Origin of the sequence: Thermoclostridium stercorarium subsp. stercorarium DSM 8532, assembly GCF_000331995.1 — a bacterium.
Lineage (GTDB): Bacteria > Bacillota > Clostridia > DSM-8532 > DSM-8532 > Thermoclostridium > Thermoclostridium stercorarium.
This window is the reverse complement of record NC_020134.1, coordinates 2,824,034-2,939,376: the sequence shown is the minus strand read 5'-3', so window position 1 is coordinate 2,939,376 and position 115,343 is coordinate 2,824,034. Positions and strand designations below refer to the sequence as shown.

The following is a 115,343-nucleotide window of genomic DNA, read 5'->3' as shown; positions in this document are numbered from 1 at the left end:
AAACTTAAACAGTTCCTTGGCAAGTATATAAAATATGAAGTTGCCCTTCAGGACGGTTCTGTGATTGAAGTATCGGCAGACACCAATTCTTCAGACCATATTTATGATTACGGCGAAACCATTTATTTAACGGTTAACACCAAACGGATCAATGTGTTTGACAAAGAAACCCAGAGAACTTTGGTAGAGGGAGTGCGAAGCAATGTTTAAAAAAACGGGCAGAGAGTTTTTAAAGGGCTATCGCATCGATTTCTGGAGTTTTGTCACAATGGTTTCGCTGATATATTTCGCAATGTTCCTTATTTATCCGGTAGGGCGTTTGGTTTTTAATGCGTTCCAAACCAAAGATGCGGTAGGTGTGTTTTCTTTTGACAACTTTATAAAATTTTTCTCAAAGCCTTATTACAGAAATTCAGTCTGGAACAGCGTAAAGGTTACTTTTTGCGCTACCTTTCTGACTGTTGTAATTGGTGTTACGCTTGCATATATCACTACCAATTTTAAAATCAAAGGCATAAAAGCCGTAAATATTCTCATAATAATCTCAATGTTTTCACCGCCGTTTATAGGTGCGTATTCATGGATTTTGTTACTTGGACGTGCAGGTGTTATAACCAAATTCCTGAAGAACAATTTCGGAATTGATTTGCCGACCATTTACGGATTTAACGGCATTTTGCTGGTATTTACGCTGAAATTGTTTCCGTACATTTATATGTATACAAAAGGCGCATTGAAAAAGGTGGACAAGGCTCTTATTGAAGCAGCTGAAAGCCTTGGAGACCATGGCCTGAAAAAGGTTATTAAAGTCAGTCTTCCTCTCGTTACTCCCACCATTCTTGCCGGATCGGCCATTGTATTTCTACGAGCCTTTGCAGATTACGGAACGCCCCGGTTGATTGGTGAAGGTTATACCGTTATGCCTGTTCTGATCTATAACGAATGGCTCTCAGAAACGGGGTCCAATGCATATTTCGCATCGGCGATAGCTTTCATTATGATTCTTGTTGCGATAGTTGTGTACATGTTGCAGATGTATTTCAGCCGTAAGAACTATAATATGAGCATGCTCAACCCACCGGTACCGAAGCCGATTAAAGGCGCTGGCGCGGTATTTGCACACCTTTTTGTGTATCTGGTAACGTTACTTGCCACGCTTCCCACGGCGTACATAACGTTTATATCCTTCAAGAATTTCAAGAGCAGCTCAATAATGGTTGAGGGCTTTTCCTTAACGAATTACGTGCTTGCGTGGAATAAGGCCAAAGGCGCCATACTGAATACCTTCAAATTCGGAATTATATCGATTATAATTATCGTTCTGCTGGGTACGATGTTTGCGTATGTTACGGTACGAAGAAGGAATATATTCTCCCGTTTCCTGGATGCCTGTGTTCAGCTGCCGTACGTTATCCCGGGCACAATTTACGGTTTGATGCTGTTGATATCATATAATTCAGGCTTTCTTGCGCTGTCGGGAGGAGCGATTCTAATTATCACCGCATATGTCATCCGAAGGATGCCTTACACTGTCCGTTCCAGTGCGGCCATTCTGCGTCAGATCAATCAAAATATCGAGGAGGCATCCCTGTCTCTTGGGTATTCGCCTGTGGCCACGTTTTTTAAAGTGACAATGCCTGCGATGATACCCGGAGTGGTATCAGGCGCCATACTGAGCTGGATAACGCTGATTCAGGAATTATCGGCAACGTTGATGCTGTATACAAGCAAAACCTCCACTATGGCTACCGCAATCTTTCAGGAGGTAAACAGGTCGGCGTATGGTACGGCGGCCGCTCTATCCACAATACTCACATTTACGATGGTAGCGTCATTATTATTGTTCTTCAGAATAACAGGCAATGCTGACGTGGATATGTAGGCAATGTTATGAGGGGAGATTGTGTGATGGACATCAAAGTATTGTTTTTTGATTTAGACGGTACAGCACTGCAAAGGGATCAGGTTTTTATATCGTTCAGAAACATGCAGGCTCTGCGTGAGGCAATGAAAAAGGGTATCCACTGTATACCGTGCACAGGAAGAAGTGCCGATATGTTCCCTCCACAGATAGAGGCGGACATGGGTTTTCGTTACTGGGTTTCGGCAAGTGGGTGCCGGATTATTGACCGTCTGACCGGTGAGGTGATATATAAAGGGGAATGCTTCACACCCGAAGAGGCTGCCGAAATATGCCGCATGTATGAGGGTCAGCAGATTTACAGTGAAATTGCTGCAGAAGGTAAACTGTATTTTGAAAAAGAGGTAACCGACGCATTGCACCGTTATCCGGTTCCTCCGCACCATGTATGGTATCTGTTAACCGAAAGGCCCATTTCGGTGGATGGTAAGCTGTCGGATTTCTTTCTGAAAAATAGCCTTACCGTGGAGAAGTTTAACCTTTACGGAGTACCTGAAGAAAAACAGGGGCCTTTCATGAAGCGCCTTGAGTCGATGGGGTTTGTAAATTTCCTTGACGGAACCCCAAAAGATATGCAGTTTACTTCGGCCAGGCTTGACAAAGTTAAGGCGGTTCAGGCCCTGCTGGATCACCTTGGGGTTACTTTTGACAATGTTATGAGTATAGGTGATTCGCTCAACATGGACGGATGCATTATCAAGCGGTCGAGGATAGGCATTGCGATGGGCAACGCGCCGAAAGCGCTTAAAGACATTGCGTATGATGTTACCGATGACTATGACAAGGACGGACTTGCAAAGGCGATTGAAAAGTATCTTTTGTAAAGGAGTAGCCGTGTATGAATACTGCAATTGAGAATTTTACTCCCAGACATGAATTTCTGGTCTGTATAGATTCGGACGGATGCGCTTTTGACACAATGGAAATCAAACATAAAGAGTGCTTCTGCCCGGCAACTATCGAGGACTGGGAACTTCAGCCGGTTTCGAAATATGCCAGGGAAGCGTGGGAATATGTAAATCTTTATTCCAAAACAAGAGGTTGCAGCCGGTTTCATGCGATAATTTACATGCTTGATCTCCTTGCCGAACGGAAGGAAGTAAAAGCACGTAATTTCAGAATGCCTGAATACGAATCCCTTCGCCATTGGGTTAAAACGGCGCCTGTACTGAATAATGACGCTTTAGGCAAACTGACCGATGATCCTGTGATGGAAAGGACATTCCAATGGTCCCTCGATGTGAACCGCCGCATTGCCAAAATGGTTCATGGCGTCCCGCCCTTTCCTTATGTAAGGGAAAGCCTTGAACGGCTTAGTGAATTTGCTGATATCGTTATTGTATCGGCCACACCCCGTGAAGCGTTGCTCAAAGAATGGCACGAACACGGGCTGGACAGATATATAGCCCTGCTGGGAGCTCAGGAAGACGGAAGCAAGAAGGAAATTATAAGCAAGGTCAAGGGTTTTTACGAATCTGAAAAATCCATTATGCTGGGGGACGCTCCCGGGGATTATAATGCAGCTTCTGCGAACGGAATACTTTTCTACCCGATTATTCCCAATGACGAAGAAAACTCGTGGAAAGAGTTTCACGACAGAATTATTGATTTATTTAAGAGAGGGATTTATGGCGGCGAAGAAATGAAAAAACAAATTGAACGTTTTGATAAAGCCTTACCCGATACGCCGCCATGGATTTCCGGATAAAACAATTGGTTAGTTTTGGAGGAAATCGTATGATCGAAGGAACAGTTATGGATCTCTACTATAAAGAGGTTGTAGGAATTATTGACGAGATCCGTGCTACCGAACGGGAAAATATTTTAAAAGCGGCAAGGCTTGTCGCCGACCATGTAAAAAAAGATAAAATTGTGTATGTGTTCGGTCCCGGAGGTCATTCAAATCTGGCGGCGATGGAGGTATTCTTCAGGGCCGGCGGGTTAATGCATATCAGCGCAATGCTGAATCAGGACACAATGCTTAGCGCGGGCTGCCTGAAATCCATGGCTGTGGAAAGGCTTCCCGGGTACGGAAGAATTATTGTCGAGGATTATGGTATAGGCGAAGGGGATTTACTGATTATCTGCAATGCTTATGGAATAAACTCCGCGACAATTGATGCGGCTTTGACGGCAAAGCAGCGCGGTGCAACCGTGATCGGCGTAAGTTCCCACAGACATGCCAGCGAATGCCCGAAGGATCATCCGGCCCGGCATCCTTCCAAACTGAACCTGCATGAAATTGTTGATTGCTCTGTGGATTGCAAAGTAAAGCTGGGTGATGCGGTGATTGAGCTGGAAGGACTTCCCCAAAAGATCGGGGCTTTAAGCACTTTCGCAAATGCTTATGTTATGAACAGCATTATGATTGAAGCAATTAACTTGCTCGTAAACGAAGGTATAAATCCTCCTATCTGGCGCAGTGGAAATTGTCCCGGCGGTGATGAGTGGAACAACCAGTTCCTTGATCGCTTTCGCGACAGGATTCGCTGTCTGTAAATGACAGGGGAGGTTATTATGATAATTCCTAAAATCGACATTCATGCGCATATTGTGTTTCAGCGCGAATATCCCGGTATGGGGGACGGCAGATTTTATCCCCCGACGATAGAGGAAATCCGGAAAATGTATGACGCAGTCGGCGTGGAGAAAGGGGTCCAGCTTCCCCTGGTGTCTCCCGAGCATCACCATGATCTTCTGACGAACCGTGATGCGAGACTTTTGGTGGAAAAGCATCCTGACACCGTTGGATGGTGGTTTTGCAATGTAGATCCCCGCTGGCTGAAAAATACGGCCGACGCAGATCTTTCCATTGTAATGGAATATTACAAATCGCTTGGGGCTAAAGGTATCGGTGAGTTGACCGCAAATTTGTATATTGACGATCCCATGATGCAAAACCTTTTTTATCATGCTGAAAAATGCGGGCTGCCTGTCCTTTTCCATATCGGAAAGGCGGGCGGCGATGATTACGGTATAGTCGATGATTTTGGATTGCCACGTCTTGAAGAGACTCTTAAAAGGTTTCCGAATCTGATTTTCATCGGGCATTCAAAAAAATGGTGGTCGGCAATCAGTGGGGACTGTACCGAGGAAATCTGGGGAACAAATCCGAAAGGCCCTGTTGCGCCGGGCGGACGGGTTGTGGAACTGTTGCGCAAGTACCCTAACATGTATGCCGATCTTTCAGCGGCTTCGGGTGAGAACGCAATAATGAGGGATCCTGAGTTTGGTTACAAATTTCTTGAAGAGTTTCAGGACAAATTGCTTTTCGGGCTGGATTACTGTAAAGTGACCGATTACCGTCACTTGTCGAAATTCCTTGACGATGCGGTGGAAACCGGTAAAATTTCTCAGACCGCATATAATAAGATTTGTCGCGAGAACGCCCTTAAATTGCTGGAAGGCTGAATGAATTTTGCTTTTGTGGGGGGGTAGGGGATATTTATATCCCTTATATATTCGCAAAAGAAGGTGGAATGAATGAGAATACTTATAAAAAACGGGAGGGTTATATTTCCCGATCGCATTGAAGAGGGCGGACTGCTTTTGGAAAATGAAAGAATTAAGGAAATTTATACAGGGAATGTTCCTGACGTTACCGATGCTGTAACAATTGACGCGAAGGGAAACTACGTTTCACCCGGCTTTATCGACATACATACCCACGGTGCTGGCGGGGCAGATTTCATGGACGGTACACCCGAAGCTTTCATAACGGCATGTAAGACACATCTCGAACATGGCACAACTACTATTTTGCCGACGACGCTGTCATCAAAATTTGGGGAATTGTACCGAGCCGTGGACAGTTTCAGGGAAGCACGGAAAATTCTGAAAAATGCGCCATATATGCCCGGGCTTCATCTGGAAGGGCCCTATTTCAGCATGGAGCAGCGGGGGGCACAGGATCCGAGATTTATAAAGGATCCTGACGTTGAAGAGTACACCGCAATTGTGGAGTATGCAGACGGTGATATAAAGCGCTGGACTGTTGCTCCCGAGCTGAAAGGTGCTCTTGAAATGGGAGATTACCTTTATGAACATGGAATCCTGCCGAGCATCGGCCATAGCAATGCCGAATATGCTACCGTCAAGGAGGCGCTGGCTCATCACTATACCCATGTGACACATCTGTATTCGGGAATGTCTACGATAACGCGTCGCGGCGGATTTCGTTACCTTGGCGTGATTGAAAGCGCCTATGCGCTGGAAGAACTGACGGTGGAGGTTATTGCGGACGGCTGTCATATTCCTCCGGAATTGCTGCGTATGGTTTACAGGCTGAAGGGAGTTGACAAAACGTGTCTTGTAACCGATTCTTTGCGGTGCACCGGTCTGGACGTTAAGGAATCAATTACGGGAAGCCTTGAAAACGGCCAGAGGATTATTATAGAGGACGGAGTTGCAAAACTTCCGGATCGGACTGCCTTTGCGGGCAGCATAGCGACCGCCGATCGTTTGGTGAGAACTGCGTGGAAACTGGCGGGAATTCCGCTGGCGGACAGCATTCGCATGATGACACTTACACCTGCGCAGATACTTAACATTGATTGCGACAGAGGCAGCATTGAAAAGGGAAAGATCGCAGACATTGTTGTTTTCAATGACGACGTTGAAATTCAGTACGTCATTTGCAGCGGTAATATTGTTCGGGGTTGAAAAAAAGCGAATTTCAGACAGGCATCAGGTTTACATACGCCGGTGCCTGTTTTTTTGTTTGCCCTCATATTGTTCTTTGTAGACTTATAAAAAACAGGCCTCTTTTTCGGAAAAAGTTCCGCAGCCCTGACCCGGCGCTTTCTTTTTCAGCGTCGATCAGTGTTAAAAATGTTAATGTTTCTGCATATTAAAAACGGTACTTACGAACAATAATTAAGTGTATATTGCACGGAGGCCTGTGTCATGGGTGGAAACGGAAAGAAAAAGCGTAGAATCTGGATCATAATCGGAATTGTGGCGGTTCTGGCATCGGTGCTGATATCATATTTCGCATTTCGTCCTGCCGATTTTTCTTACGAAAAAGTAACGGCCAGCATAAATGATATCATAACCTATTATTCGTTTTCGGGGAATGTGGCGTCCAAAAACCGGCAGTCGGTTTACGCCGAGAAAATAATGCAAGTATCGGAGATTTATGTCGAAAAAGGCAGCGAGGTAAAAGCGGGGGATGTTTTGTTAAAATCGGTTCAGGGGGATGAAGTGAAAGCAAAAATTAACGGCGAAGTTGTGGCCCTTAATGTGGAAGAGAACAAACAGGTGGCACCGGGAACCTTGCTCGCGGAAATTGTGGATTATAACAGCCTTGAAGTGGTGTTTAAAGTTGATGAGTACGATGTGGGCGCGATAAACGCCGACAAAGAGGCTACGGTCTATATACATGCACTGAATAAGGAATTTAAAGGAAAAATACGTGAAATATCAAAGGAAGGACAGATAGCTAACGGTGTCACTTTTTATACAACGGCAATAGACATTGAGCAGGACGGAAGCATACGTACCGGAATGTCGGCGGAAGTACGGCTGGTAAGCGATAGGGCCGAAAAAGTGGTGACGCTTCCGATGCACGTAATTTATTTTGACGAACAGAACCGCCCTTATGTATTAAAAAAAGGCAGAGGCAACACCGTTATTAAGCAGGAAATCACAACGGGAATTAACGACGGAACATATGTGGAGATCAAAAGTGGCGTTTCTGAAGGCGAGGAAGTGTTGTATAAAAATGATTTAAAGCTGGAGACACTTCTGTTTCCTGAAGGAGGGAAAAATATAAGGCTATATCCCAAAGGAGACAATGATGAGTGAAATTGTTGTAATGAAGGATGTGTGTAAAAGCTATTATTCCGGCAATGAAGAGGTAAAGGTTCTTAAGAATATAAACCTTACCGTGAAAAAAGGCGAGTTTGTTTCGGTTCTTGGACCTTCGGGTTCGGGAAAAACAACCCTGATGAATATTATAGGATGCCTTGACGTGCCCACTTCGGGAAAGTATCTTCTCTGCGGGAAAGACGTTTCGGAAATGGATGAAACAGAACTTGCCGCGGTAAGAAACAGAGAGATAGGTTTTGTTTTTCAGAATTTCTTTCTCCTTCCGAGGCTGACCGCGATACAGAATGTTGAACTTCCGCTTGTTTATTCAAACATTCCTCAGAAAGAACGCAGAAGAAAAGCCGAGAAAATGCTTTACCGCGTGGGTTTGGGAGATAAAATGCACAATCTCCCCAATCAGCTTTCGGGCGGGCAGCAGCAGCGGGTGGCCATTGCAAGGGCTCTTGTAACAGAGCCTTCGATTATTCTTGCCGATGAGCCGACAGGGGCCCTGGATCAAAAAACAGGGGCGGGAATAATTGAGTATTTTGAGAGATTGAACGAAGAAGGAAAAACAATAATAATGATTACTCATGACATTAATGTCGCCGGACGTGCAAAAAGAACGATAAATATCCTTGACGGCGTACTTACGGATGGTGGATGAAAGCGATGATTTTTGAAAGCATCAGAATGTCGCTGATGAATATTGCGAAAAACAAGCTGAGGTCAATACTCACAATGCTCGGCATAATTATCGGAGTTGCCTCAATAATAGCCTTAATTACAATCGTTGAAGGGGCAACTAATAATATAAGCAGTGAAGTTATAAAGCTTGGCGGTAACAAAATACTGATTACTGTATTCGGGACTCCGTTAAAACAGGGGCTTACCGAAAAAGACGTTGAACATATAGCGTCCCTGGGGAACATAACCGGGGTTTCACCCACGGTGTCGGGCAAAACTTCTGTAATATACGGGAATAAAGTGCTGAAGGATATATCGGTGGAAGGGAAAAACGAAGTGTTTTTTAAAGCCGATCCGGAATTGTTAAGTTCAGGGAGGGCTATAAATATCCTCGATCTGGAAAGCAGAAATCAGGTGGCAGTTGTCGGCAGCAATATAGTCCGGGAATTGTTTTTCGGAATAAATCCGATAGGAGAAAAAATTATTATAAACGGAATGACCTATACCGTTATCGGTACGCTCAGAGAATCGGCCGGGTTCAGTCTGAGTTCAACCAATGATACCGTAATAATTCCTTACACCACGGCATTGCGGAGCATGGGAATAAAAAACATATCAACAATCGATGCCTATGTTGAGGACACCGATTTGGCCGATCGGACTCTCGTTGAAATAAAGGGAATCCTAAATCAGGCTTTTAACTATAATGAGGATGCATATAAAATCTATAATATGGGTGATATAATATCCTCGTTCAGGTCTATTATGTCAATGATGTCGATGCTTCTTGCCGGAATAGCGGCCATATCCCTTGTTGTCGGCGGGATTGGTATTATGAACATGATGCTTGTATCGGTAACCGAACGCACAACTGAAATAGGCCTGAGAAAAGCATTAGGAGCCACACCTTTTGCAATAAGGCTCCAATTCATGATTGAATCCATATTCCTTTCGTTGACGGGAGGTTTTATAGGCTTAATTGTCGGCGCACTGTTGTCATACCTGCTTGGAGAAATCATAGGTATCGGCATATCCATTTCGGCCTCGACCAATGCGCTGGCAATGAGTTTTTCGGCAACGGTCGGAATTATTTTCGGATACATGCCTGCGGTAAAGGCAAGCCGCTTAAACCCGATTGATGCATTGCGAAGCGTATAATCAGTTGCTTTCGGCTTTGATCAGAGGAGCGGGCGGATGAAGCAAAATTCCGCGATCAATGTCGGGGCCTTCCACAGCTATTTTGGGATCAATATCAGGCCCTTCAATTATCATTTTGGGATCGCACAGGTAACTGTTGCCGTCGTTTACGGCAGTCAGCATATCCTTTTTCTTCAAGGGGTTGTTGTAGGAATTTTCGAACTTTGCAAGTGTAGGACAGATTAGAAGCAGGCAAATAAACACAGAAATTCCGGTAACAAGCCTTAATTTGATCATCGTTACCACCTTTTAATATTATTACAAATTTTTTGACGTGTTTAAATAATGCTTTGTTCCGTGTCAAAAAATTTTATTAAACATATCCGGTACTTTTTAAATATACATTTTGCCGTTAAAATAGAGTATGAAAGAAAACGGGGAAAATTATAAAAAATTTTTTTACGCAAAAAACCATGTCTCGGGGTGGTAAATCAGAATGCAGGTAAACGGACAGACTGAAGGGCTGAAAAAAGGAATACTGGAGAGGCTTCAGAAAATTTATGACATGAAAATTCCGAAAGATCAGGTCCTGACCGAAGAGCTGACTTTAATCCTGGCGGAAATTTCCTCTGCGATAAACCGTGAAATCTCGGTTCTGATTGACAGAAAAGGAAATATACTGGACGTTCGGGTGGGGGACAGTAACTCCGCCGCCGTTTATCCCGCCAGTGTCAGAAGAAGTGAATCCAGCTTATCCGGTGTACGGTGTGTTCATACGCATCCCGGCGGGAGAAGCGCTTTGTCCGAGTTGGATATAAGTACTTTGAAACAGCTGCATCTGGATATGATGATTGCTTTGGGAGTTTCAGACCTGAAGCCTACCGATGTTTCCTGCGCAATACTTACCGACGGAATGCAGAATGTTGCGATTTATGGCCCGTTCGGACCATTCAGTAACAGGCTGAATGAAATAGCTGAATTTGTTTATAAAGCCGACAAGTCAGGAAAAGAGCCCGCTGTTGTTCAGGAAAAGCGAAAAGAACGGGCGCTTTTAATTGGAGTTGAAACTCCTGATACTCCTGTTATTATGGGTGTGAGCGAAGCCAGCATTTCCATGAAGGAGCTGGTGGAACTGGCAAAAACGGCAGGGGCAGAGGTTGTGGATACCATTTTGCAGAAAAGGCCTTCGAGGGATCCGGCATATCTCATCGGCAAGGGGAAGCTTGCGGAAATAGGCAGAATAGTTCAGGAAAAAGAAATTGCTCTTGTCATTTTTGACGAGGAGTTATCGGGAACGCAGCTGAGAAATATTGAAAACTTTACAAACACGAAGGTGGTGGACAGAACCGGGCTTATTCTTGACATTTTCGGGCAGCGGGCAAAATCCCGGGAGGGCCAGGTTCAGGTTGAGCTTGCTCAACTGAATTACCTTCTGCCGAGGCTGCAGGGGCGGGGAATCACTCTTTCGAGGCTTGGCGGAGGTATCGGAACAAGAGGGCCGGGTGAAACAAAACTGGAAACAGACAGACGTCATATAAGGCGGCGTATTGATTATCTTAAGAAAGAGCTTGAAAGGATACGGAATCAAAGGCAGACATCCAGACGGGAAAGGGAAAGGAACAAAATTCCCGTGGTTGCGCTTGTTGGATATACAAACGCCGGAAAATCCACGCTGCTTAACACTTTGTGTGATGCTGACGTTTTTGCGGAGGATAAACTGTTTGCAACCCTTGATACTACCACGCGGAAGCTTAAACTGGAGGAAGGCATGACCGTTCTGCTGTCCGACACCGTAGGGTTCATACGAAAGCTTCCCCATCATCTCGTTGAAGCTTTTAAATCCACTCTTGAGGAGGCTGTGCTTGCCGATCTTCTGTTAATAGTCGTGGATGCATCCGATCCGTTTGCACAGGACCATGTCCGTGTGGTTAATGAAATATTGTCCGATTTGGGGGCGTCAAGCAAGCCATCCGTTCTGGTGTGGAATAAATGGGATCTGGTGGATAAGGACTTTCATACGCCCTTTTTCAGGGAAAAGCCGGTGGAAGTACATGTGTCGGCAATTACCGGCCTTGGTCTTGATGAGCTGAAAAAAGCCATAAAAAACTGTTTAAAGCCTGAAACCGAAAGGGTAACACTGCATATTCCCTTCAGCGAGGGATGGGTATTGCCGTTTCTGTATGAAAACGGCATGGTAAGTTCGGTGGATTACAAGGATAACGTTACGATTGTAGAGGCCGAAATTGACAAAAAATATATAAGCCGTATAAATTCCTTTATAATAAATTAATTCAGGGCAAGCGGCTTTTTGGCAGGACAAAACGCCATGGCTAAAATAGACTTTTTATGGTAAAATTAAATAACAGGTGACAAAAATATTTATTTCAGGAGGAAATTGTGCAGGAATTCTTATCAGGCGATTTTTTCAAATGGGTTGTTTTTCCGGTTCTGATTATCCTTGCCCGAATGGTTGATGTGACGCTGGGGACATTGCGTATCATATTTGTTTCCAGGGGAAACAGGGTTATAGCGCCCATTCTCGGCTTTTTCGAAGTGCTTGTTTGGGTGATTGCAATTAGCCAAATCATGCAGAACCTGGACAATCCGATTAATTACGTTGCATATGCCTTGGGTTTTGCAATAGGCAATTACCTCGGTATAAAAGCCGAGGATAAACTGGCCATAGGACACCTGGTTATTCGGCTTTTTATCACCGAAGGCGCGGACGGAATAATGAGAAAAATAATAGATGCGGGATTTGGAGTAACGTCCATTAAAGGTATGGGAGCGACAAACGAGGTTACCATTCTTTTTTCGGTAATAAAAAGAAAGGATTTGGACACCTTCCTTTCAATAATAAATGAAAGCGACAAAAAAATTTTTTATTCGGTTGAAACGGCCAGAGAGGCGCATTTGGGTATTTACCCCCAGACCAGCGCAGGTATCGGCGATCAGAACGGATATTTTATCCGTAAAATAACGGGCGGTTTTAATAAAAGGAAATGACCCCCTTTACAAAAGACAAATTTACCTATTATAATATTATACAACATATAGACAAGTCTCCACAAGTGAAATACTATATGTTGGGGGTAAATGCTATGAATTTAACTGAAAATGCGATAAAGGTTCTTGAAAAAAGATACCTGGCCAAGGATGAAAACGGTAACCTGACTGAAACGCCCGAAATGATGTTCAGGCGGGTTGCAAAAACCGTAGCTTCGGCCGATAAGGATTATGTTGACGAAAAAGAGCTTGCTGAGATTGAGGAAAGATTTTATAATCTGATGACAAGTCTTTACTTTCTCCCCAATTCCCCAACTCTTATGAATGCGGGAAGGCCTTTGGGGCAACTCAGCGCCTGTTTTGTTTTGCCTATTGAAGACAGTATGGAAGGAATTTTCGACAGTGTTAAGAATGCGGCGCTTATACATAAAAGCGGTGGAGGAACGGGTTTCAGTTTTTCAAGGCTGCGCCCCAAGGGATCGTCTGTTAAATCCACCGGCGGTGTTGCCAGCGGCCCGGTAAGTTTCATGAAGGTTTTTAACGCCGCAACCGAGGCGGTTAAGCAGGGTGGTACGCGCAGGGGTGCCAATATGGGGATTTTGCGTGTGGATCACCCCGATATTCTTGAGTTCATTACCTGTAAACAGAACAATGAGGATATTACCAATTTCAATATAAGTGTCGGTATAACCGAAGAATTTATGAAAGCCGTTGAAGAAGGCAGAGAATATGATTTGATAGATCCGAGAACGCGGAAAAAGGCGGGTTCGCTGAATGCCCGGGAAGTTTTTGATTTAATGGTGGAAATGGCGTGGAAAAACGGAGAGCCGGGTATAATTTTCCTCGACAGGTTAAACCGTGACAATGTAACTCCCGAGCTCGGCGAAATAGAGAGCACCAACCCCTGCGGTGAGCAGCCGCTGCTTCCATATGAAGCATGTAATCTCGGCTCGATTAACCTGAGTTTAATGCTTAAGGAAACCGACAAGGGGCCGGAAGTTGATTTTGACAAGCTCAGGGAAGTGGTTCATGAGGCCGTTCATTTTCTTGACAATGTTATTGACGTAAACAAGTATCCGCTGCCCGAAATAGACAAAATGACCCGCGGAACCAGAAAAATCGGACTGGGCGTCATGGGCTGGGCTGATATGCTGTTAAAGCTCGGTATCCCGTACGATTCGGAAGAGGCGGCTGAACTGGCTGAGAAGGTTATGAGTTTTATTCGTGACGAAGCCCGCAAGAAATCTATGGAGCTGGCCGAGATAAAGGGCGTGTTCCCGTACTTTGACAAGAGCATTTATAAAGACAAAAATATTAGAATGCGAAACGCTACAACCACAACAATAGCCCCGACGGGTACACTGAGCATTATTGCAGGTGTTTCAAGCGGAATAGAACCTCTTTTTGCCATCTCTTTCATTAAAAAAGTCATGGATAACGTGGAGCTTGTCGAAACCAATCCTATTTTCAAGGAAGTGGCCAAGAAAAGAGGGTTTTATTCCGACGAACTGATGAAAAAGATAGCGCAAAATAAAGGCAGCCTGCATGATATTGAAGAGATGCCCGAAGATATTCGCAGAGTTTTTGTTACCGCCCACGACATTTCGCCTGAGTGGCACGTCAGGATGCAGGCGGCATTTCAGAAATTTACCGACAATGCAGTTTCAAAGACGGTTAATTTACGCCATGACGCAACCCAGGAAGATGTAAGAAAGGTATTTCTGTACGCTTATAAGCTGGGCTGCAAGGGTGTAACGATTTACCGCGACGGAAGCAGGGAGTCCCAGGTTATAAACTTTGGCAAGGAAAAGAGCAAGGCTGAAAAGCAAGCCGATACCACAGCCAAAACAAAAATAATTCCAAGGCCCCGTCCCGACATTACGCTTGGGTTTACCGAAAAAGTGAAAACAGGCTGCGGAAATCTGTATATTACGGTTAATTATGACGACGAGGGAATATGTGAAGTGTTTACTAACACAGGACGGGCGGGAGGATGTCCGTCTCAGTCCGAGGCAACCGCGCGCCTGGTTTCAATTGCGCTGCGTTCAGGCATAGATGCTGAATCGATAGTGGAGCAGTTAAAGGGAATTCGTTGCCCTTCAACCATTCGCCAGCGCGATGTGAAAGTGCTGTCGTGCCCCGACGCGATAGGGCGGTTAATTGAAAAAGTAATGAATCATCAGAACGGGAACGGTAAGGCTCATGTACTGTCCGACTCTTTCAAGTACCCCGCTGAGGTGGCGGAAAAAATACCACGGCCGGGGGGGCACGTGTGCCCTGAATGCGGACAACCGATGGAACATGAAAGCGGATGCGTAATGTGCCGCAGCTGTGGCTATTCAAAATGCGGTTAGAAAAGATGGGACAATAATGGAGGAATAGACGGGAAACCGTCTATTCCTTTTATTTTTTATTTCCTGTTTTTATTGATTCTGTATTGCTAATTTTAACATTTATGATATCATGGTTAATAAACTGAAATGAAATTTGGGTGACATCAATGATATTCCGTAACAGTATGCTCAGTATTTTGCGCACGAAAGGCAAGACGGCTCTGTTTCTGCTGCTTATTTTCGCACTTACGTTGTCATTGTGCCTTGGAATCAGCCTCTGGGTTTCAATAGAAGGCTTTTTGGAAAACCTCGATAATCATTATATGACTATTGGACTTATAGAGTACGTAGGGCCCGATTATCCCAATGATACCGTTTATGATCTTTCCATGACGGATGCGTTAAAGAATTTTGATTTTTCATTGATTACCGGTTTTGACGATACAATTCTCTGGGACGGTTCCTCCCGCGCAATAGGATATATCGACGGTTTTTACCGCACCGATTCACACATACCCAACAACGGAGCATCCATTCTTGTTGTGGGCAGTACGATACCTTCAGGTGACGGCTTTTATAATGCGATAGTGTACGATGTTATTTATTCAAATCTGGCCCGAAAAAATACCAAAATAATCATTAACGCCGGCGATATTGAACTTCAGTACGGGCGTTACTATCTTGTTTACGGTAATGTATACCGGGCCCTGTCCAGCTATTTGTATTTCAGTTTTGATGAATATTCAAACCTCATGGCGAAGGAAAAGGGTATTGAGGTGCCTTATATACTGGATATTACCACAGATGCCAAAACGGGACCACGGTATAGGGTACCCGACGACAGCGTATTATATAAGGTCGCCGATACTTGGAAAGTTATAAACAACAGCGTGATTGTCTGCGCAACCGATAATTTGATGTCATTATTCCCGTTCCACCAGCAGGAGCTGTATATTCGTGAAGGACGGGAATTTACCGATGAGGAATACAAAAACGGAAGCAGAGTTTGTATCATAAGTGAAACGGCGGCGAAACGCATAGGCGTCGGGGTGGGGGATAAAATAAACCTCTCAATAGCCGTTTCTGATTATCCCGGTATTGAAAACAGTTTCTGGACCGAGAACGGTTTTCAGTACTCCGGTGAATTTACTGTGGTGGGAATAACCAATAACACTCAGGATAAAGACTTTTACGTATTTGTGCCGAAATCCTCCGGTATCCCGGTATCCCGGTATTACATCGGTTATGCGGTGGGACAGGCCGTTATTAAAAACCAAAGTGCGGCGGAATTTTACGAGTATCTGGAGCCATATATGACCGGAAAGCTGAACCTTACGATATATGATCAGGGCTATTCCGCCGTGGCCGAACCATTTGGAATAATTTTAAGGATAATAAAGATTGTAACGGTGGTTTGCGCGGTAATGGAAATTGCAATGCTTGCGCTTTTCGGTTTTCTGTTTGTATACCGGCAGCGGGAAACCTCAGAGATTATGCTGCTTCTTGGTACGGGCAAAAAACGGGTGTGTGCATATTTTCTATACAGCTCAGGGCTAATCTCCCTTATTGCAACGTTGGCTGGTGCAGTTACCGGATATTACCTGCATGAACGGGTGATAAGGTTTATAACCGGTATCGCCGGGGGTTATACTACAGTCGACAGGCGGTTCAGTGACGGGAATTTGTCGGTTGTAAAATCCCTGAATTTTGATCTTGAAATGGATCCATGGTTGTTTGTTGTCGCAGGTTTTGTAATTTTTGTCCTTGCGATGTTATTCTGCCTCGCTTTTACGATATTGACCTTCCGCAATAAACCCGGGCAAAGAAAAATGTCAGGGCCGAAAAGGGCAGGCAAAACATCACGGCTTCGCGGAGGAAGTATTAAATATGCCATGCTGTCAATTCTGAGGGGCGGCGCGCGAAGCGCTATTGTGCCTGTTGTCGCAGCTGTTGTTGTATTTTTCTTCGGACAGACGGCAAATACATCGAACAGTTATCATAAACAGCTTTCAGAAATATATAAAAACACAACCATAACCGGATACTTTACGGACATTAACGGAAAACAGGTGGGAAATCTTCAGGTTGAGGCTGCCAATATAAACAGCCTTTATCATTCCGGATACATCACCGATTTGTCCGTTTCATGGGACATGAAGTATTACTATCTTGGAATCAGCAGGTTTGCAGACGGAACTGAACGGGAAATTGAGCCTCTGTATGTACCGCAGGGCTTTGCGGCTGAAACCATAAGAAATCATATGCAGCGAGGTCCTTCCATTGTAGGTACAAATGATATAAGAACCGTTCCTGAATTTTTCTATTCCGATAACATTATAATGGAGTTTATTGACGGCTTTGACGAATCTTTTCTTGCAAAACCGACGGGAGATATGCCCGATAATGAGGTCTGCTGCATGATACCGACTTCCCTTATGAAAGAGAAGGGTATAAATCTGGGTGATACAATTCGTGTTGCGACAGATGAGACAGTTTACAGTGAAAAATATGGCGCTGAAATATTCTATGAAATAGATCTTAAAGTTGTGGGATGTTTTGAAAAACAAGGAAGCGAAGATCTGATATATGTGCCGCTCTCGATGGTATTTGATACCGAACGTATTTGGGGGAAAAGGGATATGTTAACGGGGGCGCCGGAAGAAACTTTTGATACCGGTTACACCGCAGGTCCGGAACAAAACGGGTATCTGTCCCGTTTTACATTCAAAAGTGCGGTTTTTAAACTCGCTGATACCGGTAAGCTTTCCGAATTCAAGGATTACCTTGAAAAGGCGGGATATTCGCAGGTGAATAAAATAGGTAATATCCGTGAGTTCGTAGTGCTTCGGGATCAGAAGTTTAATAACGTAGTCAATAATATAAACCAGCAAATCCGGTATTTAAACGTATTATATCCGTGCCTGTATGTGCTGGTGGGAATAATCGCCGTCATTATTTCATATCTGATGACCGCAAGCAGAAGAATGGAGTTTGCGATAATGAGGGGCCTGGGTACCACGAAGAGGCAGACTTTTTTCAGTTTCTTTGCCGAACAGGTTATCCTTTCCGCGGCGGGCTGCGTTCTTGGGCTTATCGTGTGGAGACTGCTGGCGGGAACCGTGATTCCGATGCACCGGGTACTGATAACCGGGTTTCTGGTTTGTTACTTTACAGGCTCTGCCGTGTCGGTCTCAATAATGAACGGCAGGGCAGTATCTGAAATACTAAGTGATAGGGACTGATTGGACATGCGTATTCTGGAATTGAAAAACGTTTATTACGCTTACGGTAATAAAAATCAGAAGGTTGAGGTGCTTAAAAACGTAAGCTGCAGTTTTGAGACAGGTAAAATATATGCAATTGTAGGCAAGTCGGGCAGCGGAAAAAGTACCATGCTGTCTCTTATGGCAGGATTGGATCTGCCTACTTCCGGACAGGTTTTATTTGAAGGAGTTCCTACTTCACAAATGGATCTGGACAGGTACAGAAGGGAATGCGTAGCCGTTATATATCAGAATTTCAGGCTGTTTCCGCTGCTTACCGTTTCAGAAAACATTACATATCCGATGGAGTTGCGGGGATTTAAGGGAGAACCCGCCAGGGCAAAGGCAAGGGAACTGGTTCGTAAGGTTGCTCTTCCCGAAACCGTTCTCGATCGTTTCCCCGGCATGCTTTCAGGTGGTGAACAGCAGCGTGTGGCGATTGCCAGGGCGCTTTCCATTGATACTAAGTTAATTCTTGCAGATGAGCCCACAGGAAATCTGGATGAAGAAAACAGCAGAAATATTATCGATATACTTATTAATCTTGCAAGGAATGAGAATTACTGTGTTATCATGGTTACCCACGATCTGAGCATTATTCCGAGGATGGACGTGGTGTACCGGTTAAGCGGCGGCCGGCTGCAACTGGTGCAGGATTTTGCAGACTGAAGCATTAAGTTTGAAGAGATATTTTCTTTATGTTTGTTTTAAACATTTTGATAAGTTAATGATTTTGTAAAATAATTAAAAGTTATATTGACATAATACTTAAAATATGGTTATATATAATCAGAAATAATTTTTAAATATTTTTTGTTTAGGTAATAATAGACAAAATTATTTACTTAGAAAATAATACAACGAATTAATTAAGAAATTTTTTTACCGTGTCATGTTCAAAATTAACATTTCATATCTTTTTATTAAAACAACATTATTATTTATTGGAAAGTGATGACTGATATGATTAAACAAAAGCGGTTCAGAACAGGGCCTGAAACGGGAACTACATGGAAAAGGGCGCTGAAGCGCGACTGGGAGCTTTATTTGATGCTGAGCATTCCGCTGTTTCTGACAATTTTGTTCAAGTACGGCGCTTATCCCGGTCTGAGAATTGCGTTCATGAACTATTTGCCCGCCAAAGGCTTTGAAGGAAGCGAATGGGTCGGATTTGAAACATTCAGAAAAGTGTTCAGGGACAGAGATTTCCTTCTGGCGCTACGGAATTCCCTTATATTTAATTTCGCAGAGGTAATTATAAGTTTCCCGATGCCAATTATTCTCGCATTGATTCTTAATGAACTTAAATATCCGCGTTTCAAAAAAGTATCACAGACAATTCTGTATCTGCCGCATTTTCTGTCGTGGGCGATTATAGGAAGTCTTACATATACCCTCTTCAGAACCGAAACAGGTCTGGTTAACAATATTCTCCTCAGTGCAGGTTTGATTTCAAAACGCATCCCGTTTTTAACCGAAAACCTTAACTGGTCCATTACTTACCTTCTGGTCGGAGTATGGGCCGGAATGGGCTGGGGATCAATTATATATCTGGCCGCAATTTCAAGTATAAACGAAGAACTGTATGAAGCCGCAATGATTGACGGAGCGGGAAGGTGGAAAAGAATGTGGTATATTACTCTTCCGGGCATAAAACCCACGGTTATAACGCTGCTCATTATGACGCTGGGGCGGCTGATGGGAAGCAGTTATGAGCGTTTAAGCGCGATGGGGAACGTAAATGTTAAGGCCGTTTCATATCAGTTGGCCATATACATATATGAAAAGGGGCTGGCAAGCGGCACGGGATTTTCAAAGGCCGCTGCGGTTGGGCTTTTCCAGTCATTTGTCGGGCTGCTTCTGGTACTGGCATCCGACAGATTTGCAAAAGCCCTTGGTGAGGACGGACTGCTGTAAAAAGGTAGGGTAGGATATGCACAGAAGTAAACTTAATAAATTTACAGTCGCTGACTTTATAATGATTGTAATAATTGTGCTGCTGTGTTTAACATGTGTGCTGCCGTTTGTGCATCTGCTGTCGAAATCCATAAGCGATAATGCCTATGTACTGGCAAAGAAGGTATATTTCCTTCCCAAAGGCATAAACTTTGAAGCGTATATCGCAATTTTCAGGGACGGCCAGTTAACGCACTCAATGCTGTATTCTGCAATGGTTACCGTAATTTTCACGGTCCTGGGACTTATTACAACCGTAATGGCGGCATGGCCGCTGTCGAGAAGGCGGTTAAAGGGACGGGTATTTTTCACTTTTGTGATAATGTTCACTATGTATTTCGGTGCAGGCCTTATTCCCACTTACCTGTTATACAGCAAACTGGGGCTGCTTAACACGATGTGGGTTCTGATTTTGCCGCTTATATTCGCTCCGTATAACTTTCTGATTATGAAGACCTATTTCCAGAGCAATATTCCCGACAGCCTGGAAGAATCCGCATATCTGGACGGCGCGTCCAATACGCAGATTTTGATTAAAATAATTCTTCCGATTTCAAAACCAATTCTGGCGACTATTGCACTGTTTCTTGCCGTTGGCCGGTGGAACGCTTATGAGGACAGCAAATTCTTTATTACGAAAAAGTCCCTGCATATGATTCAGTATTTGCTAAGCATGATGGTACTTACCGCATCTGAAAGCGAGAAAATAAGCATTTCCGAGGCATCGCTTGTGACAACCACGCCTGAAGTCATTCAGGCGGCCGCGGTTATGTTTGTTTCAATACCCATTCTCTGTATTTATCCATTTGTTCAGAAATATTTTGTAAAGGGCATAATGATAGGTGCCATTAAAGGTTAGGTTACGGAACAAAAACCTCTTAAATGCAGGGGGTTTGAATTTTAAGATGGAAATTAAAAAGGAAAGGGTGAATTGCATGAGGGCTAAGTGGCTGAGAATTTTTTCACTTGCGCTGACAGTGATTTTGATTGTTGGCACTTTAGCCGCCTGCGGTACAAAACAGAAAGATACCGGTACCACTACGCAGAATACCGGTACAACCGAAAACAGTGGCAAACAACAGGGAGGAGAAACAACAACCGAAACCAAAGCCGGAATGGAAGGCTGGAAACCCTTTGAAAAGAATGTCACCATTAAAATTCCTGTTTACGACAGAGGAGTGGAAGGACTGCCTCCGGTGGATAACAACTACTGGACAAAATGGATTCAGCAGAATTTTGGCGACAAATACAATATCACCGTAACCTTTGAACCCATTCCGAGAAACGACGTTATGACAAAATATGCACTGCTGATTGCAGCAAAGGAAACGCCGACCATCCTGATGGAATACGACTATCCGAAGGTGTCCCAGTGGGCTTCGGAGGGTGCAATGAGGGAGATTAGTCTTGATGAGTTCGCAAAAGTTGCGCCTACATACTATCAGGCCATGGTGGACAATGATCTGCTGCAGTATACAAGCATAGGCGGAAAAACTTATTTTGTATGTGCAGTAAGACCATACGCCGCTACAGAGTATAAATGGGTAAACTTCTACAGAATGGACTGGTTGAGGAAAGTGGGATATGATCATGTTCCGACCAACATAGAGGAAGAAATAGATGCACTGACAAAAATTAAGGAAGCAGGGCTCACCGATATTGAACCGATGAGCCTGAAACTACCGACGGCAAACTATCAGGCAAACCTTTTCCGTGAGTTTCCGCTGGATGAAAAAGAATGGGCCATGCATGCCGGCATAGACGTGGCCGCATTACCGTGGGAACCTGTAAAGAAGGCTATTAAAAAGGATAACCTGTACTGGCACCTGGGGCTGGTTACAAAGGAATTTGAATTGAACGACGATGCTACCGAAAGGGCTAACTTCATAGCAGGTAAACTGTATTCATACGGCGGATATATGGCATCCTATGTAGACTGGCTGGATGCTTTCTATAAGAACAATCCTGACGCGGAACTGGCGATTGGTACCGTTCTGTACGATGATAAGGGCAATATTACGTTTGATATTACCGACGGAATTCCTTCCGAACGTTCCAACACACCCTTTGGTATGGTTATAGGTTTCTCGTCCATTGCTTCGGATGATCAGTTAAAAGCAGCGTGGATGTATCTTGAATGGATGAAACAGGACGATGTATTGCATACAATGCAATATGGTATTGAAGGTATCCATTACACCGAATATGATGAATACGGCTACCCCGTTCTTAAGGATATGACCGGAATGGAGGAAAGACTGGGATATAACGACAATAAGGATTACTGGTGTGTGGTTGTAGAGTCCAAAGAAAGAGATACCATCGAAGATTCGATAGCTGCGATTGCCCCGAAGAATCTGCCGCAGGATTTCACACAGGATATGATTGACATGTATTACGTAAAGGCGGAAAAATATGAGCGCGGCTGGATTTATCCCGATCCTATATTCACTGTGACAATTGAGTCGATGAATGAATACCGTGCTTCATTGCTGAGCCTGTTCCAGGAATTCTATACAAAGCTTGTAAAATGCGATCCTGATGAATTTGATGCGCTGTACGAAGAACTGAGCAAGCAATACCTTGAAGCAGGTTATCAGGAAATCATGGACGAAAAGCTGGCGGCCTATGAAGCCGGAAACAGCACAAGGCTGCCTGAAAAATCCAGGAAGTGACGGGACAGAATTGAATGCATTGTTACCGCATGGGGGTTTTACAATCTCCCATGCGGTTTTTTTATCCGTGGTTTTTATCAAAAACGGTCGGCATGGCAGGGTTTAAATTTAATACAATTATTGCCTTTTCCGAGTAAATGTCAAAATATACAAACATTAAAAGAAAATATTGACAAATATAGTGCATATTTGTATAATACTATCAAAGAAATATTTTCCAAAATATATATAAATTTATAACAAAAGAATTACTAAGAATAATTGTATGATAAAACTAAAATTATTAGCAATTAGAAAAATTTAGTGGCGATAATTTATAATAAACTGAAGGGGAGGCAAATATGAAAAAAGAAGCTGTAGTTTTAAATTCTTTGCCTTATTATTTCCTGGACGATTATGGCATTCTTATTGAAGATCTTGAGATAAAAGGGGAAGCGTCAGAGGCGTATATTGAATATAATCGACGATACCTTGAGAATCTTAATAATGAACTGTTGCCATTTTATGCGAAAGAAATGCCGGATGTCGTTAATGAGGAAAAGCTGGAAAATTACTATCGAGCGCAAGGTTTTACAGAGTTAATTTTAAAAGTTACAGAAAAATGCAATTTTCGTTGTAAGTACTGTGTTTATTCCGACTATTATCCATATACCACTTCTTACGGCTCTGCAGATATGACTTTTGAGACTGCAAAAAAAGCAATTGATCTATATATGAAACAAGTTGAAAGGCAAAGGTATTTTGTGTTAAACAAAATACCTTTTATTGCTTTTTATGGTGGTGAACCTTTACTTGATTTTGAACTTGTAAAAGATGTTATAGAATATGTAAAAACTCAGTACGGGGATTACAATGTGATATTCACTGTTACCACAAACGGGTTACCTCTTGAGGATCAGCAGATTGCTAATTTTTTAAAAAAACATAATGTAATTATTTGCCTAAGCTTAGACGGATATCCGGAAAATCATGACAGAAACAGAATCAGGGCTGACGGCAGGCCTTCATATGACACTATTCTTTCTATTATACATAAATCATTTTTAGACTATCCCCTTATTTATACTTTATGTTGCATAGATTATCGGACAGATCTGTTTAAATTATATGACTTTTACAATAACAATGATCGGATAAACGGGGGAATATACCACATCTCTTGCGGATTAGCAGAATATTTGACATAGGTACAAATTATTATGATCAATTTACTTTGGAAGAACGCACTGCTTATATAAAGTCGTTTAAGGAATTGGAAAAGAAGTACATAGAATTAGCGATTTCTGATAAATCAGACTGGTTTTTGGATCTACTAATCGGTCAGGAAATTTTGAGGGTGTATGATCGTTTACGTTTTGCTAAAAATCAGGGCTTTTATTTGATTAATGGGTGTTGTATACCCGGTGAAAAGATATTTGTACAACCGAACGGACTGATAGGTATTTGTGAAAAGGTTTGTTTTGATTTATCTATTGGCGATGTCGATTCCGGTATAAATTTAAAGTCAGTGGCAGAGATCATAAATAAAATGAATAAGTTGCTTTACTTTTCTTGTAAGGAATGTTCTTTATCCAGTCTTTGCTCAATTTGTTATGCTTATATGCTGACTCCTGACGAAATAGGTGTCTCTGAGAATGAATGCTGCAATCGTCGTTCGAGCTTTATTCATTCCCTTTCAGTGATTCAAAAAATAGAAAGTGAAAATAAAGGTTTTTTCGAACGAAAAATATCTGAAATTATAAGAAAAAATAAAGAAGCTCAATTATCGCAGCTACTTGATATATTATTGAGATAAATTAATTTAATAGAAAGGACGTACCTATGAGACAGCTTTATCAAATTATAAAGAATTTCGTAGTAAAGCACTTTATTCATATTTTATCTGCTTTTATACTTTTTATTTCCGCTTCATTGTTAACTATGGTGCCTGCCAAATTGTTACAGCTGATTATAGATAAAGGCTTTATTGCAAAAAATATGAAGGCCCTTTTGTTCTGGATCGGAATGCTGGCTTTATCGTATTTGATTAAATTTGTGTGTACCTATTATTCCAATAAAAACCTGATAAACCTCGGAAACAGTTTGTTAAAGGAGATCAAGTCGGCTATTTACAACAGGCTGATGAGTATCGATATGTCTTTTTACACGAAGAATGAAGTGGGGTATATAAATTCCCGGATGGAGGAAATATCCACAATTGATATTCTGTTTTCCAACCAGATGCTGGGATTAGCATCATCAGTTTTTGAATTTATATTTGCTTTGTTTATTTTATTGTTTTTAAACTGGGAGTTTCTAATTATAATGTTGCTACCGGTTCCGTTATTAATTTGGGCTACATACATTATATCCAAAAACATTACAGTAAAGGTACAGGCTTCACTGAACAGTGCGGCTGATTATTCAGGAAAAATACATGAAACTCTCAGGGGAATGGAAACCATCAAATCGCTCGGGTTGGAAGAAAGTGAAAATAAAAAGATAAACCGGTATAATGAAAAGGCATTGGGCAACTATAGGACACAGTCCCAAGCATTCAATAAGTTCAGTGTCGGAATGAACTGGATTTCGACAATGTTAACCGTGATTATCTACCTTGTAGGAGGAATTTTCTATATTAACGGGAAATTATCGATGGGAAGTTTTATTGCAATTTCTTCGTATGTCGGACGCTTATACTCGCCGGTTTTTCAGTATACAACTGTTTCTGTTATTATTCAGCCGGCTTTTCTTTCACTGAAACGTGTTGCAGAGTTCTTTTTCGGTGAACTGGAGGGAGTTTCGGAAACCTTCGCGGGGAAAACCATAGATGAAATTGAGAATATTACGTTTAAGGATGTTACGTTTTCATATTCCCAGTCTGCAAAAGTATTTGACAAATTTAATTTTTCAATTCATAAAGGGGATAAAATTCAAATCACCGGCGAAAACGGGAGCGGAAAAAGTACGCTAATAAGACTGCTGTTGAAACTTTATACCCCTGACTCAGGAACTATTACTGTCAACGGCATTGATTTGAAGGAAATTGACAGAACCAACCTTATCAGTCATATTTCCTACGTTCCACAAAAAAGCTATGTTTTCAACAATACTATTCATGCCAATATTACTTACGGACTGAAGGAATATGATCAGAAATACCTGGATGAACTTATAAAGGGATTTGGGCTGGATTCAGTTGAAAACAGGCTGAAAAAAGAGGGAGACGGTTATATCGGCGAGAACGGAAGTCGTTTATCAGGCGGGGAAATACAAAAAATATGTTTAGTCCGTGCTTTGCTGGCCAGGAGAAAATTTTATATTCTTGACGAAGCGACATCAAATTTGGACGAGGAATCTTTCAATTATTTGCTAAACATTATTAAATCTTCTGACGATACGTGGCTGGTCATCGATCATAAAACCGACTTTTCAACTATAGGTTTTCATAAGGTTGTGTTTAAAGCCAATAAACATACTTAACTGTTTGGAAAGAAGGGTTATTATGAGTATTTATGTAAAGCTGGGATATGAATGGAAACTGGTTCATGAAGGTGAATATTTCTATTTATCCAATGTACTGAAACGACAACTTTATCAGGTAGACCCAGGTATACGCTGCCAAATAATCAAGAAAATAAATGACGGTGTTGAACTTGATTTATTAGAGTCAGAATATGGAGAGAGTTGGACTTGCTTTAAAAAAATATTGGAAAAATTTAATGTTATATTTTACAGTAATAATAAAAGTGCCTATCGTGACAATTTTACGTTTGGTGCACGTATGGCTTCCAACTCCGCCTTTCTTCAAAAAGCAATTGATTTTAGAACCGCATCAATTGAATTAAATAGAAAATGTGATCTGAATTGTCCCGATTGCGGAGATGAATATTGTTTTTCATGCCTTGGGTGTTACAAAGATAAAAATGAAGGCAGAGAAATATCTGAAAATGTTTTGAAAAAAGGCCTGGAACATTTAACTAATTTCAGCATTCAAAATTTTTACATCCAAGGTGGGGATCCATTACTAAGTTTTGATTTAATTAAAAGTGCTCTTGATATACTCAGATCCAAAAATTGTTTTCCAAGAATTTATATAGTTAGTAACGGTATTCACATATTAAATCTTAACCATGAGCAATTGTCTTTGTTGAAAAGTTCAAATTCAATATTGTTGCTTGTGGTGACATCTGAAACTTATAAAAGCAGTATGTTATCTAATGTATTTTCAATTTTACATAATTACGATATTCGTACGGAAGTACAGTATAGAAACATTCCGGGAGATGAACTTAAAACAGAGTTTAGAAATGACACTTTAAAATTCCGTTCTGATAGAGGTGAAAGCATTATAGGACAACAAAATCTGGTAAAGCCTGTTGATATTTCTGTGTTAAGTAAAGATTTCATCGAAAACCGTTGTTTTTATGGTCGTATTCACATTGATGTAACGGGAGAGATTAAGGTATGCAATGGATACAGTCAAGGTTTAGGTAACGTTAACAATATGGATTTTACATCAATTAAAGAAAATTTAAAAAGATTTGGAATGCACCTGATGACACTACATGTAGCTCTTGTGGTTTACATTTAATTTGCGTATCTTGTCCAGCTATTATAAATAAACAAAGAACGGATTTTAATGAGAAAACAGAAGTATGTTCTATAAAAAATAGTATTACATAACAAAATATTTGAAAAAAATCTATGCGTCATAGCATGTACAGCGGTGTGCGGTTCAGGTTGCCTTAACTGTCTCTGGGATGGACCGATTTTTATTGCGGATACTGCAACTACTGGAACATCACTGGCATCAGGAGCAGGGGCCGGCGCTTCTTCATAAGTCAATAAAAGAAAGGAGGGAATATTAATGAAGCAGGTGCAACCCCAAGGATTTCTTAATTGCGTCTTGATTTGCGTGGGAGGTTGTCTTACGTGTATTTCCGATGGTCCGGTAATTATTGTTGACTTTGTCTCAGGGGGAACGGCTGCGTCTACTGGTTCTTCGGCTTAATACATAGTTTTGGATATTGTGTTGAACCGGTAAGGGCTGTTGCAAGAGCTGAAATAGCTTTTGCACGACTCTTTTTTTAATAAACCGTTAATTTAAGCATTCATAAGTTTCATCATTATTAAAAATAAACATTGTGCCGGATTGTTTTTTGTGCTATAATAAAAACGAAAAAGTAAATAATTAAAAGTGGAGAAAGAGGAGTCACTTTAATCCGATATATTGCGGTCGGGTGGAAGTGACTCTTTTTTCTTTGATACCAAAATAAAAAACGAGGTGGTGTTTAAAATGTCAGACAAAACAGTATGGATTGACGTGGAAACCCTTGAAAGGTTTATGGTGGATGTGTTTAAGGCTGCGGGTGTTCCTGAAGAGGATGCCAAAGTATGCGCAGAGGTATTGATTGAGTCCGATAAGAGAGGGATTGATTCTCATGGAATTAACCGCCTGAAAACCATTTACATCGACAGAATTAAAGACGGTATTCTGAATCCCGTTACAAATATTGAAATTGTAAGGGAGGGCCCCACAACTGCTGTGGTTGACGGCCATAACGGCATGGGGATGGTTGTTGCGAAAAAATCCATGGAAATGGCGATTGAAAAAGCCAGAAAATACGGCATGGGGATGGTTGCCGTAAGAAATTCCACACATTATGGTATTGCCGGTTATTATGCTACAATGGCCACAAAGGAAGGCATGATTGGAATTACGGGAACAAATGCAAGACCGTCCATTGCTCCCACCTTCGGTGTGGAAAATATGCTCGGAACAAACCCCCTTACCTTCGGAATACCGACCGATGAAGAATTCCCGTTTGTTCTTGACTGTGCAACGTCAATCACGCAGCGTGGGAAAATAGAGGTGTATGCAAAGCTTGGAAAACCGCTCCCGCCCGGATGGGTGATCGATGAAAACGGAAATACGATGACCGATCCGGATGAAACCCTTGAGGCGCTTACTAAAGGCAAGGCCGCTTTGACGCCGCTGGGTGGTATCGGGGAGGAAACGGCGGGATACAAGGGCTATGGCTATGCCACCGTTGTGGAAATCCTGTCTGCGGCCCTTCAGAGCGGAAGCTACCTGAAGATGCTGACGGGAATTGAAAACGGAAAGAAGGTGCCGTACCGCCTCGGACATTTCTTCATTGCAATAAATGTTTCGGCCTTTGTGGAACTGGATGAATTCAAGAAGACTGCGGGAAATATATTAAGAGAACTCAGAAATTCCAAAAAAGCCCCGGGACATGACAGAATTTACACCGCAGGAGAGAAAGAATACCTTGCATGGCTTGAAAGAAAGGAAAAGGGAATTCCGATAAACGAAGAGCTTCAGAAGGAAATAAAAACGCTGATTCGGGAATTTGATCTGAAAGGATATGATTTTCCGTTTTAATTAACCTTATCATGTACTGTTTTGCGGGAGGATGGATTTATGTCTATACAGGAAGAAGCGCTGGAGCTTCACAGAAGGCTCAGGGGAAAAATAGAAATTGTAAGCAGGGTTGAAGTGAAGGATCGGAAGGATCTTTCCCTTGCCTATACACCGGGCGTAGCTCAGCCCTGTATTGAGATACAGAAAGACATTAACCTTTCTTACGAGCTTACAAGAAGATGGAATACGGTTGCTGTTATTACCGACGGTACTGCCGTCCTGGGCCTCGGGGATATCGGCCCTGAGGCGGGGATGCCGGTTATGGAAGGGAAATGCGTTTTGTTTAAATTATTCGGGGGTGTTGACGCTTTCCCGCTTTGCATCCGTTCAAAGGACGTGGACGAAATAGTCAACACGATAAAACTGATTGCCGGCAGTTTCGGAGGCATTAACCTTGAGGATATTTCCTCGCCACGGTGCTTTGAAATTGAAAGAAGGCTGAAAAAAGGATGTGATATTCCCATTTTCCATGACGATCAGCACGGCACGGCAGTGGTTGTTCTGGCTGCACTAATTAATGCCCTGAAAATAGTTAAAAAGGACATCAGGAATATATCTGTGGTTGTAAACGGTGCAGGGGCTGCAGGTATTGCGATAACCCGCCTGCTGATGAGTGCAGGGCTTAAGAATGTAATTTTATGCGATCGCCATGGTGCAATTTACGAGGGTTGTGAATTCCTGAATTCAGAACAGGCTTTAATGGCAAAGGTGACCAACAGGGAAAAGAAAAAGGGAACTCTTGCGGACGTGCTTGTCGGCGCCGATGTATTTATAGGTGTTTCAGGGCCCAATGTGCTTACCGGTGAAATGGTAAGGTCGATGGCCAAGGATCCGATAGTGTTCGCAATGGCCAACCCCGTTCCTGAAATAATGCCTGATGAGGCGAAAGCAGCCGGGGCAAGGGTCGTAGGCACGGGGCGTTCTGATTTTGCAAACCAGATTAACAATGTGCTGGCTTTCCCGGGAATATTCAGAGGCGCGCTGGATGTAAGGGCAAGGGATATAAACGATGAAATGAAGATTGCCGCGTCGGAGGCAATTGCCTCGCTGGTGTCGGATGAGGAATTGTCTCCCGATTATATCATTCCCGCCGCTTTTGATCCGAGAGTTGGTGAAGCGGTAGCAAAAGCCGTTGCGGAGGCAGCCAGAAAATCAGGTGTGGCGAGGATATAGCCGGGTGGTTTTGGCTTAAAAAGATTATGGCAGTAGAAAGGGATTGCCCGTGCGACCCTTTTACTGCCATAATATGTATATGGGGAAAATAAAAGAAAGTGAGGTAATAGTGTGGGTAAATATGTTATTACGCTGGATCAGGGTACAACCAGTTCGAGGGCGATAGTATTCGACGGCTCAGGCAGCATAACAGGTATGGTGAAGAAGGAGCACAGGCAGATTTACCCGAAACCCGGGTGGGTGGAGCATGATCCGGAGGAAATACTGGAAAACCAGATTGAAGTTTTACGCAGTGTTGTTGAAAAATGCAACATATCGGTAAATGATATTTTGGCCGTGGGAATTACAAACCAGCGTGAAACCGTTGTACTGTGGGATAAAAACACAGGAAAGCCGGTGCATAATGCGATAGTCTGGCAGTGCAGAAGATCGGCGGGGATATGCGACAAGCTGATAAAAGACGGTTTGGAGGATGAAGTACATAAAAAAACCGGCCTGATAATAGATGCATATTTTTCAGGCACAAAGCTAAAATGGATTTTTGACAATTTTCCCGATATAAGAAAGGAAGCCGAAAAAGGAAATGTTTACGCCGGAACGATAGACACATGGCTTGTCTGGAATTTAACGGGGAAAAGGGTTCATGCGACAGACTATTCAAACGCCTCGAGAACAATGCTTTTCAATATTCTGAGTCTTAAATGGGACGAAGAAATCCTAAAAATTCTCAACATTCCGGTGTCAATTCTTCCCGAAGTCAGGCCGTCAGCCTCACTGTTCGGTTATATTGATAAAAAAATTCTTGGAAAAGAAATCCCGGTTGCGGCGGTATTGGGTGATCAGCAGGCATCCCTTTTCGGACAGACATGTTTTGAGCCCGGTATGGCAAAGAATACATACGGTACCGGGTGTTTCCTTCTGGTCAATACAGGAAACAGGGCTGTTTTTTCAAAGAACAGATTATTAACCACAATTGCGTGGGGGATTGATGACAGGGTTGACTATGCACTGGAGGGCAGTGTGTTCATAGCGGGTTCCGCCATCCAGTGGCTTAGGGACGGTCTTAAAATAATAAGCACGTCAAGGCAGTGTGACGAGCTTGCCGAAGAGGTGGAAGACACAAAAGGTGTTTACTTCGTTCCCGCTTTTACAGGTCTCGGTACACCGTACTGGGACATGTACGCAAGGGGAGCCATATTCGGCCTTACAGGCGGCGTAACCCGCGAACACATCGCCAGGGCCACCCTTGAGGCAATAGCGTACCAGGTGAAGGATCTGGTTGAATGCATGAAAGAGGATTCAGACAGTGGTTTGAGTCTGCTCAAGGTGGACGGCGGGGCAAGCGTAAGTGATATTATGATGCAGTTCCAGGCCGATATTCTGCGCACTAATGTGGTGAGGCCAAAAGTGGTGGAAACCACCGCCCTTGGTGCGGCGTTTATGGCAGGCCTTAAGACCGGTATGTGGTCCGGCCTTGAGGAAATATCGAAAATATGGGCGGTGGATCGCGTTTTTGAGCCGCAAATGGATGAGGAGCGGAGCAAAAAACTTTATGCGGGCTGGAAAAAAGCCGTTGAACGCTCGCGCGGATGGGCTGAAAATTAAGTCTCTTCGGTTACCTGGCCATTATTCCGGCGGCAGAAGCGGTGGACCTGTTGTATTTACCGCATCTGTCGCCGAAATATCCGATGGGGTTATGGTTCTCAAGGACAGAAACAACTTCGCACTGGTTTGAACAGCCGCTGCACACGAAACTTTCGGATTTAAAGTCCGAGACTGAAACCGAGAAACCTTTGAATTTTGTTCTGGATTTTTCCCTGCCGACTTTTTCCCTGGCCAGGATTGCGGCGCCAAGGGCGCCCATAACGTCATAATGTTCAGGAACGATTACCTGCATATTCAGGGCGCTTTCAAAAGCGCGATGAATACCCTTGTTAGCCGCCACACCTCCCTGAAAAATGACTTTGGGCAGGATTTCCTTTCCTTTTGCGACGTTACTGAGATAATTTCTCACCAACGCATCGCAAAGCCCCGCAATAATGTCACAGGTGTTATATCCCAGCTGTTGTTTATGGATCATGTCGGATTCGGCGAAAACGGCGCAGCGGCCTGCAATTCTTACCGGAACGGCCGCCCTTAAGGCATGGTCTCCGAATTCCTCTATCGGAATTCCCAGGCGTTCTGCCTGACGGTCGAGAAAAGACCCTGTCCCTGCAGCGCAGACGGTGTTCATTGCAAAATCGGTTACCACTCCGTCCCTGATGATTATAATTTTTGAATCCTGCCCTCCTATTTCAATAACTGTTTTTACGTCTTTTTCGGTATGGATTGCCGCCACCGCATGGGCGGTTATTTCATTTTTAATTATGTCAGCGCCCACCTGTATTGAGGCTATGTGCCTGCCGCTTCCCGTTGTTCCGACGGCGTATATCTGCCTGTCATCATATTTCCTGCTGATTTCCGAAAGGGCTGTCTGAACCGCCTCCATCGGTCTTCCTTTCGTTCTTATATACAATTTCTCAACTACATTATTGTTGTTATCCAGCAATACCAGATTGGTGCTGACCGAACCCACGTCAATTCCCAGTGAGTACATGCTCCCGCCTCCTTTCAAGCAAATCAATAAATGCTTCGATGCGGGTCATATAACCTGCCTCTCCGGTCATTTCATCCACTATCAGTGACAGAACTGGTATTCCTTTGTCCCGGGATATTGCGGGCAGTATTGCCTTTGAGACTATTTCAGGCATGCAGCCCATTGGGAAAATCTGAATCGCGCCGTCAAAGCGCTCTTTTGAAGCAAGCACCGCTTCACCCACGCATTCCCGTGCGTGTCCGCCTATGTAGAGCGGAAGGTATTCGTTCGAAGCTTTAATGATTTCACGGGAATTAAGCTTTATAATTTTCAGCAGCATGTCTTTTACCCACCAGGACGGAGTTAAATTTCTTTTCGTTGATACTCCCATGTCCATTAAAAGATCCTCGATAAAAAGATTTGTAAAGGGTTCTATGACTGTATAGATTTCACCGATGATTGCCACCTTTATGGGGTTTTTCGAGTAATCGGCAGGGATATTGCTCATTTTTTTCTGATAGCTTTTTAATAAACTCAATGCCTTATCCGGATCATTGCACGAAAAAACTTCCTCCTTGCATGAATTGAGAAGTCTTTTGCATTCGCCCCTGTTTTTCTCGTAACCCGCCTTGAAATGAGCCTGGCTTTCAATATCGTCGATGATACACATTGCGTTATAGGCCCTGATAACTGCGCTAATTTTTTCCGAAAGCCTTTTGTCGCTTTCGCGCCCGATTGTTTTAATCCTGCTGAAAAGTTCAGCAAGTCCGATGCTTTTAACGGCGTCAAGGACAATGAAATCCGCGTTATGCTTTAAATGTTCAAGAATTTTAAGCTGCAGTTCGGGATATTCGCCGAACCGGCACGGGCCGCAGCTTCCGACAAGCAATATGGTGTCTGCGCCTTTTTTTATGCCTGCCATATAGTTGCCTATCATTAGCTTGAAAGGAAGGCATATTTCATCGGGAGAGTATTTTGAACCGATGGAAAGGGCTTCTTTATTGTTAAGCGGGGGTATGACGTAATCAATACCCAATCCTTCAAACAGAATTTTCACCGCTATATAAACATTGCCCATATGCGGGAAGGTTATTTTCATTATCTACTCTCCTTTCCAGCATGTCTATGAAAGCTTCAAGCCTTGTTTCAACCCCTGCTTCCCCCGTATGCTCGTCGAGTTTAATAACAAGCATCGGAAATTCCCCTATGTGAAACCGTATAAGATCTATCACTATCGAATCGATGCCGCAGCCAAAGGAAGACAGGTATATAATCCCGTGTATTGTCCGTTGGTGATGAAAAGCCGCAGATGCTCCGAATAAACTTCGCTGGAATGTCCAGAAAGGTTTTTTGATCAGCTTCATAACCTGTGCTTCAGAAACCGAGGCCGGAGCAAATTCCTCGGTGATAATTCCGATTCCCTTTGCTTTGAGCTTGTTTACAATATCCATGTTCAAAAAAGCGTCGTTTATGACATAGGGATGGCCTGCAAGCATGACGTTGATTTTTTTCAGCTCAGAAATTCCGGTTTTAAAATTCCTCTGAGCGTTCACTGCATGTTCGAATGCATGCCTGATTTTACTCCTGTTCCGGGTGATTATGGATCCGTATGCTGCGCACCATTTGTAGAGGGATTTTCTGTCGTGCATGTATAACGGTAGGTAAGTGACTTCGGGCATTCCGGAAATGCTGTGAAAAATCATTTCTGGAAGACCGCAGAACTTCGGACAGATGTATTCGTTTTTGCAAACCTGCATAATACGCGGAATTACCAAAAGATCACACATGTCCTTTATTGATGCCACGTGCCCGTGGTAGATTTTGACCGGCAGGCATGCTTCGTCCACACAGGTTCCAACACCCAAATCCAGAATTTTTTTGTTTGTGTTTTCAGAAGTTACGATTTCCGCGCCAAGGCAGTGAAAAAAGGTTTCAAAAAAAGGATGGTATTTGCAGTATAATAAGCCTTTCGGAATTCCAATCCGCATTTTATCACACTTTCAATTTTTAAAATTTATCCTGAAAGTTTTAACTTTTTGGATACATAAATGTATTATGCCCCGATTGTATACGATTATTTATTATTTGCCGGGCGGATTCGGACTTTTTTGAACGAAAAACGTATGGTATGTATATGAAGTAGCAATCAGCGGAGAAGTATGTTTTAGAATTTTTTGGATCTACACAAAAATCGGTTTAAGAGCTATATTATTATAGCAAGACAAATTGAGGCTAAAAAATTCACAAAGGAAACAGGAGATGTATATGAAAAAAAAGTTTGTTGTTTTGTATACAATAGTTGCGCTTGTGGCGGGAGTATTAACAGGTCTTTTGCTGTCAGCCCTGATCGGTTCGGATGATTCCCAGGCAATATCCGATGTTACCATAGATGATGAAAATGATATTGTCAACGATAATAATGGTCATAAGAATGATAATAAAAAGGGCAATGCCACTGCAAAATGGCCCGATTATAATATAACCAAAAATCAGAGGTACTATAAGCGTCTTATTACCGACAGCGACAAAAATGTTCTGCTCGTAGGGGAAGATGCTTACAGCGGTAACTATGATACCATAATCGTGGCTTCTATATCGGTGAAAAACAAGAAAATACAGCTGTTCAACTTTCCCAGGGATATATATATTGACTACAGTGACGAGATCCTTAGCAGGTTAAAGGAAAAGTCTCCTGCCTTATACAGCGCCAAGGGATTTCAGAAAATAAACGCAGCCCACACGGTTGGAGCAAGGATAGAGTATAAAAAAGGAACCGGCAGATTCGGCGACAGTAATTTCGACTTTCTGGCAGATCTGATTGAAGAAGTTTTCGGTATAACTATTGACGATTATGCTTATGTTAATACCAAGGGCTTCAGGGAAATTGTAGACATGTTTGGCGGTGTGGAAGTGAATGTGCCGGTCAGAATGAAGTATGATGATCCGGTACAGGGTCTCCATATTGATCTTAAAAAGGGAAGACAGCTCCTGAACGGTGTACAGGCCGAGGGATTTGTCAGATTCCGTCAGGGGTATGATGAAAACGGTGTTTTCAAAACTTATTCCGATCAATTCAGAAAAGAGAATCAGAATGAGTTTTTGAAAGAGTTTTTTAAGCAGCATGTAAACCTGAAGAATCTGGGAAAGGTTGATGATTTGATTGGATTGTTGGGAAAGAATATTAAGACCAGCATCAATAATACCAAAAAGATAAGTTCCTATGCCAGTTTGTTAGGTAAGGCCCTGACCGGGAATTTTGAGCAGGAATCCTATATTGTTGAATGTGAAGGAAAGAAAATCAACGGACTTTATTTTGAAATCATAAAAAGCGAATAAACAGGTTCAGCCGGAAAATACTGATACAGAGAAAATATGCATAAGTTTATAATTTCAATCATACTTTCGGTGGCTGTAAACGTATTATTAAATGCAAGTGTTGGGAAATTTGTCTTTAACACCGGCGGGTCTTAACCGTTAAATTAAACAGGAAAGGGTGATGGTTATGTTAAAGGAATATCTGGAAAAAACGCTTCATTTCGGACTGGGGCTGGTAACCTACTCGGCGGAAAAGATAGAGGCAATGGTCAACGAACTGGTTAAAAAGGGAGAAGTGGCATCGGAAGACGCGAAAAAACTTGTCAATGAGCTGATTGAAAAGGGAGAGAAGCAAAAAGAGGCAATCAGAAAATACATTCAGGAAGAAATCTCTAAAATGCAGGTTAACAGGGAAGCCAAGGAAGAAACCGGTCCTGTAACGCGGGATGAAATCAGGCAGATTATAAGGGAAGAACTGGCTAAGCTCAATGAACAGAAAAGCGCCGGCGAAGATATCGCGGAAAATGGGGATAGTACCGGGGAAGGCAGTGAACCGACCGAACAACGGGAATGAAACATGAACAAAAAAGGGAGCGTTGAGCTCCCTGATTTTATGCGTTCTTGGCGCCGATTTCTTTAACGGAATCCACGGAAGAAAAAGAAAAACGGAAAAGGTATTACTCTAAAGCGGGGTCTGAATCTAAAACGTCTGGGGCGGAAACGGTAGTATGGCACGTATGGATAAATGTATCCGTTTGGCATTATCATCACTCCTATCTTTATTCTTTTGCTATATTTTATGTAAATTAAAAAGATTAAGTGACAAGCCTGTCTGTAGCCTGAAATCACGCTTTTATAAATCCGATACATACCGTATCATTTAATGTAACAGCATGCTGGAGGTTCTGTATGAAAAAGAGAATAGGAGTTGTCGGTATTGTTGTGGAAAACATGAACTCCACTTTAAAACTGAATGCAATATTGCATGACCACGCCGATTTGATACTGGGCCGGCTGGGAGTTCCGTACAAGGAAAAAAATGTAAGGGTTTTAGCTCTAATAGTGGAGGGAACGACCGATCAGATCGGAGCTCTTACGGGGAAACTGGGGAACCTTTCGGGAGTGAATGTTAAAACGGCTTTATCAAAGGAATATTCTTGACCATATGGCGCTTACTGGCGAAATACCCATGATTTTACGTATGGGGAAGGCTGCAGAGTTTTGTTCGGCATAGCCCGAAACATCTGAATCATCTGATTTCTGCGCTGAAGTTTAAGATACTTGCCGACTTTTTTCAGAAACTGCGTTATCCTTTTCAACTGAGCTTTACAAAAAAGATGCGCAGTATTACAATAAAGAACTGATAACCTAACAGCACGTGGGGTTGTTTTTTAAAAAACCGGAAGAGGAATGACCTTTGTGGACAGGTATTTGGTAAACTTTGATATTAATGACATACCGAAAGAGCAGTATGATGTAGTCGTAATCGGAAGCGGTATTGCGGGGGTTTATACCGCGCTTCAGATGGATAGCAGTATTAAGGTGGCAGTTGTAACAAAAGAAACGGTTGAGATAAGCAATTCGGTACTTGCACAGGGTGGCATTGCAGTTCCACTGGGCAGGGATGATTCCCCTGAATGCCATTTTAGGGATACGGTCTATGCGGGGGCAGGACTGTGCGACGAAGAAACGGTTCGGATTCTTGTAAATGAAGCTGCCGAAAATATAGAAATACTGTGCCGTTACGGCGTTAACTTTGACAGGGGAGAAGATCAGCAGCTGTTATTATCCAGGGAAGGAGCACACAGCAAAAACCGGATTGTCCATACCGGAGATTCCACCGGCAAGGAAGTATGTGATACTTTGATTAAAATCCTGCTGAAACATGATAATGTAAGAATATTCGAAAGAACCTTCGCAATAGACATTGTTACGGAGGCAAAGAAGTGTATCGGGCTTATCGCCTATGAAGAGGACAGCAAAAGTTTCAAATTGTTTCTGGCCGGTGCGGTTGTATGCGCAGCAGGCGGTTACGGTCAGCTTTATAATTACACAACAAACCCGCAGGTAACGACCGGCGACGGAGTGGCTTTGGCATATCGCGCAGGCTGCAGGGTTATGAATCCCGAATTTGTCCAGTTCCATCCTACCGTGCTTTATCATCCCGAAGACAGGTCCTTTCTTATTACCGAAGCGGTAAGAGGAGAAGGGGCGATACTTTTAAATATTCGGGGCGAGCGTTTCATGCCTGCTTATCACCCGATGGCCGAGCTGGCTCCGAGGGACGTTGTATCCAGGGCAATTTTTCAGGAGCTGCAGAAAACGGGTTCGACTTATGTGTATCTGGATATTTCCCATAAGGATCCGGAATATGTGAAAAATCGTTTCCCTACTATTTATAAAACCTGCCTGCGGTACGGTATTGATATAACAAAGGACAGGATACCCGTTGCGCCGGCGGCCCATTACTCCATGGGCGGCATAAAAACCGATGAATGGGGAAGAACCGGCATAGAAGGTTTTTATGCCTGCGGTGAAGCGGCATGCAACGGAATTCACGGTGCCAACCGCCTGGCAAGCAATTCACTCCTGGAAGGTCTTGTTTTCGGAAGAAGGATCGCCACTGAACTGACAGGCCAGATATTGAACCGGACATTGAAGGAAGCGAGGATTCCGGACAATTTATGCCATATAAGAAAATCAAACGAGCCTGTTAAAAACGCCGGTGCGTTGAAGTCAAGGCTTCGCACCCTTATGACCGAAAAGGTTGGGATAATCCGAAACGGTGAAAATTTGCAGGAAGCTTTGAACCAGGTTCTGGAAATGAAGGCTGAAATCGAAGGGAAAGCTTATACAACGGTTGAACACTGGGAATTAGTTAACATGCTCACATTGTCGGAACTGGTGATAAGAGCGGCTTTGATGCGCAGGGAAAGTCGCGGCGCCCATTACAGGTCTGACTATCCTCAGACCGATGATGTAAATTTCAGAAAAAATACGGTACTGTAGACAGCGTGAATTTGCAGAATCGGGTGCCGTATTTGCAACCGGCATTAAACGTAATATGCGGAAGGAGAGCGGGATATGGAGAAATGGGTAATAAGGGACATACTTGAAAGAGCTTTTCGCGAAGATATGCCGATGGGGGACATAACAACCGACAATACCGTTCCCTGTGACAGTATTTCGAAAGCCTTCCTTATTGCCAAGCAGGACGGCGTAATAGCCGGTCTTGAAATATGTATCGAAGCTTTCAGAATGCTTGATCCCGATGTGAATTTGGAGCCCCTTGTCAAAGACGGCGATTTTGTCAGGAAAGGGGACAGGATTTTGGTGGTGGAAGGAAACAGCAGGGCACTTTTAAAAGCCGAGAGGACGGCTTTGAACATTTTGCAGAGGCTTAGCGGCATTGCTACCGAAACACGCAAGTATGTGGAAAAACTCAGGGGTTATAAGGCGAAGGTTGTGGATACACGGAAGACCACACCGGGGCTCAGGCTGCTTGAAAAATATGCCGTTAGGGTCGGAGGAGGAACCAATCACCGTTTTTCGCTTTCCGACGGCGTGTTGATAAAAGATAACCACATTAAGGCGGCAGGAGGGATCAGACAGGCTGTTGAGGCGGTGAGAAAGCAAATTCCACACACCGTCAAAATAGAAGTTGAAACCGAGACTCTGGAGCAGGTAAAAGAAGCCTTGGACATCGGTGCCGATATTATCATGCTTGACAATATGCCTCCGGAGATTATGAAGCAGGCTGTGGAACTGATAGCCGGAAAAGCAGTGACAGAGGCATCGGGAAATGTTACGCTCGACAATATAGAAAGCGTGGCTGCCACCGGTGTTGATATAATTTCAGTGGGTGCAATAACCCATTCGGTGAAGGCAATGGATATCAGCATGAAATTTGAGTGACTCGCGGAAAATGTTGGGATTTGTCAATACAGGACATGAAGTGAGGTCATACTGACATCCTGTGGACAAAACGTAAAAATATCCACAGAAAAGTGGATAAATTTACAACATGAAAAAGGTTAATGCGCTGAAACCCTTGAAACAAAAGCGTTTCAAGGGTTTGTTTCATGCAAAAAGTTATCCACAACCCTGTGGATATGCTGTGTAATTTTTGCGTGTATAAGGCTTAAAACCTGTTAAAAAATATGATGAACATTATAAAAACATTAATTTATCCACAGAATTATCAAAAGGTTGTGTTGATTCATTGTGGATATATGTGAATATCTGTCGTAAAACTGTGAATTGTCCCGATTGTTTTTTGCAAAATATCCACAGGACTGGCTGCATGCTTTCAGCAGAAAATAAATTTAAGCACAAATGGAATAACGGGCTGTGAAACGTGGAAGGTTAAAAATAGGAAAAACAAATAAGGAGCTGAGGAGAAATGAAAGTACGCGACGTTATGACAAAATCGGTGGTTACGGTCAGTCCGGATACTACAATAAAAGAAGTGGCGGAGTTAATGCAGAAACACAATGTCGGTGCAATACCCGTGGTTGACCAGAGCGGTCTTAAGGGCATTGTAACCGACCGAGATCTTGTCGTAAGAAATATTGCGTCAGGAAAGGATCCGTTTTCAACCCCTGTGCGCGAAATAATGACATCGCAGGTGGCAACGGTTTCTCCCGACGATGATGTGCAGTCGGTTACGAAAATTATGGCCTCAAAACAGGTAAGAAGGGTACCGGTTGTGGAAAACCAACAGCTGATTGGCATGTTATCCCTTGGGGATATTGCGACCACCGGCAAACCCGAATTAACTGTGGAAGCTTCCGAGGCACTGGCCGAAATCAGTAAACCGTCCAAACCATTAGGAACCAATCCCTCCAAATAATACAGATTATATATTTATTAAGACGGGATAAAATAATAATGTACGCCGGGGGTTCCGCAGCAAGGCTTGAACGGGCTTTTGCTGAATTGAGGAGGGATACCCATGGCCAGACGAAACGGCGTTATGTCAGAGCAACTTAAGGAAGAGATAGCGAAAGAACTTGGTGTGTATGATATAGTCAAAAATGACGGTTGGGGAGCCGTGACATCAAGAGACTGCGGTAATATGGTCAAGAAAGCCATAGAAATGGCTAACAGGAATTCCGCCCCGAACCGTCAGGCATAGCTGAAGGAATAACGCCACGACAGGGATCGGTAACTCCCCGGCGTACTCAATATAAGAGCAGAAATTGCTCTTTTTTGTTTTATTCATGTTGCTGTTTTAAATACCTCCCGCATTAAATGGAATTTGCCGCAAAGCCCTTTAACCCCTTAAAATGGGAAGTGGTGATACCGCAATTTACCGAATACACAGGGTCTTGACAATAGTTCGTTTGACATGTTATACTTACATAGCGATACGTGGAGAGATGGTCGAGCTGGTTTAAGGCACCGGTCTTGAAAACCGGCGTGGGCTTGCGCCCACCCTGGGTTCGAATCCCAGTCTCTCCGCCAGTTTTTATTATACGGAGAAGTACTCAAGTTGGCCGAAGAGGCGCCCCTGCTAAGGGTGTAGGTCGTTGAATAAACGGCGCGAGGGTTCGAATCCCTCCTTCTCCGCCAAGTTGCAAAAGCCCTTGCAATGCAAGGGCTTTTAGCTTATTCGGTGCATCTGACTGAATCTGCTTTCATGCAATGAGATGTAGTTAATATATACCGGACTTTGTCATGAAGACAAGCAATAAACTGCCTCTTAACACTCAAAACAAACATTCGATTGTTACCGTAAAATGGCCTGTGTTGTCTGACATCACGGAGATGAAAAAGTAAACCTTCAGTATTTGGGTATTTGTATGGTAAAGTATTATAACAAACAGTGAAAAAATATGATATAATATTGGTGAAATTACACAAACGAAATTTTGGATTTATTTATCATTTCCTTTGAATTTTATTCTAAGATTTTTTTGCCGATTATATCAGTTACTTTGCATGGGCGGGGAGAAGTACAATGGCAAGACTGTTTAAGAAAAGCGTCATATGGAAATGGGTTATTTCATATACCTGTATTATTCTCATATCGGCGGTAAGCAGTCTTGTAATATATGACCGGAGCCGGAATTTTATAAAGGAAAGACAGGAAAAAATAAATGAAGTTTTGCTGGAACAGGCCACGAAAGAATTACGGGACTGTATTATCATGATGGAAAAACTCAGGGAGGAAATACTAATCAATACCAGTTTCAATTCCCTGAGCAAGTCAGGATTGGACCGCAATACGTCGGTGGCTTATAAACATTATGTGCTTTACAAGGACCTTAATACATATCTGAAACTTAACAACAGTTATTCCCATATAATGTTATATTTTAAAAGTGATGACAAAATAGTGTCCGACAGTTCGGTCAATTATTCGGCACGGTACTGGGAAATCTACGGAGAGTCGCTGGGACTGAGTTTCAGTGAGTGGAACAGCATAATTAACGGAACGTATAATAATTTTCATGCCACAAATGTGAAAATAGGAGACACCGAAGGCACGATATTTGCGAGAACCATTCAGCAGGCCCAGACCGGAAGACAGAAAGTTAACCTTTTTGTAATTTTCACAAAGGAAGACCTGGAGAGTCTGCTCGGCGAATATAACTATTACAAGGACACATCAATGCTGATATTTGACCGGGTGGGCAAAACAACGGTTAAATTTGATTATGCGTCGATTATAAACAGCGATGAAGATGAGAAAAAAATCATTGAAGCGGTGCAGGCGGGCAAGAAAGAAGTTGTACTTGGGAATAACGAGGTAATAAATCTCTATTATTTTCAGAATAATTCCCCGTATTATCTTTGCATTTTAACTCCTGAAAGCGTTTATTTAAAGACAATGCATAATTTTCAGCTTATTTTCTGCTTTATATTCGTTATTTCAATTGTATTCAGCATTGTATTAATAGTTGTGTTTGTAAATAATAATTACAGGCCTGTAAGGGATCTGCTGAAAACGCTGTTTTCAACGGATGTATTTCAGGGCGGGGAACACCGCGAACAGTCTTTGATTGAAAATGAAAACGAGTTCACTCTCGTGAAAAAAGGCATGGCGCAGGTAAGCAGCAGCTATAACAATGTTAAAATGGCGTTTAGCAGGCAAAACAAGCTCTTGCGCAAGGTTTACCTTTCCAGGCTCCTGAACGGCAAGGCGAAACTTCTTCCTGAAAAACAGCTGATTGAATTATATGAGTTGCAATTCAAATATAATGATTTTGTTGTTGTTCTGCTTTATGTTCAGGACTTCACCGCCGAATCGGGAAATAATTATGAAGATGATTCAGGTGCATTGGAAATAACCGACCTTGATCATGCGCAGTCGGTTTTAGTTGAAAAGTATGACAAACTTTTTTCAGATAAAGGATGGACGGTAAACCACACAATCATTGACGATCTGCTGGTGTTTGTCGTTTGTGTTCCTCCGGGAGAGAACCGCCCGGATTATATTAACAGTGTTATTCATAAAGGAACGAAATCGGTTGAGGAAAGCTACGGTGTTGAAATCCTGGTATCGGTAAGCGCGGTACATTCCAGCCTTGAAAAACTGTCGGTTGCCTACCAGGAAGCACTGCAGGCCTTTGAAGCGTTGAAATTGTACGATCTCGGCGGTTTTGTCTGCTACACCGATATTTCAGATCTTTTCATTTCAAGCTACAATTATCCCTATGAGATGGAACAGCGACTGATAAAGGCCATTCAGCTGGGGAATTTTGTAAGCGCAAAAGCCATAGTGTCGGAAGTAATAAACAGCAACATAAACAACAGAAAGTATATTTCATGGGATATCATACGCTGTCTGATGTTTGATTTGCTCGGGACGGTTATGAAAACTTTTGACGCCAATGAGGAAAGTCAGCAGTTTATTAAAAAGCTTAAGCCGGCAAAAAGATTGGCTGAATGTACCGACCTTCAGAGCATGGAAAAAACGTTTGAAGAAATATTGTCCTACTGCTGCGACTTTTTCAGGGTTACGACCGGCAATGACGAAAAGCTGTATTATAAAATTCAGGCATATATCAGGGACAATTACGGTGACCCGAATCTGGGCGTTTCATCAATAGCCGATCATTTTTCAATTTCACCCGTTACATTGTCCAAAAAGTTCCGGGAAATAACAGGTTCGAAAATTACAACCTTCATTTCGGAAGTAAGGGTGGAAGAAGCCAAAAAATTATTGCTTTCCAGTAACGAAAATTTGTCCTATATCGCAAACAGCGTGGGTTTTGGCAGCACAAAGACATTTACAAGAATGTTTAAGCAGATAGAAGGTTGTACCCCCGGACAGTGGAGAGAAAAACAAAAATTTGTTGTATAGGCGATGAATGCCGTTTTATACGCGTGGGACAAAATTTAAATTCAGAGACAAAAAATATGCAACTTACATAAAAAGGAAAAAAATAGAACGCCGTGTAAAATGTATTTTTGTCTTGTTTCTTTCAAAAACTGTCCCTTCAAAAGTTTTGGTACAAATCATACAATTATATTAGAAAAAATTTTAATCATAATGTTCAAAATAAATAATTTTCTTTTAAACTTTAGAAGCATCCATATTCCCTCACGTTGGATTCTGTCGTGTGTTTTTCAGTCCTGCAGGACTGATTGGCATAATATTCAAAATCAAATAGGAGGGATTTACCTGATGAAAAAAAGAAAACTTGTATCATTGCTACTTGTCTTAACGACAGCATTTGTATTTCTGCTCAGCGGATGCAAGTCCAATGCACCGGCTGACACAACAGGAGGAAACAACAGCACCTCCACGACAACAACGACGGACACTCAAAAAGCAGCCGATAATAAGGCCGAAACTCCATGGACTCTCCTTGAACCTCTCAACAAAGACCCCGGTGAATTAACATTGCCCAGAAGTAACTATGTAAAATATCCTGTTGAGGGAGCCGAGGGTATAACACTTCGTTATTGGATGCCGCTTCCGAGTAACGTATCCAAAAAGTCAGCAACGGTAAATGAAACCGAATGGGCAAGAATATGGCAGGAAATGACGGGAATTAAGGTTGAATTCATTCACCCGACTCAGGGAAGTGAAAATGAGGAATTCTCAGTTCTGATCGCTGGTAATTTGTTACCCGACATTATTGAATGGGAATGGACAACGAGCTATCCGGGCGGTCCTGCCGCTGCTGAAGAAGAAGGCGTTCTGATTAACCTTGATGAATACATTTCCCCGTACGGTGCCGCAGCTGACCTGTGGCAGTATCTGCAGGATAATCCCATAGTAGATCGCGAAGTTAAAAACGATGAAGGGCATTACTACTGCTTCCCGTTTATCCGCGGACATAAATATTTGCAGTGTACATCCGGTCTTTTCTATCGTGCCGATTTATTTAAGAAGGCAGGTATAACCAAGACCCCGGTAACGATAGACGACTGGACCGAGGCGCTCACGAAGTTAAAGGAAATCGGCGTTCAGAAACCCATGGTAATGCAAAGCATGGACAACCTGCAAAACGGAACCATGAATGCATATTTAATTCGTCCTGGTATGTATGTTGATCATGAAACAGGAAAAGTTAAGTATGGCTTTATCGAAGAAGGCTATAAGCAGTGGATGCTCCAGATGAACGAATGGGTAAAGGCCGGGCTTCTGGATCCTGATGTTTTGACATGCGACAGGACTACACTGGAAACATATATTATGACCGGTGTCGGTGCAGTTACATATGGTGCCGGTGGCGGATACATGGGTTCATTCCTGACAATTGCAAAAGCAGAGCCTGACAAATACGGTGCGGATTTTGATTTGAGAGCTGCCAATTTCCCTGTACTTAAAGAGGGCGATCCCGTATTGTACGGCGGTGCTTCATATGATTACGCAACCACCTCAAAGGCTTCAGCTGTAATTACATCTGACTGCAAGTATCCTGAAATAGCTGCCAAATTCCTTAACTTTGCTTACAGTGAAAAAGGCCATTATGCAATTAACTTCGGTGAAGAAGGCAAATCCTATAATATGGTCAACGGAGAGCCTGTCTATACCGATTTGATTATGAAAAATCCCGAAGGCTTAACAGTTGCAGTTGCAATGGCTCATTGGGGCCGTGCCAATATGTCCGGTGCGTTTGTACAGGATCCCAGATATATTTTCCAGTATTATGAAACCGAACAGCAGAAAGAAGCCCTGCATATCTGGAATGATACCAATGACAGCCAGAAGACGCTTATTCCTCCTGTAACCCTGACTCAGGAAGAAAGCAAGAGGTTTGCCGCTCTGAACAGCCAGGTAGATACATATGTAAAAGAACAGAGGGCACGTTTCTTCACGATGGAAGGCAATATTGAAGCTGAATGGGATAATTATGTAAAGACATTGAAAGACATGGGAGTAGATGAGATGATAGCCATTTACCAGGCAGCGCTGGATCGTTACAACGCGCGTTAATGAATGGTTTGATATAGTGGGATAAGTCTGCTGTATACAGCAGACTTATCCTGATACTTTTATATTTTTGACTGTCTGCATTCTTACACGGTTAAAGCAGCGGGTGCAGTTTTATATGAAGGAGGATAAGTCTGTACATGAACAAAGCAATTCAACTCCAAAATTCTGCTTCCGGAGCTATGTCAAAACCCAAAAAACAAAAAAGCATTGTGTGGCAGAGAATAAAAAGGAACAAAGAAATTTATTTATTAATACTTCCGGTAATTATTTACTACATACTGTTTCATTACAAGCCGATGTACGGGGTAGTAATTGCGTTTCAGGATTTCAGACCGAGAAAGGGTATTTCCGGCAGCGAATGGGTTGGCCTGGAAAATTTTATGACTTTTTTCAAAAGCATATACTTCGGCCGCTTAATCCGCAATACATTGAGAATAAGCCTTTCAACCCTTATATTTGGTTTTCCTGCACCGATAATACTGGCCCTGATGATAAACGAGTTGCGAAGCAAATATTTTGCAAGATTTGTGCAAACAATTACGTATATGCCTCACTTTATTTCCCTGGTCGTAATTTGTGCGATGATTCGGGATTTTGTTAAGTCCAACGGGGTTATCACACAATTGCTGGTTGCGCTGTTTGGTTACGACGGCAAGGATTTGCTGAGCAAAGCCAGTGCTTTTGTTCCCATATACGTAATATCCAACATATGGCAGGGAGTCGGATGGGGCTCGATTGTGTATCTGGCGGCTCTGACGGCGATAGATCCCCAGTTGTATGAAGCTGCAGAGGTTGACGGCTGCAGTACCCGATGGAAAAAGATAATACATATCACTCTGCCGTGCCTGCTGCCTACCATTATTATCATGTTTATTATGAGAATGGGTCAGATAATGAGCGTTGGATATGAAAAGATTATTCTCCTGTATAATGAAGGAATTTATGAAACTGCGGATGTAATATCAACTTATGTATACAGAATGGGTATTGTAAACCGCCAGTATTCGTTCTCGGCTGCCGTTGGGTTGTTTAACTCGGTAATAAACTTTGCACTTGTAATTTTGGCTAACAAGATAAGCAGAGCGGTAAGCGAAACAAGTTTGTGGTAAGGACAAGGAGAGCGGTCATATGGTAAGGACAGCAAACAAAAACAAAATTAAGGAAAGCCTTTCAGACAGAATTTTTAACGTGGTGAATGTAACGCTGCTAATCTTACTGGTAATTGCATGTTTCTATCCTTTTTGGCATGTAATCTGTGCATCCTTCAGCAAACCCTCGTTGTTTATGTCCCATTCGGGCGTTCTTCTCAAACCTGTGGGTTTCAGCCTTGCATCATACAAGAAGGTGTTTGAAAATTCATCAATATGGAGAGGTTATTTAAACACCCTGTACTATGTTGTGGTGGGAACGGCGCTGAATATTGTGATGACGGTTATCGGAGCCTATTTTCTTTCCCGTAAGAATATACCTGGCCAAAAAGCCATAACCATATTCATAATGTTTACAATGTATTTTTCAGGCGGTATGATCCCCGCTTTTCTGAACATTCAGTCGCTGGGACTGTATAATACCCGGGCGGCTCTTATTCTGCCGAGCGCGATAAATACTTTTAACCTTATTGTTATGCGGACGGCAATGGCGTCTGTCGACGACAGTCTGGAAGAGTCAGCAAGGCTGGACGGAGCAAGCCATATTACAATTCTTGTGAAAATTATCCTTCCTCTGACCAGGGCGACGGTTGCAGTGCTGGTTCTGTATTATGGAGTTGCTCACTGGAATTCATGGTTCCCTGCGATGATATATCTCGAGGACAAATCAAAGGAACCTCTTCAGTTGGTCCTGAGGCAAATTCTTATAGTAAATGACATGAGTGAAATGGGTATCGGAGAGGATCAGGAATTAATATCGGAGACAATAAAGCATGCGACGATTGTCGTATCCACCGTACCTATTCTGTGCCTCTATCCTTTCCTGCAGAAGTACTTCACAAAAGGCATGATGATAGGTGCCGTAAAAGGATAGAAAACAAGAACGGTCATATCTCGCTTCAGGGAAATGGCCGTTTTTTCGGATTTAAAGAAAATTTCCTTTATACAAGGGGTAAAGCTAAAATATCCCCGGTTAATTCAGCCGGGGATATTAAAGGTTATCGTATCAAAGCGGCGGATGCCAGCCGTTGATGTTGCCTCTCTGGATTGCGCCGAAAAGGTTGTCCTTGATGTGTCTGTTTTCTTTCATTAAACCGGCTATAAGTTCTTTTACATAGTGGCGCTTTGTTTTCCCTTCCGCCCTGCATCCGCTGGGGATTGGCATAATGCCTTTCTTGTTCACGTAGGAACGTATCATTTTCTCCTCAGTGTAAATGAACGGACGGATTAATGTAATACCTGTCCTGTCAAGGTACGTAACGGGTGAAAAGGTGTGAATTCTTCCCTCGTAAAACAGAGAAAGCAGGAGAGTTTCTATAACGTCATCCTTATGATGGGCAAAAGCCACCTTGTTGCAGCCGAGCTTTTTTGCGGCGTTGTGTATTGCACCGCGTTTCATATTGGAGCATAAAGAACACGGATTTTTTTCATTTCTCACATCGAATACGATTTTTGCAATCTGAGTGTCTTCAATATGGTACTGTATACCGATATTCTCGTATATGTCAATCAATGCGGGCAGGTCAAATCCCTCGTTACCGAGGGAAATGGTAATTGCAAAAAGTTCAAATTTCTTTGGGTAAAACCGCTGTAATGCCTTCAAGCAGTATAAAAGCGTAAGGCTGTCTTTACCGCCTGAAACTCCTACGGCTATTCGGTCACCTTCCTGTATCATGTCGTAATCCTCTACTGCCTTGCGCACTCTGGCCAGCAGTTTTTGAAACAATGCTTCAGCCTGCAAAAAAATCCCTCCGGATTTTGATTAATTTATAAACAGTATTTTAGCAGTAACGTTGAAAAATTTGAATAATTATTTTAACACAGCTCGGCTATACGCGCCAATTTCAGTTAAATTGGAATAACTGCAAAATTGAACATGTGGTTGACGGCTTAAAAGACATTGAATGTCATGTATATTGTTTATTGATGAAAAAGTTTATTTGTAATAAAATTTCTGCAGAGTAGTGTTGGTTGTGGAAAAACCTGATACGGTAAACGGACGGCTTTATTATACTTATAACGATTATCAGTATAATGATGACCGACTGTTTTTTGATGGATTGATCTTGACATTGATCTCTGAAGTAACCTTTTAAATGAATTTATTTGACAGCGTTAGGCTAATATGTTATATTATCTTAGTTGTAGTGTGTTTATTTGTATGGGATCGTGTGTGAATGGTTGTTAGCGGAAGGAGGCATTATGAATGTCAGAAACAAAGAAGAAAGAAAATAGTGCAAACGGCAATAAGGAAGCAGCTGAGAAAAAGGTAGTAAAGGCCGTAAAAAGAAAGGCAAGGAAGAAAGTTTGCCAGTTCTGTGTGGAAAAGGTTGAACGCATAGATTATAAAGATGTGGCAAGACTTAAGAAATTCCTTACGGAAAAGGCCAAGATTGTTCCCAGAAGAATCAGCGGTAACTGTGCGAAGCATCAGCGCCAGCTTACCACCGCTATTAAACGGGCAAGACATATTGCACTTCTGCCGTTTACAACCGATTAAAATTTACAGCCTATAGAAGCAATTCTATAGGCTGTATGCAAATATTGCCATTTCGCTGAAAACAAAAGGCCGCACGGGAAATATATAAACAAATATACCACCGGTGCTATAATCTTATTAAGAACGGGTTGGAAGGTATCCCCATTATGAACTGAGACTGGTTTGACGGAGGGTGGGGATATCTGTTTTTAAATTCCAGTCGCGTTTTTTAAAATTATAAAGCCGAAAGCAGTATTAAAAATACACGAAGGGTGGTATTATGATCAGCGGCCTTGATGTGAGCAGAAATTTAAGGATTATTGAAAATCTTAAAAGCGAGTTGCTGGAGGATATCGCCACGTTATACAGACATCTTGCAGATCCTGTTCTTGAAGACACCCGGGACGTCGCAGCGGATACCCTTTCAGAGATGATTGTCATATGCTATTTGCTGGGAAAGCGTCTGGGTGTTGATTTTTCCACAATGGACAGGCATATCGCGAAGAAAATAAGATTGGGGCTCATTAACGAGAATGAAATAGAGAAATATTTCGGGGATTTGTCTGAACTGGCAAGAGTACGTTCGGGTGAATTGCATAAGAAATAATCCCGGTAAGTTTATGACTTGCTTCAGAATAGAACCGGAGGGATAACATAATGAAAGTTATTTTAATGCAGGACGTAAAAAATCTGGGCAAAAAAAACACCCTTGTTGAAGTAAGTGACGGATATGCGCGAAATTACCTGATTCCCAAGGGTTTGGCGAAGGAAGCTACCCCTTCGGCGATTAATGAAATGAAAATGCGGGAAAAAGCGGAGAAGGCGAAGAAGGAAAACGAATTGGCCAATGCCCGGAAACTGGCTGAAAAATTAAACGGCGCGGTTATAACCTTTGCTGCAAAGGCAGGGGACAACGGTAAGCTGTTCGGTTCCATCACCGCAATGGATATTTCCGAAAAACTGGAAAAGGATTTGAATGTTCAGATTGATAAAAGAAAAATTGTTCTTGCCGATGCCATAAAATCCCTTGGAGTGTATGATATAGAAGTGAAGCTGCACACCGGTGTCTCAGCGGTTATTAAAGTGCAGGTAATGAATAAGGAGTAAGGACGGTTTTGGAAAAAATAGTTTTTTTCTTTCAGGGGTGCTGAAATGGACATCGGTTTTACGGGAAAGGTGCCGCCGCATAGCATCGAAGCCGAACAGTCGGTGCTTGGGTCAATCCTTCTGGATCAAAATTTACTGCCGGATATTGCCGGCAGGCTTAAAAGTGAAGATTTTTATCTGGAACAGCACCGGGAAATTTACGAAGCCATTCTGGATCTGTATGAACAGAACCAACCCGTTGATCTGGTGACCCTTTCCGAACAGCTGACAAAACGGGGCACATTGCAGAAAGTGGGGGATTACGAATATCTTTCAAATTTGGCTTTGGCAGTGCCCACTACTGCGAATGTAAACCATTATGTTTCGATTGTTGAGGAAAAGGCATTACTGCGCAAATTAATTCAGGCGTCCAATGAAATATCCAAACGAAGTTACGAATCCAACGAAAGTGCGCTTGATATACTGAGTTATGCAGAAAAATGCATATACGACATAGTTCAGAACCGTACCAGTACCGGGCTGGTTCCGATCAATGACGTGCTTGACGTAACTTTCTCCAGGTTGGAGGAGTTATACAATAACGCGGGTTCATTAACCGGCGTGCCCAGCGGATTTATTGATCTTGACAGGAAGACGTCAGGTTTTCAGAAATCCGATCTTATTTTGATTGCAGCAAGGCCTTCAATGGGGAAAACTTCCTTTGCGCTGAACATAGCCGCTTATGCAGCCATTCACAAAAACATACCCGTTGCCATATTCAGCCTTGAAATGAGCAAGGAGCAGATTGTCAGCCGTATTATCTCTTCCGAAGCCCTGGTGGAAATGGAGAAAATGAGAAGCGGCAGGTTTGAGGACGAGGACTGGGTAAAAATGGCCCAAATAATGGGGCCGCTGTCAAAAGCTCCGATTTACATAGATGATACTGCAAACATAAATGTGATGGAAATGATGTCAAAATGCCGGAGGCTTAAAATGAAAAAAGGGCTCGGCCTTGTAATGATAGATTACCTGCAGCTGATGCAGGGAAGCAGGCGGACGGATAACCGGCAGCAGGAGATATCGGAAATTTCAAGATCGCTGAAGATTATGGCAAAGGAATTGGAAGTCCCTGTGATAGCTCTTTCACAGCTCAGCCGCGCACCCGAGGCAAGGCAGAATCACAGGCCTATGCTGTCGGACCTGCGTGAATCCGGTGCAATTGAGCAGGATGCCGACCTGGTTATGTTTTTATACCGTGATGATTACTACAATGAAGACAGTGAAAAGAAAAATATCACCGAGGTAATTATAGCAAAACACAGAAACGGCTCGATAGGTACCGTTGATCTGGCGTGGATTCCTCAATATACTAAATTTGGCAATCTTGAAAAAGGATTTTGAGGGAAATGGATGATAAGCTTTTGGAACGGGTCAATTCCTGGGCTGAACAATATGGCATACTGAAGGAAGGAACCCTTGTTGTGGTTGGTGTTTCAGGGGGAGCTGATTCGGTATGCCTTTTGGATATAATGTGCAGGCTTGGTAATACAAGAGGGTTCTCGGTAATTGCAGTTCATGTGAACCACATGCTCAGAGGGAATGAGGCCGACGAAGATGAAGCCTTTGTAAGGGAATTGTGCGGCAAATACCGAATACCGCTGAAAGTATTCAGGGAAGATGTGGCAGCTTTTGCGGGCAGAAATAATTACTCACTGGAGGAAGCCGGCAGGATAATCCGCTATGAGAAAATGAAAGAGGTCATGGAGGAGCAGGGGGCTTCATATATTGCGGTTGCCCATCACAGGGATGATCAGGCCGAAACGGTATTTTTAAATATTTTACGGGGAACCGGGCTGGATGGTTTGTGCGGAATGTCCGATATAAACGGCAGGATAATACGGCCTCTCCTGACGTCCGGAAAAGACGAAATACTCGAGTATGTTAAAAGGAACGGCCTTACGTACAGAACCGACAGCACAAATTACGAAAATACTTATTTGAGGAATATTATAAGGAATGTTATTTTCCCGGAAATTAAGCGGCATACCGGAACAGACATAACTGCAAAACTTTTCAGGATGCACGAATTGTTAAGGAATGACAGGGATTTTCTGAACAGATACGCGGAAGAGAAATTCAGCGAAATATTGCTTTTTAAGGAGAATGGCAGAATTGTGCTGCGGAGGGATAAACTTACCGAACTTCATCCGGCTGTTTCGGGACGGGTAATCCGTATTGCGTGGGAAAAAATTACCGGGAGCCGGCAGGGACTTGAATCGGTGCATGTGAATGCTGCTTTGAGTGCGGTGTCAAAAGAAGGAAACAGAACGGCCGAACTGCCAAAAAGGATAAAAGTAATATCCGAATATGACAGAGTTGAGATTTCAGCCCCAAAAAAATATGATGAGAATGAGCCGGTTTTTTTCAGAGTGCCGGTGCCATCGGTAATGGAACTGCCAAACAGAGTCAGAATCGAGGCCAAGCTCTATACCCGTGAGGAATATGTCAGAAAATTCGGAGAAATAAAAAAAGCCAGGGAAAACAGTCTTACTCAAATATTTGATTATGGTAAAATAAAAGAGGGAATATATATAAGGGGCAGAAGGCCCGGAGACCTTTTTCACCCGTATAACAGCAAGGGGAAAAAAAAGCTGAAGGATTTTTTTATTGATCTTAAAATACCGAAAAAAACAAGAGAAAACATCCTTTTGCTCGCGGAAGGAAAAAATATTATATGGGTGGTCGGGTACAGAACGTCGGATAATTATAAAATTGAAGACTCGACTGAAACGATACTGTATGTTAATATTACAATACAGGGGAATAATTTTGAATTTTAAGCTGACATCATAGGCTAAACGCCTTAGATTGAGCATCACGGAGGAACCGTTATGAAAATGGAAGTGCTTATTACAAAGGAAAAGCTTGAGGAAATAGTAACCGATTTGGGAAGAAGAATAACCGAGGACTACAGGGACAAGGAACTGGTACTGGTTGGTGTGCTAAAGGGCGGATTTATATTTCTGGCCGACCTTGCGCGGAAGATTGATATGGACGTAAAAATAGACTTTATATCGGTATCAAGTTATGGAAATTCCACGGAATCGTCGGGAGTTGTAAGGATTATCAAGGACATAGAGTCGGATGTGAGCGGTAAACATGTTTTAATTGTTGAAGACCTGATAGATACCGGATTGACGTTGCAATACCTTAAGGATTTGTTTAACACAAAGGGGTGTGCCAGCGTAAAGCTTGCAGCCATTATGGATAAGCCTGACCGCAGGAAAGTGGATCTGAAAGTGGACTATGTAGGCATTGAAATTCCTGACGAGTTCGTAGTGGGTTATGGCCTTGACTATGCCGAGAAATACAGAAACCTGCCCGAAGTCTACATCATAAGGGAAACTTAAGATTGAGTTTTATGGTTAATTATGCTAATATAACAGAAAGCGGTTTTTGACGGAAATACATCTGTTACGCAGAATACTGCGCAATCCTTGGGATATATATAATTCTGGGATTATTAATTTGGTTGCCTGTGAAAGCAAGTGCAGAAATATTTTTGTATATAGCCGACGGGAGGTTTAACTCATTGAAAAATTTACGTGGAATAAGCTTTTATATTATTTTATTCGTCATTATTCTGATAATTATAGCCATGTGGAATGACTTCAACAATCCGCTGGTTATGAAGTACAGCGATTTTAAGCGGGAACTGGACAATGGCAACGTTAAAAGTCTCCAGGTACAGGGATTGGAAGCTCAGGTTATTTTAAAGAAACCTTCCGGCCAATTCAAGGATAACGTTGTATACACCACCAGTTTTCTATCGGAAGAACACATAGCCCAGGTAATAGACGAAGCAATAGAAAAAGGTCTGTTGGAAGATGTTTATTATCCTCCTGAAGCGAAGGCGCCGTGGTGGCTGACGATACTTCCCACCGTTGTTATTGTGGCTCTGTTTATACTGTTTTGGGTTTTCTTTATCCAGCAGACACAGGGCGGCGGCGGAAGCCGGGTTATGTCCTTTGGAAAAAGCAGGGCCAAAATGGTTTCTGATGACAAAATAAAGGTTAAGTTTGATGATGTGGCAGGCGCCGATGAAGAAAAGGAAGACTTAATGGAAATCGTGGAATTCCTTAAAGAACCCAAAAAGTTTGTTGAACTGGGTGCAAGGATACCGAAAGGTGTTCTTCTTGTAGGACCTCCTGGAACAGGTAAAACTCTGCTGGCAAAAGCGGTGTCAGGCGAAGCGGGTGTTCCGTTCTTCTCAATAAGCGGTTCGGACTTTGTTGAAATGTTTGTCGGTGTTGGCGCATCAAGGGTACGTGATTTGTTTGAAACGGCAAAAAAGAATGCGCCCTGTATTATTTTTATCGACGAGATAGACGCGGTGGGCCGTCATCGCGGAGCTGGTCTTGGCGGCGGGCATGATGAAAGGGAACAGACGCTGAACCAGCTGCTGGTTGAAATGGATGGTTTCGGGGTCAATGAGGGAGTTATTGTGCTTGCGGCCACAAACAGGCCGGATATACTCGACCCTGCATTACTCAGACCCGGACGCTTTGACAGAAGGGTTGTCGTAGGTCTTCCTGATATTAAAGGCAGGGAGGAAATCCTCAAGGTACATTCCCGCGGAAAGCCCTTGGCTCCCGATGTGGATTTGAAGGAAATCGCAAGAAGTACGCCCGGTTTCACAGGCGCCGATTTGGAAAACCTGCTGAACGAGTCTGCTCTGTTAGCCGCACGTAAAGGCAAGAAACAGATAACCATGGAAGAAATAAAAGAGGCAACGTTTAAGGTTATGGTCGGGCCTGAAAAGAAGAGCAGGGTTATGAGCGAAAAGGAAAAGCGGCTTACTGCTTATCATGAAGCAGGTCATGCGATTGCCGTAAGGGTTGCATCCACTACAAACAAGGTTGACAGAGTTTCAATCATTCCGTCCGGTTTGGCGGGAGGATATACCGCTCATAAACCCGAGGAGGATATATCCTATAAGACCAAGTCGCAGCTGCTGGAGGAAATTATAATATCCCTTGGCGGACGTGCAGCGGAAGAACTGGTTTTGGGTGAAGTAAGCACGGGCGCATACAGTGATCTGAAACACGCGAATACCATTGCGCGGAACATGATTACGAAGTATGGTATGAGCGAAGAGCTTCAGAACCTGTATTTCGGCGATGAGAACGACGAAATATTCCTGGGTAAGAGCTATGGTCATTCCCAGTATTTCAGTGAAGAAATATCGGCTAAAATAGATCTTGAGGTTAAGAAAATAATTGACGAGGCTTACAGCAGAGTTAAGACGATATTGAGTGAGAACATGCAGCGACTCCATGATGTCGCTCAGGCATTGCTTGACAAGGAAAGACTTGAAGGCGATGAATTCGAGAGGATTTTCAACGAGGGCTACAAACCCGAGCCAAAGCAAAATGAACCGGAAGTCAAGGAAGAGCCTAAGCAGATCAGTTAAGGCTGCTGAGGAATTTCAGAATAAATTGAATGAAGCATAGCATGTGTCCAGAATGCTATGCTTTTTTGTTGACTTTTCGCGATTTAAGTTTTATTACGCCTCAGACAGCGGAAGGGTATTGTCGGGTGGTTTTGACTGAATATAATTGTGAAATAATTGTACTTGAATGTATATAGTACATTGTGATAAAATAATTAAAATTTTATATATGAGGGTCAAAGTGGAAAACATAAAATTTTTTAAGAATATCCCTGCGCAGTACAGCAGAAGCCTGATTTATACCCGTCTCGGGTATGAAAAAACGAACACCCGGATTGAAACGGACAGAAGACGGCTGATTGACAGATGGATAACCGAAGCCGAAGAATTGTGCGAAACAACTGTAATATACAGAACGGTTGAAATAGCGGTGCATAAAAACACAATTACCCTCGACGGCGGCGAAAAGCTGGAAAGTTCGTCCCTGGCCGCGCTTCTGCAAAACTCCGGTTCAGCTGTCCTTATGGCTGCGACCGCAGGCTCACGTATAACTGATGAAATAAGACGGCTTCAGGAATCCGGAGACATGGCAAAGGCTTTGGTTTACGATGCGGCGGCTTCGGAAATAACAGACGCCGGACTGGACTGGATTATGGGGCTGTTAAGGCAACAGCTTATACGCCGGGGAATGGCTTTAACGAGGATGAGGTACAGTCCGGGATACGGAGACCTGGATTTGTCGTGCCAGAAAGTTTTTTACGATTTGCTCAGTCTGAACGAATGGGACATTGAGCTTAACGAAAAGTATATACTGGTTCCTGAAAAAACAGTAACTGCAATTGTCGGAATCGAATATCCAAAAGGATGAATTGGGGGAATAACCTTGACTAAGCAGGAATTTAAACAAATGGTTTCAGACCGAATAGTAATACTTGACGGCGCTACAGGAACTCTTTTGCAGCAGATGGGAATGCCTGCCGGAGTCTGCCCTGAAAAATGGGCCCTTGAGAACCCTGAGGCCCTTATTAATATTCAGAGGCAATATATTCAAAGCGGATCGGATATAATCTATGCCTTTACTTTCGGAGCCAATGAACTTAAATTAAAGGAATTTGGCATTGACGACGTAACCGGAATAAACAGGGAGCTTGTGCGAATTTCCAAACAGGCATCGCAGGGCAGGGTACTTGTGGCCGGAGACATGTCACCGACGGGACAGTTGATGGAGCCGTTTGGGAGTTATTCTTTTGAGGAAATTGTGAATGCCTATAAAAAACAGGTTATTGGCCTGCTTGAAGGCGGAGTCGATCTTTTCGTAATAGAGACAATGATGGATATTCAGGAGGCCAGGGCTGCACTTCTGGCAGTAAAGGAAACTTGCAATCTTCCGGTTATTGTTACAATGACTTTTGAGCGCGGCGGTTACACAATTAACGGCACAGACCCGTTAACCGCGCTTGTAACGCTCCAGAGCCTTGGTGCCGACGCAGTGGGATGCAATTGTTCCACAGGTCCTGAAGAGATGCTGGGGATAATTAAAAAATTGAGACCCTATGCGGATGTGCCGCTGGTGGCAAAGCCAAACGCAGGAATGCCCCGGCTTGTTGACGGAAAGACCGTGTTCAGCATGAACGCCGACGAATTCGCGGCTTTTACCGAGAAGTTTATAGAAGCCGGTGTAAACCTCATCGGCGGATGTTGCGGTACAACCCCCGAGTATATTCAAAAGATAAGCAAAATTGCAAAAGGCAGGAAAGGATCGGAATGCGGCTGCAAGAACAAAAATTTGATAATTTCATCATCCTGCACGACTGTTTCGGTGGGACATGACCTGCCGGTGTGCATTATCGGTGAAAGGATCAATCCGACGGGCAAGAAAAAACTGTCGGAAGAACTAAGGAAAGGCTCCATGGATTTGGTTGTGGAACTGGCACGGGACCAGTCGGAGCTGGGGGCGCAGGTTTTGGATGTGAATGCCGGACTTCCCGACATTGACGAGCGAGAAACACTTACGAAAATTGTGAAAACCTTAAGTCCCATCGTAAAAACGCCGCTTTGCCTGGATTCTTCTTCTCCTGAAGCTTTGGAAGCCACTCTCAGGATTTATCCCGGAAGGGCGCTGATAAACTCCATATCCGCAGAAAAAAGAAAGCTGGAAAGGATACTTCCCATTGCGGCAAAATACGGCGCGGCTTTCATACTTTTGCCCGTTGACGACGTTGGGGTGCCGGAAACGGCAGAAGACAGAATCAGGATAGTGGAAAACGTATACGAAAAGGCAGCCGAATACGGGTATACGAAATCCGATATTCTGGTAGACGGCCTTGTTCTGACTGTTGCGGCAAACCAGAAATCATGCCTTGAGACCCTTAAGGTAATAAAGTGGAGTACCGAAGAATTCGGCGCGAATACCGTTATAGGTCTTTCAAACGTTTCATTCGGACTTCCCGGAAGATCATGGATTAATGCGGCTTTTCTGGCTATGGCAATTTCACATGGCCTTTCCGCCGTCATAATGAATGTGCAGTCCGAAGAAACAATGCATGTGAAAAGGGCTGCCGATGCGTTAACAGGCCGGGATTGCAACAGCATGAATTTTATAAAAACGTATCAGAAACAGGATATACCAAAAGAAGAAAGGAAAAATAAAGGCGGAATTTACGACTGCGTTGTTGAAGGCAGGCGCGGGGAAGTTGTGGAGTTAATAAAATCTGAAATTGCCGCCGGTATGCATCCCGCTAAAATAGTAGATGAATATCTGGTTCCGGCGATAACCCGTGTTGGGGAGCTTTACCAGGAACGCATCTATTTCCTTCCGCAACTGATTCAGAGCGCTGAAACAATGGAAGCGGCGATGAATTATATTTTGCCGTTGCTTGAGGAAAACAGCGTGCAGGTGAAAAAGAAAGGAAAAATAGTTATTGCAACGGTAAAAGGCGATATCCATGACATAGGGAAGAACATGGTGGCGCTGATGCTTAGAAACTATGGCTTTGACGTTGTTGATCTGGGAAAGGACGTGGATTCCGAGATAATTATAAAAACGGCGGTTGAAGAAAAAGCAGACATAATCGGCCTTTCGGCGTTAATGACAACTACAATGCAGGAAATGAGGGTGGTTGCTGAAAAGATACGTGAGCGGAATATCAACGTAGGTTTAATGATAGGCGGTGCTCCTGTTAATGAGGATTATGCGCGGGAGATAGGAGCCGTTTATGCAAAAGATGCATATGCCGCGGTGAAAAAGGCCGAATCGATGGTGGCGGGAAAATGACGCTGAAAATGCGTTTAAAAACATGTTTTTTTCGGAGGGCGGTGAAATATGGCCGAAACGGTGCCCGACGACATTAGAAGATTTTTGATGATAACAGCCAGTTAAAACAATGGCTTCAAAAAAGAAAGACAAGCTGCGGGTTCTGGAATTTTTGTCGGATAAGTTTGAAAAGGGAAAAATATATACGGAGAAAGGAGTCAATGAGATTATAAAAGAAGCGCATACGTTTAATGATGCTCCGTTACTCAGGCGGGAGCTTTATGACAACGGTTTTTTAGACAGGACGAGGGACTGCAGATAATACTGGAAAAGGTAATCCGCGGACAAAATTATTTTTAAAGCCTCTTGACGAAATAACAAGTGCATGCTACAATAATAGAGCACTTGGCCGTAATAAATATGGCGGTGTAGCTCAGTTGGCCAGAGCATGCGGTTCATACCCGCAGTGTCGGTGGTTCGAATCCACTCGCCGCTACCACTCAAAGTGAGAAGCATTGCATAAAATGCCTCCCACTTTTTAATTGTGGCCCATTGGTCAAGTGGTTAAGACATCGCCCTTTCACGGCGGTAACGGGGGTTCGAGTCCCCCATGGGTCACCATTTTCTGTGTGGGCGCATAGCTCAGCTGGGAGAGCACCTGCCTTACAAGCAGGGGGTCATAGGTTCGAGCCCTGTTGTGCCCACCACAATTTAAAAATAACAGCCTCCGGATGATAAATACACCGGAGGCTGTTATTTTGTTTAACAGGGGAAGTAAGAACTCTGACTTTTCCTTTTATGCTTTTTTCTATAGTTTTTCCTTGTCGTAATACCGAACTTTTTCCTTTACAATCATTGTTCCTATACCCTGGTTTGTGAACATTTCAAGCAGGATGCAGTGAGGAATTCTTCCGTCAATTATGTGCGTGCGCTTAACGCCGTTTTCAAGGGCCTTAATGCATCCCATGACTTTTGGAATCATACCGTCTACTATGACGTTATCGGCAATAAGTTTTTTGACCTCGTCGACGGTAAGCGCGTTTACAATCTGCGGATCATCCTTTGACAGCTTTATTCCTTCAACATCGGTCAAAAGGATTAACTTTTCGGCTTTCAGTGCACATGCCAGTTCCGCAGCCACCGTATCTGCATTTATATTATAGCTTTGCCCGTTTTTATCCACTCCTATCGGAGCCACTACAGGAATGTACGGACCCTGGGAAAGAACATTCAAAATATGCGGGTTGATTTTTGTAATTTTGCCTACGAAACCCAAATCAATTTCCTCTCCGCTGTCTGAGTGAATCGTCAGTTTTTCACATTCAATCAGGTTGTCGTCAATTCCGCAGATGCCGATTGCCTTGCCACCCATGTGATTCAATAATGAAACTATTTCTTTGTTTGTTTTTCCCACCAAAACCATTTGCGCAACTTCCATTGTGGTTGCGTCTGTTTTGCGAAGACCGTTGACAAACTCGGTTTCAACGTTAAGGCGTTTTAGGGTGCGGGTTATGTCCGGCCCTCCCCCGTGGACAACCACGGGATTTACCCCGATGTATTTCAGAAGAGTAATGTCTTCCATCACCGAATGCTTTAATTCGTCGCTGATCATGGCGTTTCCGCCGTATTTTATTACCACTGTTTTGCCGTTAAGCGCCTGTATGTACGGCAATGCTTCAATAAGAATTTCGGCCTTTTTTATAACGTCTTTCATTTTGCACCTCTCTTACTCTGATTTAGAGATAAAATGCCGGGCTGCACAAACCGGTCGTTTCGTCAAGGCCAAGCATGATATTCATACACTGAACCGCCTGACCGGCCGCGCCTTTTCCCAGGTTGTCCAAGGCGCTTATTACTATCGCCCTGTTTGTGCGTTTGTCGTAATTTACGCTTATATCTACAAAATTCGAGCCCGAAACGTTTTTGGTTTCAGGGAGAATACCGGGCTCAAGAACCCTTACGAAAAACTCGCCTTTATAATATTCCCTGTATAATTCATAAAGACTTTCCGCCGACCAGTTACTGTGGGTCAGTTTCAAATAACTGGTGCACATCATACCCCTTTTCATCGGAACAAGGTGAGGAGTGAAAGATATCACAACCTTCTCGCCTGCAAGGGCCGAAAGCTCCTGTTCTATCTCAGGAGTGTGTCTGTGGTTTGTAACTCCGTAAGCCTTGAAATTTTCGTCAATTTCACAGAAGGAATAGGCAAGCTCTGACTTCCTTCCGGCCCCCGACATCCCCGATGCTGCGTCAACAATGATACTGTCAAGCTGCACAAGCTTATTCTTGACAAGCGGAGCCAGAGCCAAAACAGTGCAGGTGGGATAGCAGCCGGGATTTGCCACCAGCACGGATGTGGCGATTTTTTCACGATATATCTCCGGAAGACCATATACTGCTTTGTCTAAGAGCTCTTCCATTCCGTGGTTTGTTTTGTACCAGCTTTCGTATACGGTTTTATCCCTGAACCTGAATGCGGCGCTGTGATCAATCACCCTTTTACCCCGCTTTATAAGCTCGGGAATTACATCCCGGGATGCATCATGGGGCAGCGCGGTTATCACTATGTCGGCATTTTCGCATATCTCATCAAGTTCCAAACCCGAAAGACTGAGATTGAAAATATTTTTCAGATTCGGGTAAACATCTGAAAAGGATTGGCCTGCAAAGCTTCTTGATGCAACAGCACTTATTTCGGCTTCAGGGTGCTGCACAAGCAGGCGTACAATCTCGGTACCCACATAACCTGTTGCGCCGATAATGGCAATCCTAAACACTTGAAACCCTCCGTTGTATTTTTATACATAATTATAATCGTATATGCATAAAAATGCAATAAATAATGTATAAAAATAACGTTCTGCCGGTTTTTATCAAATTATATTATGCAAAGTCACTAAAACCAAAAAATCTTTTTTGGTTAAAAAAGTAGTGGTAAGCCGTGACTGGTTCATGTTACAGTAATGTTAAGCCAATAGTTTGTATTTTATTATTAGGAGGGGATTAAATGGCTGGCGTAAGACTGGTACACGTCTACAAGACATATCCCGGCGGTGTTACAGCAGTAAGCGATTTCAATATTGACATTGAAGATAAGGAGTTCATAATTCTTGTAGGACCTTCAGGATGCGGAAAGACAACAACACTCAGAATGATTGCAGGTCTCGAGGAAATAACCGAAGGTGAGCTGTATATAGGGGACAAGCTGATGAATGACGTGGCTCCGAAGGACAGAGATATAGCAATGGTTTTCCAGAACTATGCGCTTTATCCTCATATGACCGTATTCGACAATATGGCATTCGGTCTTAAGTTAAGAAAAGTTCCGAAGGATGAGATAAAGAGAAGAGTACACGAAGCTGCAAGAATTCTTGATATTGAACATCTGTTGGACAGAAAGCCGAAGGCATTGTCCGGTGGACAGAGACAGCGTGTCGCCCTGGGACGTGCAATTGTGCGTGAACCTAAGGTATTCCTCATGGACGAACCTCTGTCAAACCTTGACGCAAAGCTGAGGGTTCAGATGAGAACCGAGCTGAGCAAACTGCATCAGAGGCTGCAGACAACATTCATTTACGTTACCCACGACCAGACCGAAGCTATGACGATGGGTACGAGAATTGTTGTTATGAAAGACGGATTCATTCAGCAGATCGATACTCCGCAGGGATTGTATGATCGTCCTGTTAACATGTTTGTTGCAGGATTTATCGGAAGCCCGCAGATGAACTTCGCCAATGTATATGTCATTAAGGAAGATGACAAAGTATATCTGAAGTTCGGAGAAGATAAGCTTGAAGTTCCTGCCGACAAGGCGAAGGTAATTGAAAAGGCAGGATATATCGGTAAAGAGGTTGTATTGGGTATTCGTCCTGAACATACCCATGACGAACCGCAAAATCTTGAAAAGTTTGCAAACGCAACAACCACGGCCAAGGTTGAAGTTGTTGAAATGCTTGGTTCAGAAGCCTACCTGTATATGGTCATCAACGGTGTTAACTTTACCGCAAGAGTTAATCCGAGAACAACAACCAGACCGGGTGACACAATTAAGGTTGCATTTGATATGAGCTATATGCACCTGTTTGACAAAGAAACAGAAAAGGCAATCGTTCACTGATAAAAGTAGGAATAAACGAGCGGAGATGCTGCATCTCCGCTTTTATTTTTTGCTTAAATCCGGCGCGGAATGTGGTATAATGTGAGTATCATTGGGCAGTATTGGATAAAATTATATTTTTGAATAAGGTTTTTTATTTTGCCTTAAAGTTTATATTTTTTTTCGGGGTTGAAGCTTTATGCGTGTTGTGGGTTTTGTCGGGCCAAGCGGTACCGGAAAAAGTTACAGGGCGCTTTGGGTTGCAAAGGAAAGAAATATTGACTATATAATCGATGACGGGCTGCTTATTTACCAAAACCGTATTATTGCCGGGAAATCAGCCAAAAAGGAACCCACAAAGGTAGGGTCAATCAAAACGGCGCTGTTTACCGATCCAGACCACAGAAATCAGGTAATCGAGGCACTTAAAAAACATAACCCTGACGCCATACTTATTTTGGGAACTTCGGACGGTATGGTGGAAAGAATAGCGGAAATCCTTGGCCTTGGAACGGTCAGCGAAAAGGTGTATATAGAAGACGTGGCCAGCGAGCTGGAAATAAAGCAGGCTCTTAATACAAGAATACATCAGGGCAAGCATGTCATACCCGTGCCAACGGTAGAGCTGAAGAAGGATTTCGCAGGATATTTCCTGGATCCGCTGCAGATTTTTAAACGCAAAGCAAAGGGACATTTTCAGAATATGGGCGAAAAATCGGTGGTTCGTCCGCCGTTCAGTTATAACGGGAAATACACCGTATCGGATTATGCCATTTATCAGATTGTAAATCATATAATTACCGGGATGGAGGAAATGGATAAAATCTCACGTTTCAGGATAAACAAGGACAATGACGGGGTTATTATAGACATGGATGTAATAATGGTTTATGGTTATAACCTGGTGGATGCGATAAAAAGGGCGCAGAAAATGATTCAGGCCGGACTGGAACGTTTTGCGGCTTTAAATATCCGGGAGATATGTATTACCGCGAAGGGTCTGGTCATGAAAAAGTCAGAGCCTTGACAGTGTACAAGCAATAACATATAATTCTTTAGTAAGAAAGTAAGATAATGTATTTTACTGGGACGGTTACTTATTTTTCTCTGTTCTCTGTGGTGAAATATATACATATGCAAAACCGGAATTTAAGATAAACCAAGAGGATTGGGAGACTTAACGTGATAACAAAATTAACTGCAGAAGAATATTCAAAACTGGAAGACGAGGAAATAGTTCTGCTTGGCAGGCGCGGTGACAAAAACGCCACCGAATTTCTTATTAACAAGTACAAAGATTTGGTAAAAGCAAAGGCGAGGACTTATTTTCTCATAGGAGCTGATCGTGAGGATGTGGTGCAGGAGGGAATGATTGGCCTTTTTAAGGCCACCCGCGATTACAGGCATGATAAGTCCATGGCCTTTAAAACCTTTGCCGAATTGTGCATTACAAGACAGATGATAACTGCGATAAAAAATGCCACAAGGCAGAAACACATTCCGTTGAATACTTATATTTCCCTGAACCGTAAAGTCTATGATGATGATTCCTCCGATAAAACTTATATCGATATGATTGCGCATCAAATCGTAATGGATCCGGAACAGCTTCTGATAACAAAGGAAGAAATCAGCGGAATTGAGAGCAAAATATGTGAAATCCTTTCAACATTTGAGTGGGAAGTTCTGTCCCTTTATCTTAACGGGAAATCCTACACCGAAATAGCAAACAAGCTCAATAAACCTGTTAAGTCGGTCGACAATGCCCTTCAGCGGGTTAAGAAAAAAATTGAAAAATATATATTTAACAGCAGAGAAATGGTTGATTGAGTTGCCCTTTTTTTCAGGCATATAATTTCCCGAAACACAGGTATATTAAAAAGGCGTAATACTGTGTTTTTTTATTTGTGCCAAAATATATTTTTGCGGTTAACAGGAGGAAATTTATGGATATTAAGGCTGTTTTGCAGAAGGAATTTCAGCTGAGCAAGACACAGGTTGAAAATGTTATTAATCTTATAGAAGCGGGAAATACCATTCCGTTTATAGCAAGATACCGCAAGGAAATGACAGGGTCGCTGAATGATCAGGTGCTGCGGGAATTTAATGAACGTTATTCATACCTTAAAAATCTTGAAGCCAGAAAAAAAGATGTTTACAGGTTGATAGAGGAACAGGGCAAAATGACCGACGAAATTGCCGCGTCAATAGAAGGGGCAATGACCCTACAGGAGATAGAGGATATATACAGGCCGTTCAGGCCAAAGCGCAGAACCAGGGCAATGATTGCGAAGGAAAAAGGGCTTGAACCCCTTGCATCACTTATGATGTTGGGAAACATAACTGATGAAACAATAGAAAATAAGGCTCGGGAATATATAAATCCCGAAAAGGGTCTGAACAATGTGGAGGAGGTTTTGGAGGGAGCAAGGGATATAGTGGCCGAAGAAATATCCGACAACGCTTTGGTAAGGAAGGAGATAAGAAATATTTTTCATCTGTCGGGCGTTGTGGAGTCAGTGGCCGTTAAGGAAGAGGATTCGGTATACAGACAGTATTATGATTTTAAAGAACCTGTGAAAACAATTCCAAGCCACAGGATACTGGCCATTAACAGGGGAGAAAGGGAAGAATTCCTGAAGGTCAGTATCTCGGTTCCGGAAGACAAAGTTCTGGCATTCCTGTACGAAAGTTTTGGCATAAAAGACCGGGAAAACCGGAAACACATGGCGATGGCCGTTGAAGATGCCTACAAAAGACTAATCCGGCCGTCCATCGAACGGGAAATAAGAAACGAACTGACAGAAAGGGCCGAAGAACAGGCAATGTCGGTTTTTCGGGAGAACCTCAGAAAACTTTTAATGCAACCGCCTGTGCATAACTGTGTGGTTCTCGGAATTGATCCGGCATACCGTACCGGATGCAAAATATGCGTTGTAGACGAAACGGGGAAAGTACTTGCCACCGGTGTTGTATATCCGACCCCTCCGCAGAACAGAACCGAAGAGGCAAAGGCGGTGCTGAAAGAATTGATTGAAAAATACGACGTTGACGTTATTGCTATAGGAAACGGAACCGCCAGCAGGGAAACAGAGATTTTTGTCGCCGATATGCTTAAGGAAATAGAAAAAGAAGTCAAATACATGGTGGTAAATGAAGCAGGAGCATCGGTATATTCGGCTTCAAGGCTTGGGGCTGAAGAATTTCCGGACTTTGACGTATCGCTCAGAAGTGCCGTATCAATAGCAAGGCGCCTGCAGGATCCGCTTGCCGAGCTGGTAAAAATAGATCCCAAATCGATAGGTGTCGGGCAGTATCAGCACGATATGAACCAGAAGCGTTTAAGTGAAACACTCGGTGCGGTGGTGGAGGATGTTGTGAACAAAGTCGGAGTTGACCTGAATACCGCATCGGTGTCGTTGCTTTCATATGTTTCGGGCATCAGCAAAAGTGTGGCAGCAAATATAGTTGCATACAGAGAAAAGGTGGGCAAATTCAGAAGCCGTGAAGAACTTAAGAAAGTACCCAAGCTCGGTCCCAAAATTTTTGAACAGTGTGCGGGATTTTTAAGAATCCGCGACGGCGACAATGTGCTGGATAATACCGCCGTTCACCCGGAATCCTATGACGCATGTGAATTGCTGCTGAAAAAGCTTGGTTATACCCATGAGGATATACGGAATCACGACCTGGACTTGATAGACCTTAAGATTAAGGAAATCGGCCTTAAAAACCTTGCGGAGGAACTTAATATCGGCGAGCCCACCCTTAAGGACATTATAGAAGAATTGAAAAAGCCCGGAAGAGATCCGCGGGACGAACTTCCTCCGCCGATGTTAAGGCGTGACATACTTGATATTAAAGATTTGAAACCCGGTATGGTGTTAACGGGAACGGTGAGGAATGTGGCAGACTTCGGTGCGTTCGTTGACATAGGTGTGCATCAGGATGGACTGGTCCATATTTCACAGCTTTCCGACAAATTTGTGAAAAACCCTCTTGATGTGGTTTCAGTGGGGGACATAGTCACGGTAAAGGTTCTTGACGTGGACATAGAAAGAAAAAGGATATCGCTTACAATGCGCAGTGTGTAGAATGTTGCGCAACAATTCGTGAAAACAGAAGTTTGCGGGCATTGCACAATGTCCGACGTTTTTATTGAAGAAAAATATTTTTATGTGGTATACTTGACTTAAACCATTCAACTTTGGGCGTTGGTAAACCGATATGTTTACTAAGGCGATAGAAAAATGCCTTTTGTTGCTTTTTATTTTATGGAGATGTTTCGGCGTTGATCCTGTCCTATCATACGAAAGAAAACAGGAGTTGATGAGATGGCCGGCAAGAACAAGGTTAATGTTCGTATTGCGGGGAATGAATATACCGTATGTGGCTATGAATCTCCCGAATACATGCAGCGGGTTGCGTTATACGTAGATCAGAAGGTTACCGAGATCATGAAGGCAAATCAGGCTTTAAGCACATCAATGGCTTCAATTTTAAGCGCGATAAATGTAGTTGACGACATGTTCAAGCTTGCCGAAGCCAAAGATGCTTTGGAAAAGGAACTGGAAAGCGTGAAAAAGGAGCTGCAGCAGGTAAAACAGGAGAGGGACATGCTGTCTCAGCAACTTCAGAAAGCCAATGAAGAAAACAAACATCTTTTGCTTGAACTTACAAGATGCGAAACTGAACTTTCGGAAGTAAGGAATTCTCTTGCGAAAGCCACAGGAGAGACTCCCCCCAAGCCAAGGCTGCATAACGTAAAATAATATCTGAAATTTTCGGAGGATGTTGGTATGCTGAATACAACGATTACTTGGGGTGATCTTTTTAAAGTAGCTCTGTTCATCCTTGCCACAGGCGTATTGTTCTACCTTCTGCTGGCCGTTGCGAACCTGGTTGATATACTCAGGAATGTAAGGAGGATCCTTGACAGAAACCGTGCCAGTATTGACAATACACTTGAAAGACTGCCTGAAATAACCGAAAATGTGGCCAAAGTGTCGGATATGCTGAAGGAAGAGATGGAATCGATACAGAAGGTGGTCAAAAATGTGGGGAAAATTTCGGATTCGGCGAAGGATGCGGTGGAAGTACTGAAAAATGATGTTTTAGTAAAGGCAAAAGGCCTGCTGGAAGTTATGGACTGGATTAGAAAGATATTCGAAAAAGATGACAGAAAAAAGGAAATAGTTTACAGGTACAAGTACAGGCCACGGGAAGAGGAAGTTAAGGAAACGGTTCGGGGAAAGGATTCGGAACAGCGCGACTGTAATGACGACAAAAAACAGGATTTCATTAAGGAAGACGGGAATAATAACAAGTGTGATGTCGATGAAGGCGCGTAGAAAGAACCGAAAGGGAACGGACGGGTGAAAAACGGGTGCAACATATGGATGAAAAAATAGAGCTTCTTGCTCCGGCGGGCAGTCCTGAGGCGTATAAAGCCGCGGTTGCGGCAGGCGCGGATGCGGTATACCTCGGGGCGAAAGCATTTAATGCAAGAATTAATGCGAATAATTTTGACAACCAGACTCTTTCTGCGGTAATAAAAGACGCTCATGTCCGGGGCGTGAAGGTATACCTTACGTTAAACACTTTAATATCGGACAGAGAGTTGGAAGAAGCCCGAAAGTTGGCTTCTTTTGCGTATAATGAGGGGATTGACGGGATTATAGTGCAGGATCTGGGGCTTATTAATATTTTGAGGGAAACAGCCCCGGGTCTGCCCATTCATGCCAGCACACAGATGACAATTCACAATACGGACGGCGTAAGGGCAGCGCAGGCTCTTGGTATCAGCCGCGTTGTGCTGGCAAGGGAGCTGAGCCTTGCTGAGATAAAGGAAATAGTAAAAAAAACCGGCATTGAGGCTGAAATCTTCGTGCATGGCGCCCTGTGCATCTGCCGGTCAGGTCAATGCCTGTTAAGCAGTTTCATCGGCGGAAGGAGCGGAAACAGGGGAAGATGTGCCCAGCCATGCCGGCTGCCCTACAGAATTGAAGGATTACCCACTTCCGGCAATTACCTTTTGAGCCCGAAAGATCTTATGACGCTGGAATTACTGCCCGACATTATAGATACCGGTGTCAGGGCCCTTAAAATAGAAGGCAGGATGAAGTCAGCCGAATATGTGGCTGCGACGGTTATGATATACAGAAAGTACGTTGATCTTGCCCTGTCGGACAGGGAGTCATACAAGGTTGAGCCGGAGGATATTCGCCTGCTTGAACAGGTATTCAGCCGCGGAGGGTTTACGACGGGGTACCTTGACGGGAAGGATAAGAAACTTATCAGCATTGAGCATCCGAAACATTGGGGCGTCAGGGCAGGCACGGTTGTAAGGCTGAAAGGCGAAGTTAAAAAGAGTTTTTATACCGACAGGGAAAATACTCTCGTAGGTGTAAAGCTTGATGAGGAGGTAAATATCGGGGACGGTATTGAGATATGGGACGGGGGTATTTTATCCACCGTAGTCAGTGTCATGCTGCGGGACGGAAAACATGTAAAAAGCGCCCTGCCCGGGAGTACCGTCCTTTTGGGGAATTTCAGGCGTGATGCGCGCCCGGGCAGCCCCGTTTACAAAACTTCGGACAGAAAACTTATGGAATTTTTGTCCGGATTCGCATCGAAAAACGTACCAACGGTGCCTGTAAAAGGTGAGTTCCGGCTTTTTAAGGGTGAAAAGCCTTTGCTTGTCGTTACCGATTACAGCCAAAATACGGTCAGCATAGAGGGGAACGAGCCTTGCCAGGAAGCATTAAAAAAACCTTTAACCGGAGATCGGATTTGTGAACAGCTGAAAAAAACGGGCGACACTCCTTATTATTTCGATGATGTTCGGGTACTGACAGATAACAAATCCTTTATTCCCGTCTCTGTAGTGAATGAAATGAGGCGAAAGGCGCTGACGGAGTTGTCAAAAAAGCGGGAAAGCATGACAGAAAGGCGCTTTATACCCGAAAATACGTATTTTCCGGGAAATGCCATGTATTTGTCTTATGAAAGAAAAATAAGCCTGATGTTTTATAAAACCCCGCCTGAATTACCGCCCGGAAGCATAACCGCCGACAGGGTATACATCAGGCCGGAGCATACCGATGCCATTGAGCGGTTTCAGAATGAAGGAATAGAGGTATATGCAGCGATACCGGCGGTACTGACCGACAGGCAGATGGATATGTATATGAAAAGGATTCATTTAATGAAAAAACGCCCTGACGGAATCCTTGTAGGCAATCTGGGAGCGCTTCACCGCGTCAGGGAGGAGTTTCCTGATATTCCTGTTGTTCTGGATTATACGATGAATATTTTCAATTTGCCGGCAATAGCTTTAATAAGCAGATACAGGCCGTCGGGGATAATGCCATCGCTGGAACTGAATTTTGAAGCGCTGAGGGATATGGAATCCTGCGATATTCCGATGGAGGCTTATGTGTACGGGTCGATACCCGTTATGACGCTGGAATACTGCCCGGCAAGCAATAATGGGGACTGCGGGCAAAAATGCGGTGTATGCGGCAACAAACAGGGGTATTTGACAGATCATACCGGCAGGCGCTTTATGTATATCACCGATCCCGAACTTGGAAGGACAACGGTTTATAACAGCAGTATAATGATGATGGACGATCTAACCGGTTTTGAAAATACCGGCGTAAAAATCCTGAGGATTGGTATAATGGATGAAAGGCCGGACGAAATAACGAATATATGCAATTATTACAGGGAATTGTGGGTTAACCGAAAAACAAAGGCTTCCCGGGATTTATTGTTTTTGAAAAACAAAAGCCTTACACATGGTCATTATTACCGGGGAGTGGAATAGTTTAAAAATACGGAATGGAGTTGGGACAAGGATGAAGGAGATAGAAGTTGCGGTGGAAATATGTAGGGAAGGGGCAAAATTACCCGAATATCAGAACGAATGGGATTCCGGTATGGATGTATGTGCTGCCGAGGATGTGATAATAAGGCCTAATGAAACGGTCATTGTTCCTACAGGGCTTAAACTGGCAATCCCGCCGGGATATGAAATCCAGGTCCGTCCCCGCAGCGGGATCACACTGAGAACGCCGCTGCGCATATCAAATTCCCCCGGGACAATAGATGCGGGGTACAGAGACGAAGTCGGAATAATCATAACCAATACATCGGCTGAAACGGGCGACAGTACGGAATATTATACCGTTGACAGCTTGGGGAACAAACAGGGTATATATCTTATCAGAAAAGGTGACAGAATAGCTCAGCTGGTGCTTCAGGAAGTACCCAGAATGAGACTTAAGGTTGTTGATTCTGTTGCCGGTATAGGAACGAATCGCGGCGGTGGTTTTGGTTCTACCGGTGTAAACGAAAGAGAGGCAAAAATTTGAGAATAAAAATTATTCCGGAAGGAAGGGAAAAAGAAATGAGTAATGTCGGCGTAAATACCGAAAGACTTGTGAAAACTTTCTGTGAGCTGGTCAGGACAGACAGTACCTCAGGAAACGAAAGACAAATGGCCGATCTGATAAAAAAGAAACTGGAAGAAATGGGATATCGGCCGGAGGAGGACAATGCCGGCGAAACAATCGGCGGAAACGCGGGCAATGTTATTGTAAAAGTCCCGGGCAATACCGATGCCCCGCCTTTACTCTTCATGGCGCATATGGATACTGTTGAACCGGGTAAGGGCAAAACGCCGGTAATCAGCGGGGATATTATTAAGAGTGACGGGACAACCGTTCTCGGCGGGGACGACCTCGCAGGCTGCGCCTGCATACTGGAAGCCATTAACGTGCTGAATGAACAAAAGGTGCCCCATGGCGATGTGTACGCCGTGTTTTCGATTGCCGAAGAAACCGGCCTGTGCGGGGCAAAGGCTCTTGACGTTTTCAGGGTACCTGCGAAGTACGCCTTTGTGCTGGATGAAGGCGGGACGATTGGCACCGTTGCGGTAAAGGCGCCGTACCATAACAAAATTCGGTTTATAGTCAGGGGAAAAGCCGCTCATGCGGGTGTTTGCCCCGAAGAGGGAATTAACGCCGTTCGTGCCGCAGCCAGGGCCGTTGCAAGCTTACCTTTTATGGGAAGAATCGATGAGGAAAGCACATGCAATATAGGTATAATCAAAGGAGGCCGGGCAACCAACATAGTTCCCGATGAGGTTGTTCTTGACGGGGAATTAAGAAGCATAAGCGAAGAAAAACTTGAAAAATATACAAACGAGTGGGTGAAGTCCTTCAGAAACAGTGTGGAAGCCGAAAAGGCGTTGGTTGAAATTGAAGTGAAAAGGGAATACGGAGGATACAGCATTTCGGAAGATCACCCGATCATGGGGCTTTTGAAAAAGGCGACTGCTGTTTTGAACCTTCCCTTGTTGCCGGTAAAAACCGGAGGTGGCAGTGATACTAACGTCCTGAACACAAAAGGGATTCCTGCGGTGAATCTGAGCGTGGGCATGACCAATGTACACGGAACGAATGAACAAATATCGGTTTCCGACATGACCAGGGCAACTGAATTAATCCTGGAAATTATAAAGGCAAATGCCGGCAAGGAACAGAAAAATGAATAAAATTTAAGTATATCCGTACAGGGACAGGATTTTAAACATCCTGTCCTTTTCATCAATAATGCCTTTGCTTTTAAGCTGAATTGCCGTTCGGGCAAGCAAACCGTTAATCCACCCGCTTTCTATAAGATATTTGCAGAATGATGCCAGTGTTGAATTCCAGAGATTATTGCTGTTGCAGAAATTTATATATTCCCACATAACTTTTTTGCTTGGGGTCATGTTTCTTTTTGCAAATTCTGAAAGCGCATGGTTTACCTTGTCTATATCCTTTTGAGCCATAAAACACGAAATAAGAAGATTTGCATAATCGGTTCCAAAGGCATTTTCGGGTATTGCGGTGAAAAGGCCTGCAAGTCTGATGTCTCTCGCTACCGAAGGCTCTTTTTTAGAAAGTGCCTGAATGAGATCCCATCTTAATCTGTCATTAATGCCTGCAAGACCTACGCATATGTTAAAGAGCGTAAGAGCTTTCTCGTCGTTCCTTCCCTTTTTCAGAAAATACATGGAAAGCAGAATGTCGGCCACCGGGTTTTGCTTGTCGGCACCGGATATTTTCTGAAGTGCTCCTATTTTTTCGTCAAAGACGAAAAGGGAACGGAAATTCCTGCAGTAAGCCGAAAAACTCTGAAGGGAATATATACCGCTGACGGTTTTTTGTATTCGCTTTGCATATATTTTTTTCCTCATGAAGAGATCACTGTTTTTCCGGTAATACTGCGCGGCTGCGATAAATTTGTTTTCAGCAAGCAATACCTCAAGTTTGCCCAGCTTTGCGGGAGCGTAGGAAGGGTTTTTTTTCAAGGCCTGCATGAACATTTTATCCGCTAAACGGGGCGTACCCGAAAGGAGGTATTGAACTCCAAGACCGTAATAACCAAAAGGCCGTTCAGGCTTTCTTCGTATATAATCCTGGAATTTTAAAATACGAATGTCCAGAAGCAGTTTCTGATCCATCTGATATCCCCCGGAAAATGTTTATTAATTGCCTATTTTGGATTCTTCAAGATATTCCTGAATTATTTTTTGTACCTGGGTGTCCTTGATTGTTATAGAAATTTGAATACGGCGGTTTTTTGATTTAGCGGCTTCGGTTGTACCGGGATCTATTGGCCGGAATTCCGAAAAACCCGTTGCTGCAAAATACGCCCCGTACTTTTTCTCAAGGCTGGGGTTTTTTGCAAACATCGTGTTTATTACGGCATATGCCCGCTGGCATGAAAGCTCGTAATTTCTCTGGTATGACCCGTCAATATCGGCATGCCCCTGAATGTTAATTGCGTCAATATAATCCCGTATGTTTTCGTCATCGAGTATTCTTTCAAATGCCACGGCGAAACGGCTTAACAATGCCTGACCCTCGGTGGATATTTCAGCCGAGTTTTTGGCGAAAAGAAGACGGTTGTTAATAATAAGGTTTGCATTGTTGTCAATGGATACAAGCGGCTCGCCGTCGGGAGTGGTGGATGTTCCTATTTCGTCTTCAATGGATTTTTTTACCTCCTCAAGAATATTCAGCCTTAAAACAGAAATACTCTGAAGTTTTCCCCTCAACTCTCCCAGTTCTTTGTTGCTTTGAGCTATTATCCTTTCCTGTTCCTGCAATTTTTCAAGGGAAAGCGTCAGTTCGCGTTTTCCCTGTTCCACTTCGGCCCTGAGCCTTTCAGCTTCGTCCTGGAGCAGCCTGAGCGCGTTCTCCTTATCGGTTATTTCCTTCTTTTTGAGTTCCAATGTCTCCTCGGCAGCCGAAAGATCGGCCTTGGTCCGGTTCAGTCTTTCGGTCCAGACCGAAACGGCGAACGTCTGCTGGAAATAGGCTAAAAAAACAAGGAAAAACAGTACCAGCACTATTGTGGACATTACATCGGTAAATGAGGGCCAGAAATGCTGGGCAGCTTCAGGCTTTCTGAAATTTCGGTTCCGTACCTTCATAAAAGTAAGTCCCCCCTGTTTTTATTATTTGGCTGCCATTTCCCTGATTTCGGCAAGCTGACGGTCTATCCTTGCAGCGGCAACCTGATTATATGTCAGTACCTGTTCGGGAAGGGATGCTATGGTTTTTGCGAAATGTATCTGATTTTCACGGAACTGTTCCAGAAGCTGCAGTATGCCGTTTAGACTTTCCTCAACAGAAGACTTTATCTGTTTGCTTAATTCGGTACCTGCATTATTCAAAGTTTCGGCAAAGGAATTTGCGGCAAGGTTTCCGAAATCCTTCAGTTCGTCGTTTATTTTTGTCATCACTTTTGTGAAATGTTCCTGGTAAATTTCCAAGTCCCTTGTATGCTGCTGCATGTTGGTGTCCATCGCACCGGCAAGCTTTTCCACGACCTGTACAGTGGAGGATATTTCACTTACGAGCTTGCTGATATCGCTGACAAGCTGGCGGTTGTATGACGTCATCTCGTCGGCCGCTTCTCGGATGTTCTTTGAGAAGTTCTCAATGCTGTTATAGTTCGCCACGACAATGTCTGAGGCCTTTGTAAGAGCTTCAGCCACTTTTATGAAATTTACGTCCATTCTTTCAATGTTATTGCGCATATTGACGTTGAATTCATTAAGGTCTTTCATATTTGAAGCAAAGTTGGCAAGGGATTTGTCGAATTTCTCAACCGTTGCATCAAGGGTCTGGCTGGAGACGTTAACGTCCATGACCACATTGGTGAGTTTTTCACCGAATTGCTCAACGGTTTCCTTCAGCGAAGCCTGAATTTTATCACCGAACTCCATGAAGGTTTCCCTTAAAATGTTGTTCATCATGGTATATTCGGTTTCCTTATCCTGAGACACAACCATTGCCACAGTGTTGTCGAGGTATTCCTCAATATGTACCATCAGGTTTTCCCGGGCTTCTTCGGCGCTGAATATTGTAAGAAGTATGGTGAGTATAATTGAACAGCCCACACCTACAAGGCTTGTAACAAAGGCCGTTGACATTCCCTCAAGAGAGCCGATAAGATGGCTTATAAGTTTCTGTATACCTGAATTTTCTATAAGTTCGGTAAAATCCAGATTTGTAAATATCCCGGCAAGTTCTGCGACAGCCGTGGTCAAACCAACAAAGGTTCCAAATAATCCCAGTGTTATAAGAAGGGTGTTTGTATTTTTTATGAACCGTTCGCCCAATGCAAGTCCTCTTAAATGCAGGTTGAAATTCTTTTCGATTATTGCCTGGGTGTTTACCTCGCTGTAGCTTTCCTTTGCTGTTGTTTTGTATTCCTCAACAATCTTGTTCAGTACGTCCGTACGAAAAACTGCCTCTTTTTTTCTGTGCCAGTCGAGCAAGTCATCAAGGATGACAAGATACTTTCTGCGGATCACCAGATTTGCGATAAAAGCCACTACAAATATTAAAAAAGTTGTAACTATTATGTAAAAACCAAAACCCTGTACCTGCTCATAGATGTTTATTAAGGTATCGAACACTTTCCTTCACACCTTTCGGACCAATTTTTCATAACCTGTATTGTGCATGGCTTCAATGCGGAGTTTTTTAATAGCATAAGTATAACATATTTCTCATACGATCACGTTTACAAATGAATTAAAATATGCCACTTGAGCCACTTTTTTTATCTGCAGTTTAAGACGAAATTTTACATAAAGAGGTTCCTGGTGCGTAGAATTCGGTAAAAATATGTTACAATATCAAAAAAATTAAAAAGCGGGGAGAAATAATGATAAAATCGGTAATTTTTGATTTGGGACGGGTACTGTTGACTTTTGAACCGGTGGAGTACCTGAACAAACTTTACGGAAACGGGGAAAAAGCCAGAATACTTTATAATGCGGTATTTGGCAGCAAAACCTGGCTTGACCTGGACAGGGGAACGATTGATTATGAAAAGGCGAAGCGGGTAATGGCATCTGAATTTGCCAATTACGCTGAAGATATTGATTTTCTTATGGATAACTGGGTGGAAATAATGGCTCCGATTGAAGATAATATAGCAATTCTGAAAGAGCTGAGACTTAAAGGTTTCAAGCTGTTTCTGCTGTCCAATTTTCACAGGGAGGCATATGACAGGGTTTCTAAAAAATATGACTTTTTTAAATTATTCGACGGGATCTTCATATCATCGCATTACGGACTTCTGAAACCCGAACGGGAAATATTTCTCACGATGCTTAATAAGTTTTTGCTTGCTCCGTCGGAATGTATTTTTATAGACGATACTCAAATAAATGTTTCAGCTGCCGAAGAGCTGGGCATAACAGGAATTGTGTACACCGAACCGCAGAGGCTCAGACAGAAGTTGGAAGAACTTAAAATTTTGTGAATTTTTGCTGTCGGTTACAGCAAACCATTTTGTATACGTCAGAAAGTTTGCTAAAATATACTTTTGCTGAAAACGGTGGGAAATACAGAGAATTAAAGGGGCATGCTTATGAACAAGGCAGGCGTTTTAATACAGGTAATATGCGCCGTGCTGGCCGGCATGATTCTGGCTTACCTGTTTGCCAACGGAAGGCGGTGCAAAACAACCTACAGTTACATGCTGTGTATTGGCTTGCTTCTTTTCTGGAACATTGCTGAAATTATGCTTCTGATGTCCGAAAACCTGAAACAGGAAATGCTGGCGCTTAAAATCAAATTTGTGCCGGTGGTCTATATAGGCGTAAGCTGGCTGAATTTCTGCCTGACAATAGCAAATAAAAAAATTGTAAAGCACAGGTTGTACAAATACATAATAATTCTGTTTCCTGCTGTATGTTATGCCTTTCTTCTGACCAATGAGTTTCACCGCCTGTTCTATAAGGAAGTTATATTTGGGATTAGGATGGTCAGGGGGCCTGTGTTCTGGATTCATACCGTTGAGTCGTATTTCTGCATTATTACCGGCACGGTTGTTCTGATAAACAGACTGAGAAAGGTTGAAAAGTCACTTGATAAAAAGGTTTTATTCGCCTTGTCGCTTTTTATTCCTCTCACCGCCAATATTCTTATGCTCGCAGACGTATTGCCCATCCGGGGCTTTGACGTGACCGCCCAGCTTTTGCTGGTGACTCTTGTCATTACGGGTGTGGTTGTTTACCAGAAAAAATTCCTTAACCTGATTCCCGTTGCGGCAAGGCATTTTATTGAAAACATGTCGGACGGGATAGTCATTATTGACAATGAAAACACTATAGTGGGGCTTAACGATGCGGTAAACTGGATAATGCCCGAACTGAAGCTGAATATTTATGATTCGGCTGTGAAACTGTCGGAATACATAAGAAACAGTGCTGACGGAGAAATGAGGGACAAGGTCGCCGATGCCATTGAGCTGCCGGCGGAAGCATGTCCCGTAAAAGGAAATCTGGAAATAGCAGGTGTTAATGTTTCAGTCGAAATCGGAGTTCTCAGGGGGTTCAACCAGTCTTTCAACGGCAAGATTGTCATTTTTGAGGACCGCAGCGAGGAGCATAAACTGCTGAATGAAATAAAAAACAAAAACATACTGCTGACACATGTAAACGAAAGGCTTTTGCAGGTAAACAAAATGCTTAGTGAGGCAAATCACCGGCTGGAACAGTATTCCCGCACGGCGGAAGAACTGGCGGTGGCGAGGGAGAGAAACCGGATGGGGCGCGAGGTGCATGATACCGTTGGACATACACTTACTCTGCTGATTGCAATGGCCGAAAACATAAGGTCGAAACTTCAGGATGAGCAGGAAGAATTAAAGAAAATGATTGATAAAAGCATAGAGATTTCAAAAGAAGCCTTGAACGATATCCGTAATTATCTTAAGGGGCAGTATGCGGGCTCATTTAAAAATACCGGGCTTGACGAATGGCTGAAAGACCTGTCCAATGACCATATTGCTTCAGGAGTAAAAATTGATGTTTCAATAGACGAAAGCTTATCGGAGATTGATACCGCCAGAGCCATGGCCATATACCGGATTTGCCAGGAGTCGGTCACAAATGCAATCCGCCATGGACATGCAAAAACGGTGAATATTATCATTAAATCGAATTCAGGCGGAATAAAACTCTATATTATTGACGACGGAAAGGGATGCAGTGAAATAGTTAAAGGTTATGGCCTGACGGGAATGGAAGAGCGGGTTGCCAGGTTCGGCGGAACCATTTCCTTTGGTTCCGACGGCGAAAACGGGTTTAGTGTTATAGCCTATATACCTGTGTGATATCTTTCAGGGGGTGTTTGAAACGGGTCAGGATCAAGTAAGGGTTATAATTGCAGATGACAGCTTTGTTTTCAGGGAATCCATGAAGGAGCTTCTGTCACAGGATCCGGAAATTACAGTTGTGGCTTCTGCGTCAAACGGCCTGGAAGCCTTTGAATTATGCCGGGAATTCAAGCCCGATATAGTCATCATGGATGTAAGGATGCCGGAATGCAGCGGAATTGACGGCACAAGGCTTATAAAAACTCATATGCCCGATATTAAGGTGATAATGTTCACAACTTTTGAGGATCAGGACTATATCACAGAAGCCGTTAAATATGGAGCCGAAGGATATATTTTAAAGGACTCCGGGCAGGAACACATCAGAATGGTAATAAAAAGCGTTTACAAAGGATATCCTGTTTTCCACAAAAAAGCGCTTGATTCAATGGCTCAGTCCATTTCAGGAAGCAAAACCGAGAAAGCCGAAATTAATCTGTCCCCGATTGAAAAGGAGATATTGAGGCTTGTGGTCGAAGGCAGGAGCAATAAACAGATTGGCTGTGTTCTGGGGCTCAGCGAAGGAAGAGTGAAAAACATTTTAAGCGAGCTTTTTGAAAAGACAAATACCCGGGATCGCACTCAGCTTGCCGTTTTTGCGGTAAGGAATGATCTGGTGGATTAACCGGGATAAAAAAAAAGAAGGTTAAACTGTAGGGGGGCAAGGGAATTACAGTTCAACCTGTCAGTAAAAAGATGAACAATTACTATGATATCCTATTTCCCCCGAATTTTGAAGTACCCAGTAGTCACTTTAATGTCAACCGAATAATTAAATAAGGTTAACGAAAAAATCATGAGATATTGTATCTGTTCAGTAAAGCCTGATGGTGCAGGTTTTGTTTTTTATATTCGGCAATGACGGGTATGATCTCAGATTTTTTAAGATATCGGTGCCGGATGGTTACATGGTTTTCCAGATTGTTTTGACGCACAAGTTTCATTATGGTTTTGTGATCAATATGATGCTGATCCATCAGTTCCTGTATCGTGATGTAATCCTCTATGGGCCTTGGAATCAACGGATCCCCGCCGAAGTATTTTTTGCACAGCACTGAGATGGTGGTGGGATTGCTTCCCAGCTGTTCGGCGATTTCAATATATGTCAGGCCTTTTTTTCTGAGATCCCAAATCAGCTGGGGATCTATCACTTTCTGTTCGGTTCTGGAGCTTTTGTATACATACCCGAATTTTTCAACAAGCTGGTTTATTTTCATCTTCCTTTTTTTTGCAATGCGTTTCAAATACGAGTACACGCTGTTGTTTGAATAAAGGTTGTATATATATTTGCCTTTGGCAACTTCGGAAAGCCGCTTTTTTATGATTTCATCCTCTTTTTTCATAAGTGCCGACTGTATTCTGCCCGCCAGTTTTTTCTGATTTTCGCCGTTGCCGATGGTTTTATAAAAATAATATTCCTTGGCTTTCATTGGTTTTCCGTCAAAAACGGTTATAAGCATGCTTGTAAGTCCTAATTTTCTGAAACCGTTGCTGTTTAAAAGCAGTATGTCGTCATCGGTAAGCTGATTTTCTGAAAAAACCTTGTCCATAAACCTACAGGCGTTTTCATAGGTTTTTTTGACCGAATTTGTCCGCCATTTTGTCTTGTATTTAAAATCGGTGGGGTGAAAACGTCCGGGGTAAACAAAGTCAAAAAGCTTGTATATCGACCAGTCAAACCTTGACAAAACGTTATATATTCCATACTTAAGCAAACGTTTTTTCCAGTCGTATTCCGGTATAAGCTCAACGCGGCGTATACCTTCCTTCAGAACCATGTACTGAACTGCCTCTATGACGTATTTGTCATTATTCCATATGCCATGCTTGCTCCACATCCACTCGGTAAGCTGTCTTTTCTTGAATTCTTCCGGGTATGCGTTTTTCAGAACGGCCAGTACGTCATTGTCAAAAACAGTTTGAAGCATTCCTGAAAGCCGGTTTTTAACAAAAATTTCTCTCAGTTGTTTCAGGTTATATTCGGGAAGTTTGTCAACAGTTATTCCTTCGACATATTCCAGACAATATTTCGTTATGACCTGGCAATTAAGCCGTATACCGGTTTTTTGCTTTTCATTCTGCCAGAAATTTTTCCTGAAAGGCTGACCTTTATCCAAAACATCTCTGTACTCGGCCAGGGCCATTAGCTGTTCCGTATCCATGTCGAACAGGTTTAACATAATCATCCCTCAAACAGAATGAATTATTATGGACGAATTGGAAATAAGCTGTGACTTGAAAACATTTTACAAACATAATAATAGTATTATATAATAATTAAAGGAAAATACGCAAGAATCATGTCTTCCCTGAGGATGTTTTCATAATCTGTTTTGAAAAATACGGCATTTTGACGGATTTGCTTGGAGGGACCTATGGCAGTGGTATATTTCTACGTCCCGGCTGAAAAGGCTGATGATGTTATAGAATGCGGCCTTAAATTATCCGAATGGAAGGACAGGGAACAGCAAACCCCGTGGAATCCGGAACCCCGGGCATGTCTTTGCGCCCGGTTGCACCCGGATGATGATAAGAGAAGCGGGGATCCGCGCTACCGCTGCATAAAAATTAACATTCCTGCTGAAGACTGCGTGGTGGCCGACGGCGATTTGTACAGGCTAAGTATGAAATTTCCCGATCTCAAACAGAAATACATAGGCACAATGGTCCCGCTGAACAGGTACATGTTTGGCTCTTTTCGGAAACCCGAATGCCTTATTTTCACAACTATCCTCGGAGAGCAGATAAGTATATACGGAAAGGGACTGGATGATCCAATTCTTTATGAAAATTCCGAAACACTGTATGTAAATAATATAATTGAACGGTACAATGACAAGTATGACGGAATAAATCAAGCTTTGCTTTACTGTTTTCTTTCGGCGCAGTCACGGAACGGTGTTTTGGAGAATCTTACGCTGGATGACAGTCTGGCATATTTCTCTACAAAAGACCACAATCGGTACGTAACCCTTTCGGTACCCGATTTGAAAAAATACGTCTTGGATTTGATATGAAGGTTTTAAAATGAAGGGCGGAGAAAGAGATTTGAATACTAAAGACAGAATCCTGAAAATGCTTGCCGAAAATAAAGGGAGATTTATATCGGGCGAACAGATAAGCGAGGAACTGGGGATATCCCGTACCGCTGTCTGGAAACACATACTTAAGCTAAGGGAAGAAGGTCACAGAATCCAGTCTGTTAACAGGCTCGGATACCAGCTTGTCAACAGCGGGGACGTTTATGATCGGGGTACAATCCTAAGCAGATTGAATACAAAAATCCTGGGAAAGAACTTATACTTTTACGAAACAATTGACTCCACAAATAACGAACTTAAGAAAATGGCCGCCGAAGGCGCCTGTGAGGGCACGGTGGTCATAGCATTGTGCCAGACCGAAGGGAGGGGAAGAAGAGGAAGAAGGTGGCAGTCGGATGCAGGCTCGGGTATTTATATGTCAGTCCTTCTAAAGCCTGATCTTCCGCCGACCGCAGTCCAGTCCATAACACTTCTGGCATCCAGTGCCGTATGCAAAGTCCTGGAAAAGTATGTTAAAAGCGGATTGGGGATAAAATGGCCGAATGATATTCTTATTAATAACAAAAAAGTATGCGGCATTTTAACTGAAATGACTTCCGAACCCGATAAGGTACAGGCCATTATTCTCGGAATCGGGCTTAATGTCTGGAACAGAGAAGAGGATTTTGGCGACGAGCTGAAACACACGGCCACATCGCTGTGCCTTAACACCGACAGGGAAATCTCACGAACCCAGCTTGTAGTGGAGATTTTGAAGGAACTGGAGGATTTGTACCTTAATTTTGTCGAAAAGGGAAGCAGTGCAAAGTTTATGGATATCTGGAGATGCTTTTCAGTTACGATTGGCCGTGATATCATAGTAATCCAGGGTGAGAACAGATGGCAGGCAAAAGCTCTTGATGTTCTGGACGATGGGAGGCTGCTTGTGGAAACGCCTGACGGAAAACGCCAGACTGTACTTTCCGGAGAGATATCAATACGCAGTTGTGATAATTAAGGCGGTATGTTTTCTTTTCAAATTTCCCGAAAATGAAAATTAATATTTAAAAGGAGTGGACCATGTTGCAGAATAACAAACGTAATGCCGGTCAAGGTAAAAACAACAATAATTTAACCAAGCAGACAAACGCTCAGAAGAATAAGTCCCAGAAGGAAACAGTCCGGGACGGTTTCGCCAAAAAAAGGAATGATCTGCAGAAGAGACCCTCTCAGCGTATCAGTTCCGAGCAGGTTGCGGCAAGAATATCCAATCCCAAGAGGGAAGAAACGATAGAAGACATCAGAATGGACATAGAAAAGCTTGAGAAGGAAATCCAGTTTGAAATCAAGCAAATCCGCAGCACAAAACTTGGGCTTTAGGGGGAATAGCTTTGTTGCTTGCCATTGATGTTGGTAATACCAATACGACCATTGGACTGTTTGAAGGGCACAGTTTGAAATATCACTGGTTTTTTTCCACCGATGTGAATAAAACGGCGGATGAAATAGGTATACTGTTTATTTCACTGTTTCAGCACATTAATGAGGATATACGCTCGGTGAAGGATGTAATTATCTGTTCGGTGGTTCCTCCGGTAATGAATTCACTTATAGGAGCCGTTAGAAAGTACATGCAGAGAAATCCCATAATTGTCGGGCCCGGTACGAAGACAGGCATAAACATACGGTATGAAAATCCCAGGGATGTGGGCGCCGACAAGATAGTGAATGCAGTCAGTGCCGTAAGGCTATACGGGGCCCCTGTGATAGTTGTTGACTTTGGGACGGCTACAACGTTCTGTGCGATTAACGGTAACAGGGATTATCTCGGCGGAGTTATCTGTCCGGGGATCATGATATCGGCCGAGGCTTTGTTTGAAAAGGCGTCAAAGTTGCCCCGCGTGGAAATTGCGAATCCTCTCGGCGTTATTGGCAGAAATACCGTGGCAAGTATTCAGTCGGGGCTTTTTTACGGATATATCGGACAGGTTGAATATATTGTGGCAAAAATAAAGGAGGAAATGAAAGAGGATAATATAAAAGTCGTGGCAACGGGCGGTCTGGCGCGGCTTATTGCGTCCCAGTGCCGGTGTGTGGACGAAATCAATACGCTGCTCACCCTTGAAGGCCTTAGGGAAATATATTATCTGAATGCAAGATAAAAATGCATAACAGTGATTGGAAAGGCGAATATTAAGCATCGGCGGAAAGGACTAAGCTGAAATTTTAAGAAATGGAATTTAAAAACAATAGCTTGATAATTGAAGGAAACTAAAGTAATATAAAGATAATTTGATTTAATTATTAATAAAAACGTTATTTAAGAAAAAATATTTGGTTTATCCGTTTGCTACCGGAAAGAATTATATATAATATTGTATTAGCACTCATTCTTATTGAGTGCTAATAATTATTTAGCCCATATTTTTACATAAGAATACAACCATTAATCCGGTTATCCGGTAAGAAGAGTAAGGAGGGTATATCAAGAATGAATATTAAACCATTAGCTGACAGAGTGGTAGTTAAAATGATTGAAGCAGAAGAAACCACGAAGAGCGGAATAGTACTTCCGGGTTCAGCAAAGGAAAAGCCTCAGATTGCTGAAGTAAAAGCTGTTGGTCCTGGTACCGATGAAGTCAAAATGCATGTTAAAGTGGGCGATAAGGTTCTTATCAGCAAATACGCTGGAACCGAAGTTAAGATTGACGATGTTGAATATACCATTTTAAAGCAAAGCGACATTCTTGCTATAGTTGAATGAGGAGGGAATATTTAATGGCAAAGCAGATTATCTTCGGAGAAGAGGCCAGAAAAGCACTTGAGACAGGTGCCAATAAACTTGCGGATACAGTAAAGGTTACACTTGGACCCAAGGGAAGAAACGTTGTTCTTGAAAAGAAATACGGTTCTCCTTTAATTACCAACGACGGAGTAACCATTGCGAAGGAAATTGAACTTGAAGATCCTTATGAAAATATGGGTGCGCAGCTGGTTAAGGAAGTTGCAACGAAGACAAACGATGTTGCGGGAGACGGTACAACAACGGCAACTCTCTTAGCACAGGCAATTATCCGTGAAGGTTTGAAAAACGTTGCAGCCGGTGCTAACCCGATGATTCTGAAGAAGGGTATCAGCAAGGCTGTTGAAACTGCCGTAAAGGGTATTCAGGAAATCAGTAAGAAAGTAAGCGGCAAGAAAGACATCGCAAGGGTTGCTTCCATTTCGGCCAACGATGAGGAAATCGGAGCATTGATTGCCGATGCGATGGAGAAAGTCTCCAATGACGGCGTTATTACCGTTGAAGAATCCAAGACTGTAAAAACCGAACTGGAAGTTGTAGAAGGAATGCAGTTCGATCGTGGATATATTTCTTCATATATGGTTACCGATACCGATAAAATGGAAGCAGTGCTTGAAGACCCATATATCCTGATTACTGACAAGAAACTTTCCAATGTGCAGGAACTGCTTCCGATACTGGAACAGGTCGTTCAGCAGGGCAAGAAATTGCTGATAATTGCCGAAGATGTTGAAGGCGAAGCATTGGCAACCCTGATACTGAACAAACTGAGAGGAACATTCATCTGCTGCGCGGTGAAGGCTCCGGGATTTGGCGACAGAAGAAAGGAAATGCTGCGTGACATAGCGATTTTAACAGGCGGTCAGGTAATCACCGAGGAGCTTGGCCTCGACCTGAAGGAAGCAACGCTGGATCAGCTGGGCCGTGCCGCAAAGGTGGTTGTGCAGAAGGAAAACACCATTATAGTCGGCGGAGCCGGGGATCAGAAGGCTATCAAAGACAGAATTGCCTCAATTAAGGCACAGATCGAAGAAACCACATCTGATTTTGATCGTGAAAAACTCCAGGAAAGACTTGCAAAACTCTCCGGCGGTGTGGCTGTAATCCGTGTAGGTGCTGCTACCGAAGTTGAAATGAAGGAAAAGAAGCTGAGAATTGAAGACGCTCTTGCAGCTACCCGTGCTGCTGTTGAGGAGGGTATTGTACCCGGCGGCGGTACTGCATTTATTAACGTAATTCCGAAGGTTAAGGAACTTGTTGACACACTCGAAGGCGACGAAAAGACAGGTGCGATGATTATTCTGAAGGCCCTTGAGGAACCAGTTCGCCAGATTGCAATTAATGCAGGTCTTGAGGGTTCGGTTATTGTTGAAAAGGTTAAGAACAGTGAAAAGGGAGTGGGCTTTGACGTATTAACCGAGAAATGCGTTAATATGATTGAAGCAGGTATTGTTGATCCTGCTAAGGTAACACGTACGGCACTTCAGAATGCGGCATCTGTGGCATCCATGGTACTGACCACCGAAAGCCTGGTTGCGGATATTCCTGAAAAAGAACCGCAAATGCCTGGCGGTGGCATGCAGAACATGATGTAATCAGAAGTGAAAAATGAGTAACCGGTATGGACGGTTAAAGCATCCGGGCCTATGGACAGATGGCCCGGGTGCTTTTTTATATCCTGCGGTGCGTTCACAGCCCCGGTTCGCCATATTGCGTTTGCATGCTTTTATGTCATTAATTGACTAATATTACCGTATTTGCGGCATGAAAAAACAGTATGCTATAATTTATTCAATAATTATTTCCGGCAGTGCTTGCAGGGGGGCTGAGTGGTTGGGAGGAGAATTGTTTCCGAAAACATGGCAGGAATTCATGAACAGCTCGGGATACATGCCCGTTGTTATTAATTCCATTGAGCGCCATCTCAATGACAGCTGGTCGAAAACATCAAGCCAGCATGAGTATTATGAAATGGTTTACGCCAAAAAAGGTGTATCTGTTTTTGAAATAGAAGGCACAAAAGTAACGGTAGGACCGAATGACATAATAATTATCAAGCCCCACCGGACACATTCCTTAAGGATTCAGCAGGGAAGCACCTGCGAATTTATTGTTCTGTATTTTTCGTTTACAAAAGGGAACGGCTCCAGTGGCAACAGTTATCCGTCGGAAATACCTATTGAAGATTTCATAAATTTTTATACAGGGCAGCACACCGGGCCTTTTTTGAAACTCAAGGTCAACCAGAAAAATGACATAATAACGCTGCTTAACCGCATTGTTGCCGAGAAGTCCGGAGAGCAGTTCGGAAGTGACTTTCTGATACACCTTTTAATACTTGAGCTTTTTGTTATGATTTCGCGGGTTTTAAAGCTTGAATGGGAACGCAGTATTATTGAAGACAGCCCGCAGCAGAAAGAGCTGGTTAACCTTGCCGTACAGTTTATTCAGAATCACTACGAAAGGGATATTAACCTGCACGATATATGCGGTTACGTTTTTCTGAGCCCAAGCTACTTTACCCGCATTTTTAAAAAAGAGACGGGATATTCCCCGATAAACTTTTTGATTAACACCCGCATTGAAAGGGCAAAAGAATTGCTGGCATGCACCGACGAAAAAGTAAGTGAGATTGCTTTAAGCGTTGGCTTTTCATCTCAGCAGCGGTTTAATGAAGCATTTAAGAAGAATACCGGAATGACACCTCTGGAATACAGAAGAAAAATGCGGGGACGGGTATAGAAATTATACCGAGGAAAGGAAGAGTGTGAGTCAGAAACGATGGCAGACATAGTTTGTCAGAATGTCCACAAATATTACGGCGAAAATCATATCCTGAAAGGGATTTCTTTTGAAATATATGAAGGCGAAAGAGTCGGGCTTTTAGGCAAAAACGGGGCGGGGAAAACCACTCTCTTTAAGATACTCAGCGGAAGGGAGCCTTTTGATGAAGGTCAGGTGTCTGTAGCAAAAGGAAAACAGATGGAAGTGCTCGATCAAATTCCTGACTTTCCGCGGCATTACACTGTAAGGGATGTATTAAATACCGGCTTTGAAAACCTTTTGTCAATTCAGCGTCAGATGAAGGAACTGGAAGAAATGTTGGCGCTTCAGCATGATGACGGGCTTCTTAAGCGGTATGGCGAGCTTGCTACGCTGTTTGAAGCAAAGGGCGGCTATGTGATGGAGGCGGAGCTGGCAAGGGTATGTGAAGGTCTTTTGATTGACCTGCGCATGCAGAACGAGCTTTTCTGCAATTTAAGCTGCGGTGAGCAGACAAGAGTTAATTTTGCCAGAATTATACTGAAAAATCCGGATATTCTTTTGCTGGACGAACCGACAAATCATCTTGACATAAAGTCCTGCGAATGGCTGGAGGAATACCTCGGCACGTTTAAGGGTACGGTTGTTGTGATATCCCATGACAGATACTTTCTGGACAAAATTGTCACAAGAATTATTGAGATTGAGCAGGGCAAAGCCTTTTTCTATGCAGGAAACTATTCGTATTATGTCAGCGAAAAGGAAAAGCGGTTGAGGCAGCAGCTGGAAATGTATGAGCAGGAACAGAGGGAAATAAAGCGGTTGGAGGAGGCCGCAAAAAGACTGCATGACCAGTCGTTTCATACAAGGGCTTTTTCGATGGAAAAAAGGATTGAGCGGATGAGAAAGACCGAAAAGCCCGTAATGGAAAGAGAGCTCAAGGCAACGTTCAGGGAAGTGGATTTCGGCGGAAAGGAATTTGTAAAAATCCGGAACGTAAGTAAAAGTTTCGGCGGACATGAAGTATTGAAAGATATTTCCCTTCTTGTGAGAAAAGGGGATCGCGTGGGGCTGCTGGGCCCTAACGGGTGCGGAAAAACGACGCTGCTGAACATTATAACCGGAAATTTACATCCCGATGAAGGAGAAGTAATTATAGGAAACAGCGTAAGGTACGCGTTTTTGCCTCAGATTGTCAGGTTTAATCGCCCTGAACTGACAATGCTTGATACCGTAAGGTTTGAAATGGAGTGGAGTGAGGATACGGCAAGAAACCGGCTGGCAGCTTTTAATTTTACCGGCGAAGAAGTGTTCAAACGCGTTTCTTCGTTATCGGGCGGCGAGAGAAGCAGGCTTAAGCTTTTTCTGCTGATGCAGCAGGAGATAAATTTTTTAATACTGGATGAGCCGACAAATCACCTTGATGTTTATTCGCGGGAATGGATTGAACGGACTCTGGAGTCATTTGGAGGAACGCTTTTGTTTGTTTCCCATGACCGCTATTTTATTTCAAAATTTGCTACAAGAATATGGGACTTAAATAACGGGAAAATTACAGACCATAACGGCACTTACGACGAGTATGTATTATGGAAACAGATGAACAGCCCGCAAACCGAAACCACTAAACCGAAAAACGGAAAAAGGGCTGAGCATGACACCAAAAGAAGAGTAAACACAAAGGAAGCCGAAAGGAAGCTTAAAGCCATAGAACGGGAGATTGCGGCCAATGAACTGGAAATAAAAAGAATTGACGCGCAAATGGAAGAAGAAGCGAGCAATTATGAAAGACTGCAGGAACTGAATTAAAGGCTAAACTGGATATTCTGTATGAGAAATGGATTGAATTAGCCGAGATTATTCAATAATAATATAATATGGTTCCGGAAAAAGTATTATAATCAGAAGTTTTGACTGAAAGGGCCCTTTTGTTAAAATTCCTTGACAAAAAGAAGAGGGCAGTGATACAATATTTCAGTGTTTAATTCAGCATGGGTTTTCATGCTGTTTTTGCGTGGAGAGGTTTTTTTTAACATATAAGTAAGAAGATATGAACGCTTATGCGTTGCAGATAAGGATAAATCCGGCACAGAAACGACAGCGTCATGGTTTTAGGATGAACGGGATTTGTCTGCTTGTCATGTAAAGCAGACTTTTTATGGGTTGATAATTAATATGCGGCTGACTTTGGAAATAGAAGACCGGAGGTAATATGGTCGTGCTGGATGAGTTGAAACATCGCAATAAGACAGTGGGGTTGAAACAGACCCTGAAGGCGCTGGCAGCCGATAAGGTTCAGGTGCTTTTTATTGCGCAGGATGCAGAGGAAAGAATCGTATCGAAAATCCTTGAAGCCTGTAGTGGCAAGGATGTTGAGATTAACAGGGTTGAAAGCATGAAACTGTTAGGCAAAAAGTGCGGTATAGACGTTGGGGCTGCAGTGGCTGCGATATTAAAGGAATGATTGCTTATAATTGTTTATTCTGCCGCTCTTTGAGTGGATATGAGTATAGACAATTTTTTAAAGGAGGTGAATGAGGAATGCCGACGTTTAATCAGCTGGTACGGAAAGGAAGAAAAAAGGTGGAAAAAAAGTCATCCGCCCCGGCTCTCCAGTATGGTCTGAATTCGCTGAAGAAGATAACCACACAGATTAATTGCCCTCAGAAACGCGGTGTTTGCACAGTTGTAAAAACAGTTACACCGAAGAAGCCGAACTCAGCTCTGCGTAAAGTTGCCAGAGTACGTCTGTCAAATCAGATTGAAGTAACGGCGTATATACCCGGTATCGGGCATAACCTTCAGGAACACAGCGTGGTTCTTGTTCGTGGCGGACGTGTTAAGGACCTTCCTGGTGTACGCTACCATATCATCCGTGGTACCCTTGACGCAGCAGGTGTTGCAAACAGAATGCAGGGGCGCTCGAAGTACGGTGCAAAGAAGCCGAAGAAGTAAGCTTTGTAGAGCCTTTTCAGTTTAATGACAGGATACTACAGCGCTTTTGTGCGTTGTTTGATATATAAACTGGGCAAGTCTGAAGGTTGCCGGTTTTTATACGAGCAACTGAACAAGCGCTGACGGACCGTTTTTACGGGACGAGTACCTGTGATACGATGGAATAATCCATCAGTTATCATGTAAAGGAGGGAAGAAAGTGCCAAGAAAAGGACATGTGCCCAAACGGGAAGTATTGCCCGATCCAATTTATAACAGCACGGTAGTTACAAAACTCATCAATAAAGTTATGTTGGACGGCAAAAAAGGATTAGCACAGAGAATAGTTTATGGCGCGTTTGATATTGTACGTGAAAAAACCGGAAAGGATCCGCTGGAAGTTTTTGATCAGGCACTCAACAATGTAATGCCTGTTCTCGAAGTAAGAGCAAGAAGAGTGGGCGGTGCGACTTACCAGGTACCTATTGAGGTTCGCCCTGAAAGAAGACAGGCTTTGGGTATTCGGTGGCTTGTAAATTACGCCCGCTTAAGAGGCGAACGCACCATGAAACAGAAGCTTGCCGCAGAAATTATGGATGCGGCCAATAATACCGGTAATGCGGTTAAGAAGAAGGAAGATACTCATAAGATGGCAGAAGCCAATAAAGCGTTTGCGCATTACAGATGGTAATCTGCTTTTATACATTTTGAAAGGAGGACATGGATGCCCCGGGAATATAGTCTGGAAAACACAAGAAATATCGGTATAATGGCGCATATCGATGCGGGGAAAACAACCACCACCGAGAGAATACTGTTCTACACCGGTAAGGTTCACAAGTTAGGCGAAGTTCACGAGGGAGCGGCCACAATGGACTGGATGGAGCAGGAACAGGAGAGGGGTATTACCATTACATCGGCGGCCACTACCGCTTTCTGGAAAGGAACAAGGTTAAATATTATAGATACGCCGGGACACGTTGACTTTACAGTGGAGGTGGAACGCTCGCTCCGCGTTCTTGACGGGGCCGTTGCACTGTTCTGTGCAAAGGGCGGTGTTGAACCGCAGTCTGAAACCGTATGGCGTCAGGCTGACAAATACAGAGTCCCAAGACTGGCGTACGTGAACAAAATGGACATTCTGGGCGCGGACTTTTTTAACTGTGTCCAGATGATGAAGGATCGTTTGAATGCCAATGCAGTACCGATTCAGCTTCCGATAGGCAAGGAAGATCACTTTGAGGGAATTATAGACCTGGTGAAAATGAAGGCCTATTACTATATGGATGACCTTGGCAAGAACATTGTGGAAAAGGAAATCCCTGAAGACATGAAGGCATTGGCGGAAGAATATCATGTGAAATTACTCGAAGCCGTCGCAGATTTTGATGACGAACTGATGATGAAGTATCTTGAAGGGGAAGAGATTTCGGAAGAACAGCTGAAGAAAGCCATTCGAAAGGCTACCGTCAGCGTAAAGATGATTCCCGTAACCTGCGGTTCATCTTATAAGAACAAGGGTGTACAGAAACTGTTGGACTGCATTGTCGATTACTTGCCGTCACCCCTTGACATTCCGCCTGTTAAGGGTATCCATCCTGACAGCCTGTATGGGGAAGAACAGGTAGAACTGGTCAGACATGCGGATGATAATGAACCGCTGGCTGCACTGGCGTTTAAGATCATGTCAGACCCGTATGTGGGTAAACTGGCTTATTTCCGTGTTTACTCCGGCGTTTTGAGCTCCGGGTCCTATGTGCTGAACTCAACCAAAGGAAAGCGTGAGCGAGTGGGAAGAATCCTGCGCATGCATGCCAATCACCGTGAGGAGATTGATGCGGCCTATGCCGGTGAAATCGCTGCAGCCGTTGGGTTAAAATTTACAACTACCGGGGATACTCTTTGCGACGAAAACAACCCGATAATTCTGGAGTCCATGGAATTTCCTGAGCCTGTTATTAATGTGGCTATAGAACCTAAGACAAAGGCAGGACAGGAGAAAATGGCCATCGCTCTGCAGAAACTGGCAGAAGAGGATCCTACTTTCAGGGTTTACACAGATCCTGAAACCGGCCAGACCCTTATCGCCGGAATGGGAGAACTGCATCTGGAGATTATTGTCGACCGGCTTATGCGTGAATTCAAAGTTGAGGCCAATGTAGGCAAACCGCAGGTTGCTTATAAGGAAACCATACGCAAGTCGGCCAAGGCCGAAGGCAAGTTTGTTCGTCAGTCCGGCGGTCGCGGTCAGTACGGTCACTGCTGGATTGAAATTGAGCCTCTTGAAAGCGGCGGGTATGAATTCATTAATAACATTGTAGGAGGAGTAATTCCTAAGGAATATATTCCTGCTGTAGACGCCGGTATAAGGGACGCAATGAACACCGGTGTTGTTGCAGGATATCCGGTTATTAATGTAAGAGTTAAACTGTTTGACGGTTCATACCATGAAGTGGACTCATCAGAAATGGCATTCAAGATTGCGGGTTCAATGGCTTTCAAGGAGGCAATGAAGAACGCCGATCCTGTTCTGCTGGAGCCGATAATGAAAGTGGAAGTTACAACACCTGAAGAATACATGGGCGACATCATTGGCGATTTGAACTCACGCCGCGGACGTATTGAAGGGATGGAGGCCCGTTCCGGAGCGCAGGTTATTACAGCTTATGTACCGCTGAGTGAAATGTTTGGCTATGCTACGGTACTGAGGTCAAGATCCCAGGGAAGAGCGGTTTATTCAATGCAGTTTGATCATTACGCTGAAGTTCCACGGAATATCCAGGAACAAATAGCCGGGTTGAGGAAACCCAAGGAATAAGGAAATAGACGAAATATTGACAGACAAAATTAAAATGTTATAGTATAATTCTATAAGCATTGAAAGATTACGTTGAATTTTTTACTGATTAATAATATAATTATCAACAGTTACCGAACTGTGTAAGGAGGAGAATTTCGATGGCAAAAGCTAAGTTCGAAAGAACTAAACCCCATGTTAACGTAGGAACTATCGGTCACGTTGACCATGGCAAAACCACTTTGACTGCAGCAATAACAAAGGTTTTGGCATTAGCAGGTACCGGAAATGTTGAAGTAAAGTCTTATGATCAGATTGACTCCGCTCCGGAAGAAAAGGAAAGAGGAATTACCATCAATACCTCTCACGTTGAATATGAAACATTGAAACGCCACTATGCTCACGTTGACTGCCCCGGACACGCTGACTATGTTAAGAACATGATCACCGGTGCGGCTCAGATGGACGGTGCTATTCTGGTTGTATCAGCAGCCGACGGCCCGATGCCTCAGACCCGTGAACATATTCTGCTTGCTCACCAGGTTGGCGTTAACTATATTGTAGTTTTCCTCAATAAATGCGATCAGGTTGACGATGAAGAATTAATTGAACTTGTTGAAATGGAAGTAAGAGAACTGCTCAGCCAGTACGGATTCCCCGGAGACGAGATCCCCATTGTTCGTGGATCTGCTCTGCAGGCTCTGGAATGCGATTCAAATGATCCGAATCATCCTGCATACAAGCCCATACTGGATCTTATGGATGCAGTTGATAGCTATATCCCGACTCCTGAACGTCAGATCGACCTGCCGTTCCTGATGTCCGTTGAGGACGTATTCTCCATTACCGGTCGTGGAACAGTTGCTACCGGTAGGGTTGAAAGAGGAACCCTGAAGGTTGGCGACGAAGTTGAAATCGTCGGTTTGTCAACCGAAAAGAGAAAGACCACCGTTACCGGTGTTGAAATGTTCAGAAAGACTCTTGATCAGGCATTTGCCGGTGACAATATCGGTTGTCTGTTAAGAGGTATTCAGAGAAACGAAATTGAAAGAGGCCAGGTTTTGGCTAAACCCGGTACGATTACCCCGCATACCAATTTTACCGCTGAGGTTTACGTATTGACCAAGGAAGAAGGGGGAAGACATACTCCGTTCTTCAACGGTTACAGACCTCAGTTCTTCTTCAGAACAACGGACGTTACCGGAACCATCTCCCTTCCTGAGGGTGTAGAGATGTGCATGCCTGGTGACAATGTCACCATGACGGTAGAGCTTATTACACCCATCGCTATGGAAAAAGGTCAGACATTCTCCATCCGCGAAGGTGGAAGAACGGTAGCATCCGGACGTGTTTCAGGCATAATTAAGTAATTTACGAATATATTAGCAGCAGGAATGGAAGCTGTTCGCCGGCGGAACGCGGCGAATGGCTTCTGTTTTATATGCCTGTGACAGGATGGCGTTTTGGTTAAGGTTTTTCAGGCGTTCATGAAATCTGGAAATTAACGGGCTGCCTCCGGCAAATGTGTGGAGACGGCCTTTTTTATACCATGAGTTAATGCGAAATGCCTTAAAATACTGCCGGCAGTACTCCAGGCAGGACAGTGATCTATAACCTGTTAGCCCGTCCAGAATAATACATTGAAATTGGTTTATCAAGACGTTATAATATAATAGCCTTATAGTATTAATAAGTTACCGGCGTTCAAATCCTGACAAGTATCCGGAAATTCAAGTACATAGTTTGTTACGATAACTGAAGTACATAACCATACTTTGATGGATCCAATATTATCCGAAGCTGGTTTTGTTGGTCTGTTTCAGATGGTTATAGAATCCCGCTAACAACAGGGATCACCCCATATTGTAAGTATGGAGCACATATTGAAAGGATTTGATACCGATGGCACAGGATAAAATATTAACAATCCCGCTTCTGCCGTTGAGAGGGATTGTTGTTTTTCCACATATGATTCTTCATTTCGACGTTGGCAGGACAAAGTCGATTAAGGCCCTGGAAGAGGCTATGGTTAAGGATCAGAAGATCTTTCTTTCGGCACAGAAGGATCCCGCTCTGGATGATCCGGGACCTGAAGACATATATCCAGTGGGAACCATTTCAAAGGTCAAGCAGCTTCTCAGGCTTCCCGGTGACACCATACGTGTGCTTGTGGAAGGGCTGGAAAGGGCTAAGATTGTTGAGTATACTTCGAATGAGCCTTATTATGAGGTAAAGGTGCGGGAACATCCCAATCCGAAACATCTGGTTAAGGATTCGGAAACCGAGGCGCTTATAAGGCAGGTTGTAAGCTATTTTGAAAAGTATGCCAAACTGTCAAACCGTGTTTCTCCGGACATAACATTTACGCTGACCACTATAGATGATTATGCACGGCTTTCGGATGTAATCGCGGCCAATCTTGTTATAAAACTTGAGGACAGGCAGAGTATTCTGAATGAGTTTTCTCCAAAGAAGCGAATGGAGAAACTCCTGAAAATCCTTGTTAATGAGATCGAGATACTTGAGGTTGAGAAGAACATAAACAAGAAGGTTCGTCAGCAAATTGACAAAAGCCAGAGAGAGTATTATTTGAGAGAACAGCTGAAAGCAATACAGAACGAGCTGGGAGAAGGAAACCAGCAGCAGGATGAAGAAGCTGAGGAATACCGTGAAAAGATAAAACAATTGGGATTGCCTCAGGATATTGAAAGCAAAGTTCTCAAGGAAGTGGACAGGCTGTCGAAAATGCATCCTTCATCGGCCGAAAGTGCGGTTGTCAGGACATATCTTGACTGGATTGTTGAACTGCCGTGGAATACAAAAACGGAGGAGAACCTGAATCTAAGTGACGCTGAAAGAATCCTCGACGAAGATCATTACGGGCTTACAAAAGTAAAGGAACGAATAATTGAATATCTGGCTATAAGAAAACTGAGAAACAGCCTGCAGGGGCCGATAATCTGCCTGGCAGGACCGCCGGGTGTGGGTAAGACCTCAATAGTACGTTCAATTGCGAAGGCCCTGAACCGGAAATATGTGCGCGTGTCTCTCGGCGGTGTAAGGGATGAAGCTGAAATCAGGGGACACAGGCGTACTTATGTAGGGGCCATGCCGGGCAGGATAATTAAGGCAATAAGGCAGGCAGGTTCGAAAAACCCGCTGATTCTGCTCGATGAAATAGACAAAATGTCGGGCGACTTCAGGGGAGATCCCGCCGCTGCACTGCTGGAAGTGCTGGATGCCGAGCAGAATAAGGAATTCCTTGATCACTATATTGATCTGCCTTTTGATCTTTCTGACGTCATGTTTATTACTACGGCAAATTACAAGGATGCAATACCGCGTCCGCTTCTGGACAGAATGGAAGTAATAGACATATCGGGCTATGTGGAGGAAGAAAAAGTCGAGATTGCAAAAAGGCACCTTATACCAAAACAGATTGAAAAGCACGGCCTTAAGCCAAGTGAAATAAAGTTCGACGAAAGCGCCATCAGGGATATTATTAATTATTACACCCGCGAGGCAGGCGTAAGGAACCTTGAAAGGCAGATAGCCACGGTATGCAGAAAGGTTGCCAGGTTAATTGTTTCAGGGCAGAAAAAGTCGGTGCGTGTAACTTCCAAAAATCTGGACAAGTTCCTCGGCCGGAGACTGTATTTGTTCGATAAAGCGAATGATAAGGATGAAGTGGGCATAGCACGCGGCCTTGCATGGACACCGGTCGGGGGAGACACCCTTTCGATAGAGGTTAACCTCATGCCCGGCGACGGTGCACTGGAGCTTACGGGACAGCTGGGAGACGTGATGAAGGAGTCGGCCAGAATTGCCAGAAGCTATGTCCGGTCCATTGCCGAGATGATAGGTATAGAAAAGGATTTTCACAAGAAATACGACATGCATATTCATGTCCCCGAGGGAGCGGTGCCGAAGGACGGGCCTTCTGCAGGGATAACCCTGGCAACTGCAATGATATCCGCTTTGACCAACATTCCGGTGAAAAGAAACGTTGCGATGACCGGCGAAATAACGCTTAGAGGAAAAGTACTGGCAATAGGCGGATTGAAGGAAAAAGTCCTTGCTGCCCACAGGGCTGGAATAGATACCGTTTTGTTTCCGAAGGATAATGAAAAGGACGTGGAGGAAATACCCGAGAACGTTGTCAAGAAGTTAAATTTAATACCCGTCTCATCGATGGACGAAGTAATGAAGAATGCGCTTGTCAGGTTCCCTGTTCCGGAAAACCGGAATAAGGGTGAGGAGGAAAATAAGACCGAAACCCATATTGATATACAAAAAGCAAAGGACGAAGCGGCAGTTACTGTGGAACACTGAGATAACCTCTGCATTTAGTAAAGGGATGAAGCACTTTTCAAAAGGCTTCATCCCTTTATTCTTTTTTTGCGAAAGACTTTTCCCGTATGACGGGGCAGCACTGCGGGGTATGTACTCTGCATTGTGTGGCAGTATACTGTGTGTTATAATCTTAGTAAGACTTTAAAAGCAACAGAGATTTAAGAAACATATGTCAGTGCATAATCATAAACGGAGGGCTTTTCTTTTATGCTTATAATTAACGGAAAAATATATACAATGGCTGAAAGACAGGATTCTCAGTCCGAAACACTCAAATATGAAAACGGCTATATACTGGTGAAAAACGGTAAGATTCAGGATATAGGCCCGATGGATGAATGCCCGGGCGACAGCGAGATTATTGATGCAAAGGGAAGGTTTGTTTTGCCCGGGCTTGTGGATGCTCATACCCATGTGGGCATGATAGAAGACTCGGTTGGCTTTGAAGGTGATGACGTTAACGAGATGACCGAGCCCGTTACACCCCATTTGCGGGCAATAGACGGCATATACCACGCCGATCGCTCATTTGAGGAAGCCAGACAGTGGGGGGTAACAACCGTTCTCAGCGGCCCCGGCAGCGCAAATGTAATAGGCGGGCAGTTTGCCGCGCTGAAAACTAACGGTCGTTCTGTGGACGAGATGATTTTAAAGGCGCCCTGCGCGCTTAAGGTTGCCTTTGGCGAAAATCCGAAAAGCGTTTATCATGAAAAAAACCATACGCCCAGCACGAGAATGGCAACGGCGGCCATTCTGAGAGAACAGTTTTACAAGGCAAAAGAATATATGGAGGAATGGGAAGAATACAGGAAGGACAAGGAAAACAACGACAAACCCGAGTTTGACATCCGCCTTGAGGCGCTTATTCCCGCTCTCAAAGGTGAGATGATTGTGAAGATGCACGCCCACAGGGCCGATGATATCCTCACCGCCATCCGTATCGCGAAGGAGTTTAATTTGAAAATAACAATTGATCACTGCACAGAAGGTTATTTAATTGCAGATATCCTGAAGGAGAATAACGTGAGGGTCATCCTGGGACCGCTGCTTACCGACAGGTCGAAGATAGAACTGAGGAATCAGAGCCTGGCTGCGCCGGGAATTCTTGCGAAAGCGGGGATACCTGTGGCGATAATGACCGATCACCCGTGCGTTCCAATTCAGCATCTGCTTTTATGTGCGGCACTGGCGGTAAGGGAAGGAATGCCCGAGGAGGACGCCCTGAAAGCCATAACCATAAATGCCGCCAGGGCGGGAGGAATAGACGACCGGGTAGGAAGCCTTGAGAAAGGAAAAGACGCCGATATTGTTATCTTCAGCGGCCATCCTTTTGAATATAAGACAAAGGTTGATATGACAATAATAAATGGTAAGATTGTTTATGCGCGGGAATAGAATAATTACAGGGGTAGGCCGTGGAAAATTATGAAAACGGCTTACCCTCAGTGAATGCATCCAAAAAGGTGTGCGGGATGATATCAAGATTTATTGATGCGGTCACCAGTCTTTATAAGAAACAGGTTGACAATGCGTTCGTTGAGCTGAATAAAAGTGCGAAACCCGGCAGCATTGTGTTTGTCGGAGATTCCATTACCGATTTTTTCAGGCTGAACGAATTTTTTCACGGTGCTTACGTGATTAACCGGGGCATTAGCGGGGATACAACTGACGGCGTGCTTAAACGGCTTAACGAAAGTGTTTTTGAACTTCAGCCCTCAAAAGTTTTTCTTCTGATCGGAACGAATGACATTGGCGGCAATAAAAGCGATGGACATATTGTACGCAATATTGGAGAGATAATAGACCGGATTCGGGAAAAGTGCCCCGAAACCCGGATTTATCTCCAGTCGATTTATCCCGTGTCAAAGGCAGGGCATAAAAAAATCAGGAAATATATCGTCGGAAAAAGAAACAATGAGAAAATACGCCGTATAAATGAAGCCCTGAAAGAGATGGCAAAGCAAAAAGGTGTTGAATATATTGATGTGTACAGCCATCTCATTGATGAAGAAGGCAATCTGAGGCTGGAATACACTGTTGAGGGGCTGCATCTTACCGTTGAAGGCTACAGGATCTGTGCCGAAGTTTTAAGGCCTTACGTTTTCGGGATTAAATAAAACATGTTATTTTGCTTGTCATATGCTGTTTACTGTATTGTGGCTCATCATGCGATAATTTTCACATCTTTAACCATTATTGAAAATATGTTCAAACCGGAGTTTTAATGTTTAGGTTCCGGCGTTTTCCGGAACTTTGCGGCGTGGTCATACTACGCCGGAAAACTGCTTTTCCCGGAATATTGACATTGGATGTTTTTAGAATTAGACTAAAAGTAAACGCTGGAACCATGACATATGTGCATATATATATAAAACACCGATAAATTGGGCACATCATTTCAACAGGCATTTTAACTTATGCCTGCTGGTTTATATAACGTCACATCATTGCGTTACATTATTGCGTTCGGACCAAAATCTATCATATTTTAAAGGAGGGTTTCTGCGATGAAGTCACTGAAAGGCACAAAAACTGCAGAAAACTTGCTTAAAGCATTTGCCGGCGAGGGTCAGGCCAGAAACAGGTACACCTATTATGCAGCCATAGCCGAGAAAGAAGGTTATAAGCAAATCAGCAACATTTTCCTCGAGACCGCCGATCATGAAAAGGAGCATGCAAAAAGGTTTTTCCAGTATCTTGTTGACGGGTTTAAGGATGAGTTGCCGACCCATGTTACCATCACCGAGGCAAGTTATCCTGTGGCCATGGGCACCACACTGGAAAACCTGAAAGCCGCCGCTGCCGGTGAATATGAAGAATGGCATGACTTATATGCCCACTTTGCAGAAGTCGCCGAACAGGAAGGATTTCCGGAAGTGGCCCATACTTTCAGAATGGTTTGCGTATCCGAAAAAATGCATGAGGCAAGATACAAGAAACTTGCTGAAAATATTGAAAAGGGCATAGTGTTTGTGAGGGACGGCAAGGTTTACTGGAAGTGCATTAACTGCGGTTATATTCATGAAGGTACCGAGCCGCCGCAGAAATGTCCGTCATGCGGTTATCCGAAGGGCTATTTTGAACTGTTTGTTGAGAATTATTAATCGGCTGACTTGCGGCATTCAGTTATAAATATATTTAATAAGGGTATCGTATAATAATGCGATACCCTTATTTTAACATGGAGGTTTTTTATGGAGAACAGTTTTTCAGATTTTCAGCGCAAAAGGATGATTATTTTCGGTGAGCTTGTAAAAAGGTATTGGAACGGCCGGCTGAATGACGTGGAGGATCTCAATGAACTGACCGACGAAATAAAGGAACAATACGGTTTCCGCGATGAAGACAGGGCGTTTATCATGGATCACATACGGATTGCGATGGGCCTTGATCCCACCGGTGAAGATGTTTTCAGGAATGAACTTGAGCTTGTAAAAAATTTTAACGTTGTGAATAAGCCTGTAATTGCAAGGATTGACGGCCCGTGTGAATACTGTGATGAAAACTCACGAACCTGCAGGGATACATGTCTGTTTGAATCCCATGTATACAGAAGAAGCCAGGGGCCGGTTATTGTAAACGACAAGTGCGTTACATGCGGAAGATGCGTTACCGCCTGTGATTTCGGCGCTCTGGCCGACAAAATTGAATTCATACCCGTAATTGAGCTTTTAAAAGAGAAAAAAAATCCGGTTTTTGTTGTGGTTGCCCCTGCCATTGCGGGACAGTTTGGGGATGACGTTACATTGGGACAGCTCCGCAGCGCTTTTAAATTAATGGGCTTTACCGACATGATTGAGGTTGCAATGTTTGCAGATATCCTCACCATTAAGGAGGCATTTGAATTCAACCATTTGGTTAAGACCACCGAGGATTTTTTCCTCACAAGTTGTTGCTGCCCTGTATGGTTCAATATGACAAAGAAAAATTACAGTGAGTTATACAAGCATATGTCCCCGTCGGTATCCCCGATGATAGCTTCAGGAAGAATACTTAAAAAGCTTTATCCTGACTGCCGTGTGGTGTTTATTGCGCCATGCATTGCAAAGAAGGCTGAAATAAAGGAAGAAGAGCTGAAAGGCGCAATAGACTTTGTTATAAACTTCAGAGAACTGAAGGAAATTTTTAATGCGCTGCAAATAAATCCCGCCGAACTGCCCGGAGAGGAGAAGGATCAGGGCTCTCTCGGCGGAAGGCTCTACGCCAGAACGGGAGGGGTAAGTTTTTCGGTAAAGACGGTTGTCAACAGGATCAACCCCAGCAGGCTGATAAAGTTAAAGGCGAAAAAAGTGGACGGTGCGGCAAACTGTAAAAAAATACTGGATGAACTGTCCGGCGGAGGGGTTCGCGACTATAATTTCATAGAGGGCATGGGCTGCGTCGGAGGCTGCGTCGGCGGGCCGAGAACAATTATCGATGTGGATAAGGCAACTCAGATTGTTAATGAAGTCGCCGAAGATTCGATTATCATGACGCCCTTTGATAATCTGAACGTAATGAAAATTTTAAGGCAACTTGGAATAAACAAAATAGAGGAGATAATGGAAAACCCCGAGGTTGTAAAATTGCTTACAAGGGAGTGATTTCGCCGCAATATAAAATACAAATTCTTGATATTCGTTACATTTGCGGTATAATAAAAATACTGAGATAAATAATGGAAAATCAGGGATCGTGAGCAAATCATGAAAAAAAATAAATGGCTGGTGGCAGCAGCGGCGGCCGTTTTATCCCTGTCGGTTACTTCCTGTACGAACCTGAGATATAATGCCTCTCCCGTAATGTCGGAGGAGCAGGAAAAAGTCAGGCTACGCTTTATCAGCAGTTGGGGTGGGGTCGATTCAAAAGCCGAAACGCTGCAGGAAATATTCGTCCGTTTCACCAATGAAAACCCCAATATAGAAATAATAAATGAATCTCTTTTCGGTGAAGATTTTCTTCCAAAAATAAAAACCGACTTTGCTTCGGGAAATAATCCCGATGTATTCGGAATATGGCCGGGCTCGGACATAAGAGCCCTTATTCAGGCGGGAAAGGTAGCAGATTTGACTGGTCTTATGGAGGAAAATCCCGAATGGTTAAGGTTATTTAAAAGCAGTATGCTGAAATACACCACTTATGACGGAAAACTGTATGGCCTGCCTTTTGAAATCATTTTTGAAGCCCTGTTTATTAACAGAGATCTTTTTGAGAAGTATAACGTGCCAATTCCCGCTACTTTCGAGGAGCTAAAGGACGCGGTGAAAATATTCCGTGAGAATGATATAGTTCCTATTGCCTATAACTCCCTTGCCGAAGGTACATATCTGTATCAGAACATGGTTGCCCTTCTTGCGGGAAAGGAAATTGCCGAAAACCCCCTTCATCCTGAATTTGGAAATTATTATAAGAAGGCAATGTCGTATATGCAGGAGCTTTACAGGATTGGCGCGTTCCCTGATGATGCATTTACAATGACAAACCATGAAAGAAACACAATGTTTCTGGAGAAAAAAGCCGCAATGATTGTGCAGGGGTCATGGTTTATCGGAAACATACCGCCAGACGACGAGACCGTTGATATTGTATATTTTCCGTATTTCAGCAACGGGAATGCGCCCCCCAAGACGCTGATTTACGGCCTTGGCAACGGATGTTTTTATATAAGCTCCGAAACTTATAATGACGACACGAAAAGGGATGCCGCCGTCAGTCTGCTAAGGTTTTTAACGTCAAAGGAAACCGCTGCTGAATTTGCAAGGCAGACGGGCATGATAAGCTGTGTTGATATAAGGGATTACAGTATTGATTACAACGCTCTCACAGGAAAAGCCCAGATACTCGTTAACAACAGCAGGCAGTTTATAGGTCCTCCTGACCACTTTATCGACAGAACGGTCTGGGAAGAGGTTATTGTTCCGGGAATTCCGTATGTTCTTGAAGGGAAAATGGAAATTGACGAACTGTATGACAAGGCGGTGAAGGCGGGCTTGTTGTCCAATTAGGACATTATTTGCGACTGCGGCCTGAGGCGTGAAAAATACGGCAAATTCAGGCCGCATGAAGGACATGTGTTTCAACGCGGCAAGGCATACCAATAACATTTTGTGGGGTACGGTGAAACAGTTGAAAAACAGAATAGTCAGGTTCTATAAGAATTTGTCCATAAAGAAAAAACTTCTGCTGGCCTTTTACATTCAAATTATAATCCCTATGATTTTTATGGGCTTTTTAAGCTACAGAAATTTTGCCGAGACAATTAACCGAATGTCAATGAATTATGCAAGGGATTTGCTGCAGATGATTGAACTGCGTTTTGAGGATTTCCTCACAAACCTGAGTGTAATTTCCCAGGACCTTTTGTATGACAAAACAATCTACAACGCCCTGATTTCAAAATATATAGAAGATCCCATTCTGGATTACGAGATTGACAACGAAATAAGCAATACAATGAAGAAAATAATACTGTCGCGGCCTGAGGTTCAGGCGATAGCGGTGGTTGGAAACAACGGAAAATTCTATTACGCCGATGACAATTCTTCAACCAGCAGTATAAAAAACATCCTTCCTTATGAAAAGGTACTGGAAAAAGCCAGAAAAGCCCAGGGAAAAGTTACATGGTATACCGACAGCAGTAATGGCGTTGTAAATTATATATACCTCGTGAGGACGATATACCACCAGGACACGTTTGAGGAAATAGGGCTGCAGGCCATACTGGTGGACAAGGATTTTATAAAAACCGTTTTCGACGGGCTTACACGGAGCATGCAGAATATTGTCATTCTTTCTGACGGTTATGATTTGATAGCCGCGAGAAACAGTGATTCCGGCTATTTTATCGACGGAACTTCTTTCGGAAGGCTGGAAAATGAAAGGGATTCGAAAATTGACAGGAATATCAACGCTCTGGTATCGTACATAACCGTAAGCGGAACGGGGTGGAAAGTGATAACATATGTTCCGCTGAACGTGCTGTACCGGGATGCCTATGCGCTGAGAAGGAACCTGCTGCTTTTGTGTATTGTAACCGCCATTATTTTGTCGGCGTTCAACCTGGCGATTGCAATGAGTTTTATAAATCCGATTAACCGGCTCGTAAAGGGTATGAAAATGGTTCAGAAGGACAACCGTATTGTATATATAGACGACGAGAGGGAAGACGAAATAGGATTTTTAAATAAAACCTTCAATGAGATGTCGCGGGAAATAAATCATCTGGTGAACTGGGTGTACAGAGAGCAGATTACGAGAAAGGAAGCCGAGCTGAAGGCGCTTCAGGCCCAGATAAATCCGCATTTCCTGTTTAACACACTGGAATCCATAAACTGGATGGCAATGCTGAACAATGTACCCGAGATAAGTGAAGCGGTTACCGACCTGTCCGATTTGCTGGAGGCCAGTATCGGAAGGGGAGACAGGCTTATTACCGTCGAAGAGGAGTTTATGTATTCGGATAAATACATATCCATTATCAAAAGAAGGTTTGAGGACAAAATCGAATTTAGGAAGGAAATCCTTAACGGGGCGGGAAAGATAAAAATCCCAAGGCTTTTGATACAGCCCCTTGTGGAGAACGCCGTGTACCACGGCATTGACAAACTGCGCGGAAAGGGCGAGATTTTGCTGAAAGCATATCTGGAAGGGGAAAGACTGGTGATTATAGTCATGGATACCGGGCCCGGCATTGACAGTGCCGAGCTGGACGCTTTGAACAGAAGGCTTTCTATGGACAATGACACCTATTTCAAGAACCTGAGTACCGAAAAAAGGCAAAGCATAGGAATAGAAAATGTCAACCGCAGAATAAAGCTGTTTTACGGTGACAATTACGGCCTTAAAATAGAGAGCGAGAAGGGAAAATATACAAGGGTAATAGTAAATATTCCGGCCAATGTGGAATCGGCGGAGGGGTATTATGTTCAAGGTAATGATTATTGATGATGAGCCGATAATCAGGAAAGGCATTAAAAATATACTGAACTGGGAAAAGTTTGACTGCGAGGTATGCGCCGAAGCCTCGGACGGTGAAGAGGGAAAGATCCTTATTGAAAAATACAGGCCGGATATACTGATAACAGACATACGCATGCCCGGGACCGACGGCCTGAAAATGATAAGCGAAGTAAAGGCTCTGATTCCGGACTGCAAAATAATAGTTCTGACAGGGTACCGGGATTTTGACTATGTGCAGGAAGCGTTGAAGCTGGGAGTTTTTGATTTTGTCCTTAAACCTTCGAAGATTGAGGAACTTACAACAATTATACACAGGGCGGTGGAAGAACTTAAGAAGCTTAAGAACAGGGCTGAGGAATTCAACAAGCTGAAGAAACTTTTTGAGCAGAATATTCCGATACTCAGGGAGAAGTTTCTGTATGATCTGATGTATGAAATATATCCCAATACTGAGGAAATACTGCCGAGGGCCGAGCTTCTTGGAGTAAAAATAGAAAGTTTTTTCCTTCTCGTGGTGGAAATTGATACCGATGAGAACAAAAAATTAAGCCAGTATGAAAAAAATCTGTATCTGTTTGGGATAGTCAATACGTTTATGGATGTGTTTTCAGACAGTTTCAGCGTGATTGACGTTCCGCTGAAAGACAGGGGTGTTGCATTCATCCTGCAGGGAGGAAATGAAAAGGAAAAGCTGCATAATTTAATAAGCGACAAATGTAATTATCTCCAGGAACTTCTTATCAACTGTTTCGGTTTTACCGTAACCGTTGCGGTGAGTTCTGAAGGGCGTGGCATTATGCAGCTTCCCGAGAAATTCCGTGAATGCATTGAGGCGCTGGAGAGAAAATTCTACATAGGAAACGGCACCGTAATTTTTTATAATGATATGAGCGGGTTTTTAAAATTCGAGGATTACTCGGTGCTTGAAGAGTATCAAAAACTGCTGCTTGACGGTATAAAGACAGGAAACGAGGCCATTGTGATGAAAAGAATTGAGGATATAAAAAAGTACATAAACAGCCTGGATCATTTGAACATGGAGTATTTGAAAAACTTCTACTGGGGGATTATTACGTATATAAACAACATACGTCTTTCGGTGGCAATGGCTTCCAATGAAAGCAAGGTGGAAAGCATAAATATCATAAGTCTTCACAACATGATCAGCAAGTCGGAAAACATAAACGAGCTTAATGATCTTCTGAAAGAGGTTTCGCTGAGTATTACGGCCAAAATAAACAATTATAACAACAAGAGCATTAAGCTTATTCTGCGGAATGCGCTTGAGTATATTCATCAGCATTACAGTGAACAGTTGACTCTTAACGACGTCGCAGAGCATGTTTATGTAAGCCCTTCATATCTCAGCAGGATGTTTAAGAAAGAGCTGGGGAAGAATTTCGTGGATTATCTGAACGGGCTGCGTATAGAGAAGGCAAAGGAATTACTTATGGATCCTAAATACAAGACCTATGAAGTTGCGGAGATTGTTGGAATTCCCGACGCCCATTATTTTTCACGTCTGTTTAAGAAATATGAAGGTTTGTCCCCGACCGAATACAGGGATGCCTCAATGGGTGAATGACTTTTCGGTGGATTTTTTTGTTGTAATTTTTTGCACATCAACTCATCAATATTTTGAACGATAATTCAATATGTTCCATTCATAAATTATCCCGCCTCTGATACGATCCAAGTGTGACGATTGGTGTGGTGTTTATCGGCCTTGTGCCGGTGCTCTTTGGTTTTCCGCGAAAGACTTATGAAAGAGAAATTTAAAAAATGTGAAGGGGTTAAGATGATGCATTCGGGAAGGGATAACACTACCGTTATAAAACCAACCTCTCACAGGGGGTTCTTATACGAACTCAAAAACAACTGGCAATTGTTTTTGATGCTGCTTCCGGGCGTGGTTGTACTTATTATAAACAATTACATCCCTATGTTGGGAATTGTTATTGCCTTCAAAAGATACCGCTTCCACGGGGATTTTATAAGCAGCATAATCCAGAGCGAATGGATAGGGTTTAAAAATTTTGAATTTTTCTTTAAAACGCCGTACGCTTACCAGATTACCCGGAACACAATACTGTATAATCTCGCATTCATCATACTCGGTTTAATTATTCCGGTTGCTTTTGCGATCATGATGAACGAAATTACAAACAAAAAATTGTCGAAGGTCTATCAGAGCGTTATGTTTCTGCCCTATTTCCTGTCCTGGATTATAGTAAGTTACCTCGCTTATTCGTTTTTAAGCATTGAAAACGGTTTTCTGAACAGAACCCTGCTGGCGGCTTTCGGCATCAGCCCGATCAAATGGTATTTTGAGCCCAAATACTGGCCGTTTATAATTATTTTCTTCCAGTTATGGAAATATACAGGTTATAATACTGTGGTATACCTGGCGGCTATATCAGGTATAGACAATGAGTACTATGAAGCCGCCGAAATTGACGGGGCGACGAAATTTCAGCAGATAAGATACATAACAATACCGCTGTTGCGCTCACTGATGATAATTCTGACGTTGCTTGCGGTGGGCAGAATTTTTAACGCCGACTTCGGCCTGTTTTACCATGTCCCGAGAAACAGCGGACAGCTTTATCCTGTCACCGACGTTATAGATACCTATGTGTACAGGGCGTTGAGAAACACAAACAATATTTCAATGGCTGCGGCTGCGGGCACGTATCAGGCCATTGTTGGCTGTATTACGGTATTTACCGCGAATTTCATCGTAAGAAAAATCGACCGGGATAAGGCACTGTTTTAAGGGGGCGCTGATAATGAGTAGTGAGATGGTGCGCAATTCCGATATGGCCGTTAAAAAGTTTTTCAGGGGGAAAAGTGTCGGGAACAGGATATCGCCGTTTGCCAACGTACTAATTAATTTGTTTTTCATAATCTGCAGCATAATATGCGTAGCTCCGATTTTGCTGATAATTGCGATTTCCTTTACCGATGAAAAGGAACTTCTGGTTAACGGATACAGTTTCTTTCCGTCGAAGTATTCGCTGAAAGCTTATGACTATGTTATTTCGGCCGGTGATACAATCTGGAGGGCTTACGGTGTTTCGGTCATTGTAACGGTGCTGGGAACGATTTTGAGCCTTGCTGTTATATGTTTTTATGCTTACCCGCTGTCCCGGCAGAGCTTTAAATACAGAAATTTCTTCTCCTTTTTCGCGTATTTCACAATGATATTCGGTGGCGGGCTTGTTCCGTGGTATATGGTGTATACCCAACTGATCCCCATAAAAAATACCATTTGGGTGATGATAGTTCCATATTTAATGAACGCATGGTACATGATGATAATGAGGACGTTTTTCAAGACCACCATTCACGAGTCAATCATAGAGTCGGCAAAAATAGACGGCGCCGGTGAGTTCAGGATTTTCTTTGTAATTGTATTGCCGTTGTGCAGGGCGGGTCTTGCGACAATAGGACTTTTCTGCACGTTGGGGTATTGGAACGACTGGTGGCTCCCGCTGATGTTCATAACCGAACACAGGCTTTATAACATTCAGTATCTCATGTACCAGACACTTAACAGCATACAGTACCTTGTAAGCGGCAGTGCCCAGTTTTCCGAATCTTCCAAAATACTTGCCGAGCTTCCCAGTGAAAGCGCAAGAATGGCTATAGCCGTGCTTTCCATAGGCCCCATCATATTCGCCTATCCGTTTTTCCAGAAATATTTCGTTAAGGGCCTTACCATTGGCGCCGTAAAGGGCTGAAACCGTTATACGGTTCTGTAAATAAAAAAATTTAAGGAGGGATTTTATGTTAAAGGGAAAAAGAATTTTCAGCTTCCCGCTTATTATGCTCCTGGCGCTGGCCCTGATTCTTACAGGATGTACATCAAGGACTTCAACACCGGAGGGCGGAACAACCGTTGACACCGGCAACGACGTCAAAACTCCTACAGAAGAACCCACCGTCACGCTCACATGGTATCTTGTAGGCAACAGACAGGAACCCGATACGCCCAAAGTCCTTGCCGAGGCAAACAAGTACCTGAAAGACAAGCTGAATGTTGCCATTGACCTGTATGTATTCGGCTGGGGCGACGAATATGACCAGAAGGTAAATACGGCACTGGCGGCAGGAGAACCAATTGATATTGTGTTTACCGCAAACTGGGCCGCAAATTACAATGTAAATGCCGCGTCGGGTTATTTTACCGAACTGAACGGGTATCTGGAAAAATATCCAGCAATAAAACAAATCCTCGGTGAAGATTTCCTTAACGGTTCGGCAATCAACGGCAAGAACTACGCCCTTCCGACCAACAAGGAAAAGGTGCATAACTGGGGATGGCTTCTCAGAAAAGATCTTGTGGAAAAATACAACATGGATATCAGCAACATTAAAACAATAGAAGCAATTGAACCGCTGCTGAAAATAATAAAGGAAAACGAACCGGATATTATACCGCTGTGTATTGCCACAATGGATGCGCCTTTCCAGCTTCTTGACTGGGACCGCATCAGTGACGACGATGTTCCCGGTGCACTATACCCCGATAACAGGGATACGAAAATAATTAACCACTTCCTTGCCCCTGAAAGCATAGAACACTATCATCTTATGAGGGACTGGATGAACAAAGGATATATTCATCCCGACGCCGCAACAATGCAGAATCAGGTTGAGCTTATGAAGTCAGGAAAATATTTTGCGGCATCTCAGTCCCTGAAACCCGGAAAAGATGCCGAAATGTCGGCTACTACGGGAATTGAGTGGGTACAGGTTGATGTAACGCGTCCCGTTATGTCCAACCGTGAAACTACGGGAGCAATGCTGGCAATACCCAAAGCGTCGAAGAATCCCGAAAAAGCTTTCCTGTTCATAGAACTGCTGTATACCGACAAATACCTGAAGAATCTTCTGAACTATGGTATTGAAAATGTTCATTACAGGAAGATAAACGATAATGTGATTGAACTTATAAATCCTGAAAATTCAGGATATAATCCGGGACATGGATGGAAATTCGGCGATCAGTTCAAAGATTACCTGATGAGCAACGAGGATCCGCAGAAGTGGGAAAAATTCCTGAAATTCAACGAAGAAGGCCTGGTGCTGAACAGTCTTGGATTCGTATTTGACAAGACCAACGTGGAAACCCAGATTTCAGCCTGCAAAAACGTTGTTCAGGCATATTACAAGCAACTGTTCACAGGTTCGGTTGAAGTGGAGCCTACCGTTGAGCAGTTCGCAAAAGAGCTTAAAGCGGCAGGCGTGGATGAGCTCATTGCCGAAATGCAGAGGCAGTATGACGAATGGCTTAAGAATAAACCGAAATAATCGTTGTTGTAATATTCGCTTTGCCGGCCGGGTTTTCCCGGCCTTTTTTTTGTCATGGCCTTGCGGCACTGTACTCTCCGCCGCATGTCGGTTTTTACGGGGCGGAGCCGGTCGAGCGCAATTGCATTTTGCCTGCATGGAGCACTGTTGCAGGGGTTTGTCAACTTTTCCCGGCGTGCATATAATAAATTAACCTTAACTGAAAAGAGGGGATTTTATGTACAGGCTTATGCAGGCGTTGGAAACAAAAACCTTTCTTGGTTCCCTGGTTATGGTAATCGCCTATGTTTCCAATTCGATGCATGAGGTTTTTGTAATACTGGCGGCGTTTATGGTTCTGGATTATATAACGGGCATTATCTGCGGGCTGGTTAAAAACAACGGGTTTAATTATAAAAAGGGAATCAGGGGCGCTTTAAAAAAGCTGTCGTACCTGATACTTATACTTGTCACAATCCTGGTTGAATTTTTGATTAAATATTTGACAGAGAACACGGGATTTGACATCAAAATAGAAAACTCCATTACGATGGCGGTTTATATATACCTTATCGGCACCGAAGGCTTGAGCATAATCCAAAATCTCATTATCCTGGGCATTCCCGTTCCTCCGTTCATGATAAAACTGTTCGGGCTGGTAAAGGACGAATCGGGTAATATAATAAGGAAATAGTTACGTTTTTTTGTTTTGTAAAAAAGATAATTGTAAAATGCGTTTATATTAAATATACTCAAATATAGATTTAATACCATTCAGAAACGAAAGGGGCAGGAAACATGATCGTCGCAGCGGACGGAAGCGGAGATTATCTTTCGCTGGGACAGGCCTTGCAGGCACTGGAAAATATGAAAGACAGCGGCGAAAGAGTTGTAATTCATATTAAGAAAGGAATATACAGGGAGAAACTTCACATAAGCAGGCCCAATGTCACACTGATTGGGGAAGACGCCGAATCAACGGTGATTACTTACGACGACTATGCAAGGAAGAGGTTTGAAAACGGCGAAGAATACGGTACGTTTAATTCATATACCGTTCTTATTACTGGCGACGGATTTGAAGCGCGCAACCTGACTATTGAAAACGCGGCAGGATCGGGTACAATAAAGGGACAAGCCCTTGCAGCTTACGTGGATGCCGACCGTGCAGTGTTCCGGAACTGCCGTTTTTTGGGGCATCAGGATACTCTCTTCACAGCACCGCTGCCCCCGGCGCCTATTATAAAAAACGGATTTAAAGGGCCGGGTGAGCACAGAGAAAGAAAAATGCAGAGTCACTATTATGAAAACTGCTATATTGAAGGCGATGTGGATTTTATATTCGGCTCGGCAACAGCGGTTTTCAAGAACTGTACTATTGTGTCGCTGGACAGGGGTGAACCAGAAGGCGGCGTAAACGGATATATTACGGCCGCGTCCACGCCTGAAGGCGTGAAATACGGTTATGTTTTTATTAACTGCAGGCTTCTGGGCAAATGCAAACCGTCCACCGTGTATCTCGGCAGACCGTGGAGGAATTTTGCGAGAACCGTTTTTATAAATTGCTATATGGATGATCATATTAAAAGTGAAGGCTGGCATAACTGGGATAAACCTGAAAGCGAATCCACCGTTTTTTATGCCGAGTATAACAGCTACGGGCCCGGGGCCCGGCCCGATAAAAGGGTTCAGTGGGCAAAAATACTTACCGATGAAGAGGCAAAGGAATATACCATTGAAAAAATCCTGCCGTGGCTGAGCGGCAGACAGGAATGACAGGAACTGTAAAGTACCTGTATGAATTTGCAATACCGGGGGACAGTAAAGGTATTGATGTAAACAGTGAACCATGGAATGGAGATAGCGATGTTTACGGTGATTTCGGAAAGTGAAGCCGATACCGTCAGGTTTGGAGAGAAAATAGCGGCAAAACTGAAAAAAGGCGACATTATTGCTTTGACCGGGGATTTGGGAACGGGCAAGACCGCGTTTGTCAAAGGCCTTGCCCGTGGTCTTGGCGTTGCCGAATATGTTACAAGTCCCACGTTCACTCTGGTGCAAAGCTATAAAGGCCGTGATGTCAGTCTGCACCATTTTGACGTGTACCGTATATCCGACGAGGAAGAGATGTTTGAGATAGGTTTTAATGAATACCTGTACGAAAATGATATTTGTGTAATTGAGTGGGCGGATTTGATAAAAAACCTGATCCCGCCGCGGGCGATATGGATACATTTCGAACGGACAGAAGACGGTGCGGACAAGCGAAGGATTACTGTAAAGGGGCTTGAAAGCGAATGATTATACTTGCTTTGGATACGTCGGCACAGGCAGCGTCGGTGGCAGTGGTAAAGGATGGCTACCTTACGGGCGAAATAACCATCAGGAACGGAAAAACCCATTCGCAGAAAGTTATTCCGATGATCCACCAGTTGCTTGAAATACTTGATTATAAGCCGGAAGACCTGGATATGCTGGCGGTTGCAAACGGCCCCGGTTCTTTTACCGGGCTGAGAATAGGTGTGGTTACGATAAAAGCAATGGCTTACGCGCTGAATTTGCCCGTTGTGGAGGTTTCAACCCTTATGGCTCTGGCATATACCGTAAGTGCCCCCGACGGGCTGGTATGCCCTGTAATGGACGCGCGGAACCGCCAGGTTTACACCGGGCTTTATAAAATAGACAACGAATCGGTATCGGTTCTGATGGAGGATACAGGGATAGCCATTGAGGAACTTGTATCTAAACTTAGGGCGTATGATATGCCGATACATTTTGTTGGTGATGCCGTTTCGTTATACGAGGACTATATACTTGATCAGGGTATAAAGGCAAGGTTTGCACCCGATAACATTTTTACGCATCGGGCTGCAGCAGTGGCGTATCTTGCCTGGTTAATGCAGAAAGACGGAAAGGTTACCGATGCATTTCATGTGGTCCCGAATTACCTCAGAAAATCACAGGCTGAAAGGATGAAAGAACTGTTATCGGGGAGTAACTCCAATGGAAAATGAGCTGACTATCAGACCGATGAGACTTGAAGACATAGACAGAGTGCTTGCCGTTGAAAAACGCTCATTTACAAGTCCGTGGTCCAGGCTGATGTTTTTTGATGAACTGGAAAATCCCCGTGCCCGTTATTTTGTCGCTGAGATTTCGGGCAGAATAGTGGGGTATACCGGGTTTTGGATTATATTGGACGAAGGCCATATTACAAACATAGCGGTGGATCCGTCGTATCGAAGGATGAAAATTGGAACAAGGCTGATGGAAAAGATTATTGAATCGGCCAGGAGCAGTAAACTGCGGGCACTGACGCTGGAGGTAAGAAAAAGCAACATTGCCGCAATATCGATGTATAAGAAGTTCGGCTTCAAGGTTGAAGGGCTGAGGAAAAACTATTACAGCGACACCCATGAAGACGCACTTATAATGTGGTGTTATCTGGACGGGGAATAATTAAAAATTTAACGTAGAATTTTAAGTAAAAAATTTATGAAAAATACTTGTCAT

Annotated in this window: 99 protein-coding genes and 5 tRNA genes (1 of these 104 cut by a window edge); 93 read left to right on the top strand and 11 right to left on the bottom strand. The window is 43.4% G+C overall.

What is annotated here, in order from left to right; all coding sequences use genetic code 11:
- The 10 genes from CST_RS12900 to CST_RS12850 form a co-directional block, all read left to right on the top strand.
- A protein-coding gene (locus CST_RS12900) for an ABC transporter ATP-binding protein (protein ID WP_015485188.1) crosses the window boundary here: on the top strand, positions 1–210 show its 3' end. It extends 897 nt beyond the left edge of the window; only the last 210 of its 1,107 coding nucleotides appear in the window; the start codon falls outside the window, past its left edge; its stop codon occupies positions 208–210.
- On the top strand, positions 203–1,882 hold the full coding sequence (locus CST_RS12895; protein WP_015360369.1) for an ABC transporter permease: 1,680 nt from the start codon (positions 203–205) through the stop codon (positions 1,880–1,882). The genes CST_RS12900 and CST_RS12895 overlap by 8 nt, the downstream gene beginning before the upstream one ends.
- A 26-nt stretch (positions 1,883–1,908) precedes the next feature.
- Entirely contained in the window at positions 1,909–2,745 is an 837-nt protein-coding gene (locus CST_RS12890) for an HAD hydrolase family protein (RefSeq protein WP_015360368.1), read from the top strand.
- A gap of 14 nt (positions 2,746–2,759) precedes the next feature.
- Complete coding sequence (locus CST_RS12885; RefSeq protein WP_015360367.1) at positions 2,760–3,629, top strand: HAD family hydrolase; 870 nt, start codon at positions 2,760–2,762, stop codon at positions 3,627–3,629.
- A 29-nt stretch (positions 3,630–3,658) separates the two neighbouring features.
- Positions 3,659–4,420, top strand: coding sequence for a sugar isomerase domain-containing protein (locus CST_RS12880; RefSeq protein ID WP_015360366.1), 762 nt, complete (start codon positions 3,659–3,661; stop codon positions 4,418–4,420).
- 18 nt (positions 4,421–4,438) lie between these two features.
- Positions 4,439–5,332 carry an amidohydrolase family protein gene (locus CST_RS12875; protein ID WP_015360365.1) on the top strand — a complete coding sequence of 298 codons (894 nt, stop codon included), beginning with the start codon at positions 4,439–4,441 and terminating at the stop codon, positions 5,330–5,332.
- Between the two features lie 72 nt (positions 5,333–5,404).
- The gene (nagA, locus tag CST_RS12870; RefSeq protein ID WP_015360364.1) at positions 5,405–6,583 is read left to right on the top strand and encodes an N-acetylglucosamine-6-phosphate deacetylase; all 1,179 of its coding nucleotides are present in this window, start codon (positions 5,405–5,407) and stop codon (positions 6,581–6,583) included.
- A 243-nt stretch (positions 6,584–6,826) separates the two neighbouring features.
- Positions 6,827–7,726, top strand: coding sequence for an efflux RND transporter periplasmic adaptor subunit (locus CST_RS12860; protein ID WP_015360362.1), 900 nt, complete (start codon positions 6,827–6,829; stop codon positions 7,724–7,726).
- Positions 7,719–8,396: an ABC transporter ATP-binding protein gene (locus CST_RS12855; protein ID WP_015360361.1), complete on the top strand. Its 678-nt coding sequence runs from the start codon at positions 7,719–7,721 to the stop codon at positions 8,394–8,396. Before CST_RS12860 ends, CST_RS12855 begins: the two co-directional genes overlap by 8 nt.
- A 5-nt stretch (positions 8,397–8,401) precedes the next feature.
- The gene (locus tag CST_RS12850; protein ID WP_015360360.1) at positions 8,402–9,574 is read left to right on the top strand and encodes an ABC transporter permease; all 1,173 of its coding nucleotides are present in this window, start codon (positions 8,402–8,404) and stop codon (positions 9,572–9,574) included.
- Here CST_RS12850 and CST_RS12845 read toward each other — a convergent pair whose 3' ends face one another.
- Complete coding sequence (locus tag CST_RS12845) at positions 9,575–9,850, bottom strand: hypothetical protein (protein ID WP_015360359.1); 276 nt, start codon at positions 9,848–9,850, stop codon at positions 9,575–9,577.
- A 199-nt stretch (positions 9,851–10,049) separates the two neighbouring features.
- On the opposite strand from CST_RS12845, the gene hflX reads away from it, so the two are divergent.
- From hflX to glpK, 15 genes are all read left to right on the top strand, one after another.
- Positions 10,050–11,843 carry a GTPase HflX gene (gene hflX, locus CST_RS12840; protein WP_015360358.1) on the top strand — a complete coding sequence of 598 codons (1,794 nt, stop codon included), beginning with the start codon at positions 10,050–10,052 and terminating at the stop codon, positions 11,841–11,843.
- Positions 11,844–11,950: 107 nt separating this feature from the next.
- Positions 11,951–12,559: a DUF2179 domain-containing protein gene (locus CST_RS12835; protein ID WP_015360357.1), complete on the top strand. Its 609-nt coding sequence runs from the start codon at positions 11,951–11,953 to the stop codon at positions 12,557–12,559.
- Positions 12,560–12,654: 95 nt separating this feature from the next.
- Positions 12,655–14,913 carry a vitamin B12-dependent ribonucleotide reductase gene (locus tag CST_RS12830; RefSeq protein ID WP_015360356.1) on the top strand — a complete coding sequence of 753 codons (2,259 nt, stop codon included), beginning with the start codon at positions 12,655–12,657 and terminating at the stop codon, positions 14,911–14,913.
- Positions 14,914–15,059: 146 nt separating this feature from the next.
- A complete protein-coding gene (locus tag CST_RS12825) occupies positions 15,060–18,134 on the top strand; it encodes an ABC transporter permease (RefSeq protein ID WP_015360355.1) in 3,075 nt (1,024 codons plus the stop codon).
- 6 nt (positions 18,135–18,140) lie between these two features.
- Positions 18,141–18,824: an ABC transporter ATP-binding protein gene (locus CST_RS12820; protein WP_015360354.1), complete on the top strand. Its 684-nt coding sequence runs from the start codon at positions 18,141–18,143 to the stop codon at positions 18,822–18,824.
- 294 nt (positions 18,825–19,118) lie between these two features.
- Positions 19,119–20,072, top strand: a complete 954-nt coding sequence (locus tag CST_RS12815; RefSeq protein ID WP_015360353.1) for an ABC transporter permease — start codon at positions 19,119–19,121, stop codon at positions 20,070–20,072.
- A 16-nt stretch (positions 20,073–20,088) separates the two neighbouring features.
- Positions 20,089–20,970, top strand: coding sequence for a carbohydrate ABC transporter permease (locus CST_RS12810; RefSeq protein WP_015360352.1), 882 nt, complete (start codon positions 20,089–20,091; stop codon positions 20,968–20,970).
- A gap of 46 nt (positions 20,971–21,016) precedes the next feature.
- Positions 21,017–22,786, top strand: coding sequence for an extracellular solute-binding protein (locus CST_RS12805; protein ID WP_015360351.1), 1,770 nt, complete (start codon positions 21,017–21,019; stop codon positions 22,784–22,786).
- A 341-nt stretch (positions 22,787–23,127) separates the two neighbouring features.
- On the top strand, positions 23,128–23,973 hold the full coding sequence (locus tag CST_RS13145; protein ID WP_015485184.1) for a radical SAM protein: 846 nt from the start codon (positions 23,128–23,130) through the stop codon (positions 23,971–23,973).
- Positions 23,974–23,999: 26 nt separating this feature from the next.
- On the top strand, positions 24,000–24,581 hold the full coding sequence (locus tag CST_RS12795) for a hypothetical protein (RefSeq protein WP_169316008.1): 582 nt from the start codon (positions 24,000–24,002) through the stop codon (positions 24,579–24,581).
- A gap of 26 nt (positions 24,582–24,607) precedes the next feature.
- Positions 24,608–26,248 (top strand): ABC transporter ATP-binding protein, encoded by a 1,641-nt coding sequence (locus CST_RS12790; protein WP_015360349.1) that lies wholly within the window; start codon positions 24,608–24,610, stop codon positions 26,246–26,248.
- Positions 26,249–26,270: 22 nt separating this feature from the next.
- Positions 26,271–27,359, top strand: a complete 1,089-nt coding sequence (locus CST_RS12785) for a 4Fe-4S cluster-binding domain-containing protein (protein WP_015360348.1) — start codon at positions 26,271–26,273, stop codon at positions 27,357–27,359.
- 705 nt (positions 27,360–28,064) lie between these two features.
- The gene (locus CST_RS12780) at positions 28,065–29,171 is read left to right on the top strand and encodes an Ldh family oxidoreductase (RefSeq protein WP_015360347.1); all 1,107 of its coding nucleotides are present in this window, start codon (positions 28,065–28,067) and stop codon (positions 29,169–29,171) included.
- Between the two features lie 39 nt (positions 29,172–29,210).
- Entirely contained in the window at positions 29,211–30,383 is a 1,173-nt protein-coding gene (locus CST_RS12775; RefSeq protein ID WP_015360346.1) for an NAD(P)-dependent malic enzyme, read from the top strand.
- A gap of 111 nt (positions 30,384–30,494) precedes the next feature.
- Positions 30,495–31,988 carry a glycerol kinase GlpK gene (gene glpK, locus CST_RS12770; protein ID WP_015360345.1) on the top strand — a complete coding sequence of 498 codons (1,494 nt, stop codon included), beginning with the start codon at positions 30,495–30,497 and terminating at the stop codon, positions 31,986–31,988.
- 10 nt (positions 31,989–31,998) lie between these two features.
- On the opposite strand, the gene CST_RS12765 is transcribed toward glpK, so the two are convergent.
- Genes CST_RS12765 through CST_RS12755 form a run of 3 tightly spaced genes read right to left on the bottom strand, consistent with a single transcriptional unit; the run spans position 31,999 to position 34,946 of the window.
- Positions 31,999–32,979, bottom strand: coding sequence for an acyl-CoA dehydratase activase (locus tag CST_RS12765; protein ID WP_015360344.1), 981 nt, complete (start codon positions 32,977–32,979; stop codon positions 31,999–32,001).
- Complete coding sequence (locus CST_RS12760) at positions 32,960–34,057, bottom strand: acyl-CoA dehydratase activase-related protein (RefSeq protein WP_015360343.1); 1,098 nt, start codon at positions 34,055–34,057, stop codon at positions 32,960–32,962. The genes CST_RS12765 and CST_RS12760 overlap by 20 nt, the downstream gene beginning before the upstream one ends.
- Complete coding sequence (locus CST_RS12755) at positions 33,999–34,946, bottom strand: acyl-CoA dehydratase activase-related protein (protein WP_015360342.1); 948 nt, start codon at positions 34,944–34,946, stop codon at positions 33,999–34,001. The genes CST_RS12760 and CST_RS12755 overlap by 59 nt, the downstream gene beginning before the upstream one ends.
- A gap of 277 nt (positions 34,947–35,223) precedes the next feature.
- On the opposite strand from CST_RS12755, the gene CST_RS12750 reads away from it, so the two are divergent.
- The 13 genes from CST_RS12750 to CST_RS12690 all read left to right on the top strand — a co-directional run bounded on the left by CST_RS12750 (position 35,224) and on the right by CST_RS12690 (position 48,691).
- On the top strand, positions 35,224–36,294 hold the full coding sequence (locus tag CST_RS12750; protein WP_015360341.1) for an LCP family protein: 1,071 nt from the start codon (positions 35,224–35,226) through the stop codon (positions 36,292–36,294).
- Positions 36,295–36,460: 166 nt separating this feature from the next.
- Positions 36,461–36,847: a phasin family protein gene (locus CST_RS12745; RefSeq protein ID WP_015360340.1), complete on the top strand. Its 387-nt coding sequence runs from the start codon at positions 36,461–36,463 to the stop codon at positions 36,845–36,847.
- A 335-nt stretch (positions 36,848–37,182) separates the two neighbouring features.
- Positions 37,183–37,434, top strand: a complete 252-nt coding sequence (locus CST_RS12740; protein WP_015360339.1) for a TM1266 family iron-only hydrogenase system putative regulator — start codon at positions 37,183–37,185, stop codon at positions 37,432–37,434.
- A gap of 258 nt (positions 37,435–37,692) precedes the next feature.
- Positions 37,693–39,282 (top strand): L-aspartate oxidase, encoded by a 1,590-nt coding sequence (gene nadB, locus CST_RS12735; RefSeq protein ID WP_015360338.1) that lies wholly within the window; start codon positions 37,693–37,695, stop codon positions 39,280–39,282.
- A 75-nt stretch (positions 39,283–39,357) separates the two neighbouring features.
- Positions 39,358–40,188: a carboxylating nicotinate-nucleotide diphosphorylase gene (nadC, locus tag CST_RS12730; protein WP_015360337.1), complete on the top strand. Its 831-nt coding sequence runs from the start codon at positions 39,358–39,360 to the stop codon at positions 40,186–40,188.
- 487 nt (positions 40,189–40,675) lie between these two features.
- A complete protein-coding gene (locus CST_RS12725) occupies positions 40,676–41,125 on the top strand; it encodes a CBS domain-containing protein (protein WP_015360335.1) in 450 nt (149 codons plus the stop codon).
- Between the two features lie 102 nt (positions 41,126–41,227).
- Positions 41,228–41,410 (top strand): small, acid-soluble spore protein, alpha/beta type, encoded by a 183-nt coding sequence (locus CST_RS12720; RefSeq protein ID WP_015485180.1) that lies wholly within the window; start codon positions 41,228–41,230, stop codon positions 41,408–41,410.
- 238 nt (positions 41,411–41,648) lie between these two features.
- A tRNA-Ser gene (locus CST_RS12715) sits at positions 41,649–41,739 on the top strand.
- A 13-nt stretch (positions 41,740–41,752) separates the two neighbouring features.
- Positions 41,753–41,847: transfer RNA gene (locus CST_RS12710), tRNA-Ser, on the top strand.
- Positions 41,848–42,235: 388 nt separating this feature from the next.
- The gene (locus tag CST_RS12705) at positions 42,236–44,584 is read left to right on the top strand and encodes a helix-turn-helix domain-containing protein (RefSeq protein ID WP_015360334.1); all 2,349 of its coding nucleotides are present in this window, start codon (positions 42,236–42,238) and stop codon (positions 44,582–44,584) included.
- Between the two features lie 324 nt (positions 44,585–44,908).
- Positions 44,909–46,669: an extracellular solute-binding protein gene (locus CST_RS12700; protein WP_015360332.1), complete on the top strand. Its 1,761-nt coding sequence runs from the start codon at positions 44,909–44,911 to the stop codon at positions 46,667–46,669.
- Positions 46,670–46,806: 137 nt separating this feature from the next.
- Entirely contained in the window at positions 46,807–47,778 is a 972-nt protein-coding gene (locus tag CST_RS12695; protein WP_015360331.1) for an ABC transporter permease, read from the top strand.
- Positions 47,779–47,797: 19 nt separating this feature from the next.
- On the top strand, positions 47,798–48,691 hold the full coding sequence (locus CST_RS12690) for a carbohydrate ABC transporter permease (protein ID WP_015360330.1): 894 nt from the start codon (positions 47,798–47,800) through the stop codon (positions 48,689–48,691).
- 132 nt (positions 48,692–48,823) lie between these two features.
- Here CST_RS12690 and CST_RS12685 read toward each other — a convergent pair whose 3' ends face one another.
- Entirely contained in the window at positions 48,824–49,558 is a 735-nt protein-coding gene (locus CST_RS12685) for a tRNA 2-thiocytidine biosynthesis TtcA family protein (RefSeq protein ID WP_015360329.1), read from the bottom strand.
- 465 nt (positions 49,559–50,023) lie between these two features.
- On the opposite strand from CST_RS12685, the gene rpsR reads away from it, so the two are divergent.
- The 13 genes from rpsR to CST_RS12620 all read left to right on the top strand — a co-directional run bounded on the left by rpsR (position 50,024) and on the right by CST_RS12620 (position 60,794).
- Positions 50,024–50,317 carry a 30S ribosomal protein S18 gene (rpsR, locus tag CST_RS12680; RefSeq protein ID WP_015360328.1) on the top strand — a complete coding sequence of 98 codons (294 nt, stop codon included), beginning with the start codon at positions 50,024–50,026 and terminating at the stop codon, positions 50,315–50,317.
- A 277-nt stretch (positions 50,318–50,594) separates the two neighbouring features.
- On the top strand, positions 50,595–50,903 hold the full coding sequence (locus CST_RS12675; protein ID WP_242823562.1) for a MazG-like family protein: 309 nt from the start codon (positions 50,595–50,597) through the stop codon (positions 50,901–50,903).
- A gap of 50 nt (positions 50,904–50,953) precedes the next feature.
- Entirely contained in the window at positions 50,954–51,403 is a 450-nt protein-coding gene (gene rplI, locus CST_RS12670; RefSeq protein WP_015360326.1) for a 50S ribosomal protein L9, read from the top strand.
- Between the two features lie 45 nt (positions 51,404–51,448).
- Entirely contained in the window at positions 51,449–52,783 is a 1,335-nt protein-coding gene (gene dnaB, locus CST_RS12665; protein WP_015360325.1) for a replicative DNA helicase, read from the top strand.
- Positions 52,784–52,788: 5 nt separating this feature from the next.
- Positions 52,789–54,222: a tRNA lysidine(34) synthetase TilS gene (gene tilS / locus CST_RS12660; protein WP_015360324.1), complete on the top strand. Its 1,434-nt coding sequence runs from the start codon at positions 52,789–52,791 to the stop codon at positions 54,220–54,222.
- 51 nt (positions 54,223–54,273) lie between these two features.
- Positions 54,274–54,792 carry a hypoxanthine phosphoribosyltransferase gene (hpt, locus tag CST_RS12655; protein ID WP_015360323.1) on the top strand — a complete coding sequence of 173 codons (519 nt, stop codon included), beginning with the start codon at positions 54,274–54,276 and terminating at the stop codon, positions 54,790–54,792.
- Positions 54,793–54,974: 182 nt separating this feature from the next.
- Positions 54,975–56,855: an ATP-dependent zinc metalloprotease FtsH gene (gene ftsH / locus CST_RS12650; protein ID WP_015485179.1), complete on the top strand. Its 1,881-nt coding sequence runs from the start codon at positions 54,975–54,977 to the stop codon at positions 56,853–56,855.
- Between the two features lie 220 nt (positions 56,856–57,075).
- Positions 57,076–57,702: a methionine synthase gene (locus tag CST_RS12645; protein ID WP_015485178.1), complete on the top strand. Its 627-nt coding sequence runs from the start codon at positions 57,076–57,078 to the stop codon at positions 57,700–57,702.
- Positions 57,703–57,717: 15 nt separating this feature from the next.
- The gene (locus tag CST_RS12640; RefSeq protein ID WP_015360320.1) at positions 57,718–60,108 is read left to right on the top strand and encodes a homocysteine S-methyltransferase family protein; all 2,391 of its coding nucleotides are present in this window, start codon (positions 57,718–57,720) and stop codon (positions 60,106–60,108) included.
- 109 nt (positions 60,109–60,217) lie between these two features.
- Positions 60,218–60,409: a DUF2087 domain-containing protein gene (locus CST_RS12635; protein ID WP_045750371.1), complete on the top strand. Its 192-nt coding sequence runs from the start codon at positions 60,218–60,220 to the stop codon at positions 60,407–60,409.
- A 100-nt stretch (positions 60,410–60,509) separates the two neighbouring features.
- Positions 60,510–60,586 (top strand) — tRNA-Met (locus tag CST_RS12630).
- Between the two features lie 47 nt (positions 60,587–60,633).
- Positions 60,634–60,708, top strand: a tRNA-Glu gene (locus tag CST_RS12625).
- A gap of 10 nt (positions 60,709–60,718) precedes the next feature.
- Positions 60,719–60,794: transfer RNA gene (locus CST_RS12620), tRNA-Val, on the top strand.
- Between the two features lie 101 nt (positions 60,795–60,895).
- Here CST_RS12620 and argB read toward each other — a convergent pair.
- Both argB and argC read right to left on the bottom strand, forming a co-directional pair.
- Positions 60,896–61,801 carry an acetylglutamate kinase gene (argB, locus tag CST_RS12615; protein WP_015360319.1) on the bottom strand — a complete coding sequence of 302 codons (906 nt, stop codon included), beginning with the start codon at positions 61,799–61,801 and terminating at the stop codon, positions 60,896–60,898.
- 22 nt (positions 61,802–61,823) lie between these two features.
- The gene (gene argC / locus CST_RS12610) at positions 61,824–62,867 is read right to left on the bottom strand and encodes an N-acetyl-gamma-glutamyl-phosphate reductase (protein WP_015360318.1); all 1,044 of its coding nucleotides are present in this window, start codon (positions 62,865–62,867) and stop codon (positions 61,824–61,826) included.
- Between the two features lie 230 nt (positions 62,868–63,097).
- Between argC and CST_RS12605 the strand changes: the two genes are divergently transcribed.
- The 9 genes from CST_RS12605 to CST_RS12565 all read left to right on the top strand — a co-directional run bounded on the left by CST_RS12605 (position 63,098) and on the right by CST_RS12565 (position 73,751).
- On the top strand, positions 63,098–64,210 hold the full coding sequence (locus CST_RS12605; RefSeq protein WP_015360317.1) for an ABC transporter ATP-binding protein: 1,113 nt from the start codon (positions 63,098–63,100) through the stop codon (positions 64,208–64,210).
- A gap of 178 nt (positions 64,211–64,388) precedes the next feature.
- Positions 64,389–65,216 carry an Asp23/Gls24 family envelope stress response protein gene (locus CST_RS12600; protein ID WP_015360316.1) on the top strand — a complete coding sequence of 276 codons (828 nt, stop codon included), beginning with the start codon at positions 64,389–64,391 and terminating at the stop codon, positions 65,214–65,216.
- 155 nt (positions 65,217–65,371) lie between these two features.
- A complete protein-coding gene (sigH, locus tag CST_RS12595; protein ID WP_015360315.1) occupies positions 65,372–66,019 on the top strand; it encodes an RNA polymerase sporulation sigma factor SigH in 648 nt (215 codons plus the stop codon).
- Positions 66,020–66,135: 116 nt separating this feature from the next.
- A complete protein-coding gene (locus CST_RS12590; RefSeq protein ID WP_015360314.1) occupies positions 66,136–68,283 on the top strand; it encodes a Tex family protein in 2,148 nt (715 codons plus the stop codon).
- Positions 68,284–68,523: 240 nt separating this feature from the next.
- Positions 68,524–68,961: a cell division protein ZapA gene (locus CST_RS12585; protein WP_015360313.1), complete on the top strand. Its 438-nt coding sequence runs from the start codon at positions 68,524–68,526 to the stop codon at positions 68,959–68,961.
- A 27-nt stretch (positions 68,962–68,988) separates the two neighbouring features.
- Positions 68,989–69,540, top strand: coding sequence for an MlaD family protein (locus tag CST_RS12580; protein ID WP_015360312.1), 552 nt, complete (start codon positions 68,989–68,991; stop codon positions 69,538–69,540).
- 44 nt (positions 69,541–69,584) lie between these two features.
- Entirely contained in the window at positions 69,585–72,020 is a 2,436-nt protein-coding gene (locus tag CST_RS12575) for a U32 family peptidase (protein WP_015360311.1), read from the top strand.
- A gap of 31 nt (positions 72,021–72,051) precedes the next feature.
- Complete coding sequence (locus tag CST_RS12570; RefSeq protein ID WP_015360310.1) at positions 72,052–72,567, top strand: dUTP diphosphatase; 516 nt, start codon at positions 72,052–72,054, stop codon at positions 72,565–72,567.
- Positions 72,564–73,751: a M20/M25/M40 family metallo-hydrolase gene (locus CST_RS12565; RefSeq protein ID WP_015360309.1), complete on the top strand. Its 1,188-nt coding sequence runs from the start codon at positions 72,564–72,566 to the stop codon at positions 73,749–73,751. The genes CST_RS12570 and CST_RS12565 overlap by 4 nt, the downstream gene beginning before the upstream one ends.
- 3 nt (positions 73,752–73,754) lie before the next feature.
- On the opposite strand, the gene CST_RS12560 is transcribed toward CST_RS12565, so the two are convergent.
- From CST_RS12560 to CST_RS12550, 3 genes are read right to left on the bottom strand one after another with little or no spacing between them, the layout of a single operon-like run.
- Positions 73,755–74,705, bottom strand: a complete 951-nt coding sequence (locus CST_RS12560) for a tetratricopeptide repeat protein (RefSeq protein ID WP_015360308.1) — start codon at positions 74,703–74,705, stop codon at positions 73,755–73,757.
- Between the two features lie 24 nt (positions 74,706–74,729).
- Complete coding sequence (locus tag CST_RS12555) at positions 74,730–75,680, bottom strand: OmpA family protein (protein WP_015360307.1); 951 nt, start codon at positions 75,678–75,680, stop codon at positions 74,730–74,732.
- 24 nt (positions 75,681–75,704) lie between these two features.
- Entirely contained in the window at positions 75,705–77,174 is a 1,470-nt protein-coding gene (locus CST_RS12550) for a MotA/TolQ/ExbB proton channel family protein (RefSeq protein ID WP_015360306.1), read from the bottom strand.
- 251 nt (positions 77,175–77,425) lie between these two features.
- Between CST_RS12550 and CST_RS12545 the strand changes: the two genes are divergently transcribed.
- From CST_RS12545 to CST_RS12535, 3 genes are all read left to right on the top strand, one after another.
- Positions 77,426–78,028, top strand: a complete 603-nt coding sequence (locus tag CST_RS12545; RefSeq protein WP_015360305.1) for an HAD family hydrolase — start codon at positions 77,426–77,428, stop codon at positions 78,026–78,028.
- A 108-nt stretch (positions 78,029–78,136) separates the two neighbouring features.
- On the top strand, positions 78,137–79,885 hold the full coding sequence (locus CST_RS12540) for a sensor histidine kinase (protein WP_015360304.1): 1,749 nt from the start codon (positions 78,137–78,139) through the stop codon (positions 79,883–79,885).
- A 13-nt stretch (positions 79,886–79,898) separates the two neighbouring features.
- Positions 79,899–80,552, top strand: a complete 654-nt coding sequence (locus CST_RS12535) for a response regulator transcription factor (RefSeq protein WP_015485177.1) — start codon at positions 79,899–79,901, stop codon at positions 80,550–80,552.
- Positions 80,553–80,721: 169 nt separating this feature from the next.
- Here the strand turns inward: CST_RS12535 and CST_RS12530 are convergent, their stop codons facing one another.
- Positions 80,722–82,107 (bottom strand): hypothetical protein, encoded by a 1,386-nt coding sequence (locus CST_RS12530; protein ID WP_015360302.1) that lies wholly within the window; start codon positions 82,105–82,107, stop codon positions 80,722–80,724.
- 195 nt (positions 82,108–82,302) lie between these two features.
- On the opposite strand from CST_RS12530, the gene CST_RS12525 reads away from it, so the two are divergent.
- From CST_RS12525 to rimI, 30 genes are all read left to right on the top strand, one after another.
- Entirely contained in the window at positions 82,303–82,944 is a 642-nt protein-coding gene (locus CST_RS12525; protein ID WP_015360301.1) for a hypothetical protein, read from the top strand.
- 10 nt (positions 82,945–82,954) lie between these two features.
- The gene (locus CST_RS12520; protein ID WP_015360300.1) at positions 82,955–83,965 is read left to right on the top strand and encodes a biotin--[acetyl-CoA-carboxylase] ligase; all 1,011 of its coding nucleotides are present in this window, start codon (positions 82,955–82,957) and stop codon (positions 83,963–83,965) included.
- A gap of 62 nt (positions 83,966–84,027) precedes the next feature.
- Positions 84,028–84,327, top strand: coding sequence for a hypothetical protein (locus CST_RS12515; RefSeq protein ID WP_015360299.1), 300 nt, complete (start codon positions 84,028–84,030; stop codon positions 84,325–84,327).
- An 11-nt stretch (positions 84,328–84,338) separates the two neighbouring features.
- The gene (locus tag CST_RS12510; protein WP_015360298.1) at positions 84,339–85,109 is read left to right on the top strand and encodes a type III pantothenate kinase; all 771 of its coding nucleotides are present in this window, start codon (positions 84,339–84,341) and stop codon (positions 85,107–85,109) included.
- A gap of 329 nt (positions 85,110–85,438) precedes the next feature.
- Positions 85,439–85,711 (top strand): co-chaperone GroES, encoded by a 273-nt coding sequence (locus CST_RS12505; RefSeq protein ID WP_015360297.1) that lies wholly within the window; start codon positions 85,439–85,441, stop codon positions 85,709–85,711.
- A gap of 14 nt (positions 85,712–85,725) precedes the next feature.
- Positions 85,726–87,345, top strand: coding sequence for a chaperonin GroEL (gene groL / locus CST_RS12500; RefSeq protein WP_015360296.1), 1,620 nt, complete (start codon positions 85,726–85,728; stop codon positions 87,343–87,345).
- Positions 87,346–87,583: 238 nt separating this feature from the next.
- Entirely contained in the window at positions 87,584–88,492 is a 909-nt protein-coding gene (locus tag CST_RS12495) for a helix-turn-helix domain-containing protein (protein WP_015360295.1), read from the top strand.
- Positions 88,493–88,531: 39 nt separating this feature from the next.
- A complete protein-coding gene (locus tag CST_RS12490) occupies positions 88,532–90,322 on the top strand; it encodes an ABC-F family ATP-binding cassette domain-containing protein (RefSeq protein WP_015360294.1) in 1,791 nt (596 codons plus the stop codon).
- A 403-nt stretch (positions 90,323–90,725) separates the two neighbouring features.
- Positions 90,726–90,977, top strand: a complete 252-nt coding sequence (locus CST_RS12485; protein ID WP_015485176.1) for a 50S ribosomal protein L7ae-like protein — start codon at positions 90,726–90,728, stop codon at positions 90,975–90,977.
- 77 nt (positions 90,978–91,054) lie between these two features.
- Entirely contained in the window at positions 91,055–91,468 is a 414-nt protein-coding gene (rpsL, locus tag CST_RS12480; RefSeq protein WP_015360292.1) for a 30S ribosomal protein S12, read from the top strand.
- A gap of 199 nt (positions 91,469–91,667) precedes the next feature.
- Entirely contained in the window at positions 91,668–92,138 is a 471-nt protein-coding gene (gene rpsG, locus CST_RS12475) for a 30S ribosomal protein S7 (RefSeq protein ID WP_015360291.1), read from the top strand.
- A 33-nt stretch (positions 92,139–92,171) separates the two neighbouring features.
- The gene (gene fusA, locus CST_RS12470; protein WP_015360290.1) at positions 92,172–94,265 is read left to right on the top strand and encodes an elongation factor G; all 2,094 of its coding nucleotides are present in this window, start codon (positions 92,172–92,174) and stop codon (positions 94,263–94,265) included.
- 140 nt (positions 94,266–94,405) lie between these two features.
- The gene (gene tuf, locus CST_RS12465; protein WP_015360289.1) at positions 94,406–95,614 is read left to right on the top strand and encodes an elongation factor Tu; all 1,209 of its coding nucleotides are present in this window, start codon (positions 94,406–94,408) and stop codon (positions 95,612–95,614) included.
- A 532-nt stretch (positions 95,615–96,146) separates the two neighbouring features.
- Entirely contained in the window at positions 96,147–98,576 is a 2,430-nt protein-coding gene (gene lon / locus CST_RS12460; RefSeq protein WP_015360288.1) for an endopeptidase La, read from the top strand.
- Between the two features lie 228 nt (positions 98,577–98,804).
- On the top strand, positions 98,805–99,992 hold the full coding sequence (locus CST_RS12455) for an amidohydrolase (RefSeq protein ID WP_015360287.1): 1,188 nt from the start codon (positions 98,805–98,807) through the stop codon (positions 99,990–99,992).
- Positions 99,993–100,012: 20 nt separating this feature from the next.
- Positions 100,013–100,714 carry a GDSL-type esterase/lipase family protein gene (locus tag CST_RS12450; protein WP_015485175.1) on the top strand — a complete coding sequence of 234 codons (702 nt, stop codon included), beginning with the start codon at positions 100,013–100,015 and terminating at the stop codon, positions 100,712–100,714.
- A gap of 390 nt (positions 100,715–101,104) precedes the next feature.
- A complete protein-coding gene (rbr, locus tag CST_RS12445; protein WP_015360285.1) occupies positions 101,105–101,701 on the top strand; it encodes a rubrerythrin in 597 nt (198 codons plus the stop codon).
- A gap of 90 nt (positions 101,702–101,791) precedes the next feature.
- Positions 101,792–103,180, top strand: a complete 1,389-nt coding sequence (locus CST_RS12440; RefSeq protein ID WP_015360284.1) for a [Fe-Fe] hydrogenase large subunit C-terminal domain-containing protein — start codon at positions 101,792–101,794, stop codon at positions 103,178–103,180.
- 102 nt (positions 103,181–103,282) lie between these two features.
- The gene (locus tag CST_RS12435; RefSeq protein WP_015485173.1) at positions 103,283–104,581 is read left to right on the top strand and encodes an ABC transporter substrate-binding protein; all 1,299 of its coding nucleotides are present in this window, start codon (positions 103,283–103,285) and stop codon (positions 104,579–104,581) included.
- A 55-nt stretch (positions 104,582–104,636) separates the two neighbouring features.
- On the top strand, positions 104,637–106,520 hold the full coding sequence (locus CST_RS12430; protein WP_015360282.1) for a sensor histidine kinase: 1,884 nt from the start codon (positions 104,637–104,639) through the stop codon (positions 106,518–106,520).
- Entirely contained in the window at positions 106,498–108,120 is a 1,623-nt protein-coding gene (locus CST_RS12425; RefSeq protein ID WP_015360281.1) for a response regulator transcription factor, read from the top strand. Before CST_RS12430 ends, CST_RS12425 begins: the two co-directional genes overlap by 23 nt.
- A 177-nt stretch (positions 108,121–108,297) precedes the next feature.
- Entirely contained in the window at positions 108,298–109,311 is a 1,014-nt protein-coding gene (locus CST_RS12420; protein WP_323054196.1) for an ABC transporter permease, read from the top strand.
- 13 nt (positions 109,312–109,324) lie between these two features.
- Entirely contained in the window at positions 109,325–110,278 is a 954-nt protein-coding gene (locus CST_RS12415) for a carbohydrate ABC transporter permease (protein WP_015360279.1), read from the top strand.
- A gap of 46 nt (positions 110,279–110,324) precedes the next feature.
- Positions 110,325–111,851 (top strand): ABC transporter substrate-binding protein, encoded by a 1,527-nt coding sequence (locus CST_RS12410; RefSeq protein WP_015360278.1) that lies wholly within the window; start codon positions 110,325–110,327, stop codon positions 111,849–111,851.
- Between the two features lie 217 nt (positions 111,852–112,068).
- Entirely contained in the window at positions 112,069–112,524 is a 456-nt protein-coding gene (locus CST_RS12405) for a phage holin family protein (protein ID WP_015360277.1), read from the top strand.
- 104 nt (positions 112,525–112,628) lie between these two features.
- Positions 112,629–113,606 (top strand): pectinesterase family protein, encoded by a 978-nt coding sequence (locus CST_RS12400; RefSeq protein WP_015360276.1) that lies wholly within the window; start codon positions 112,629–112,631, stop codon positions 113,604–113,606.
- Positions 113,582–113,722 carry a hypothetical protein gene (locus tag CST_RS13595; RefSeq protein ID WP_169316007.1) on the top strand — a complete coding sequence of 47 codons (141 nt, stop codon included), beginning with the start codon at positions 113,582–113,584 and terminating at the stop codon, positions 113,720–113,722. The genes CST_RS12400 and CST_RS13595 overlap by 25 nt, the downstream gene beginning before the upstream one ends.
- Positions 113,697–114,131 carry a tRNA (adenosine(37)-N6)-threonylcarbamoyltransferase complex ATPase subunit type 1 TsaE gene (tsaE, locus tag CST_RS12395; RefSeq protein ID WP_015485169.1) on the top strand — a complete coding sequence of 145 codons (435 nt, stop codon included), beginning with the start codon at positions 113,697–113,699 and terminating at the stop codon, positions 114,129–114,131. Before CST_RS13595 ends, tsaE begins: the two co-directional genes overlap by 26 nt.
- Complete coding sequence (gene tsaB, locus CST_RS12390) at positions 114,128–114,844, top strand: tRNA (adenosine(37)-N6)-threonylcarbamoyltransferase complex dimerization subunit type 1 TsaB (RefSeq protein WP_015360274.1); 717 nt, start codon at positions 114,128–114,130, stop codon at positions 114,842–114,844. The genes tsaE and tsaB overlap by 4 nt, the downstream gene beginning before the upstream one ends.
- Positions 114,834–115,289, top strand: a complete 456-nt coding sequence (gene rimI, locus CST_RS12385; RefSeq protein ID WP_015360273.1) for a ribosomal protein S18-alanine N-acetyltransferase — start codon at positions 114,834–114,836, stop codon at positions 115,287–115,289. Before tsaB ends, rimI begins: the two co-directional genes overlap by 11 nt.
- Positions 115,290–115,343: the final 54 nt, after the last annotated feature.

Coding starts and splice junctions, on each gene's coding strand:
- CST_RS12895 (WP_015360369.1), top strand. CDS start 203: ATGTTTAAAAAAACGGGCAGAGAGTTTTTAAAGGGCTATCGCATCGAT.
- CST_RS12890 (WP_015360368.1), top strand. CDS start 1,909: ATGGACATCAAAGTATTGTTTTTTGATTTAGACGGTACAGCACTGCAA.
- CST_RS12885 (WP_015360367.1), top strand. CDS start 2,760: ATGAATACTGCAATTGAGAATTTTACTCCCAGACATGAATTTCTGGTC.
- CST_RS12880 (WP_015360366.1), top strand. CDS start 3,659: ATGATCGAAGGAACAGTTATGGATCTCTACTATAAAGAGGTTGTAGGA.
- CST_RS12875 (WP_015360365.1), top strand. CDS start 4,439: ATGATAATTCCTAAAATCGACATTCATGCGCATATTGTGTTTCAGCGC.
- nagA (WP_015360364.1), top strand. CDS start 5,405: ATGAGAATACTTATAAAAAACGGGAGGGTTATATTTCCCGATCGCATT.
- CST_RS12860 (WP_015360362.1), top strand. CDS start 6,827: ATGGGTGGAAACGGAAAGAAAAAGCGTAGAATCTGGATCATAATCGGA.
- CST_RS12855 (WP_015360361.1), top strand. CDS start 7,719: ATGAGTGAAATTGTTGTAATGAAGGATGTGTGTAAAAGCTATTATTCC.
- CST_RS12850 (WP_015360360.1), top strand. CDS start 8,402: ATGATTTTTGAAAGCATCAGAATGTCGCTGATGAATATTGCGAAAAAC.
- CST_RS12845 (WP_015360359.1), bottom strand. CDS start 9,850: ATGATCAAATTAAGGCTTGTTACCGGAATTTCTGTGTTTATTTGCCTG.
- hflX (WP_015360358.1), top strand. CDS start 10,050: ATGCAGGTAAACGGACAGACTGAAGGGCTGAAAAAAGGAATACTGGAG.
- CST_RS12830 (WP_015360356.1), top strand. CDS start 12,655: ATGAATTTAACTGAAAATGCGATAAAGGTTCTTGAAAAAAGATACCTG.
- CST_RS12825 (WP_015360355.1), top strand. CDS start 15,060: ATGATATTCCGTAACAGTATGCTCAGTATTTTGCGCACGAAAGGCAAG.
- CST_RS12820 (WP_015360354.1), top strand. CDS start 18,141: ATGCGTATTCTGGAATTGAAAAACGTTTATTACGCTTACGGTAATAAA.
- CST_RS12815 (WP_015360353.1), top strand. CDS start 19,119: ATGATTAAACAAAAGCGGTTCAGAACAGGGCCTGAAACGGGAACTACA.
- CST_RS12810 (WP_015360352.1), top strand. CDS start 20,089: ATGCACAGAAGTAAACTTAATAAATTTACAGTCGCTGACTTTATAATG.
- CST_RS12805 (WP_015360351.1), top strand. CDS start 21,017: ATGGAAATTAAAAAGGAAAGGGTGAATTGCATGAGGGCTAAGTGGCTG.
- CST_RS13145 (WP_015485184.1), top strand. CDS start 23,128: ATGAAAAAAGAAGCTGTAGTTTTAAATTCTTTGCCTTATTATTTCCTG.
- CST_RS12790 (WP_015360349.1), top strand. CDS start 24,608: ATGAGACAGCTTTATCAAATTATAAAGAATTTCGTAGTAAAGCACTTT.
- CST_RS12785 (WP_015360348.1), top strand. CDS start 26,271: ATGAGTATTTATGTAAAGCTGGGATATGAATGGAAACTGGTTCATGAA.
- CST_RS12780 (WP_015360347.1), top strand. CDS start 28,065: ATGTCAGACAAAACAGTATGGATTGACGTGGAAACCCTTGAAAGGTTT.
- CST_RS12775 (WP_015360346.1), top strand. CDS start 29,211: ATGTCTATACAGGAAGAAGCGCTGGAGCTTCACAGAAGGCTCAGGGGA.
- CST_RS12765 (WP_015360344.1), bottom strand. CDS start 32,979: ATGTACTCACTGGGAATTGACGTGGGTTCGGTCAGCACCAATCTGGTA.
- CST_RS12760 (WP_015360343.1), bottom strand. CDS start 34,057: ATGAAAATAACCTTCCCGCATATGGGCAATGTTTATATAGCGGTGAAA.
- CST_RS12755 (WP_015360342.1), bottom strand. CDS start 34,946: ATGCGGATTGGAATTCCGAAAGGCTTATTATACTGCAAATACCATCCT.
- CST_RS12750 (WP_015360341.1), top strand. CDS start 35,224: ATGAAAAAAAAGTTTGTTGTTTTGTATACAATAGTTGCGCTTGTGGCG.
- CST_RS12745 (WP_015360340.1), top strand. CDS start 36,461: ATGTTAAAGGAATATCTGGAAAAAACGCTTCATTTCGGACTGGGGCTG.
- CST_RS12740 (WP_015360339.1), top strand. CDS start 37,183: ATGAAAAAGAGAATAGGAGTTGTCGGTATTGTTGTGGAAAACATGAAC.
- nadC (WP_015360337.1), top strand. CDS start 39,358: ATGGAGAAATGGGTAATAAGGGACATACTTGAAAGAGCTTTTCGCGAA.
- CST_RS12725 (WP_015360335.1), top strand. CDS start 40,676: ATGAAAGTACGCGACGTTATGACAAAATCGGTGGTTACGGTCAGTCCG.
- CST_RS12720 (WP_015485180.1), top strand. CDS start 41,228: ATGGCCAGACGAAACGGCGTTATGTCAGAGCAACTTAAGGAAGAGATA.
- CST_RS12705 (WP_015360334.1), top strand. CDS start 42,236: ATGGCAAGACTGTTTAAGAAAAGCGTCATATGGAAATGGGTTATTTCA.
- CST_RS12700 (WP_015360332.1), top strand. CDS start 44,909: ATGAAAAAAAGAAAACTTGTATCATTGCTACTTGTCTTAACGACAGCA.
- CST_RS12695 (WP_015360331.1), top strand. CDS start 46,807: ATGAACAAAGCAATTCAACTCCAAAATTCTGCTTCCGGAGCTATGTCA.
- CST_RS12690 (WP_015360330.1), top strand. CDS start 47,798: ATGGTAAGGACAGCAAACAAAAACAAAATTAAGGAAAGCCTTTCAGAC.
- rpsR (WP_015360328.1), top strand. CDS start 50,024: ATGTCAGAAACAAAGAAGAAAGAAAATAGTGCAAACGGCAATAAGGAA.
- rplI (WP_015360326.1), top strand. CDS start 50,954: ATGAAAGTTATTTTAATGCAGGACGTAAAAAATCTGGGCAAAAAAAAC.
- dnaB (WP_015360325.1), top strand. CDS start 51,449: ATGGACATCGGTTTTACGGGAAAGGTGCCGCCGCATAGCATCGAAGCC.
- tilS (WP_015360324.1), top strand. CDS start 52,789: ATGGATGATAAGCTTTTGGAACGGGTCAATTCCTGGGCTGAACAATAT.
- hpt (WP_015360323.1), top strand. CDS start 54,274: ATGAAAATGGAAGTGCTTATTACAAAGGAAAAGCTTGAGGAAATAGTA.
- CST_RS12635 (WP_045750371.1), top strand. CDS start 60,218: ATGGCTTCAAAAAAGAAAGACAAGCTGCGGGTTCTGGAATTTTTGTCG.
- argB (WP_015360319.1), bottom strand. CDS start 61,801: ATGAAAGACGTTATAAAAAAGGCCGAAATTCTTATTGAAGCATTGCCG.
- CST_RS12605 (WP_015360317.1), top strand. CDS start 63,098: ATGGCTGGCGTAAGACTGGTACACGTCTACAAGACATATCCCGGCGGT.
- CST_RS12600 (WP_015360316.1), top strand. CDS start 64,389: ATGCGTGTTGTGGGTTTTGTCGGGCCAAGCGGTACCGGAAAAAGTTAC.
- CST_RS12590 (WP_015360314.1), top strand. CDS start 66,136: ATGGATATTAAGGCTGTTTTGCAGAAGGAATTTCAGCTGAGCAAGACA.
- CST_RS12585 (WP_015360313.1), top strand. CDS start 68,524: ATGGCCGGCAAGAACAAGGTTAATGTTCGTATTGCGGGGAATGAATAT.
- CST_RS12580 (WP_015360312.1), top strand. CDS start 68,989: ATGCTGAATACAACGATTACTTGGGGTGATCTTTTTAAAGTAGCTCTG.
- CST_RS12575 (WP_015360311.1), top strand. CDS start 69,585: ATGGATGAAAAAATAGAGCTTCTTGCTCCGGCGGGCAGTCCTGAGGCG.
- CST_RS12570 (WP_015360310.1), top strand. CDS start 72,052: ATGAAGGAGATAGAAGTTGCGGTGGAAATATGTAGGGAAGGGGCAAAA.
- CST_RS12560 (WP_015360308.1), bottom strand. CDS start 74,705: ATGGATCAGAAACTGCTTCTGGACATTCGTATTTTAAAATTCCAGGAT.
- CST_RS12555 (WP_015360307.1), bottom strand. CDS start 75,680: ATGAAGGTACGGAACCGAAATTTCAGAAAGCCTGAAGCTGCCCAGCAT.
- CST_RS12545 (WP_015360305.1), top strand. CDS start 77,426: ATGATAAAATCGGTAATTTTTGATTTGGGACGGGTACTGTTGACTTTT.
- CST_RS12540 (WP_015360304.1), top strand. CDS start 78,137: ATGAACAAGGCAGGCGTTTTAATACAGGTAATATGCGCCGTGCTGGCC.
- CST_RS12530 (WP_015360302.1), bottom strand. CDS start 82,107: ATGTTAAACCTGTTCGACATGGATACGGAACAGCTAATGGCCCTGGCC.
- CST_RS12525 (WP_015360301.1), top strand. CDS start 82,303: ATGGCAGTGGTATATTTCTACGTCCCGGCTGAAAAGGCTGATGATGTT.
- CST_RS12520 (WP_015360300.1), top strand. CDS start 82,955: ATGAAGGGCGGAGAAAGAGATTTGAATACTAAAGACAGAATCCTGAAA.
- CST_RS12515 (WP_015360299.1), top strand. CDS start 84,028: ATGTTGCAGAATAACAAACGTAATGCCGGTCAAGGTAAAAACAACAAT.
- CST_RS12505 (WP_015360297.1), top strand. CDS start 85,439: ATGAATATTAAACCATTAGCTGACAGAGTGGTAGTTAAAATGATTGAA.
- groL (WP_015360296.1), top strand. CDS start 85,726: ATGGCAAAGCAGATTATCTTCGGAGAAGAGGCCAGAAAAGCACTTGAG.
- CST_RS12490 (WP_015360294.1), top strand. CDS start 88,532: ATGGCAGACATAGTTTGTCAGAATGTCCACAAATATTACGGCGAAAAT.
- CST_RS12485 (WP_015485176.1), top strand. CDS start 90,726: ATGGTCGTGCTGGATGAGTTGAAACATCGCAATAAGACAGTGGGGTTG.
- rpsL (WP_015360292.1), top strand. CDS start 91,055: ATGCCGACGTTTAATCAGCTGGTACGGAAAGGAAGAAAAAAGGTGGAA.
- fusA (WP_015360290.1), top strand. CDS start 92,172: ATGCCCCGGGAATATAGTCTGGAAAACACAAGAAATATCGGTATAATG.
- tuf (WP_015360289.1), top strand. CDS start 94,406: ATGGCAAAAGCTAAGTTCGAAAGAACTAAACCCCATGTTAACGTAGGA.
- lon (WP_015360288.1), top strand. CDS start 96,147: ATGGCACAGGATAAAATATTAACAATCCCGCTTCTGCCGTTGAGAGGG.
- CST_RS12455 (WP_015360287.1), top strand. CDS start 98,805: ATGCTTATAATTAACGGAAAAATATATACAATGGCTGAAAGACAGGAT.
- rbr (WP_015360285.1), top strand. CDS start 101,105: ATGAAGTCACTGAAAGGCACAAAAACTGCAGAAAACTTGCTTAAAGCA.
- CST_RS12440 (WP_015360284.1), top strand. CDS start 101,792: ATGGAGAACAGTTTTTCAGATTTTCAGCGCAAAAGGATGATTATTTTC.
- CST_RS12435 (WP_015485173.1), top strand. CDS start 103,283: ATGAAAAAAAATAAATGGCTGGTGGCAGCAGCGGCGGCCGTTTTATCC.
- CST_RS12430 (WP_015360282.1), top strand. CDS start 104,637: ATGAAGGACATGTGTTTCAACGCGGCAAGGCATACCAATAACATTTTG.
- CST_RS12425 (WP_015360281.1), top strand. CDS start 106,498: ATGTTCAAGGTAATGATTATTGATGATGAGCCGATAATCAGGAAAGGC.
- CST_RS12420 (WP_323054196.1), top strand. CDS start 108,298: ATGAAAGAGAAATTTAAAAAATGTGAAGGGGTTAAGATGATGCATTCG.
- CST_RS12415 (WP_015360279.1), top strand. CDS start 109,325: ATGAGTAGTGAGATGGTGCGCAATTCCGATATGGCCGTTAAAAAGTTT.
- CST_RS12410 (WP_015360278.1), top strand. CDS start 110,325: ATGTTAAAGGGAAAAAGAATTTTCAGCTTCCCGCTTATTATGCTCCTG.
- CST_RS12405 (WP_015360277.1), top strand. CDS start 112,069: ATGTACAGGCTTATGCAGGCGTTGGAAACAAAAACCTTTCTTGGTTCC.
- CST_RS12400 (WP_015360276.1), top strand. CDS start 112,629: ATGATCGTCGCAGCGGACGGAAGCGGAGATTATCTTTCGCTGGGACAG.
- tsaE (WP_015485169.1), top strand. CDS start 113,697: ATGTTTACGGTGATTTCGGAAAGTGAAGCCGATACCGTCAGGTTTGGA.
- tsaB (WP_015360274.1), top strand. CDS start 114,128: ATGATTATACTTGCTTTGGATACGTCGGCACAGGCAGCGTCGGTGGCA.
- rimI (WP_015360273.1), top strand. CDS start 114,834: ATGGAAAATGAGCTGACTATCAGACCGATGAGACTTGAAGACATAGAC.